The 115343-nt window shown below is 48.2% G+C and carries 113 protein-coding genes and 1 pseudogene (1 of these 114 running past the window's edge); 26 read left to right on the top strand and 88 right to left on the bottom strand.

Translation table 11 applies throughout. The features are described from left to right. Nucleotides 1–126: 126 nt before the first annotated feature. The 9 genes from AB432_RS23840 to AB432_RS23880 form a co-directional block, all read right to left on the bottom strand. The gene (locus tag AB432_RS23840) at nt 127–408 is read right to left on the bottom strand and encodes a DUF2325 domain-containing protein (RefSeq protein ID WP_048034395.1); all 282 of its coding nucleotides are present in this window, start codon (nt 406–408) and stop codon (nt 127–129) included. A gap of 36 nt (nt 409–444) precedes the next feature. Beyond that, nucleotides 445–639, bottom strand: coding sequence for a YezD family protein (locus AB432_RS23845; RefSeq protein WP_048034396.1), 195 nt, complete (start codon nt 637–639; stop codon nt 445–447). Between the two features lie 336 nt (nt 640–975). Further along, on the bottom strand, nt 976–1941 hold the full coding sequence (locus AB432_RS23850; RefSeq protein WP_327375931.1) for an ABC transporter ATP-binding protein: 966 nt from the start codon (nt 1939–1941) through the stop codon (nt 976–978). After that, nucleotides 1931–2917 (bottom strand): ABC transporter ATP-binding protein, encoded by a 987-nt coding sequence (locus AB432_RS23855; protein ID WP_048034398.1) that lies wholly within the window; start codon nt 2915–2917, stop codon nt 1931–1933. The genes AB432_RS23850 and AB432_RS23855 overlap by 11 nt, the downstream gene beginning before the upstream one ends. Nucleotides 2918–3227: 310 nt before the next feature. Next, on the bottom strand, nt 3228–4154 hold the full coding sequence (gene opp4C / locus AB432_RS23860; RefSeq protein ID WP_048034399.1) for an oligopeptide ABC transporter permease: 927 nt from the start codon (nt 4152–4154) through the stop codon (nt 3228–3230). Between the two features lie 11 nt (nt 4155–4165). Continuing rightward, nucleotides 4166–5122, bottom strand: a complete 957-nt coding sequence (locus tag AB432_RS23865; protein WP_048034400.1) for an ABC transporter permease — start codon at nt 5120–5122, stop codon at nt 4166–4168. An 87-nt stretch (nt 5123–5209) separates the two neighbouring features. Further along, nucleotides 5210–6958 carry an ABC transporter substrate-binding protein gene (locus AB432_RS23870; protein ID WP_048034401.1) on the bottom strand — a complete coding sequence of 583 codons (1749 nt, stop codon included), beginning with the start codon at nt 6956–6958 and terminating at the stop codon, nt 5210–5212. Nucleotides 6959–7123: 165 nt separating this feature from the next. Next, entirely contained in the window at nt 7124–8068 is a 945-nt protein-coding gene (locus AB432_RS23875; protein WP_048034402.1) for a phosphotransferase family protein, read from the bottom strand. Continuing rightward, nucleotides 8061–8738: a TetR/AcrR family transcriptional regulator gene (locus tag AB432_RS23880; protein WP_048034403.1), complete on the bottom strand. Its 678-nt coding sequence runs from the start codon at nt 8736–8738 to the stop codon at nt 8061–8063. The genes AB432_RS23875 and AB432_RS23880 overlap by 8 nt, the downstream gene beginning before the upstream one ends. Nucleotides 8739–8855: 117 nt before the next feature. Here AB432_RS23880 and AB432_RS23885 point away from each other — a divergent pair, with 117 nt between their 5' ends. Continuing rightward, on the top strand, nt 8856–9227 hold the full coding sequence (locus AB432_RS23885) for a hypothetical protein (protein WP_048034404.1): 372 nt from the start codon (nt 8856–8858) through the stop codon (nt 9225–9227). A gap of 346 nt (nt 9228–9573) precedes the next feature. Here the strand turns inward: AB432_RS23885 and AB432_RS23890 are convergent, their stop codons facing one another. From AB432_RS23890 to AB432_RS23900, 3 genes are all read right to left on the bottom strand, one after another. Then, nucleotides 9574–9741, bottom strand: a complete 168-nt coding sequence (locus tag AB432_RS23890) for a hypothetical protein (protein ID WP_201265901.1) — start codon at nt 9739–9741, stop codon at nt 9574–9576. Beyond that, nucleotides 9738–10124: a VOC family protein gene (locus AB432_RS23895; protein WP_039961596.1), complete on the bottom strand. Its 387-nt coding sequence runs from the start codon at nt 10122–10124 to the stop codon at nt 9738–9740. The genes AB432_RS23890 and AB432_RS23895 overlap by 4 nt, the downstream gene beginning before the upstream one ends. Nucleotides 10125–10185: 61 nt before the next feature. Beyond that, the gene (locus tag AB432_RS23900; protein ID WP_048034405.1) at nt 10186–11568 is read right to left on the bottom strand and encodes an aminotransferase-like domain-containing protein; all 1383 of its coding nucleotides are present in this window, start codon (nt 11566–11568) and stop codon (nt 10186–10188) included. A gap of 122 nt (nt 11569–11690) precedes the next feature. Here AB432_RS23900 and AB432_RS23905 point away from each other — a divergent pair, with 122 nt between their 5' ends. Next, complete coding sequence (locus AB432_RS23905) at nt 11691–12107, top strand: GNAT family N-acetyltransferase (protein WP_048034406.1); 417 nt, start codon at nt 11691–11693, stop codon at nt 12105–12107. Here the strand turns inward: AB432_RS23905 and AB432_RS23910 are convergent. Continuing rightward, nucleotides 12094–13158, bottom strand: coding sequence for a CapA family protein (locus AB432_RS23910; protein ID WP_048035944.1), 1065 nt, complete (start codon nt 13156–13158; stop codon nt 12094–12096). The genes AB432_RS23905 and AB432_RS23910 overlap by 14 nt on opposite strands. Nucleotides 13159–13415: 257 nt before the next feature. On the opposite strand from AB432_RS23910, the gene AB432_RS23915 reads away from it, so the two are divergent. Next, a complete protein-coding gene (locus tag AB432_RS23915) occupies nt 13416–15992 on the top strand; it encodes a winged helix-turn-helix domain-containing protein (RefSeq protein WP_235617540.1) in 2577 nt (858 codons plus the stop codon). Here AB432_RS23915 and AB432_RS23920 read toward each other — a convergent pair. From AB432_RS23920 to AB432_RS23935, 4 genes are all read right to left on the bottom strand, one after another. Then, nucleotides 15989–16855, bottom strand: coding sequence for an SDR family oxidoreductase (locus AB432_RS23920; RefSeq protein ID WP_048034408.1), 867 nt, complete (start codon nt 16853–16855; stop codon nt 15989–15991). The two genes, AB432_RS23915 and AB432_RS23920, sit on opposite strands and share 4 nt — an antisense overlap. Before the next feature lie 23 nt (nt 16856–16878). Further along, nucleotides 16879–17349 (bottom strand): hypothetical protein, encoded by a 471-nt coding sequence (locus tag AB432_RS23925; RefSeq protein ID WP_048034409.1) that lies wholly within the window; start codon nt 17347–17349, stop codon nt 16879–16881. A gap of 95 nt (nt 17350–17444) precedes the next feature. After that, nucleotides 17445–17975, bottom strand: a complete 531-nt coding sequence (locus AB432_RS23930; protein ID WP_048034410.1) for a MarR family winged helix-turn-helix transcriptional regulator — start codon at nt 17973–17975, stop codon at nt 17445–17447. Nucleotides 17976–18020: 45 nt separating this feature from the next. Next, a complete protein-coding gene (locus AB432_RS23935) occupies nt 18021–18791 on the bottom strand; it encodes a 3-hydroxyacyl-CoA dehydrogenase (protein WP_048034411.1) in 771 nt (256 codons plus the stop codon). On the opposite strand from AB432_RS23935, the gene AB432_RS23940 reads away from it, so the two are divergent. Together AB432_RS23940 and AB432_RS23945 are read left to right on the top strand one after the other, a co-directional pair. Beyond that, nucleotides 18766–19302: a hypothetical protein gene (locus tag AB432_RS23940; RefSeq protein WP_162630264.1), complete on the top strand. Its 537-nt coding sequence runs from the start codon at nt 18766–18768 to the stop codon at nt 19300–19302. The genes AB432_RS23935 and AB432_RS23940 overlap by 26 nt on opposite strands. A 63-nt stretch (nt 19303–19365) precedes the next feature. Continuing rightward, the gene (locus AB432_RS23945) at nt 19366–19839 is read left to right on the top strand and encodes a GNAT family N-acetyltransferase (protein ID WP_048034413.1); all 474 of its coding nucleotides are present in this window, start codon (nt 19366–19368) and stop codon (nt 19837–19839) included. 57 nt (nt 19840–19896) lie between these two features. On the opposite strand, the gene AB432_RS23950 is transcribed toward AB432_RS23945, so the two are convergent. The 12 genes and pseudogenes from AB432_RS23950 to adhP form a co-directional block, all read right to left on the bottom strand. Then, nucleotides 19897–20919: a tripartite tricarboxylate transporter substrate binding protein gene (locus tag AB432_RS23950; protein ID WP_048034414.1), complete on the bottom strand. Its 1023-nt coding sequence runs from the start codon at nt 20917–20919 to the stop codon at nt 19897–19899. After that, nucleotides 20909–22435, bottom strand: coding sequence for a tripartite tricarboxylate transporter permease (locus AB432_RS23955; protein ID WP_082195989.1), 1527 nt, complete (start codon nt 22433–22435; stop codon nt 20909–20911). The genes AB432_RS23950 and AB432_RS23955 overlap by 11 nt, the downstream gene beginning before the upstream one ends. 18 nt (nt 22436–22453) lie before the next feature. Beyond that, entirely contained in the window at nt 22454–22927 is a 474-nt protein-coding gene (locus tag AB432_RS23960; protein WP_048034415.1) for a tripartite tricarboxylate transporter TctB family protein, read from the bottom strand. Between the two features lie 117 nt (nt 22928–23044). After that, complete coding sequence (locus AB432_RS23965; RefSeq protein ID WP_048034416.1) at nt 23045–23368, bottom strand: HD domain-containing protein; 324 nt, start codon at nt 23366–23368, stop codon at nt 23045–23047. A 135-nt stretch (nt 23369–23503) separates the two neighbouring features. Further along, nucleotides 23504–23626: a hypothetical protein gene (locus tag AB432_RS31370; RefSeq protein WP_016742160.1), complete on the bottom strand. Its 123-nt coding sequence runs from the start codon at nt 23624–23626 to the stop codon at nt 23504–23506. Nucleotides 23627–23629: 3 nt separating this feature from the next. After that, a complete protein-coding gene (locus tag AB432_RS23970) occupies nt 23630–24913 on the bottom strand; it encodes a helix-turn-helix domain-containing protein (protein WP_048034417.1) in 1284 nt (427 codons plus the stop codon). Nucleotides 24914–25461: 548 nt separating this feature from the next. Continuing rightward, nucleotides 25462–25845, bottom strand: a complete 384-nt coding sequence (locus AB432_RS23975; protein WP_048034418.1) for a hypothetical protein — start codon at nt 25843–25845, stop codon at nt 25462–25464. A 15-nt stretch (nt 25846–25860) separates the two neighbouring features. After that, nucleotides 25861–26241: pseudogene (locus tag AB432_RS31555) on the bottom strand (EndoU domain-containing protein); the annotation flags it as partial. 24 nt (nt 26242–26265) lie between these two features. Next, on the bottom strand, nt 26266–31389 hold the full coding sequence (locus AB432_RS23985; RefSeq protein ID WP_053079624.1) for a polymorphic toxin-type HINT domain-containing protein: 5124 nt from the start codon (nt 31387–31389) through the stop codon (nt 26266–26268). A 197-nt stretch (nt 31390–31586) separates the two neighbouring features. Beyond that, nucleotides 31587–32093, bottom strand: coding sequence for a hypothetical protein (locus AB432_RS23990; RefSeq protein WP_048034419.1), 507 nt, complete (start codon nt 32091–32093; stop codon nt 31587–31589). 13 nt (nt 32094–32106) lie between these two features. Then, nucleotides 32107–32514 (bottom strand): hypothetical protein, encoded by a 408-nt coding sequence (locus tag AB432_RS23995; protein ID WP_048034420.1) that lies wholly within the window; start codon nt 32512–32514, stop codon nt 32107–32109. A 282-nt stretch (nt 32515–32796) separates the two neighbouring features. Next, nucleotides 32797–33810: an alcohol dehydrogenase AdhP gene (gene adhP / locus AB432_RS24000; protein ID WP_048034421.1), complete on the bottom strand. Its 1014-nt coding sequence runs from the start codon at nt 33808–33810 to the stop codon at nt 32797–32799. A gap of 260 nt (nt 33811–34070) precedes the next feature. On the opposite strand from adhP, the gene AB432_RS24005 reads away from it, so the two are divergent. Genes AB432_RS24005 through AB432_RS24025 form a run of 5 tightly spaced genes read left to right on the top strand, consistent with a single transcriptional unit; the run spans nt 34071 to nt 39806 of the window. Continuing rightward, nucleotides 34071–35219: an iron-containing alcohol dehydrogenase gene (locus AB432_RS24005; protein WP_048034422.1), complete on the top strand. Its 1149-nt coding sequence runs from the start codon at nt 34071–34073 to the stop codon at nt 35217–35219. A gap of 10 nt (nt 35220–35229) precedes the next feature. After that, complete coding sequence (locus AB432_RS24010) at nt 35230–36543, top strand: sensor histidine kinase (protein ID WP_048034423.1); 1314 nt, start codon at nt 35230–35232, stop codon at nt 36541–36543. After that, on the top strand, nt 36512–37948 hold the full coding sequence (locus tag AB432_RS24015; protein WP_048034424.1) for a sigma-54-dependent transcriptional regulator: 1437 nt from the start codon (nt 36512–36514) through the stop codon (nt 37946–37948). Before AB432_RS24010 ends, AB432_RS24015 begins: the two co-directional genes overlap by 32 nt. Nucleotides 37949–37983: 35 nt before the next feature. After that, complete coding sequence (locus AB432_RS24020; RefSeq protein WP_048034425.1) at nt 37984–39219, top strand: benzoate/H(+) symporter BenE family transporter; 1236 nt, start codon at nt 37984–37986, stop codon at nt 39217–39219. 26 nt (nt 39220–39245) lie between these two features. Then, nucleotides 39246–39806, top strand: coding sequence for a hypothetical protein (locus AB432_RS24025; RefSeq protein ID WP_048034426.1), 561 nt, complete (start codon nt 39246–39248; stop codon nt 39804–39806). 51 nt (nt 39807–39857) lie between these two features. Here the strand turns inward: AB432_RS24025 and AB432_RS24030 are convergent, their stop codons facing one another. Then, nucleotides 39858–40733 (bottom strand): SDR family oxidoreductase, encoded by an 876-nt coding sequence (locus AB432_RS24030; RefSeq protein WP_048034427.1) that lies wholly within the window; start codon nt 40731–40733, stop codon nt 39858–39860. A 119-nt stretch (nt 40734–40852) separates the two neighbouring features. Between AB432_RS24030 and AB432_RS24035 the strand changes: the two genes are divergently transcribed. Continuing rightward, nucleotides 40853–41809 carry a helix-turn-helix transcriptional regulator gene (locus AB432_RS24035; protein WP_048034428.1) on the top strand — a complete coding sequence of 319 codons (957 nt, stop codon included), beginning with the start codon at nt 40853–40855 and terminating at the stop codon, nt 41807–41809. Here the strand turns inward: AB432_RS24035 and AB432_RS24040 are convergent. From AB432_RS24040 to AB432_RS24050, 3 genes are all read right to left on the bottom strand, one after another. Next, complete coding sequence (locus tag AB432_RS24040; RefSeq protein ID WP_048034429.1) at nt 41778–42971, bottom strand: MFS transporter; 1194 nt, start codon at nt 42969–42971, stop codon at nt 41778–41780. The genes AB432_RS24035 and AB432_RS24040 overlap by 32 nt on opposite strands. Before the next feature lie 206 nt (nt 42972–43177). After that, the gene (locus tag AB432_RS24045; RefSeq protein WP_048034430.1) at nt 43178–43957 is read right to left on the bottom strand and encodes a helix-turn-helix domain-containing protein; all 780 of its coding nucleotides are present in this window, start codon (nt 43955–43957) and stop codon (nt 43178–43180) included. Between the two features lie 106 nt (nt 43958–44063). Next, the gene (locus AB432_RS24050; protein ID WP_048034431.1) at nt 44064–44924 is read right to left on the bottom strand and encodes a LysR family transcriptional regulator; all 861 of its coding nucleotides are present in this window, start codon (nt 44922–44924) and stop codon (nt 44064–44066) included. 137 nt (nt 44925–45061) lie between these two features. Here AB432_RS24050 and AB432_RS24055 point away from each other — a divergent pair, with 137 nt between their 5' ends. After that, nucleotides 45062–46033, top strand: coding sequence for a DMT family transporter (locus AB432_RS24055; RefSeq protein WP_048034432.1), 972 nt, complete (start codon nt 45062–45064; stop codon nt 46031–46033). A gap of 95 nt (nt 46034–46128) precedes the next feature. On the opposite strand, the gene AB432_RS24060 is transcribed toward AB432_RS24055, so the two are convergent. The 3 genes from AB432_RS24060 to AB432_RS24070 all read right to left on the bottom strand — a co-directional run bounded on the left by AB432_RS24060 (nt 46129) and on the right by AB432_RS24070 (nt 50817). Continuing rightward, complete coding sequence (locus AB432_RS24060) at nt 46129–47019, bottom strand: GNAT family N-acetyltransferase (protein ID WP_048034433.1); 891 nt, start codon at nt 47017–47019, stop codon at nt 46129–46131. A gap of 32 nt (nt 47020–47051) precedes the next feature. Continuing rightward, nucleotides 47052–49718, bottom strand: coding sequence for a toxin Cry1Ac domain D-VI-related protein (locus tag AB432_RS24065; protein ID WP_048034434.1), 2667 nt, complete (start codon nt 49716–49718; stop codon nt 47052–47054). A gap of 109 nt (nt 49719–49827) precedes the next feature. Next, the gene (locus tag AB432_RS24070; protein ID WP_048034435.1) at nt 49828–50817 is read right to left on the bottom strand and encodes a lipoate--protein ligase; all 990 of its coding nucleotides are present in this window, start codon (nt 50815–50817) and stop codon (nt 49828–49830) included. Nucleotides 50818–51055: 238 nt separating this feature from the next. Here AB432_RS24070 and AB432_RS24075 point away from each other — a divergent pair, with 238 nt between their 5' ends. Further along, nucleotides 51056–52813 (top strand): methyl-accepting chemotaxis protein, encoded by a 1758-nt coding sequence (locus AB432_RS24075; RefSeq protein ID WP_048034436.1) that lies wholly within the window; start codon nt 51056–51058, stop codon nt 52811–52813. Nucleotides 52814–52902: 89 nt separating this feature from the next. On the opposite strand, the gene AB432_RS24080 is transcribed toward AB432_RS24075, so the two are convergent. Both AB432_RS24080 and AB432_RS24085 read right to left on the bottom strand, forming a co-directional pair. After that, nucleotides 52903–54666 (bottom strand): sensor histidine kinase, encoded by a 1764-nt coding sequence (locus AB432_RS24080; protein WP_048034437.1) that lies wholly within the window; start codon nt 54664–54666, stop codon nt 52903–52905. Next, entirely contained in the window at nt 54656–55381 is a 726-nt protein-coding gene (locus AB432_RS24085; protein WP_048034438.1) for a response regulator transcription factor, read from the bottom strand. Before AB432_RS24085 ends, AB432_RS24080 begins: the two co-directional genes overlap by 11 nt. Before the next feature lie 199 nt (nt 55382–55580). On the opposite strand from AB432_RS24085, the gene AB432_RS24090 reads away from it, so the two are divergent. Next, a complete protein-coding gene (locus AB432_RS24090) occupies nt 55581–56570 on the top strand; it encodes a M23 family metallopeptidase (RefSeq protein WP_048034439.1) in 990 nt (329 codons plus the stop codon). 227 nt (nt 56571–56797) lie between these two features. Further along, nucleotides 56798–57505 (top strand): ArsR/SmtB family transcription factor, encoded by a 708-nt coding sequence (locus tag AB432_RS24095; RefSeq protein ID WP_048034440.1) that lies wholly within the window; start codon nt 56798–56800, stop codon nt 57503–57505. On the opposite strand, the gene AB432_RS24100 is transcribed toward AB432_RS24095, so the two are convergent. The 10 genes from AB432_RS24100 to AB432_RS24145 form a co-directional block, all read right to left on the bottom strand. Continuing rightward, nucleotides 57506–58393: a DMT family transporter gene (locus AB432_RS24100; RefSeq protein WP_048034441.1), complete on the bottom strand. Its 888-nt coding sequence runs from the start codon at nt 58391–58393 to the stop codon at nt 57506–57508. Between the two features lie 95 nt (nt 58394–58488). Continuing rightward, entirely contained in the window at nt 58489–59646 is a 1158-nt protein-coding gene (locus tag AB432_RS24105) for a GNAT family N-acetyltransferase (protein ID WP_048034442.1), read from the bottom strand. After that, nucleotides 59627–60961 (bottom strand): F390 synthetase-related protein, encoded by a 1335-nt coding sequence (locus AB432_RS24110; RefSeq protein WP_048034443.1) that lies wholly within the window; start codon nt 60959–60961, stop codon nt 59627–59629. Before AB432_RS24110 ends, AB432_RS24105 begins: the two co-directional genes overlap by 20 nt. Beyond that, nucleotides 60949–61803: an MBL fold metallo-hydrolase gene (locus AB432_RS24115; protein WP_235617541.1), complete on the bottom strand. Its 855-nt coding sequence runs from the start codon at nt 61801–61803 to the stop codon at nt 60949–60951. Before AB432_RS24115 ends, AB432_RS24110 begins: the two co-directional genes overlap by 13 nt. Continuing rightward, the gene (locus AB432_RS24120) at nt 61790–62791 is read right to left on the bottom strand and encodes an NAD-dependent epimerase/dehydratase family protein (protein ID WP_048034445.1); all 1002 of its coding nucleotides are present in this window, start codon (nt 62789–62791) and stop codon (nt 61790–61792) included. Before AB432_RS24120 ends, AB432_RS24115 begins: the two co-directional genes overlap by 14 nt. A gap of 15 nt (nt 62792–62806) precedes the next feature. Beyond that, nucleotides 62807–63982, bottom strand: coding sequence for an ATP-grasp domain-containing protein (locus AB432_RS24125; protein WP_048034446.1), 1176 nt, complete (start codon nt 63980–63982; stop codon nt 62807–62809). Beyond that, the gene (locus tag AB432_RS24130; RefSeq protein WP_048034447.1) at nt 63972–64967 is read right to left on the bottom strand and encodes a beta-ketoacyl-ACP synthase III; all 996 of its coding nucleotides are present in this window, start codon (nt 64965–64967) and stop codon (nt 63972–63974) included. The genes AB432_RS24125 and AB432_RS24130 overlap by 11 nt, the downstream gene beginning before the upstream one ends. A 174-nt stretch (nt 64968–65141) precedes the next feature. Further along, complete coding sequence (locus AB432_RS24135; RefSeq protein ID WP_048034448.1) at nt 65142–65837, bottom strand: response regulator transcription factor; 696 nt, start codon at nt 65835–65837, stop codon at nt 65142–65144. Then, complete coding sequence (locus AB432_RS24140) at nt 65834–67291, bottom strand: sensor histidine kinase (protein WP_048034449.1); 1458 nt, start codon at nt 67289–67291, stop codon at nt 65834–65836. The genes AB432_RS24135 and AB432_RS24140 overlap by 4 nt, the downstream gene beginning before the upstream one ends. A 27-nt stretch (nt 67292–67318) precedes the next feature. Beyond that, nucleotides 67319–68224 (bottom strand): hypothetical protein, encoded by a 906-nt coding sequence (locus tag AB432_RS24145; protein ID WP_048034450.1) that lies wholly within the window; start codon nt 68222–68224, stop codon nt 67319–67321. A 174-nt stretch (nt 68225–68398) separates the two neighbouring features. Between AB432_RS24145 and AB432_RS24150 the strand changes: the two genes are divergently transcribed. Continuing rightward, the gene (locus AB432_RS24150; protein WP_048034451.1) at nt 68399–69277 is read left to right on the top strand and encodes a proline iminopeptidase-family hydrolase; all 879 of its coding nucleotides are present in this window, start codon (nt 68399–68401) and stop codon (nt 69275–69277) included. Between the two features lie 84 nt (nt 69278–69361). On the opposite strand, the gene AB432_RS24155 is transcribed toward AB432_RS24150, so the two are convergent. The 10 genes from AB432_RS24155 to AB432_RS24200 all read right to left on the bottom strand — a co-directional run bounded on the left by AB432_RS24155 (nt 69362) and on the right by AB432_RS24200 (nt 79853). After that, nucleotides 69362–69658, bottom strand: a complete 297-nt coding sequence (locus AB432_RS24155; protein WP_048034452.1) for a hypothetical protein — start codon at nt 69656–69658, stop codon at nt 69362–69364. 99 nt (nt 69659–69757) lie between these two features. Then, on the bottom strand, nt 69758–70744 hold the full coding sequence (locus tag AB432_RS24160; RefSeq protein ID WP_048034453.1) for a FecCD family ABC transporter permease: 987 nt from the start codon (nt 70742–70744) through the stop codon (nt 69758–69760). Further along, nucleotides 70741–71730 carry a FecCD family ABC transporter permease gene (locus tag AB432_RS24165; RefSeq protein WP_048034454.1) on the bottom strand — a complete coding sequence of 330 codons (990 nt, stop codon included), beginning with the start codon at nt 71728–71730 and terminating at the stop codon, nt 70741–70743. Before AB432_RS24165 ends, AB432_RS24160 begins: the two co-directional genes overlap by 4 nt. Nucleotides 71731–71801: 71 nt before the next feature. After that, nucleotides 71802–72779, bottom strand: coding sequence for an ABC transporter substrate-binding protein (locus tag AB432_RS24170; RefSeq protein ID WP_048034455.1), 978 nt, complete (start codon nt 72777–72779; stop codon nt 71802–71804). A gap of 109 nt (nt 72780–72888) precedes the next feature. Next, the gene (locus AB432_RS24175; RefSeq protein WP_048034456.1) at nt 72889–73740 is read right to left on the bottom strand and encodes an AraC family transcriptional regulator; all 852 of its coding nucleotides are present in this window, start codon (nt 73738–73740) and stop codon (nt 72889–72891) included. A gap of 140 nt (nt 73741–73880) precedes the next feature. Next, entirely contained in the window at nt 73881–75890 is a 2010-nt protein-coding gene (locus AB432_RS24180) for a peptidoglycan D,D-transpeptidase FtsI family protein (RefSeq protein ID WP_048034457.1), read from the bottom strand. Nucleotides 75891–75901: 11 nt separating this feature from the next. After that, entirely contained in the window at nt 75902–77953 is a 2052-nt protein-coding gene (locus AB432_RS24185) for a penicillin-binding transpeptidase domain-containing protein (RefSeq protein WP_048034458.1), read from the bottom strand. A gap of 169 nt (nt 77954–78122) precedes the next feature. After that, complete coding sequence (locus tag AB432_RS24190; RefSeq protein WP_048034459.1) at nt 78123–78815, bottom strand: FHA domain-containing protein; 693 nt, start codon at nt 78813–78815, stop codon at nt 78123–78125. Nucleotides 78816–79012: 197 nt separating this feature from the next. Continuing rightward, nucleotides 79013–79342, bottom strand: a complete 330-nt coding sequence (locus tag AB432_RS24195; RefSeq protein ID WP_048034460.1) for a cupin domain-containing protein — start codon at nt 79340–79342, stop codon at nt 79013–79015. 235 nt (nt 79343–79577) lie between these two features. Then, nucleotides 79578–79853 carry a DUF2277 domain-containing protein gene (locus AB432_RS24200; protein WP_048034461.1) on the bottom strand — a complete coding sequence of 92 codons (276 nt, stop codon included), beginning with the start codon at nt 79851–79853 and terminating at the stop codon, nt 79578–79580. Nucleotides 79854–80054: 201 nt separating this feature from the next. Here AB432_RS24200 and AB432_RS24205 point away from each other — a divergent pair, with 201 nt between their 5' ends. Next, nucleotides 80055–80507, top strand: a complete 453-nt coding sequence (locus AB432_RS24205) for a VOC family protein (RefSeq protein WP_015892926.1) — start codon at nt 80055–80057, stop codon at nt 80505–80507. A gap of 146 nt (nt 80508–80653) precedes the next feature. Then, complete coding sequence (locus tag AB432_RS24210) at nt 80654–81130, top strand: hypothetical protein (protein ID WP_048034462.1); 477 nt, start codon at nt 80654–80656, stop codon at nt 81128–81130. Between the two features lie 141 nt (nt 81131–81271). On the opposite strand, the gene AB432_RS24215 is transcribed toward AB432_RS24210, so the two are convergent. The 4 genes from AB432_RS24215 to AB432_RS24230 form a co-directional block, all read right to left on the bottom strand. Continuing rightward, entirely contained in the window at nt 81272–82204 is a 933-nt protein-coding gene (locus AB432_RS24215) for an aldo/keto reductase (RefSeq protein WP_048034463.1), read from the bottom strand. A 187-nt stretch (nt 82205–82391) separates the two neighbouring features. Further along, a complete protein-coding gene (locus AB432_RS24220) occupies nt 82392–83168 on the bottom strand; it encodes a GNAT family N-acetyltransferase (protein WP_048034464.1) in 777 nt (258 codons plus the stop codon). A 29-nt stretch (nt 83169–83197) separates the two neighbouring features. Beyond that, nucleotides 83198–84091 carry an AEC family transporter gene (locus AB432_RS24225; protein WP_048034465.1) on the bottom strand — a complete coding sequence of 298 codons (894 nt, stop codon included), beginning with the start codon at nt 84089–84091 and terminating at the stop codon, nt 83198–83200. Nucleotides 84092–84103: 12 nt separating this feature from the next. Beyond that, the gene (locus AB432_RS24230; protein ID WP_048034466.1) at nt 84104–85069 is read right to left on the bottom strand and encodes a PfkB family carbohydrate kinase; all 966 of its coding nucleotides are present in this window, start codon (nt 85067–85069) and stop codon (nt 84104–84106) included. Between the two features lie 124 nt (nt 85070–85193). Here AB432_RS24230 and AB432_RS24235 point away from each other — a divergent pair, with 124 nt between their 5' ends. Further along, on the top strand, nt 85194–85526 hold the full coding sequence (locus AB432_RS24235; protein ID WP_048034467.1) for a hypothetical protein: 333 nt from the start codon (nt 85194–85196) through the stop codon (nt 85524–85526). Nucleotides 85527–85577: 51 nt separating this feature from the next. Here the strand turns inward: AB432_RS24235 and AB432_RS24240 are convergent, their stop codons facing one another. The 4 genes from AB432_RS24240 to AB432_RS24255 form a co-directional block, all read right to left on the bottom strand. After that, nucleotides 85578–86561 (bottom strand): glutaminase, encoded by a 984-nt coding sequence (locus AB432_RS24240; protein ID WP_419178489.1) that lies wholly within the window; start codon nt 86559–86561, stop codon nt 85578–85580. A 19-nt stretch (nt 86562–86580) separates the two neighbouring features. After that, nucleotides 86581–88002, bottom strand: coding sequence for a M20 family metallopeptidase (locus tag AB432_RS24245; RefSeq protein ID WP_048034469.1), 1422 nt, complete (start codon nt 88000–88002; stop codon nt 86581–86583). Nucleotides 88003–88027: 25 nt separating this feature from the next. After that, nucleotides 88028–89257: an MFS transporter gene (locus tag AB432_RS24250; protein WP_048034470.1), complete on the bottom strand. Its 1230-nt coding sequence runs from the start codon at nt 89255–89257 to the stop codon at nt 88028–88030. Between the two features lie 236 nt (nt 89258–89493). Next, the gene (locus AB432_RS24255) at nt 89494–90792 is read right to left on the bottom strand and encodes a hypothetical protein (RefSeq protein WP_048034471.1); all 1299 of its coding nucleotides are present in this window, start codon (nt 90790–90792) and stop codon (nt 89494–89496) included. 159 nt (nt 90793–90951) lie between these two features. Here AB432_RS24255 and AB432_RS24260 point away from each other — a divergent pair, with 159 nt between their 5' ends. After that, complete coding sequence (locus AB432_RS24260; RefSeq protein WP_048034472.1) at nt 90952–91476, top strand: DinB family protein; 525 nt, start codon at nt 90952–90954, stop codon at nt 91474–91476. A 62-nt stretch (nt 91477–91538) separates the two neighbouring features. On the opposite strand, the gene AB432_RS24265 is transcribed toward AB432_RS24260, so the two are convergent. Next, nucleotides 91539–92537, bottom strand: coding sequence for a D-cysteate sulfo-lyase (locus tag AB432_RS24265; protein ID WP_048034473.1), 999 nt, complete (start codon nt 92535–92537; stop codon nt 91539–91541). 157 nt (nt 92538–92694) lie between these two features. On the opposite strand from AB432_RS24265, the gene AB432_RS24270 reads away from it, so the two are divergent. Both AB432_RS24270 and AB432_RS24275 read left to right on the top strand, forming a co-directional pair. Then, nucleotides 92695–92889 (top strand): YgaP family membrane protein, encoded by a 195-nt coding sequence (locus tag AB432_RS24270; protein WP_048034474.1) that lies wholly within the window; start codon nt 92695–92697, stop codon nt 92887–92889. Between the two features lie 174 nt (nt 92890–93063). Then, nucleotides 93064–93732, top strand: a complete 669-nt coding sequence (locus tag AB432_RS24275; RefSeq protein WP_048034475.1) for a hypothetical protein — start codon at nt 93064–93066, stop codon at nt 93730–93732. 109 nt (nt 93733–93841) lie between these two features. Here the strand turns inward: AB432_RS24275 and AB432_RS24280 are convergent, their stop codons facing one another. After that, nucleotides 93842–94546 carry a Crp/Fnr family transcriptional regulator gene (locus AB432_RS24280; RefSeq protein WP_082195991.1) on the bottom strand — a complete coding sequence of 235 codons (705 nt, stop codon included), beginning with the start codon at nt 94544–94546 and terminating at the stop codon, nt 93842–93844. A 109-nt stretch (nt 94547–94655) separates the two neighbouring features. Here AB432_RS24280 and AB432_RS24285 point away from each other — a divergent pair, with 109 nt between their 5' ends. Next, entirely contained in the window at nt 94656–94997 is a 342-nt protein-coding gene (locus AB432_RS24285) for a DoxX family protein (RefSeq protein WP_048034476.1), read from the top strand. On the opposite strand, the gene AB432_RS24290 is transcribed toward AB432_RS24285, so the two are convergent. The 9 genes from AB432_RS24290 to AB432_RS24330 all read right to left on the bottom strand — a co-directional run bounded on the left by AB432_RS24290 (nt 94994) and on the right by AB432_RS24330 (nt 104622). Beyond that, on the bottom strand, nt 94994–95611 hold the full coding sequence (locus tag AB432_RS24290) for a DUF3267 domain-containing protein (protein WP_048034477.1): 618 nt from the start codon (nt 95609–95611) through the stop codon (nt 94994–94996). The two genes, AB432_RS24285 and AB432_RS24290, sit on opposite strands and share 4 nt — an antisense overlap. A 122-nt stretch (nt 95612–95733) precedes the next feature. After that, nucleotides 95734–96669 (bottom strand): cation diffusion facilitator family transporter, encoded by a 936-nt coding sequence (locus AB432_RS24295; protein ID WP_048034478.1) that lies wholly within the window; start codon nt 96667–96669, stop codon nt 95734–95736. Nucleotides 96670–96843: 174 nt separating this feature from the next. Then, nucleotides 96844–97758 carry an N-acetylmuramic acid 6-phosphate etherase gene (gene murQ, locus AB432_RS24300; RefSeq protein ID WP_048034479.1) on the bottom strand — a complete coding sequence of 305 codons (915 nt, stop codon included), beginning with the start codon at nt 97756–97758 and terminating at the stop codon, nt 96844–96846. A gap of 38 nt (nt 97759–97796) precedes the next feature. Next, the gene (locus AB432_RS24305; RefSeq protein WP_048034480.1) at nt 97797–99410 is read right to left on the bottom strand and encodes a glycoside hydrolase family 3 protein; all 1614 of its coding nucleotides are present in this window, start codon (nt 99408–99410) and stop codon (nt 97797–97799) included. Between the two features lie 30 nt (nt 99411–99440). Beyond that, nucleotides 99441–100403 (bottom strand): GNAT family N-acetyltransferase, encoded by a 963-nt coding sequence (locus AB432_RS24310; RefSeq protein ID WP_048034481.1) that lies wholly within the window; start codon nt 100401–100403, stop codon nt 99441–99443. A 23-nt stretch (nt 100404–100426) separates the two neighbouring features. Then, nucleotides 100427–101254: a carbohydrate ABC transporter permease gene (locus AB432_RS24315; protein ID WP_048034482.1), complete on the bottom strand. Its 828-nt coding sequence runs from the start codon at nt 101252–101254 to the stop codon at nt 100427–100429. 17 nt (nt 101255–101271) lie between these two features. Continuing rightward, nucleotides 101272–102219 (bottom strand): carbohydrate ABC transporter permease, encoded by a 948-nt coding sequence (locus AB432_RS24320; protein WP_048034483.1) that lies wholly within the window; start codon nt 102217–102219, stop codon nt 101272–101274. Nucleotides 102220–102248: 29 nt separating this feature from the next. Beyond that, entirely contained in the window at nt 102249–103580 is a 1332-nt protein-coding gene (locus AB432_RS24325) for an ABC transporter substrate-binding protein (protein WP_048034484.1), read from the bottom strand. A gap of 172 nt (nt 103581–103752) precedes the next feature. After that, nucleotides 103753–104622 (bottom strand): MurR/RpiR family transcriptional regulator, encoded by an 870-nt coding sequence (locus AB432_RS24330; RefSeq protein WP_235617542.1) that lies wholly within the window; start codon nt 104620–104622, stop codon nt 103753–103755. Between the two features lie 250 nt (nt 104623–104872). Here AB432_RS24330 and AB432_RS24335 point away from each other — a divergent pair, with 250 nt between their 5' ends. Together AB432_RS24335 and AB432_RS24340 are read left to right on the top strand one after the other, a co-directional pair. Next, nucleotides 104873–105505, top strand: coding sequence for a hypothetical protein (locus tag AB432_RS24335; protein WP_048034485.1), 633 nt, complete (start codon nt 104873–104875; stop codon nt 105503–105505). Nucleotides 105506–105657: 152 nt separating this feature from the next. Beyond that, on the top strand, nt 105658–106257 hold the full coding sequence (locus tag AB432_RS24340; protein ID WP_048034486.1) for an undecaprenyl-diphosphatase: 600 nt from the start codon (nt 105658–105660) through the stop codon (nt 106255–106257). A gap of 7 nt (nt 106258–106264) precedes the next feature. On the opposite strand, the gene AB432_RS24345 is transcribed toward AB432_RS24340, so the two are convergent. The 10 genes from AB432_RS24345 to AB432_RS24390 all read right to left on the bottom strand — a co-directional run bounded on the left by AB432_RS24345 (nt 106265) and on the right by AB432_RS24390 (nt 113610). Further along, nucleotides 106265–107164 (bottom strand): SDR family oxidoreductase, encoded by a 900-nt coding sequence (locus AB432_RS24345; RefSeq protein ID WP_048034487.1) that lies wholly within the window; start codon nt 107162–107164, stop codon nt 106265–106267. Nucleotides 107165–107316: 152 nt separating this feature from the next. Further along, nucleotides 107317–107712: a DUF4183 domain-containing protein gene (locus AB432_RS31375; RefSeq protein WP_327378089.1), complete on the bottom strand. Its 396-nt coding sequence runs from the start codon at nt 107710–107712 to the stop codon at nt 107317–107319. A 32-nt stretch (nt 107713–107744) separates the two neighbouring features. Beyond that, nucleotides 107745–108029 (bottom strand): DUF4183 domain-containing protein, encoded by a 285-nt coding sequence (locus AB432_RS24355; protein ID WP_048034488.1) that lies wholly within the window; start codon nt 108027–108029, stop codon nt 107745–107747. A gap of 164 nt (nt 108030–108193) precedes the next feature. Beyond that, nucleotides 108194–108706, bottom strand: coding sequence for a hemerythrin domain-containing protein (locus AB432_RS24360; protein ID WP_235617544.1), 513 nt, complete (start codon nt 108704–108706; stop codon nt 108194–108196). Nucleotides 108707–108763: 57 nt separating this feature from the next. Continuing rightward, nucleotides 108764–109081: a hypothetical protein gene (locus tag AB432_RS24365; RefSeq protein WP_048034490.1), complete on the bottom strand. Its 318-nt coding sequence runs from the start codon at nt 109079–109081 to the stop codon at nt 108764–108766. Nucleotides 109082–109109: 28 nt separating this feature from the next. Beyond that, a complete protein-coding gene (locus AB432_RS24370; protein WP_048034491.1) occupies nt 109110–109313 on the bottom strand; it encodes a hypothetical protein in 204 nt (67 codons plus the stop codon). Further along, nucleotides 109297–109830 (bottom strand): Rieske (2Fe-2S) protein, encoded by a 534-nt coding sequence (locus AB432_RS24375; protein WP_048034492.1) that lies wholly within the window; start codon nt 109828–109830, stop codon nt 109297–109299. Before AB432_RS24375 ends, AB432_RS24370 begins: the two co-directional genes overlap by 17 nt. Nucleotides 109831–109846: 16 nt before the next feature. Then, the gene (locus tag AB432_RS24380) at nt 109847–110416 is read right to left on the bottom strand and encodes a 4Fe-4S dicluster domain-containing protein (protein ID WP_048034493.1); all 570 of its coding nucleotides are present in this window, start codon (nt 110414–110416) and stop codon (nt 109847–109849) included. Further along, nucleotides 110409–112583, bottom strand: a complete 2175-nt coding sequence (locus tag AB432_RS24385) for a molybdopterin oxidoreductase family protein (RefSeq protein WP_048034494.1) — start codon at nt 112581–112583, stop codon at nt 110409–110411. Before AB432_RS24385 ends, AB432_RS24380 begins: the two co-directional genes overlap by 8 nt. Continuing rightward, nucleotides 112570–113610, bottom strand: a complete 1041-nt coding sequence (locus AB432_RS24390) for a hypothetical protein (protein ID WP_048034495.1) — start codon at nt 113608–113610, stop codon at nt 112570–112572. Before AB432_RS24390 ends, AB432_RS24385 begins: the two co-directional genes overlap by 14 nt. 187 nt (nt 113611–113797) lie before the next feature. Between AB432_RS24390 and AB432_RS24395 the strand changes: the two genes are divergently transcribed. Continuing rightward, entirely contained in the window at nt 113798–114505 is a 708-nt protein-coding gene (locus AB432_RS24395; protein WP_048034496.1) for a Crp/Fnr family transcriptional regulator, read from the top strand. Nucleotides 114506–114588: 83 nt separating this feature from the next. Here AB432_RS24395 and AB432_RS24400 read toward each other — a convergent pair whose 3' ends face one another. Then, nucleotides 114589–115343: the 3' portion of a nitrate/nitrite transporter gene (locus tag AB432_RS24400; RefSeq protein ID WP_048034497.1), read on the bottom strand. The gene runs 745 nt beyond the window's last position; the window shows 755 of its 1500 coding nt (coding positions 746–1500); its start codon lies off the right edge, out of view; the stop codon is at nt 114589–114591.

Here is a 115343-nt window from a genome sequence, read left to right on the forward strand (position 1 = left end):
ATTCCCTGCTGAATACTTTTATCCGAGTCGGTCCAACAAGTTTCTACCAGTAGTCTCTGTCACGCAAAAAAGAAGTATTCATCCTTGAATACTTCTATTCATTCGCGCATATGGGGGCAGTCCTCTCTAGCTTATCGCTGGTTCGTACATGGCTACGGCATCACATGACCGTCGGCAAAAAACGATCGGGACGTGCTTTTGCTTCGCCAGCTTCTTTATATTTTTACTCAAGCTGTGACTCACAAAGTTAATAAAGACAAGAACAAGCTCCGTATCAGAAGGAATCGTCGCCTTCACATCGGATTTTTTGCGACCTGATACGTGATAGACATTCTCGAATCCTTTGTTCTGCAACAAGCTCTCGATTTCTGCTACCCGATCTCCTCCTACCACAAGAACGCCTGCCATAGTCCTTCCTCCTCTCTTTTTTCCACGCCTTTTCTTCTATTTTCCGGTGCGCACTTGCGAAATCTTTGCCTCAGGCTTTTCCGCCGGGATTCTGTATTTTTCCGTTCGCTCAATTTGAACGACCTGTGAATCGTGAACCACAATATGTATGGAGCCGTATTCCAGACCATCCAGTGCGCGCGCGATTTTCTCTAATAAGAAATCGTCTAGGCGAATCTCATTTTTTGCCATGGGAAGCACCCTCCTATTTCGTCAAAATCAATATATATTATTCCTACCTTTTTACTTTGTTTTGTGATCTGATAATACCTCTTGATCCCCATAACCGTCAATGTCAAACAGTTTGGGCAGCAAGAGGCTCTTCTCACCTCATTTTCCTTCGATTGACGGAAAGCTCCCTGCGCAACTAGACAGCTTTGGTTGTCTTTGTCCTCGCGGGAGCTTTCGGTCGACCGATCAGCTAATTATTTAAAAACCGATGCGCTTACTATGATATGAAAATATTACCATATGCTTCTGCTATCGGTCAATGCCCCGTGCCGTTCTTCGTTCCCCCATTGATTCCGTTTACACCAAGTGACAGGCGACAAATCTGTCGGCGCTGACCTCGCGAAAAGCAGGCACTTCCTGTCGGCAAACGTCTTTCACATACGGGCAGCGCGTGTGGAATTTGCACCCTGCCGGAGGATTTGCCGGACTTGGCATGTCTCCTTGCAGGACGATGCGTTCGCGCTTTTTCTTCGGGATCGGAAGCGGCACAGAGGAGAGCAATGCTTTGGTGTACGGGTGGAGCGGCTCCAAAAACAATTCATCCCGAGGTGCCAGCTCGAGCAATGACCCCAAATACATGACGCCGATCCTCGAGCACAGATGCTCGACGACGCTCAAATCATGCGAAATAAATAAGTACGTCAGCTTCTTTTGCTCCTGAAGATCTGCAAACAAATTGATGATTTGGGCTTGGATCGACACATCCAGAGCAGATACTGGCTCATCCGCGACGATAAAATCAGGGTTCAACATAATGGCCCGTGCGATACCGATCCGTTGGCGCTGACCTCCCGAGAACTCATGCGGATACCGATCGACATGATACGGCGCCAACCCGCATAAAGCCATGACCTCTAAAACTCTTTCTCTGACCTCTGCTTGTGGGAGCAACCCGTGATCAAGCAGCGCTTCCCCCAGTGCCTCACCGATTCGGACCCGTGGATTCAGCGAGCTGTACGGGTCTTGAAAAATATATTGCATCCGCGGGCGCAAAGCTCGAAGCTCTTGACGATTCAAGGCGTGCACATCGATACCCTGGAAACGGACTTCTCCCTCTGTCTTTTCCAAAAGGCGCAGAATGGTGCGACCTGTCGTGCTTTTCCCGCTGCCGGACTCGCCGACCAGCCCGAACGTCTCCCCTTTTTGGATGGAAAAGCTGACGTCATCCACCGCTTTTACATGGCCGATCGTCCTGCCTAAAAGCCCCCCGGTAATCGGGTAATATTTTTTCAATCGGCGCACTTCCAGCAAATTATTGTCCACGGGCGATCTCCTCCTCATACAGCCAGCACGCGACCTTTCTGCCGTCTCCCCCATCGCGCAAAGGTGGCTGCTTCACCCGGCAAATGTCCAAGCACTGATCACAGCGGTCAAGAAAATAGCAGGATTCGCCGAGTGTCGTCGGATTCGGTACTTGACCAGGGATGGAATACAGCTTGGCTCTGCGTTGGTTCAACACAGGCTTGGAGCGAAGCAAGCCTTGTGTGTACGGGTGCTTCGGCTCCTCGAACAGCTCGACGACAGGAGACACCTCTACCACTTTTCCTGCGTACATCACGACGACATGATCGGCCATTTCTGCAACGACACCCAGATCATGTGTGATAAAAAGAATCGCAGTTTGGGCTTCCTCCTTGATTTTGCGCAGCAGATCGAGAATTTGCGCCTGAATGGTCACATCCAAAGCTGTCGTCGGCTCATCAGCGATCAGCAGGCGGGGATTGCAGGATATTGCGATGGCAATCATAATGCGTTGCAGCATGCCTCCACTCAATTCATGAGGGTACGATTTGGCGATTTCTTTTGCCCGCGGGATTCCGACTAGCTCGATCAGCTCAACAGCTCGCGCTTGGGCTGCTTTTTTGCTTATGCCCTGGTGCTCCATGATCGGCTCCATGATCTGCTCACCGATGGTCAATACAGGATTGAGTGACGACATCGGCTCCTGAAAAATCATTGCCAGCTCATTGCCGCGGAGCTTGCGCATTTCTTCTTTGCTGACTTTTCGCAGATCACGGCCTGCAAACCATATCTCACCCGAAACGATACTGCCTATCGCCTCTGGGATTAATCCCATCAATGACATGGCTGCCGCGCTTTTGCCGCAGCCTGACTCGCCTACGATGCATACGGTCTCTCCTTCATAGACGCGCAAATCGAGGGCATCGACTGCTTTGACCACGCCTTGTTCGGACTTGAAGTAGGTACTTACATTTTTGATGTCGACTAGAGCATTCATGCTTGGCTCACCTGCCTTTTCTTGTATTTGAAGGAGCTGTAGTGGAGAGGGAGAAGAGATTTCCAGTCTACGCTTCGGCCTACGCCCCGCAAGGGGGATTCACTGTCCGTTTCGAAAAAATGGCGGGAGCGCTTCAAACGTTGAAGTTTCGGGGAAGTAGTCCATAAGTGAAGCTGAAATTCCCCGCCATTTTTTTCGAAGCTAGGGCGGGCTCCAGAGGCGCTTGGACTGGAAATCCCTTCTCCCTTCGCTGCTTCAGTATTCTCTTGAAAGTAAGTTCATGAAGGTAAAAGCAATTCAAAACACCCCTTCAACGCTTCTGCTTCGGGTCCAAAGCATCCCGCAGTCCATCTCCCAACAAATTAATCGAAATCACGGTAGCAAAAATAGCAATCCCAGGAGGAACCCACAGCCACGGTCTTTTCTGAAAATCGATCAACGTGTTGGCTGCATCCATCATGTTGCCCCACGTCGGTGTTGGCGGGACGACTCCGAGGCCGAAGTACGATAAGACGGATTCACTTAGAATCGCACCACCGACGTTCAAGGTGGCAACGACTATCAAGAGCGGTGTCAGATTGGGCAGTAAATGGAAGAATAGCTTGCGTCTGTCGCGCAGACCGAGTACTTCTGCTGCTTGCATGAATTCACTTTCACGAAGGGTGAGCATCTGGCTGCGGACCATTCGCGCCAAGCCGGGCCAGCCGATCAGACTCAGCATGACCATGACGATGTAAATGCGGTAGTCGGTCGGGATTTTCCACTCGGAGAGGACTGCGCCCATAATAAACAAGAGCGGCAGACCAGGAATGGTCATGAGCACATCTGCTACGCGCATGATCACTTGATCGACCCACCCGCGGTAAAAGCCAGCCAGTGCACCGAGAAGGGCACCAATAGATACAGAGAGCACCATAGAGGCGATGCCGACTGTCAATGAGATTCGGCCCGCTTGCATCAACCGCGTCAAAATGTCTCTGCCCAAGCTGTCCGTCCCGAGCCAATGGGAGAAGCTTGGCGGCTTGTTGATCATGGCCGTATTAATCTTGCCGGATGCGTACGGAGAAAAAAACGGACCGATGAAACATACCACTGCCATGACGAGTAAAAACACAAGTCCAACCATGGCCAGACGTTTCTTTTTCAGTCGCAAAAACGCCTCGTGCCACAAGGAAGAACGCAACGCTACCTGCTCCGGTCTCGTCACCTCCGCTACTTCCCTTACCGTTGATGCCATCGTTTTCCCTCCTATTTCAACCGAACCCGCGGGTCAGCCACTCTGTACAGCAAATCAGCAGATAAGTTTCCGATGACGGTGAGAATCGCCAGGAACATCGTAAAACCCATCAAGAGCGGGTAGTCCCGTACAGAAAACGCCTGCATGTACAACTGCCCGACACCGGGCCAGTTAAAGATTTTTTCCGTGATGATCGCCCCACCGAACAATGCCGGCAGTTCAAAGCCTAGTAGTGTAATGGCGGGCAGGAGTGCGTTACGCAGCGCGTGCTTGTGCAGGACGACTTTTTCCTTCAGTCCTTTTGCCCGGGCCGTGCGCACGAAGTCTTGTTGAATGACCTCCAGCATGTTCGTGCGGAAATAGCGAGTCAGTGTCCCCACACTCAGCAAAGTCAGCACTGTCACAGGCAAAAACATGTGCTGAACCACGTCCCACGCATAGGCGAGCCCTGTTTCCTTGCTTCCGATCGTCATCATGCCCCCTGCGGGAAACAGCTTGGCATCAACGGCAAACAACTTGATAAACAGTAGTCCAACGAAAAAGACAGGCAGCGACATCGCAGCAAAAACACCGATCGTCACAAGCGCATCGAACCAGGAATGTTGCCTTGCAGCAGACAGAACTCCGATTGAGATCGCGATCAGCCACGTAAAAAAGGTGGAGGTAATCGCCAGCAAAAACGAATTCCAGATGTAATCGTTCAATAGAGACATCACCGGCTGTTGGTATTGCAGGGAATAACCAAAATCGCCTTGGAGGGCGTTTTTCATCCAGATAAAATACCGTTCGACGACAGGCTTATCCAGCCCGTACATCGCTTTTAGCTCCAGCTTTCGTTCGGCTGTCAGCTTGGGACTCGTATCGACGAAATCACCGGGCGTTAGGGCATACAGGAAAAAAATCAAAATGGATGCGCCGAAGAGCGTCAACGCCATGTAAAATATCCTTTTTAGGAAGTAGGACGTCATCGTTGGCCTCCTTTCATGCTTGGGGAAAAAAAGAAAGCCCAGCCCCAGGGCCGGGCACAACATTCGTGAGTCAGTTACTCAAACTCGTTACTCGATTTTGATGCCAGGCAGGCTGGTCGAAATGCCCGTGAACGGATTCGGCTCCAAGCCCTTGATCTTGCCGTTGTGCGCAGACAAAATTTTGCGGTAGCCGAGGAAGATGTACGGTGGGTCATCGCTCAGCTCTTTGTACAGGTCTTTGTAGATCGCTTTGCGCTTCTCGATGTCCAGTGTAGATAGACCTGCTTCCAGCAATTCGTCTACTTTGGCATTGGAGTAGCCATTCGTTCCGGTAAATCCGCTCTTGCCCTTTTTCGTCGAGAAGGCGTCTACACCGTCATCTGGATCGATCAGCATCGTGGTCGAGAACGAAGCGAGGTCATGATCGCCTTTTTCCGTCCGTGCCAAAACGGCGTTGTAGTCCATCATTTCTGCTTCAAACTGGATGCCCAGCTCTTTGTAGTTTTCTTTGGCAATCGGGATCAGAACCTCTCCCAGTTTTCCTTTTGTCGTGTAGTAATGCACGATCAGCTTCTGTCCGTCTTTTTCACGGATGCCGTCCGCGCCCGGCTTCCAGCCCGCTTCATCCAGGAGCTGCTTCGCCTTTTCCGGATTGTAGGCGTACGGATTGACATCCTCCGTATAGGCCCACGAAACGGGACTGATCGGTACATTGGCGACTTGCGCGTATCCTTGGTAGGTCAAGTCCAGAATCTTTTGGCGATCCAGTCCGTAGATGAAGGCTTGGCGGACGCGCTTGTCTTTGAAAAATGGCTTGGAATGATTGAACTTGATGTACGAATAGGCACTGGATGTGTACAGATTGATATTGACATATCCCAGCTCTTGCAACTGCTCAATGTTATCCGAGTTGACGGTAAAGGAGTTGTAATCCATTTCCCCTGTCTGGATAAACTGCAATGCGTCGCCCTCTGTCGTCTTGTAAATAAAGTGCTCGACTTGCGGCTTGCCCGCGTAATAGTGCTCGTTTGCGAGATAGCGGACTTCTTGACCAGGAATGTACGCCTCGAATTTGTAAGGTCCAGCTCCCAGAGGCTTGCCGTGCAAGGTGCGGAGATACTCCAGATTGCCTGGTTTGTACTCCTTGCCGTAGTATGCTTTGGAGAGTACCTGCCCGCCTAACAGGACAAGAGATTTGGCGTTCACTTTCTCCGTCGTGATCTGGATTGTCTGTGGATCAATCACCTTGATTCCTTCGATCGTGTTCGCTTTGCCTTCCTTGTATTCACGACCACCTTTGATACTTGCTACAAAAATGTCCGTCTCGCCATCGTACGTTTTGTCGTGCAGAATCGTCAGTGTAAAGGCTACATCCTCTGCCGTCAGCGGTGACCCATCACTGAATTTCAGATTCGGTCTCAGGTGGAACGTATACGTGAGCTGGTCAGGAGATACGTCCCATTTTGCTGCGAGCTTGGGTACTGGCTTCCCTGTCGCATCGACATCCACCAGTGATTCGAAGATCGCGGAGGAGACGTTGCCATCATAGCCGTTGTGGTAAAAAAACGGGTTAAACACGCCGCCTGGCTCCGTCAGCCCCGCAATGAATGTATCGGTCCTTTTGGCGGCTGCTTCCGGCAGCTTGGATAAATCCGTAGCCAAATTGATGCCGTCCTTTATGTCTTGCACCTTGCTGACAGCAGGTGCTGATGTTTCGTTCGACGGAGTCGCCGTTTGTGTCGAGGTAGCCGGCGCACTGCCTTCGGAGCTGCACCCTGTGACCAGTAGCGTCCCTAGCAGCAAAGTTGAAATGATTTGCGAAAGCCTTTTTTTCATGGTGATCCTCCTTCATATCCACTCACTCAGTGAAACCAGCTCCTCCGGTGGTCCGGTCGGATCAAAAGATAATAACTTACAATCCTTACCTGTTTACTATGAATTAGATTATAGGTATCTATACCGAATCGGTCAACAGTTTTTTCCAAACAAAAAAAGCCCCGATTATTCGAGGCTTTCATAAGTGGCATGTCTTTTATACGGGATGCCTAGTTTTTCACATGCCTGCATCACGAATAGAGAATGTCGCTCACGCATGGTTTCCTCTACCCTTTTTTCCAATCCCCAATCAGATAGGCTCGAAGCTGGTCGTAGTGCCGCACACAAATCCCAGTACGGAAGCTGGGTATAATCGAGTGTCTTGCTGGCAGATTGATAGTGAAGGGTAAAAACATGCATGGCCTCCACTCCAAATGCCCACAAAATCTCCAGTCTGGCATTGCCGAGATCAGATAAGGGGTCGCCGATGGCAGCGTCCTCCCAATCGATGACAGCAACCAGTTTTTCTTCCTTCCACATCGTATTTCCCGGCCAGAAATCACCATGCAAAAGGGATACTGCATTCGCTTGGGGCAGCGGCCAAACGGACTCCAGCACTTCACGAATGAATCCCTCATCCAATGATTTGTCCAGGATCGCAGGTCTTTTGTGGAGCTTTTCCGTTATCGCTTCTTCTTGTTTCGGCAAATAAGTTTGCGCCAGCCCAGAAGCGTCTACCGAATGGATGCGAGTCAGCACCGTAGCTACTTGCTGTAAAAAGCTGGACAAGTCGGCTGGAGCAGTGACTGTCCGTCCTTCTATGAATTCGATGACAAGGCACGGCGTGGGAAACAGATCGCTGGATGCTTCGAGATGATAGGGCGTTGGAGTAGGCAAGCCAGCGGACTTCAGTATTTGCAAAAGTTTGAATTCATCCGATGCGATCTGCGGATTTCGCTTGAGGTCAGCCTGACCGTGCTCGCGGACGACTACTTTTTTCTTCATGCCTTCAAGGGTCTCCATTTCTAGTGCGGTGACCTGTGCAGAAATCCCGCCTTTTAGCTCCCATGCACGAAGGAGCTTGGCTGACGGGTTTATGTTTTGTACCAGGCGCGTCCATTTCTCATCCATTATTTTTTCCCCTTTGTGCTCCACTGTCTGAGTGTTTGTACAGCCCTACCTTCATCATGTCCATGTACGATTCTAATTCCGCAAAAAAGGATTGGACATGTGCAAAGCCCTTATCGTTGGCGTCGTAGTTTTCGCGGACGTACTTTTGCGTCAATGCCTCTACAGCCGACAGCAAAAAATGCAGCGCCTTCTGTGGATCGAACTGCGCTTTGATCAATGACGTATCGACTTGATCCAGAAATAAGGGAAGATATCGCGCATTGAACTGTGCCTCTCTGTCTTCGATCTCAGCCCGACATTCCTCGGGATAATCGAAAAAGGTCGCAACTGCCATTTGATAAATAGCCGGTTCCTCGGCAAAAAGGGCCATTTTTGCTTGATGGACATGGAGAAATCGTGCAAAAAAATCTTGCGGCGCCGTTTCCATTCGCGCCTGTATACAAGCAAAAAAACGTTCGATACAAGCATCCACAATCGCGAGAAACAGTCCCTTTTTATTCCCGAAAAAGTGGAACAGCATCCCCTTTGATACGCCTGCGTTCTGGACGATTTGATTGGTGGAGCCTCGTTCGTAGCCTTTCCCGGAAAATTCAACAAGGGCCGCATCCAACAGCTTTCGCTTGTTCGGCTCCAGCGTTTCGTCTTGCCAGATTCCTTTTATGTCCGTCACCTTCTATCCGTTCTTCTTTTTCCTATCATAATGCATATTGACCAGGTGGTCAAAGCGGAGTTATACTTTCCTCGAAGACTTCATCAGCCCTATTCCACTACAAGGAAGTGATGCTTGATGGCAAGGACATTACCCGTATTCGCCCGTATCATCCTTGGATTGATTTTGCTTGGAGCAGGTGTGAATGGTTACATTGTCTTGTTTGGATTCGAGCCTATCTTTCCAACCAGTCCTGCTGCCATGGAGCTTTTGAAAGGGTATTTGCTGGTTCTGGTCAAAACCGTCGAAATCATCTGTGGATTGCTGTTCCTGACCAACCGCTTCGTCCCACTGGCTCTAACCGCCACCGCTCCGCTTGCTGTCAACATCTTGACGTTCCACCTGTTTGTCGATCCCGACATGCTTGCTATAGGACTGATTGTCGCGGTTTTGGAAGTGTATTTACTGTGGAGCTATCGTCGTAGTTTTCGTCAGTTGATGACGATGTAAAAAAAGATATATTCCATCAGTTGTGGTCGGGAGAAGCCCTGCCACATGTTTTCCAGTCGCCTATATCCTCTCTTCGTTCGGGCGGTCTCCTTCCAAACATGTGACAGGACTTTCGAACAGTTGTGGATTCCTTCGTGTACTTAAAACGTTTTGCAAGTTAACGCAGGGAAAGCTTCTGAAAGACTAATTCATTTGGCCCAAAACACCTTAGAACCACATTCAAATTAATGAACAGCTACGTTGGAAGAAGCGAATTTCCAGTCCAAGCGCCTCTGGAGCCCGCCCTAGCGTAGGAAAAAATGGCGGGGAATTTCAGCTTCACTTATGAATGACCTTCTCGAAACTTCTACGTTTGAAGCGCTCCCGCCATTTTTTCCGCAGCGGACAGTGCTACCCCTTGCAGGGCGTAGGCCGAAGCGTAGACTGGAAATTCGCTTCTTCCCCCACTACAGCAACGATAAAAAGGCAAAAAGTTAGCCGGTACCAAGAGGTGTACCGGCTTTTCAACTATCATCTTTTCGGCAAATTAATCTGCCACGATAATCCGTAACGATCTTGAACCCATCCGAACTTTTCACTGAACGGATATTGTCCAAGCGGCATGAGTACTTGTCCATCCGAGGAAAGCTGTCCAAAAACCCGGTCGACCTCTTCCTCTGTATCGCAGTCCACAAACAACGAAATCGCCGGAGTAAAGGCATGATAGTCACCGTTTGTATTGTCGATACACATGAAGGTCTGGTCTTTTAATGTAAAGGTAGCGTGCAGGACTTGTCCATTCTCGTGATGCATGACCTGCTTGATTTCTGAGCGATCAAAAATAGAAGTGTAAAACTTCATCGCTTCTTCCGCTTGTCCGTGGAACATGAAAAACGTAGTGATAGCTTGCACTGACAATCACTCCTTTTCGTGATGATATACGTCTCCATTCTGCCCATTCCTCAAATATGCATAACCACTAGATCCAATCAATGATCCGCCACTGCCCCTCTTTTCTTTGCTTCTGCAAAAGTCCAGTAGCCGTCTCTGCTAACAGGGCGATCCCTCTCTCTATCTTATCAGCATCTGTTTGGATAATACTAATCCGCAACCCGTTTTCACGCGGGAAGGTAGGTAAATAGCTCTGGTTCGTAGACATAAGCCGCACGTTTTGCTGGTGTAGCGCGGCGATGATATCATGGGCGTCCAACTCATCGGGAAGCAGCACTCTCGAAAAAATCCCGCCTGTTCCGATTTGCGCGTGAAGCTGTGGTGGAAGATAACGCCGACAGCACTCGGCCAGCGTCTCCATGCGCAAGCGATAACGTTCCCGCACGAGGGCAGCATGATGGTCGTACATCCCGCAATTCAAATAGAGCTCCAAAGCCGCCTGAGACAAGACAGCCGTACTGGAATCGCACGATGCTTTAAATAACCGGAACGTTTCCATCACGGAAGGGGGCAGGACGACTGTCGCCAATCGAAGTCCGGGCAGCATGATCTTAGAAAAGCTTTTGACGTACAGGACTCGACCTGATTGATCGTAGCTGTAGATCGGGTCTGCCTTCAGACTCGTTTCCATGTCCGCCAGAAAGTCATCCTCGACGATGTATACATCGTAGCGCTGAGCCAGCTTGGCGATTTGTTTCTTTTGCTCCGTTGTATAGCTTGTCCCCAACGGATTGTGAAACCGGGGAACCGTGTAGAAAAACTTGATTTGGTTGTTGCGGAAATGCCGCTCCAGCTCATCCATATCGATGCCTGCCGCAGTCCGCTGGATGCCCAGAACGGTAACTCCCAACAGCTCGAGTGAACGCAGCATGCCGTGAAAGGTGGGCTGCTCGACCAGTACTACACTCTTTCCATTTGGAAACGGCATGGAGGCGAGCAGATGCAGCGCTTGCTGAGCTCCCGAAACGACGCAAATTTGCGAAGGGGATGCAAACACTTGTGATTGGGCGAGATGGCTCTCCAATGCCCGGCGCAAGGAGAAAAAGCCCTGGGGATCCGAATAGGAGAACAACTGGTCCTCATACAATTCAATCGCGCGGTTTAGACAATGCTGGAAATCTTTGAATGGCATGACTTCTGAGTCGGGGCTGGCTGCGGTAAAATCGATTCGCTCCTCTGGAAAACTCGCACTTTGAAGAGGGCGAAGGACCGCGTAATAACCGCTTTTGGGTATGGAATAAATCAAGTGCTCCTTCTCCAGCTCTTGATACGCCCGTATCGCGGTATTCAAACTGCACGACCAGCGCTCGGATGCGTTACGAATCGACGGCAGCTTCTCCCCTGGCTTGATTGTATGGTTGTGAAGCTGTTCTTTGATGCTGTCTTTCACCACTTCGTATTTATTCTTCATCCCGTTCACTCCCCCGTCATCTGTGTGGGTACAGATTCACTTTTCTCTCCTTTATGCGCCCTAGTCCCTTGAGTATAGTGAATCGTAAGCAATGGAGTAAATACAAATACGGAGGGATACAGATGGAAGCAAGACACGCGACACTGCCTTACAAAATCAGTGATGAGAAAGCATTACTCGATATCGAGCGCATCAGCAATTGGCTGTCGACAACGTACTGGGCGTCTGAACGCTCCAAGGAAATGATCATCAAAAGTATCGAAAATTCACTCTGCTTCGGCTTGTATAGTGAGGATGGACAGGTTGGGTTCGTCCGGGTCGTGAGTGATTACGCGACAATTTCCTGGGTGTGTGATGTCTTCGTCGATCCGGGGCATCGAGGCAAGGGATTGAGCAAATCGCTCATGGAAGTGATGGTGGAGCATCCAGACATCCGTCATACGAGCATGATACTCGGTACTCGGGATGCTCACGGCTTATACGAACAGTATGGTTTCACACGAAGAGAAATGATGCGGCGACTCGTTATTGAGGCTTAGACTCGCTTACGTCCCCTTTTTCGGATATGCTCGCTCCATAGGAAATGCGGTTGAGCTTTTCGAAGATCCTCTTTTTGTTTTTCTCGTCCATCGGAGCAGGCTGACCGTTCGTGAGCTTCACCGGGATCACACGGCTCTTGCTCCCGTCTTTTGTAAACGTCAGGTGGACCATCATGGCTTCGCGACCTTTGGGATTGCGCGAGGTAGTAAACACAAAATTCCCTACGCTGTAGTAGATCGGCGCCTTTTTATAAAACTCGACACCCATGATCGAATGGCTGTGCGACCCGACAATGGCATCCACCCCGCTGTCGATCAGCTTTTTCGCCATCTCACGCGCATATTCTTCTGGGTAGTCCTTATATTCCAAATTCCAGTGCATGACTGCAATCGTAATGTCTGACTCCGCCACTGCCTTTTTTACATAGGACAGCATCGGCTCATAAGAGTAGGCATGGGCTAGACCTGGCTTATTTTTTCGTGCATACCAACGCTCATTCGGAAGGACACGGCTGATCCCGATGACTGCCACGCGTTTCCCCTTGATCGTTTGGATGTAGGGTGCGAATGCTTCTCCTTCGTTTTTCCCCGCCCCCACGTAACCAATTTTCGCCTTTTTCAGGTGCTCCATCGTGTCATAGAGCGCGTCCATCCCGTAATCCAGCGAATGATTATTCGCCAGGTTGACCACGTCAAAGCCCGCATTCACGAGCCCCTGCAACGTCTCTGGCTTCGCACGATAGGTATATGCCTTTTTCTCCGGACGTCCCCGCGTACTGACTGGTGTCTCCAGATTACCAATCGTCAAATCTGCCTGCTTGAGAAAATCTGCTGTTTTTTGAAACGGATAATCTACGCCGTACCGCCCGATCTGATTCCCGACGCTCTTATCCAAAATCATATCCCCGACAAACGCTACCTGGATGGAATCCTGTTCCTGCACCTCCCCTTCGCTGCTCGCCTGGACGGCGACAGATTCCGTTCCCATCGCAACACAGAGCATCGCAGCAGCCACCACAATTACAGCGTGCTTCCATCGTTCAATCTTCATACCGCTATCGCCCATCCCTCTTTTTTGCTTTCATTCTAGAAGGCGTGGGATGTGAAGCCTGTTGAAGCATGTCTGGCTTCCATGGAAATTTCTCGCCGAAAAGTGACGGGCATGCAAAAGATGGCGGTTTAGGGCCTGCTTCTTGGGACAAATGATTCTTTCTTTTTTCAAATGTCGATTCTTGCAAGATAACTAGTATAATGGACACATAAGATTCTAATACATAGGACGGTACAAACATGCTCCATTATTCCATTATGCTGAAAACCAAAACAGCAATGCCCGCCGTTCGGTCGAATAGCGTTCATAGGAGCCGACTGCTGCAAAAAATGGACGCTGGCCTGCAATGTCGACTGACGACGTTATACGCCCCAGCAGGGTATGGAAAAACGACCTTGCTCAGTCAATGGGCTCATCAGTACGGCGGTACCACCGTATGGCTCTCACTCGATGAGATGGATAATGACCTGATTCGCTTTTGGAGATACATCGTATTTACGCTGTCTGAATCTGACTTCACAGAACTCTCCGAACGAATGGAACCAGCCATGAAGGCAACCAGTCATACCTCGATCTTTACCTTCATCGATTCCCTGCTCAATGAACTCGCTTCTACGACGCAGCCCCTTGCTATCATTCTCGATGACTACCACGTGATCTCGGATGAGACGATTCACAACAGTCTCGCTTATTTTCTGGAATATGTTCCGAGTCACGTCCATCTGTACATCGCCAGTCGCAACACGTTACCTTTTTCTACAGTCAAATGGAACGTACGTCATGAAGTATGTCATATTGAGTCGGGACAATTTCTTTTCAGTCATCAAGAGACGGACAGCTTTTACCGGCAGGTTCACGATTTACCTCTGACCCAAATGCAAATCGAGCAACTGGTGAAAAGTACAGAGGGATGGATCGCCGGCTTGCAGCTCGCTGCCATTTCACTCGTGAATATGGAGGACTACGATCAATTTTTTGCTGGATTTACTGGCTCTCATCGCAATATTTCGGAGTATTTGTTTCATGAAGTGATCATGCGACTTCCGGAAGAAGAGCGCAGCTTCTTGCTCAAAACCTCTGTGCTGGCGAGAATGGACGCTCACGTGTGCCACGCTCTGACCAGCCTGCCCCAGTGCCAACAAATGCTGACCCGCTTGCACCGCCAAAACATTTTCTTAATCCCACTGGATGATTACGGGACGTGGTATCGGTACCATCATTTGTTTGCCGATTTTTTGCGCAGTCAACTGGAGCAGACAGCTCCCGGAGAAGCACGTGAGCTGCACCGGCTAGCCAGTGAGAGCTATGCGGAACGCGGATTGATGGACGAAGCGATCGATCATGCGATTGCCGCTGCCGATTACCCGTTGGCTGTAAGATTACTGGAGCAACATACTCAGGTGCTGCTCCAACGCGGCGAGTTTTCCAGCTTTCTCAGAACGCTGGACAGCATCCCTGATCACGCGAACTATTTTTCACCACTTTTTCGCCTGATTTATACGTTCCTCTTGATTACGTGCGTTCAAATAGATAGGGCGGAGGTGGCCCTCACTGAATTGGAGCAAAATATTCCGTTCATAGAAGACCCCACAGAGCATCGGCAGTTTTTGAGCGGTCTGTTTTTTGTCCGAGCGAATTTGGTGTTCGCCACGATGGATTTTGATCGCTGGATCGCCAGTTCATCACAGCTTAGCGGAGGGTTGCCTGAGAGTCCGTTGTTTTACCATTTTAATTACAACACGACAGAACCATTTATTCGGCGTACGAGATTCGGGTTAAAAGGCATACTTTCCGAGCAGACAGAGGTTGTAGGCAATCAGTTCTCTGCCATACTCGAAGCAAATGGCTGGAAGGATTCCTTGATCAACATGTACGTCGTTCAGGCATTAGCGGAGGGTTTCTATGAGGAAAACAGACTGGAAGAAAGCCTTGATTATCTACAGCGCGTTCGTTTTGTTGCCCTGCACAAGCAAATACCTGGCCTCCTCGTCCCCTATGTACTGACATCCGCCAAACTCAAGCTGGTAGAGGGGAATTTTGTCGCGGCCCGCAAAATCGTTTCAGAGACAGTAGAAATGCTCGCGAGCTGGGGTGCTTCTTATTGGTTCAGCCCATTACAAGCATTTCTCGCACACATCGCGATCCAGGAAGGGGACATCGCTTTAGCGAAAACGGAGTTGTCCAAGCTTCCCCCTTCCATATTGAATCAGCCTAGCATTCAGAGAGAATTAGAGGTTTTGACCTATGTCCGGTTGCTGCTCGCCCAGCAGCAGGAACCGGAAGCCTTGCGAATTTTAACGATCCTAAAGCCATCCAGTATTCGCGAGGAGCTATTGATCAGTCAGGTAGAAATCGCCATTCTGCAAGCGCTCGCCCACCAGCAGTGCGGTAACAAAAAGGAAGCGCTGGCTTTCCTCCACGAAGCACTCTTGATTGGCGGAAACAACTGCTACGTCCGTAGCTTTCTGGACGAAGGTACGGCGATGTCTCACCTCTTGCACGATTACCAGCTACGCTTGAAAAAACGATCCCAACCACCTGGTCCGTCCGTCTCGACTGCGTATGTCAATCAACTGCTATCCCTTTTCCCTAAGAAAATGGAGAAAAGAAAAGCTCCCTTGATCGAACCGCTAACCGGAAAAGAAATGATCATCCTTTCCATGCTGGCCCAAGGAGCATCCAACAAGATGATTGCCGATGAGCTAGGAAATACGCTCGGGACGGTCAAGGTGTACCTACATCGGATATATGGCAAGCTCGGTGTCACCAATCGCACACAAGCCCTTCTGAAAGCGCAAGAAATTTCGCTGCTAGAAAATAACGCTGTTGATTAACGGAACTTTTCAATATGTTCATGCAGAAAAGCGTCCAGCTTGCGAGGTACTCTGCCGAGGACACGCCATACGTCATCTGTCGGCTTTTCCGGGATCGCTACTGACATAGCTTGAATTTCAACGACGTGACTGGCGAGCCACTCCGGCATGTTTCCGTACTCCATCAGATCTCGGCGGAGTACTTCACTATCCTTGTTGATGTACGTGATTGGGCGGTCGAGCAGTTGGGACAGCTTGCTTGCAATTTGCGGATAACTAATGACCTCAGAACCAGTCAGTGTGTATACACGGCCTGCCTTTTCGGGATGGGTCAAAACCTTTGCGGCAACATCGGCGATATCCCGGCAATCGATAAAGTTGCAGGCTGTTTCGCCCAGCGTGCCGAAGAAAACATGTTGCGACTGGATCGTCGGTGCGAAGCGGAGCAGATTTTGCATAAAGGCGTACGGTCGCAGTACGGTACTTTTCATACCCGATTCTGATAAAGCGCTCTCGATTTCCTGGTGCCATCCCGCTACCGCGACTGGCGCCTTTTCATTGTAGGCTGGACTGGAGATTTTCACGATGTGTTGGATTCCAGTCTTAGCTGCAATGTGGATCATCGATGTTTCCAGCTCGACCTGATTGGGACTGTTTGAAAGGGAAAGGAAAAGCTGATTCGCACCTGCAAACGCCCGACGCAACGATTCAGGGTCAGCAGCTTCCACTGCTGCAACTTCCACCGTAGATGGGGCCCGCTCTCCCATTAGCATCTGAAGCTTCTCCGGCGTTCTGCTCAATGCCCGGGTTGGGACACCAAGCTCTATCAAGCGGTTCAAAAGTGCACTCCCTATGGTTCCTGTTGCCCCCATGACTACGATCATTTTCTATCTCCTCCATAACCCATTCATTTTTTGATGGCACTACGCCACCGCCATGTGATTAACGTACTGGCGATTATCGCTGACAGCGGAAAGTCGATCCAGACACGACTTAGCCAAGCCACCGATTCACCGGGAGCAAAGACGATGAGTAACTCCGTTGTTAGCCAAGCTGCCAATAGACCAATCACTGCCATGGTCATCCCCATAACCGTTACCAACGCCATATGAGGTGTGCAGATGACCCAGCGTTTATGTATACCGTGACTCTGTAACCATCGCCCAAGGAGTACGGCAATCAATGCGGATGTTCCGCCAATCGTGGTCAATGCCCCGATTTGCAGCCCTTTGTCAGCGGTAATCCATCCTCCTATGCTCGCCATGATCGCAGGAGACAAATAAGCCATGATTACTTCTCGCCATAAAACAAACGATTTTCGCTCGGAACGTACCCTCTTGATCGGGTAAACCCCTCCCGAATTTGCAGGGTCATGCATGGTTTTCACCTCCTTTCCTTTTTTTAAAAAATAATTAGGAACCTAACTATATAAGGATGAAAATGGGCTAGCTGTCTAGCCCACATTACTGCCTACTATTCATCTGTCAGTGCCGATATGCCTTGTGTCACTCGTCCCAGCAGGTCGAGAAACACACTCCGCTCCTCTTTATTGAGCAATCCGACCATCGCTTCCAATCTCGCAAAGTGCTCAGGCGCCAATTCACGCAGCTTGCTTGCCCCGAGCTCCGTTAAAATGACCGATTTTTGCCTGCCATCTTTTGTACTCGCTCGTCGGGAAACAAGGCCATCGCGCTCCAGGATGTCGATCAGACCAGTAACAGTAGCACGTGTTACCCCCAGATGCTCTGCCAATTGTGATGGTAGTACTTCCCCGCCGTTATCTTCAAGGTCTGCCAATAGCCGATATCGTCCCGTTGATAAGCCGAATCTGGCGAAATGTATTTCGGCCGCATGCCCAAGCTTGGCTCCTGCCTCCATCAGCCTGGCGGCGACGAGTACGGCTTGCGCATCAACATCGAGTCCATACCGATCAATCTGGCGCTGCGATTGAACAAGCGATGGGATCGCGTCTTCTTGTTTTCTTCCGTTTGAGTGGTTTGTCATGGGTATAGTATGGCACCTAACTACTTTCCTGTCAACACGTCTTTTCTATTTCGGTGCCATCCTGATTGCCCCATCCAGCCGGATCGTTTCTCCATTCAACATCGGATTGGTGATGATGCTGTTCACGAGCAACGCGTATTCTTGCGGATTACCCATGCGAGGAGGAAAAGGAACAGTCGCTCCCAACGCAGCTTTTTCAGAGCGCGGGAGCTGATCGAACATCGGCGTGTCAAATAGCCCTGGAGCAATCGCCATCACGCGTATGCCATAAGAAGCCAGGTCTCTTGCTAGTGGCAGGGTCATGCTTACGATTCCTCCTTTGGAGGCGCTGTAGGCAACCTGCCCCACCTGCCCTTCAAAAGCCGCCACCGATGCGGTATTGATGATGACACCCCGCTCCCCCTGTTGGTTCGGCTCGTTTCCTGCCATTTGCTCCACCGCCAACCGAATGACATTAAAAGTACCGATCAAATTGACTGAAATGACTTTGCTGAAGGATTCCAGTGGATGTGGACCGCTTCGAGACAGCGTTTTTTGAGCCAAACCGATCTCCGCACAGTTGACCACGGCGTGAATCGTACCAAATGTGCCAGCAGCCTGATCGATTGCCTCCCGCACACTCACCTCACTCATGACATCCGTATGCACGAACAAAGCATTTTCGCGCCCCAGCTCATTCGCCAGCGCTTGCCCCTTCTCTACCGTCAAATCAAGAATGGCTACTCTTCCCCCGTGTTGAACTACATTCCTCACAGCGGCTTCTCCCAAACCGGAAGCACCACCCGTTACAATGGCAACCACTTCCCGCATATCCAAGCCATTCTCTCCCTTCCTCTACAATTACATCCGCATTCAGAAAAAAGCTTTGCAAGTTGGATACCAACCGAGTCCCACCTTGTTGCACGCGGTTTTTACAAGTGACAAGCAGTCTCGACCTTCTCAAAACCAGACAGATATGAGACATCTGTGTCCGGGCAAAGGACAGTTGTGCTTATTCATCTCCAACATTTTAGGGCTTGCTATTCTCAATCCGGAGTATCTTGATTTTTGGACGGTCGAGGGATTCCTGCGCAATCTTGCTGTACAACGGCTTTCACCCGCTATGTCCATAGATGTTCTTTTTCCTTCTCAGCTTGTGGCTGGTTCGACTCAACCTGCTCGATCGAGCTGTACGCAAAAAAATGTTGGGCTCGGCTTCCTCGCTTTGATTGGCAGTCGAAAATCAATCGCTCGTTTGGAGACGTTGGTTCGAGAGGGGACCGTTGGAAAGCATAATGAGAAAAATAAGTGGGTAACCATTCTGTGGGTTCATCCGTCTGCTATATAGGAGAATTTTGCTAATCATTCATACACCAATTTCGAAGTAGTCAGACGAACTGGAGATGATCTCATGAGTCCTATGGTTTTTTTCAAGAAGGCTGTCCCCGCGAACGCGGAGCAACTCACCCAAATTGCCACCCGCTGCTTCGCAGAAGACGTCCAAAAGTACGGAGAGGGCCCTGCCGGACATGACCAGCCTGACCAGCATATTTTGTTCATGCAAAAGGCCCATTACTATACGATCTTGCTGGATGACCAGATCGTTGGCGGTTTTTGCCTCCTTCCCGTCGATCATGAGCATTTGGAGCTGGGGATCATCTATGTCGATCCTGATAAGCAAAACTTGCGTATCGGAAGCCAAACCATGCAGTTCATGGAGGCTGCGTATCCACACATCAAAAAGTGGACGCTCGATACCGGCTATGAAGCCGTACGCAACCAGCACTTTTATGAGAAATGCGGTTACAAAAAAGTCGGCGAGACTGAACCGAACGCAGTGAATGGTTTTTATAAATTCAGGTACGAAAAGCGGATACCTAAATAGATAGATGGAAAAGGGAGAACAGCTATGAAGCCATTCTCCTTTTTTCTTTCGTCGCCCTTATTTTCGAATGCCCTTCTTGGTCGCCAATTCCAAGTAGTACGTCGTTTCCGCCTGCGTTTCCTTCGTAAATGCTTCACTGGCCGCATATGCCGGCTCCACCTGGATTTCACTCAGCTTTTGCAAAAAGGCTGGGTCCTTTTCCATCTTGGCAATCGCTTCTTCCCATTTGCGAATAACCGACTCTGGCGTTCCTTTGGCAAAAGATACTCCCGTCCACCAGAAAACCGACAAGCCTTGTATCCCTTGCTCCCCCGCAGTCGGAACGTCAGGCAGGAACAGGCTTCTCGTGTTACCGGATACAGCGAGGATTTTGACCTTGCCCGCTTGCAGCATCGGCATGATCTCCCCCACTGTATGCACCGCCAAAATGGCGTGACCTCCAGCGACTTTCGGGACGGAGTCGGAAGCTCCTTTTGTCACAATCATTCTCGTCTTGGCGAAGTCAGCTCCAATCGCATCCAGCCACTCTGCTACCCCAAAAGCGGAAAAGCCCGCTGGCCCGACAGAAGTCCATGTTAACTGCTCCGGATTCGCGCGCACCCACGCGGAAAATTCAGCGAAATCTTTCCAAGGCGCATCAGCTTTAACTGCAAAAGCAAGCGTGCCTTTGCCAATCCTGGCCGTATAGACTTGATCCTCGTTCGTAATCGGCGGTGTTTTCATCCCAGCAGCGAGCATCGTCGTATTGGATACATTGACAGCAAGCGCTGTGTAACCATCGTTTTTGGCTTGCTTTAAAGCATACTCCGCTCCTACTGCCCCACCACCTCCCGCCTTGTTGACGACGACGATCGGCTGCCCCCATTCCTTGCTCAAATAATCAGCTGCCGCTCTGGCCACGAGGTCGACCCCACCCCCGGCCGAATACGGTACGATATACTCCACCTGCTTCGATGGGTAGGCCGACTCGGCTGTACCTTGATTTCCACATGCGCTAACGGCTGCCGCCAAAAGCAACGACATGATGACAGCCAGCCATTGTTTATATCCTTTCAATGACTCTACCTCCCTACGCGACATCTACTCCCCGGTCTCGCTCTTCTTTCAACCGTTGCTGTGTTCGGCGGTTCAACATCATCGAGATCATCAAGAGTGCTCCTGCTGCCAGCAAGATGGTCAACGATAAAGGTCGAAACAAAACAATGCTGAGATCCCCCGAGCCCATCGCCATCGTTTGAATGAAGGATTCTTCCAGAAGAGGTCCCAAAATGAAGCACAAAACCAGCGGAACAACTGGCCATTTATATTTGGAAAAGACATACCCAAGTCCGCCAAAAAGAAAGGCCACCCACACATCAAACATACTGTTCCGCACACTGTATGCCCCAATCGTGCAGAACATCAGGATGATCGGAGCCATGATGCCATATGGTACCCTTGTCAATTTGACCCACACCCAGACCATCGGGAGGTTCAGTACGAGAAGCATCGCATTCCCCACGAACATCGAGGCGATGACCGTCCAGACAAAGCCTGCATTTTGTTCAAACAAAACAGGACCAGGCGTCAATCCGTAGATCATCAAGCCTGCCAACAAAATCGCCAGTGGCGGTGAGGAGGGAATCCCGAGCGAAAACAGCGGGATGAAGCCAGCGCTGCTCGTCGCATTATTCGCTGCTTCTGGTGCCGCTACCCCTTCGATTGTTCCCTGACCGAACTTCTCGGGATGCTTCGATAGCTTTTTCTCCATATCGTAGGCCAAAAACGACGTGATCGCAGCCGAACAGCCCGGCAGCAATCCAAGAAAGAAGCCGACAATCCCGCCTCTCAGCATAGGCCCGGCACTTACTCTCAAGTCTTCCTTTTTCGGGTAGACACTGCCTGGCTTGCCAATCAGGGTAGCTGTGCGTTTTTCATCAATCCCTTTGAGGACTTCCGTAATTGCAAACAACCCGATGATGATACTAATCATGTCAAAACCGCCGACCAATGCGGGGACGCCGTAATCAAAGCGCGGCATGCCAGAGGATGGTCCCAGCCCAACTAAAGCGAGCGTATAGCCGAATGCTCCCATCAAAAACGATTTGACCAATGATCCTCCTGATAGACTGACCATTAGCGTGAGAGCCAGAATCATCAGCGCAAAATATTCAGGTGGTCCGAATTTTAACGCTTGATCTGCCAAAATGGGAGCAAAAAAGACGAGTCCGATTACCCCGAGTACCCCTGCACCAAACGAAGCCAGTGCGGATATCCCCAATGCCGGCCCACCTCTCCCTTTTTTCGCGAGCGGATAGCCATCCAGACACGTGGGGACTGATGATAGCTCCCCCGGGATATTGAGCAAAATCGCTGTCGTCGAGCCACCATACATGGCACCGTAATAAATACCTGCCAGCATGATCATGCCTTGTGTCGGCTCCAGTACGGCTGTCACCGGAAGCAGAATCGCGATAGCAGAAGTGGGACCGAGACCGGGCAATACACCTACAAAGGTGCCAATAAGAGCGCCGAGTGCTGCCATGAGCAAATGCTCCGGCGTGAGGGCTGAAGCAAAACCAGCCAGTAACAGTTGGAACGTCTCGATGATCAGCACCTCCTTATCATGCTTGCTCTAAAACAAATCTCCTCCAGGCAATGTGATATGCAGCGAGTATATGAATACCACATACAGCCCCCCAGTCAAAAGGACGGAGTACACGATGGACGTTCGCCACCGGTAGCTGCCGATCAGTATAAAAAATGCAAACGAGACAAAGAGCGTAGCCATTGTGTAACCGATCGATCCAAGCAGCCAGACATACAGCAACAGGAATAAAAAGCAAAGCAGCAGGCGCAGCCTTTTTCCAGGAAGAAGCGGTTCGGGATTGGGCGAAGAGGCTTCCTCGGTCTCACGGAATGATTGGATGAGCAGCACACCTCCGAGCAAGAAAAACAATAAGCCAAGAATCGCAGGCAGCGTGTGATCTCCTACGTACAGCGACGTCGAAAATGCCTCCAGACGATAGGCCTCGAACGATATGAAGACTCCAAGGATCATACTGAAAAGGGCACCAATAAAATCTGGCTGATTATCCGGGCGTCTCATGTGTATCACCTCAGCAAAAAAGCTACCAACAGCCTATGGCTCATGCGCCCATTGTGTGCGAAAGCAGAAAAAAACTACCATAGCCAGTCCGGACGGGACCTAGCATACGGTAGTTAGCTAGATTTCGATTTCGATTTGGTCGATCAGACGAATAATGGCATGGGCAACCTTCGCTTCATACGTCTCATTGCTTTCGAACTCGCTCCAAAGCTCTTTGATATCGTCGGTTGAAACATCGTCTATTCGCAGCCCGTGAAAGGAGGAGCCTTCCTGCTGCGGGGTCGTTTCTCGTTTTGCAGACACGGAGGCGACATCGTGGATCATCAGCATTTTCAAAAGCTTCTCCATATTGGCCTGATTGCGGATCAAATGCGGCTCCATCCGCTTAACCACCATCCATAATTTTTGCGAATTGACCATCGTCGTCGTCACCATCTGCATCCGCTACCTCCACACCAATTATAACTATATATAACTAGTTATAATTAATTATAACTAAATACTCAAGTGAAAAAGTTGTCTTACGTATAACAAATGCCCTCCAATTGGAGGGCATTAATCGTATTGTTCAGATGATTACCAAGGCTCTGGCCAGCCATATTGTATAATCAGATTGGATTGCTTGGCTGGTTGTTCTACTAAAACTGGCATTGTAATGAAGGCGGTTAACATACACAAAGACAATATCCATTTCTTCATGACCTATACCTCCTGTTTGGATCTATGATTACTTCCATTATACACGTTTACCAATTTATGGAGTATATCAAAAGGAAGATTTTTTTTCTTTGACACATAGAATTCAAAAAGAACGCTAAGACTCTTATCTGCCTGTTTTATCTCATTGATTGCACGATAGTAATTCACGCTCTCCACAAGACTCTCGATTCCTAAGTCTGCTTCGTTTTTTTGAATGTAAAAGGTGCCCTTCGTCCGGAAATACAGTCCCATTTGATTGTATTGATTCGGAGTAGTTAAATTCTTTGGCAAGATCGATGCTTCTGCTAAAAATAGTTCACGAATTTTCTTTTCTTCTCCTACCTGAATATAAATCTCCAGCAAATCATTCGCGATCACAATCTTGTCATCTTGTGCTTGTTGCGCAAGACATTCTTGTAATACCGGAATGGCCTTATCAAATTTCCCTGTCTTTCCGTATAACTTCCCCCGAATATGTCTGGCATGTTTATGTACTTCGGGGTAATCGAACATTTCGTATCTCTCCAGATAAAAATGTCCCAATGTGTAGTCTTCCAGCTCAAAATAGGAAATGATAATCGCAAGGATCGCTGCTGCTTTTTGCTCACTCTGACTATGGTCGATTTCAAGACCTTGTTTACACAGATGGATACAATCTGAATAGAATCCAAGACGCAAGGCATGGAAGGAAAATTTATAGTAGGTCAAAATTCGCTCATTGATATGCAGATAGGACGTGTAGTGTAATAGCTCCTTACCCTCTACATAGGTTTGATCTAATTGGCTAAGATTTTCACGTCGAATCATATATCGTTGGAAAAGCGACCTTGCCAGATACAGAGGAATTCCATGCTCACGTGAGTAGTCACAGATCACGTCATAGAGAGCCAAGCGCAGTTCTTCATTCCCTTCCGTTCCTGCAGTCTGATACAAATAGTCTAAAGAAAGAAATGTATTGCTTTTGGGACAATTTAGCAATTGCAAAGCTACTTTGTTGGTAAGAACCACATTTTTCTCTTGCATCACAGCCTCTAATAGAGACCGAAGTGTCGCTTCGCGCTTCATTTTATCTAAATAAGGTACGATCGCTGTATAAAGTGGAATATCCAGTACTTTTGCCAGTTTCATTACATGCTGCATATTTGGTAAAGTAAAGGCATCGGATTCTAGCTTACTAATTGTTCCAGAAGCTACACCTGTTCTTTCTGATAACTCAGTCAGTGTTAAGTTTGCTCTATTTCGATATACTCGTAATATACCCCCAAAGGTTTTTCCCTCTGAAATCACAGCAAATACACCCTCCTGATGATTCCTTTTTATGGATATGATAGCACAATAAACCACGGATGATATAATCGATTTGAATCATTTTTAAATAGATTACACTTTTTTACTAGAGTGGGGAAGAGATGGAAAACAAACTCTTTAGAGTGGGCAATACTATTAGTAGGAATCCATAAGGCAATTATCACTTATTTATTTCCAATTGAGTGGAGAAGATTTAAACCATAAAGTGATCTGGAAAGTTTCCATAGCCTCACCAAAATCGAGTGGATAAAGCTTTTATGCAAGCCGAGCAATTGGTTTATTGAATGTGACTTAAGGTTGTGCTATCGAGTTGATCATGTCAAACATAATTTTGATAAGAATAACTTGATATGAAACTACACTCATCAATAATTTACTGTCATAACACCCAGTATTGGTATGGGTATAGATCAACAGCAATCATATTATGCGTACATGAAGGTATTTACGAAAAAGCCGCTTAACTAAACAAGCGGCTTTTTGTGGCTATCTACTTCTGTCTTCTTTAATACTATCCGTTCTTTCAATCATTTCGTAGAATCACGTTGTTGTTGTCGATGCTCACTTAGAGCATCCATCCAAATCGTAACTAGCTCTGCAAAATATCTTGTTTCAATGATTGACTCCAAGTCCTCGCCAGTGTCTATACCCGCTTCTAATTCTTCCTCAACGTATGAGTTATAAATTCGAGTATAATCCCTCCGTATTTCGGAACTGTATAAATTTCCAGTACCATCTGATACTTCCTCTTCACCTGATACCACTCTTTGTATCCGATCTAAAATTAAGTTTTTCGAGAGTTCCGACCGAACCTCGACTTCTAAAAATTCTTCTACAATCGATAAATGTTCTGGTAAGCAAATTCGTAGTTTATCTGCCTTATCATCGAAAACAATTTCGTAAGGTATCATAGGGTTCCTCCTAGATTATGGTTCATAAATTGGGTAAGCTGTAGTAATCCTTCCATCCTTGTCTAGCCACATTTCAATTTTAATGCCAGAGGAATGCCTACCTTCCCATTTGCGTATAAATTCCGTTCCACTAGGCTTTATGGAGGGGATTGCGTCAACATACACTTCATAAATGGCCGTCATTACATCATCAGCAGACCAATGTTTTGGAAAGAAGGACGATGTTTGCTCTTTCCTGACATAAGATGTGCCATTAAAAATATCTACTACTCCATCGTATACACCGTGTGAATCAGGATTTGTTTGGCTTCCGACAATTCGATTAGTTCTCGAACTCGGCTCATGATGCCAACCTACAGCTTTTCCTTTTTCGTTAATTTCTCCTTCAAGGATATGTCTTCTAGCATTTGGGGCAAAGTTTTACTTTTCAATATCATCCCATTCGCAATTACCGATATTATGAACCCATATTCCTAAGTCAGTCACAAAGTACGTGTTGAAATCCTCAACTGTAAAATTGTATACCTTGACTTTTTCATCATGTTTGACTACATTGATTTTTTCTATTTTTAAGGTATTCCCGTTACTTTGTTTTAACAGATCACCAACCTGTAGATCTACAGCAAGAACCCATTGTCTTCCTTCGACCCAGAACGGATGATTAGCGGTTGTTTCAATGATCTGGTTTCCAACACTCAATTCGTAGATGTATTCTTTTTTGTTTCGATGTAGATGTGTAACTTTCTTGTAAGCAATCTCACCTGTCTTCTCATCTTTTGAAAGAACTTTATCTCCGACCACAATGTCTTCAATATTCTTTTCTCCGTCTTCCATTAATACCTTTGTTCCTGCTGTAAAGCAATTGCATTCGAATAGTTCATCTATAGTCTTAGCTGCTTTTTTGACTAGCTTTCCGCCAATCTTTGTTAAACGGAACGCTGGAACGAGTGCGGCACCGGTTTCATATATGACAATATCTCCAGAAAATAGGAACTGGGCATAGAGTCCGTACTTATCTTTTCCGGTTGCTCTTCCGCTGTTAATGTAATGAACTAACTGGTTCGTTAATTCCCCTTGCTCTTTAAGTATCTCTCCTCCTCCAACGTTAACATTGAGTGAAACGTGCGTACTTCTGTTGAGAACTGCTTCAAAGGCAATTACAGACATCAAGAATTCTTCATCATACCTACCCGTAATAGGACCATCGTAGAACATCATAGCCTTTAATTTCTCTTGCGATTTACGGATGGTTTCACTAGATATGCTGCTATTGTAGTTAGAGATTAGGTACTGGACATCATATTCTTCAGTTGGGATTGTATTTACTACACTAATCGGTAAAGTAATTGGATACTTTGGTGCATCAGAAGCCACGATCTTGATAAAGTATACGTCGGTTGGAGCCCATTGGCCGGGGTTCACTTTTGTATAGCGGCCATTCCAAGTAAATGTTTGATACGTAGCCTCTAGGTTAGTTCTAGTCTCCTCATATACGACTGTATTCTGCCTTAGAACTTGAATTTTGACACTTTGATGGGGATTAGAAAATCTCCATTGCACTGTTAACGATTTTTCAAAGCCTGGCGTGGTATCCAGGGCGAAATTACTGGAAATTCGTTTTGGATCATGAAAGCCTGCCTGATAACTGCCACCTATCTCCGGCGATAATGTGGATATATCCGATCTAGTAAGTATTTTTTGGTCTTTATTCCAAACAACTTTTGCATAGTAGGTTCCAGATGTCTCAGTCACAAATAACGTATTTTGCTCATCCGCATGGAATGTTTGGAGCATATTACCGTGGGAGTCTTCCAATATTAACATGTTATTTGTGACATAAAGGTTCATGTAAGCCATTTCTTTTGCTGTGAGAACGAAGTAATCAACGTCATAACGGGATGATAATCGATCCGTGTATATTTCATTCCAGTTAGCTGGAATGGCTCCTTCTCTTGTGCTATCAGCATCCACAGCTTCAACCGTAATGCGCGTATTCAAGCTGTCATTATGAGAGCTTAGTTTCAAATAGTAACTAGTGCCTGCGCTCACATTATATTCGAGCTTTGAGAAGAGATCTCCATATGGACCATCCGGAACGTTATCGTTCTCTGCCAATAATGTTGTAAATGAATCATCAGAATATAATTGAAGGTACGTATCGTTTTCGGGTCCTTCATTCTTATATGGACTGGTAAAAAATCGATAGTTCCCAGAAGCTAAAGGAGTAAATTTGTAGTACAAACTCTTACCAGAGTTGGCTGTTACATCAATAGACTCATTTTCTTTCAAGATTTCAATATTTACAGGGTCTGGATTAGGAGATGGCGATGTTGAGGGGGGCTGCCATGGTTCTACCCCTTCTATATTGATCGTAACCACATCACCAGGATCTTTATACTGATCGGTTATCCGAATAAAATATATCCCCGAGCTCAAGGGAGTATAAGTAAGAGTATCGGCCGAAGAAGATACAATTTTCGAACCATTTGGATCATCATAAAGTGTTAGTGATCCTGTCCAACTGAGTCCTTTTTGCACTATTTTAATAGTTTGATTTGCTTGTGCCTTTACAATGTACCAAATGTCTTTAGATGAGCCAAAACTATCTGTCTGAGGGCCTGGTAATGATACTGGTATGGATACGAGCCATTCATACTTATTTTCTCCACCACTTCCTCCAGTTAGCATCTTGATATAATACGTTCCGCTTGTCTCGATTCTTATATCCATACGTGAAGTAGTATCGGATAGGATTTCTTTCTTTGCACTATCGTACAAGACCCAGCCTTTAATCTGAGAGGAACCTGTCCCCCAAAGATGATAATTGAATCCTGCTTTTAATTCCGTCCGAAAGAAGATGCTATCATTACTCGGAGTGGAAAAAGTAGCAGTCGTTCCTTTTGCCCACTCCAAAGAAACTGAATGCGCTTGGTTAAGATCAGATCCATCACCAGCTGTGATAGAAAATGTCTTTCCGCTACTCCCCGAAATTACTATAAAATAGGTACTCGTTTCCGTAGGGATAAAAGTAAGAGTGTCTGCAGAAACCGTTTTTATAGCAGGTTTGTTCGGATCATCGTATAAGTACTTACCAGTACCAAAACCACTCAAGCCTGGCGTATAAACTCTTAAGGTATGATTCGCTTTTGCTTTCACTTGATACCATATTTTCTTTTCAGGCCCAATCGTATAGCTTTGAGGTGTAGATACGGAAAGTGGGATAGATTTAAGAATATAGTATTGGTGCTCCCCAGCATTCTCGCCGGTTAACAATTTAATGTAGTATGTTCCACTTGTATCAACCTTGATATCAGCACGTGCAGTAGTACCAGTTAAAATCTCTCGTTGTTTGCTATCGTACAAGACCCAGCCTTTAGCTGACAGGTCTCCCCAAATGTGATAGTTAAATCCCTCTGTCAACTCCGCAGTAAAGTATATACTGTCGTTTCCAGGACCCGAGATTTTCCCTATATTCTTCTTGTCGTCTTTATCAAAAACGATTGCATATGCTTGCTCAAAGCTAGATCCGTCACCAGCAGAGATCGTAATTTTTTGTCCACTGTTGCCCTTTATTTTAATATAGTAAGTACCGCTGGTTTTGGGTGTATATGTTAAGATATTCTTTGTTGTGTAAGCTAATGATGATTGAGTTGGATCACTGTAAATGTCTTTAGAAGTCCCACTCCCCTGAAGATCTGGTGTAAATACGCTAAGCGTATGACCCTCTTGTAACGTTATAGAATACCAGTTATAGCCTGAAGCTCCGATCGTGTCTTCGACAGGACCAGGTGTTCTTAATGGTTTGATCTCCTCAGGAAGAACGGAATTCCATGCATTCTTTTGTGAGGTAATTTCTATCTCATTCGAGAGAAGCATTTCACCGTTTTCAGTCATACCAGTTACTACATAGTATCTAGATTCATCAACATTTTGAGCAGAGGCATGATCTACATAGGAGGTTTGCACTAGTTTTGAAATTATCTCTTCATAACTTTTGGAATTGCTACTGCGCATTTTTACGCTATAACTCGTAATTTTATCTTCCGTATTCCAACGAAGAACATTCCCATTCATTGTTGGAGTTACATCAAGATGAATACGTTCTTGAAGATCTGCTACATCAATTTCAATATCTACCATCTTATCTTCATAATAAGCACTAATTAGTGTTGTACCTACAGCATGTGCTGTTATCTTGCCCTGACTAACACTAATAATCGTTTCATCTTTTACCTTCCACAGAGCTTCGTTTGTAACGTCTTTCATTGTGCCATCTGGATTTTGAAGCTCAACGGTTACTTGTTTTTCACCACCTACATGTAAAGCTACTTTATGAAGAGAAGGAATTAATGTAGGTTCATCCTGATGTATCTGTACAGTAGTTACATTTGATAAAGTTTGTGATCCATCAGTGCCAAGCCCAATAATTCTATACTCATGAGTGGCTCCCTTTTGTAATGAGGTATCCTTATAATTTGTTGCCCACAATTCATCCGTTATTTGTTCGAAGTCTTCATTACCAACTCGACGTTGTACAATATACTTTGAGTTTTCTGACCATTCACTCCAAGTCAATTGGATTTCTTCGTCTTCTTGTTGCGCACTAAGGTGAATAGATTCATCGGTACCAACAGATACTTCCAGTGGGATTTCTTTTTGATTGTAAAATCCGATGATCCTCGTTTTCCCTGCATTCATTGCTTCTATCTTTTCGTTGGTTATCGAAACTATACTCTCATCTTCGACTTTCCATTTTATCTTGGTGCTTACATCTCTAGTCGTACCATCTGTAAACTTCGCAATGATTTCTATTGATTTGGATTCACCGATTTGAAGGTCAAGGCTAGTAGAATCAGTTTCTAATGTAAAGTCATTCTGTCTTTTTTTTATTTTGATTTTTACTGGCTTTGAAACAACGGTATCTCCATTAGATAAGTGTGCTTCAACCCAATAGTAATAGGTTGTACCAGGTTTAACTGTATCATCAGAAAAAGTGTTCTTCTTCAGATCAGCCGCAAGAACTTCGTATTTTCTCTTATTTTCTCCTCGCTTCACTGTATAACTAGCAGCATCCATATCTCCCCAACTTAAAATGGCGATTCCTTCATTTTCACTTGCCTTAATCTCTAGATTCTCCGGGTTAGGTGATACTTGAACTGGAATTTTTAATTCTTGTTCTCCATACTGAACAGTTACCAAAGTTGAACCAATAGCTGTTGCTGAAAACTGTCCGTCTTTAATCGATACAATGCCTTTCTTTTCTGGGGTCCAAGAGACCTCTTGAGTTACATCGCTACTGTTGCTATAAGAGTCACTGAAGATACGAACGTTTCTCGATTCCCCGACTCGTAATTCCACTTTTTCATGAGATGCGAATAATGATTTTACTTTTTGATCAACCTTCTTTTCTTCAGAACTTGGGAGATTCACCTCTTGTAAACTAGACGCAGACACTCTTTGCACCGCATTTGGAAGATAGCTTGTTGGGACTGAAACTGTTAATAATAGAACGAAAGCTAAAAATAATCTTAGGTACTTCTTCAAAAAAACGCCTCCATTATCCCTGTTTTTTACATAACGCATAAATTCTAGATTATATATCCATGTTTTTACATAGGTCTTTTTTCTGGTTTTTTACAAATTATTGCAGGATACTAAGAAAAAATGAAAGGCTATCCCTTGGCCATAATTAGCCTTATGAGATAGCCGTACTACGTTGCTTCACTTCACTTATTCATTTATTATTTTGCTTCTTTAGTGATTACCCATTGTTGGCTATCCTCGTCTAATTCAAACTCAGCAAGGATAAGATCCCCATTCCCTTCTTCTTGTAAGTAAGCCATTTTTCCAAAAGTAAGGTCCTCATTGACTAACAAGACAGGTATAGTATCTCCTTCCTGTATAATCGGATCTAAGATCTGCTCTTGAACATCTATAAATGAAGTAGACACTTCTCTAGAGTATTTCTCTTTTAATTGCTCTTCTATTAAGTTGCTATGTAAATACGAAACATAGATCCACTCTTTGCCCTCGTCATCCACTACGGTATCAAGAGCAGAAAAACTAGAAGTATCGTTCTTCATGAATGAAGAATTAGCAGATCGTATTCCCAGTTTATCTAAAGTTTCACTCTGATATTTTTGTGAGGAATCTGTTAATTGAGGAATTCCTTTATCCGCCAATACATTAGGACCAATCATAACTAAAAAAACAAGTCCAATGCACAAAGGTATCATTTTCTTCATCATTTAATTTTCCCTCCTATTTCTTCTTTTTCCAACTAGCTGCACTAGTCTCAGATAAGTAAGAGCCATCAAGAGTATAAACTTTGTGAACCGTTTTTACTTCTGCTTCCGTTGTACCCGGTCTAGTATAGTATGATGTCTTAGTCCAAGCGTCTCTACCAGTGTCACTTTCCGTTTCAGATGTGATATAAGTCCCATTTTTATAAAACTTAGAGGAAGTCGTTACTTTTCTTAAATCTGGACCAGTACCTTTCGTGTAACCACTAAGAAAAACATTCCCAGGATCTGCTTTTGAGTCAACAGCATACGAATAAAAGTCTTCAAAGTCCCAAACATAATCCGGTCTAGCGAGAATAGTGCCTCCACCAACAACTAGTCCGAGGATAGTTGTTATAGAAAAAACAACTCTGCTCATCTTACTCAAATTACATCAACCTCCAAATATTGTAAAAATATAATTTCACAATATTTCCCATTTGTCAATTTTTATCAAAAAGGGTCTTAGTTTTATCAAATTTTGAACATCAGTGTGGGAATAGCACATAGTAGTCACCTATATTGGGTCGGTGGATGAATAATGGATTGGCTACTTCCCCATCAGGTGAAAACCACTACCAAGCCACTTCCATTCATACAAATAAAAAGCTGTCGCCCAGCCCATGCTTACGAAAAGCATAGCCCGACAACAGCTTCACCTATCCTTCCATTACTCCATCGTCAAAACAACCCGCCCATTGATTTGTCCTTTTTCCAAACGCTCCAACACTTCGTTGATCTGATCCAGCGGCTGCGTCTCGATGATCGCGCGAACCTTGCCACGTGCTGCAAAATCAAGTGCTTCTTGCATATCCTTGCGCGTCCCCACGATGGAGCCTTTCACCGTCACGCCATTCAGCACCGTGTCAAAAATCGGGATCGGCAGCTCTGCATTTGGCAATCCAACAACGACAAGAGAACCACCGCGTCGAACGGATTTATAGGCTTGTTCAAACGCCTTCTTGGTGACTGCCACGCTGATCGCCCCGTGGACACCGCCCACCTGCTCCTGAATGGCTTGTACCGGATCAACCTCGCTGCCGTTTACTGTCACATCTGCCCCCAGTTCTTTTGCCAAATCCAGCTTTTCCTTGTGAATATCGACCGCTACGACGTTGTACCCCATCGCCTTGGCATATTGGAGAGCCACATGTCCCAAGCCGCCGATGCCGTAGATCGCTACCCATTCACCCGGCTTCACGTTTGCTACCTTCAATGCTTTATACGTGGTTACCCCTGCGCACAGAATCGGCGCTGCTTCCACATCGCCCAGCTCATCAGGAATACGTGCCACGTAAGCAGCAGGTGCTACGCAATATTCCGCATAGGCGCCGTCAGCCGAATAGCCCCCATTTAACTGCTGCATGCACAGTGTCTCCCACCCAGTCAGGCAGTAGTCGCATTCGCCGCAAGCGGAGAAGAGCCACGGAATTCCTACCCGATCACCCACTTTCAGCGAGGTAACGCCTTCCCCCAGCTTTTCGACAACACCTACGCCCTCATGCCCAGGAATCAAAGGCAGCTTTGGCTTCACAGGCCAATCCCCATGTGCCGCATGCAGGTCCGTATGGCAGACACCGCACGTCTTGATTTTTACCAGAACCTCACCGTGTCCGACATGTGGAATCGCGACTTCCTTTACTTCCAGCTTTTGATGGAACTCGTTGACTACTGCTGCTTTCATCTTGACCTTCCTCCTCTTTTTACCCCTTCAGGCATGTGCGCAAAGGGCAGGTGTTCTTCCCGCCTTCTACTAATTGCAAGCAGTATGCCAACATGAAAGCGCTTAAAAATCCAATCATCTGACCGCTTCCTTTCTTCGCAGCAGCCGATATGGCGGCACATGAGCCGAAAAAACGGCCCACTTGCCAACCTTTTGGCCGAAAAAGGGTATTCATCCTTGCCTGCGGTATTACTACGTAGTAGAAAAAGGGGGGCGAACGCATGCAAATATCCAAGTTCATGACACCGGAAATTATTTTCGGGAACCAGTCTCTCGGACAGGTAGGGGAAAGCTTGCGCCGATTGGGAGCTTCTCGCGTCTTTCTTGTCAGTGATCCAGGGGTGGCAAACGCAGGCTGGATCGAGCGGATCATCTCTTACTTGCAGCAGCAAAAACTCGATTACCATTTATGGACCAACGTGACAGCCAATCCGAAAGATTACGAGATTCATGCCGGGATTGCTGAATATCGCGCCAAGGAATGCAATGCCATTCTCGGTGTAGGTGGAGGCAGTGCCATCGATGCAGCCAAGGCAATCGCGCTGTTGGCTACCAACGAGGGCAGCATCGTCCAATACGAAGGCGTCGACAATATCCAACATCCCCTTCCTCCCATGGTGATGGTACCGACGACAGCCGGATCCGGTTCGGAGGTTTCGCAATTTTCCATCATTGTAGACAGTGCACGCAAGGTGAAGATGGCGATCATCTCCAAGTCGCTCATACCCGATATCGCCATCATCGATCCGCAAACCTTGATGACCAAGGACAAGCTGCTCACTGCCAATACAGGCATAGATGTGTTGACACATGCCATTGAATCGTATATTTCGCTCGCCGCAACACCGCTTACCGAGGTGCATTCGCTGCAAGCCATGCGTCTCATCGCCAAGCATTTGCGCCCCTCTGTCGCCAGTCAATACAATACCGAGGCCAAGCAAGCGATGGCCATGGCGAGTCTTCAAGCCGGGATCGCTTTTTCCAACGCCATACTCGGTGCTGTGCATGCCATGTCCCATCAGCTCGGGGGTTTCCTCGACGCTCCGCATGGCGAGGTGAATGCCATTCTGCTCCCCCACGTACTCGAGTACAACTACATCGCGGCACCGGAAAAATACAGGCAAATCGCAGAATGTCTCGGTGAAAACACGGCGGGCTTGAGCACACATGCCGCCTCTCGTCTCACACTCAAAGCAGTCAAGGAGCTGGTAAGCGATCTCGAGGTGCCCCAATCGTTGTCGGCCATCGGGCTGCATCCAGAGCAAATCGACCTGCTCAGTTCTCTCGCCGTACTGGACGTGTGCATGACGACCAATCCCCGCGACATGACCGTCCACGATGTCGCGACGTTGTTTCGCCAAGCCTTGTAGGAGGTTCGCCATGCATACCAAACAAGAAATTTTGGAAAAATTGACCGGGATTCAATCCTCGCGAAAAAGCTATTACAGTGAGCTCGTCTATCTAATCGAGGAGATGAAAAAGAAAAACAAGCAGCTCGCCGTCATAAACCAGCTCACACAAATCCAAATCAACGCCACCTGGCAACAAACCACCAGTTATATCGCTGCACAGCTCTCGCAAATTCTTGTGTTCGAGCATTTTGCCTTGACTATCGTGAAGGGAGGCATGCTCTCCTCCTATCTTGCCAAGTGGACTGACGGAGATTGGCAGTGCCATACGCTGACACAGACCGTTTCTGTGGAAGCCCCTGTGCTCACCGGGCAGGTGCATCTTACCCTTGCCGAAGTGCTGCCTGAGCATCACGCCACCTCTGTTCCGTTGCGCAGTCAGTTGAATCAGAGCTTTGGTTTTTTGACGCTCTTACGCCAAACAAAGCAGCTAGCAGATCGGGACGAAGCCGAATTGATCCAGCTCGTCGCCAGCCATGTCGGCGTCGTCGTAGAAAACAGCCTGCTTTTTCAAGACGTGAATGAAAAGATCAAAATCGAAGCCCAACTGATTCAATCCGCAAAAATGGCGGCGATTGGCGAGATGGCTGCCGGCATTGCCCATGAGCTGAACAGTCCGCTCACGGCCATCCTCGGAAACTCTCAATTGCTCATGCGCGAGATGACAGATGCCCCAGAGGCTCCCTTGATGAAAGACATCTATCAATGCGGGGTGCGCTGCAAAAAGATCATTCAAAACCTGCTCACCTTCTCGCGGCAGGAAGAATACTTGTTTTCCACCACCTCTATTGACGAGGTCGTAGAGGACGTACTGGGGCTGATTGGCTACCAGCTATCTGTTTCCGGCTTGACCATAACCCGGGAAATGTCCGAGCCTCCTCTGCTGTTTCATGGAAGTCGTCATCAGATCGAGCAAATTGTGATCAATCTCCTGTTAAATGCACGAGACGCTGTGGCAGGCGGGGAATCACCACTCATTGTCATCCGTTCCTTCCTCGTACAAGAGGAGAATAGCTCTTACGTGGGCTTATCCGTCTACGATAACGGCACAGGCATTTGTGAAGAACAGCTTTCGCAAATTTTTCAGCCCTTCTTCTCGACGAAGGAACGGACAAAAGGGACAGGTCTCGGGCTTTCCGTCAGTCTTGGAATTGCAGAAGCGCACGGCGGGAAGCTGTATGCCGAAAGCGTGGAGGGAGAGTACAGCAAGTTTACGATGCTTTTGCCACTGTTAGCTGACGAGGAGGACAACGATGGAGAAAAAACGGATTTTGATCGTGGATGATGAAACAGAAGTGACTACCTTTTTCACCTATTTCCTCAAGAAAAAAGACTGCGATATCGTCGTCGCCAATTCTGGCAAGGATGTGGAACGGCTGCTTCACTCGGATTCTGCCGGCTTTCACGCTGCACTTGTGGACCTGAAGCTGCCAGATGCCGACGGATTGACGCTGCTCAAACAGATCAAGGCAGTATTTCCCGCCTGCGAAGTCTTGATCATGACAGGCTACAGTACGATTAAATCGGCTGTGACAGCAATGCAATGGGGCGCGCGCGATTACTTGGAGAAGCCGTTCGACGATCTGGACAGTCTGGAGCAAGTCATCGACGCAGTGCTCTCTTCTTCCAGCAAACAAAGCGATCACCTATCCCAAGAAGCCGCCCAATATGGTATCGTGTATTCATCTGACAGTCCGATGGCCAATGTATGCGCAATTGCCAAAAAATTAGCAAAAAAGGCGATCCATGTGCTTATTGAAGGCGAAACAGGTACTGGCAAGGAGCTGATGGCCCGTTTTCTCCACGGAGCGAGCAATCGCGCCCAGCAGCCTTTTGTTGCTTTTAACTGCGGGGCGGTGCCGGAATCCTTGCTGGAAAGTGAGCTATTCGGCTATGAAAAGGGTGCTTTTACCGGAGCGCTCAAATCTCGCAAAGGCTTGTTCGAGCTGGCACATAACGGAACGCTGTTTCTTGACGAGATCGGGGAGGCTCCCCCTTCCATTCAAGTGAAGCTCTTGCGTACGTTAGAGACGGGAGAGTTCATGCGGGTCGGTGGCGAACAGATCGGTCAGAGCAATATTCGCTTTATTTCTGCCACCAACCGCGATCTGGAGCATGAAGTCGGGATGAATCGTTTCCGCAGTGACCTGTTGTATCGTCTGGAGGGGATCAAGCTGTCGATTCCTCCTCTTCGCGAACGGATTTCGGATATCCCCACAATCGCGCACTACTACCTGCAAAAGCGCAGTGGAGAGCCATGCGAAATCGATCAGGATGCCATCGAGCTTTTGCAGCGCTATGATTGGCCGGGCAACGTCCGCCAACTGATCAACGTACTGAATCAAACCATCGCGTTGCACGAATGCGAACGACTGCGTGCCGAGCATTTGCCAGCGAATTTGCGAAGCCGCACAGTACAGGTGCATCCATCCACTGCCCCCAAACGAATAGAACAAGTCATCGATCACGAATGCGAGCGCTTTGTCGATACGATCAGCCGCCTTGTCACCTCTGTAGACGGGATCGACTTCGATTATTTGATCAAGCGGGTTAAACAGCTCGAAGGCGAGATCGGGCGAACGATTATCGAAAAGGGCTTGACCGAAACGAATGGAAACAGGCAGCTTTTAAGCAAAAAATTAAACATCACCAAACGGACGATTCGTTACATTTTGAACGAAAAAGCATAACGTCTGCATTGGCGCATCTAGGAGGCATTCACGTCGTGGTTCCCGAAAAACCTTTCTCGACCTTGAAAAAAATCCCTGCTGACTTCTCTCTATCTGCCGTTATTGTTGGACTCATCGCCACGATGGTCTCCTATGCAGGACCATTGCTGATCGTCTTTCAAGCTGCCAAAGGTGCCGGACTCAGCGATGCAGTCCTCGCCTCTTGGATTTGGGCCATCTCGATTGGGAGCGGCTTGACGTGCATTGTGCTCAGCATCTGGTTTCGCACCCCGATCATCACGGCTTGGTCGACGCCGGGGGCAGTTCTGTTAGTCACCAGCTTGACAGTATACTCCTTCCCCGACGCGATTGGCGCGTATATTTTTTCAGCCGTGGTCATTACGCTCGTCGGTGTTTCCGGTTTGTTTTCCGTCTTGATGAAATACGTCCCGCAGTCGATTACGACCGCCATGCTCGCGGGGATTCTCCTGTCTTTTGGCGTAGAAGTCTTTGTCTCCATGCAGCACCTGCCCGCCTTGGCTCTGCCGATGATCTTTTGCTATCTGTTCGCCAAACGCTGGTCACCACGGTATGCTGTCGTGCTTACGCTTTTGGTCGGCTTGGTTGTCGCCTTTCTTTTGGGACGTTTGCAAATGGACAATGTCCAGATGTCCCTCGTCCAGCCCGTCTTTACGATGCCGACGTTCTCTCTCGATACGATCATCGGCCTGGGGATTCCATTGTGCATCGTCGCGCTTGCCTCTCAGAACGCCCCAGGAATTAGCGTCTTAAAAGCAGACGGGTACGATACACCTGCTGGACCACTCGTTACGACTACTGGCATCGCGTCGCTTTTGCTCGCTCCTTTTGGTTCACCAGGCATCAATCTCGCGGCAATTACGGCGGCGATTTGCACGGGAAAAGAAGCTCATCCGGATCATACCAAGCGCTACATTGCCGGAATTGCCTGCGGGGGCTTTTACTTACTCTTCGGGATGTTTGGCGCTACGATGGCTTCGGTGTTCGCTGCTTTGCCCAAAGAGTTGATCGCCGTCATTGCGGGCTTGGCTCTGTTTGCCTCGCTCAGTTCCAGCCTCGCACAGGCGATGAGCGAAGCGAAGGAACGCGAATGCGCCTTGGTTACGTTTCTCGTGACGATTTCCGGCATCTCCATTGGCGGAATCGGTGCTGCTTTCTGGGGCTTGATTGCGGGGGTAGTCACCCATCTGATTTTGAATGGCAATGTGAAAAGCTGGTTTGTGAAAAAGAAGAATACGCAGCCGTTGGCATAGCTGCCTGAACATGAGGAGAGAGTCCCGTGAAAAAATGGTTTGGTGTCATCACTCTTTCAGCTTTCCTTTTAATGGCCGGCTCTGCTTGCACGACGAAGGAATCCACACACTCCTCAAGTGGTTTTGCGCTATCGAAAACTTTTTCATCCACAGAAGAAATCACCCAAGACGCCATGGTTATTTTGAAAGGCACCGTTCCCAAAGTATACAAAGAAGAAAAAACCGAATTTCTCGTACTCTACGTGTATGAAGTAGCCGTCGACAACGTGTATCAAAACCTCACCGAGCACCCGATTGAGGCGGGGGATACAATCAAGCTGTATCGCATCGTAGGTTTTCAACCTGCTAAAGATAAAGAGATCGCTCCGATTACGGATCATAAGCAGACTGAAATTCCAGAAGGTGAGTATCTTCTGTTTCTCAACGGAGGTTATGTTGAAGAGGCTGGTCAAGTGAGATGGTTTCCAAACACTCCTAATCAGTTATTTAAAGCGACCGGTGGGGACAGCGGCACAGAGTATAAGAACGTGTTTGTGTCAGACGAGATTCCCTCTATTACGGAAGAGGATGTACTGGATGCAATCTAAGAAACGGCTCCTCGAATGAATCTGAGGAGCCGTTTTGTCTGTTCCCTGAAACTAGCGGTAAAACCCTTGTTCCTCGGCGTAATGTCCCCAATGCGGGCGACTGCCGTCTCGATCCGTAAAAGGATACTCGTCCGACAAGCCCCATGTACTGACCGTTTTCCCTGTTTTTTCTGCGACAGCCGGGTCCGAAGCCAGCGCAACCACTGCCCGACCGATGTACGTAGGTGTTTCCGACATAATGAAGTGCTTATCTTGCTTCACTGCCTCTCTCCACGTCTCTTCTGTCACGCCAAAAAGATCGAGCATCGTTTCAGAGCGCAGGAAGCCCGGTGTTAAAGCCAACGCGGTAACCCCATGTGAGCGCAGGTCCTCTGCCATCGACGCAGCGAGATGAATCGTCGAGATTTTTGCCAAGCTGTAGTACAGATTGCCGCGGTACCGATAGTCGATTCCGTCTGTAATCTCGATGATCAGCCCTTTTTTCTGCGCCACCATGAGTGGAACCGCATAGTGACTGGTGATCATATGCGTCCGAATGGCTCGCTCTTGCATCAAAAGGCCGTCTGCCAATGGCTGCTCCCAGAACGGCGTCCCCCAGTGAGTCAACGGATCTCCGCCCCAGATGTCATTGACCAAAAGATCGAGCTGTCCATTTTGCTCCGCTTTTACTCGCTCAAAGAACGCTTTAACCTCTTCTTCCTGCGTATGATCGACTCGCACAGCGATACCGATTCCGCCGCTTGCCGTCACGAGCTCTGCTGTCTCTTCAATCGTCTCCTGTCGCGCCATATCAGAGTGCTGACCACGCACCGTACGTCCCGTCACATATACCGTCGCCCCTGCTTCTCCCAGACTGACGGCAATCCCCCGTCCTGCTCCTCTTGTGCCGCCTGCTACCACCGCTACTTTGCCTTGTAATGGTTTCATTTGTAATGCCTCCTTCTCGATTCATGCATCAAGAATAACGAAGTAAATATGACAACCGCTGTCATATTCGTTACGATACAATCAAAGTAATGTTGTATTTACTTCTAGGAGGGCTTTTTATGCGGGCAGATCGACTTCTTACGATCTTATTGCTCTTGCAAAACCACGGTCGCATGACTTCCAAGCAATTAGCAGAAAGGCTGGAGGTATCAGAGCGAACCGTTCATCGTGATATGGAAGCCTTGAGTGCGTCAGGCGTTCCCGTCTATGCCCTGCGCGGTGCAGATGGGGGCTGGGCTTTGGCAGAAGGGTATCGCAGTAATTTGACTGGAATGAAAATAGATGAGCTGCAATCACTGCTCGTAGCGTCCCCTGCTGCCTTGTTGAATGATCTCGGACTGCATGAAAACTATGAAGCTGCTTTTCTCAAGCTGCTGTCCGCGCTGCCAAAAACCGTTCAGCAGGACGCCATCCACGTACGCCAGCTCCTTCATATCGATGGGGCTGGCTGGCATGAATCTACGGAGACGTTTCCGTTCTTGTCTACAGTTCAAGATGCCGTATGGCTTTCCCGCAAGCTGTTCATTCGTTACATGCGCGAGGATGTGCCCGTAGAGCGCATTGTCTGCCCGCTCGGACTCGTCGCCAAGCGCAGCATCTGGTATTTGGTCGCGCAAGTGGACGAGGACATGCGGACGTACCGGATTTCACGACTGTTGGATGCACGGCTGTTAGATGATGGCTTCCTCCGTCCAAGTGATTTCGACCTCGCTTCCTATTGGGAACAATCCACCTTGGACTTCAAGTCCAGTCTCCCGCGATATCCTGCGCGGTTGCTCGTCAAAAAAGAGACTCTGCCTGCTGTAAAACAGGAGCGTTATATAAAAATAGCTTCCACCCAAGCCGCAACAGACGACTGGATGGAAGCAGAGGTTGAATTTCATACACTTGCGTCAGCATGCTCGCTAGTGCTCAGCTTTGGCCCGCACATTCAAGTGTTGGAGCCGCAAGAGCTGAAACGTGAGGTCGCAGAGCAAGCTCGGGCTATACTTCGCCTGTACGAGGTCCAGAATTAGCAAGCACCTTCGTTTCTCGTCCGCACATGAGCAGGACAATTGCTCCCACGATCAGCACTGCGGTAAATACACTAAAAATGAACGTGTAGCTGTAATGATGCGACGAGTAGTAACCGACGAGATACGGCGCGATAATACTGCCGATTCTTCCGACACCAGATGCCATACCAGAACCGGTAGCGCGCAGTGGTGTCGGATAATTTTCCGGCGTGTACGCGTACAAAGCACCCCAGGCCCCCAGATTGAAGAAGGACAAGAAGGCTCCCGTCACCAACAGCTCCACAGTGCCACTGCTTTGTCCAAAAGCGAAAGCCATCACGCCAGTCATGAACAAGAAGGTCGCCAGTGTCCCTTTCCGTCCCCATTTTTCCACGAGATAGGCTGCCGCGAAATAGCCTGGCAGTTGGGCCAACGTCATGATCAGTACGTACTGGAAGCTTTTGATCATCGTAAAGCCTTTATCGACCAAAACAGATGGCATCCATAAAAACATGCCGTAGTACGAGAACGCAATTGCAAACCAGACGACCCACAGCGTAACCGTCTCTTTGCGATGAGACGTCAACAGCTTTCCAACTGGAATCTTCTCAGCCCGCTTTTGAAACTGCGGAGATTCAGGAATGCTCCTCCGAGCAAACCAGGCATACACGACGGGCAACGCCCCGATCATGACAGCCACGCGCCAGCCGTAGTCCGGAATGATGAAATACGCTATGACGGCTGCCGCGATCCAACCGACCGCCCAAAAGCTCTCCAACAGCACAACCGTACTTCCTCGCTTCTCCGGTGGCGCAAACTCATTTACCAGCGTCGAGGCTACCGGCAGCTCTGCACCCAAGCCGAGTCCCATCAGGAAGCGGAACAGCAGCATGCTCGCAAAACCAGTTGCGAAAGCGCTCGCAAAGCTCGCCAAGCCAAACAAGACCAAGGTCAGCAAAAACACTGGCTTGCGGCCAATTCGGTCAGCCAAATAGCCACCTGCAATCGCCCCAATTGCCATGCCGACGAGATTGCCCGTCCCGAGCAACCCGGCCTCTTCCCCTGTCAAACCCCATTCCTGTCGTAATGCCACCATAATAAAAGATAAAAGTGCAACATCCATAGCATCGAACATCCAGCCAAAACCGGCTGCCCAAAAAACTTTTTTGTAAGGCTTTGACATTCTCGTTCCCTGCTTTCCTTTCTTTTGCGCATGATATTCGCGCCTAGTTATCATTTCGCTTTTTCACCCAATATCCTGCTCGCGGAAAAAAGTTCGACTATTGTGATAGTAGTCTTTCCCAAGAAGTTCCATTCTAACCAGTCCATGGCGAAAAGGCAGTCCGCTGATTCGTAGAACTGCCATTTTGAAACAAAGGATGATTGATCTTATTGAGGAAGCCGCTGAATGAATCTGTTCATGAGCAAAGAAAGAGAAATCAAGATGGGAGGGTCGTCCGGATGTGGCACATGAAGAGTAACTTGCTGATGAGGGACGATCGCAGTTGATGTGACAATGATTGGTTTCTTGGAACGTGTGCGCAATGTCTCGTACGGCAAGAGAAAATCCATCGCCTGCATACCCCAGGCAACAGACGTCGCCATCAAGTAATACGTGCCCGGTTTGACATTGGTAAAACAAAAATTGCCTAGCGAGGGCAGCAATGTTCCGTATAAAGGAAGACCTTCTGGAATCGGCTTGGCAAACAATCCAATCAAAATGACGCCTTGAAATGGCTCTGTGGACTCGATTGTTCCTGCAATGGTCATCGGCCGCTCCGGGGACGGATGTAACCGACTCCACTCTGTCAACTGCTGCAAGGAACGGAGACGGTCTTCCGCTAGCTGGGCCGTTTCTCGAAATTCGCTAGGCGATACCCCTACACGCTCCGTAAAACGGGTAGAGAACGTGCCCAGGCTCTGCTGGCCAATTTCCAGACCAATGTCGCGAACACTCATGTTCGTGCGCAGCAGTAAATCCTTTGCCCGTTGGAGTCGCATGGTCGATACGTAATAAAGAGGCGGGAGACCGATTCTTTCCTTAAAAATCCGCGCAAAATGATACTGGCTATACGCAACATGATTCGCCAACCGGGAAAGTGGCAAAGGCTCGTCTAAATGCCGATGTATATAAGCGATCACTTCGTCAATTTCGGTATACCTGTCCATCAATCGAGCTGCCCCTCCCTCTTCTTCACAACCAAATACAGAACGTTTGTTCTAAAATAAAATTTACCATATTTTTCTGAACGATGGAAGGAGTAATTGGCAACACTTACGCTTTCGTTTTTTGCAAACGGATTTCATTCAGAAACGCTTGCATCGTGTTCGTTACAAATGAATCTTTTCTGCGAATAAAAACGGTTGTCACCTCATGATAAGGCTCCGGGATGCGATGTATATGAACCGTTCCGCTCTCGACCAAGTGATGTACTGCCGACTTCGGCAAAATGGTAATGCCGATCCCCGCTGCTACGCCCCCGATAATGGTCTCAAACGTTCCGAATTCCATCACTTTTTTCGGAATCAAGCCCTCTACCTTCATCCAGGTCTCTAACCGTTCTCGATATCCGCAGCCCTTTTTGTAGAGCAAAAGAGCTTTCCCTGTGATATCACTGGCAGTGAAGGAACTGTTTTTCGTTACTAACACCAGTTCCTCTTGAAACACTTGCTCCTGCTCGATCAAAGGATGGTTGATCGGTCCACTCACGAACGCTCCATCCAGCGCGAGATCCAATACTTTTTGCAGCAAATTCTCTGTCACACCTGCCTTGAGAGAGATATCCACATGCGGATACTGGCTGCAATACGAGGATAGCAACCTCGGAAGGGCATTGATCGTCTCGACCATCCCAACCTCCAGCACCCCGGACGGCTCGGAAGCCCGATGAAAGTACTTTTGCATTTCCTCGAATTTGTTGATGATCTCTCGCGAATATTCGAGCAGGCGCTTCCCTTCTGTATTTAAGGTCATGCCTCGCTTGTTGCGATAAAACAAAGGTGTTCCCAGCTCTTTTTCCAGCAGCTTGATCCGTGCCGTCACATTCGACTGAACGTAGCTCAGCTCGGCTGCGGTCTTGCTCACACTGCCCAATGTGGCGACCATCTGGAATATTTTCAAATCATTGATCTCCACGTTTCTCTCCCTCTTTTCATCTATCACTGAAAATGATACATAAAGTTATTATCAATCATTATACTAACATATTTCCATCCAGTATGATGTGGTAAGTCAACTTTGTCAGCTTCAGATTGAAAGGGAGAAATCGCATAATGAACAAGCAACTACTTTTGGGGTCTATTTTCTGCATGGTGGCCAGTATGTCATGGGGGGCGATGTTTCCAGTTGCGCACATCGCGCTGCAAGAGATCGATCCATTTTACTTCTCATTTCTTCGCTATTTTTTCGTAACCATTATTTTGTGCGGTTTGCTCTGGGCAAAAGAAGGCTTATCTGCTTTTCGTTTTGAAGGGCGCGGGAAGTCTCTGCTGTTTTTTGGAACAATGGCGTTTACCGTCTACAATATGGGAGTATTTCTCGGGCAGGATTTGATGGGAGAGCCAGGCACGATTGCAGCTTCCATTATGGAAGTGCTCATGCCGATGATCTCGATTGTAATTTTGTCCATTACCACTAGAAAGCTGCCGCCGTACTATACGTTGGCGACGATTTTGGTAGCTTTGGTCGGAGCTGTCCTTGTTATTACCAATGGCAATCTTACCTTCTTTACTACAGCAAGTGAGCATTTGATTCCGTTGTTCTTTATTTTCATCGGTGTCGTGGGTTGGGTTGTCTACTCGATCGGCGGCGGGCGTTTTCACACGTGGTCTATACTTCGCTACTCCACGTTGACGTGTCTCTTGGGAACAGGCGTGAATTTCGTCTTTGTCACGACTTCCTCACTCTTTCAATGGCTTCCGGTTCCTACTGTCGAGACTGTGATGTCCATCAAGTACGAAATGGCCTTCATGGTTCTTTTACCCGGCTTTGTAGCTCTTCTGAGCTGGAATGCAGGCATCAAGCTGCTCACTCCGCTCAACGGCATTTTGTTTATCAACCTGGTTCCGATCACGACCTTTGCCATGATGGCGTTTCAAGGTTATGAGATCAGCCGTTACGAATTGTGCGGCACCTTGCTCGTGATCCTTGCCCTGATCGGGAACAACCACTTCCAAAGAAAGCAACTACAATACCGTTCCGTCACAAAGCAACAACCGAGCGGAAGAAAAGTCCCGTCCATGTAGTCTAAAAAAAGAAGGATAGAAATTCAGGAAGCCCTGAATCTCTATCCTTTTTTCTATCATGGTCGCCGCTACCCTTGCGTGACAAGCATACATTTTTAACAGAAGTGATCCGAATATTGTCCAACTAGTACCTTCGTCGTTTCAATCCAGAGCTTCCGATGCAAAATCGTCGGACCCAATCTTCTTTCCATAAACCGCAACATTGGCTCGTTGTCATGCTCGACAAAGCACATACCAAAGGGAAACGCTGGTTGGGCATGCGCAATGGTTTTCATCAACAGCGTAATTCCTCTTGCCTGCTTCTGATACTTTTCCTGGACAAACATCGTTTTGTACAAAAGCAGATTACCGGCCATTCGCTGTACGATCACCCAGCCAATGACTTTCCCCTGATAGCGCAAGCCTGTACTGTAATCGGGATCGAATTTTCCTTCTTCAAAAAACGGAGACAACAGTGACGTGTACCATTGCCCTTCTCCCTGTTCAATGTCCAGTCGCTCTGCTGGTGTCAGGTCTTTCCATGGAAAGAGGGTAAAACCTTCGGGGAGCGCCAGCCTCTCCACCCACTGACATTCCCCCAACCGCATCGTGCCCAGTGTGTACATATAGGTTTTTACCTTTGGCAACTGCCAGCCTTCCCTGATCGCAATTTTGGAGAGCCATGAAAAATCTTGTGCTTTGATGAAGCCAGCGAACTGCCCATCGCTGATGCCTTGCTCTCTCATTTTTTGCTCAGCGTACCACAGCAGCTTCATGCCCATTCCCCGCCGTTGATGCCCCTCTGCTACCACAAGCTCGATGATCTTGGCCTGTCCTTCGTTTACAGCGGATCGCCCCAACACGATGCCCGCAGGCTGATTATTGTTAGAAGCCCCGAATCCCCAAACAGATGAGCTGTTGATCTGATCTAGCAACTCCAGGTGTTTGGGATGCACCAACGATTTATACGCCCGTGCAGTGCTGGCAGTCAGTTCCTCTAGTTGCAATGTTCGTACCTCCTCGATGGACTTTGGCTTACTCATTGCTTGGGCTTTACAGGTGCTGTTGCTGTCCCTTGTATCAGATTCCCGGCCTTATCCCTCATGAAGCCTGGTTCAAAGGAAACCTTGCTCTGTTCCGTGATGAGAGACCCGAACGTGTTGTAGAACGTATCCTGGAACGTTACGCGAATGGTGTTTCCTGACACCTGGAATTTGGCATACGCCGTTACCTCTCTCTTGTCGTCAAATTTCCCGGAAGGTGAGAATAACAACCGTAAATTGGGATTTGGGTCATTACGAAGTGGTTCTGACGCCGACAATGTATAGGATGTTCCCTCTTCGGTGACATCTGGAGACAATTGTGGGTAGGTAGCGTCAAAGCCGACACCAATCTCCTCTGTATCCAGCAAATCTGCACCCCGATACAGCTTGAACACTGCATAAGAGTTGTCATCTTCTGTTACCGTTGGTTTAGCCTTGATCGTCACTCCATAATCTCCATGGGTCATTTCCAGCAAAGACTCGTCGACCTCGACCGTGACGTACTCCTTTTCATTGAGTACAAAACGATCCAACTGGTTGTCGTATTTGTACGAGAGAGGCTGGTTTTTTACAGATACCTCAAGATATTCGCTCAATACCCTTTTGTCCATTGCTGGCTCCCATTTGTCGGCAATCGTAACTTGACGGGAATGGGTCGGAGCAATCGGCAGCTCGATCTCGGCATCAGGCAAACGATCTATGCGTGGGTTGTTGAACAATATTTGAGCTTTTGCTACATAGGACATCCAGTGTGTTTTTTCTGGACTTTCACTTAGAAGCTCGACCTTGGAATAAGCCGCATTGATCATTTCCAAAGTGACCTTGGGCCTCAGTTCGATCATGTCATTCGTTGTATAAAGCCCCTCGACCGCTTGTTGAGCTTCATTCAGCAGATTTTTTCCGTTATCCAATAGCTCCTGTGCCTTTTGGATGTCTGCTAGCAGCAATACCTTTGTCTCCGAGCCATCTTTTAGTTTCTCCACTTTCGCCTTCGCTGCATCGATAGTGCTCTGTGTCACTTCCGATTTTAGCGCTGTCTGGTTTTCATCAGCGAACAGGTCACGAACGGCTCTTTTTGCTCCGACTAGGAGCATGTCGTCATACTGCTCCTGTGCCTTACCAATAAGAGCAAGCAGACCTGGCTTTTCCGACACGCGATCGTCCAGCTTCTCCACCAGCGTTTTGGCAGCATCAATGGTTTCTTGGGTAACATCAGGCTTCAAATCAGTCATATCCGGGTTCGTAAAAAGTCCCTCGACAGCCTGTTTCGCTTCCTCCAGCAGATTTTTTCCGTTATCCAAGAGTGTTTGAGCTTTCCCGATATCGGCAAGCAGACCTGGCTTTTCCGAGACACGATTGTCCAGACCCTCGACCAGCTTCTTCGCATCATCAATCTGTTTCTGGGTCGTTCCTGCCCGCAGTTCTTCTTTCTTCCCATCCGTAAACAGCTCTTCGACTGCTCTCTTCGCTTTTAACAGAGCCGGGATCGGCGGGGGATCGATTGGGGACGGAATCACAATGACAGGGTCTTTGAAACGGATGGAAAAACTGTCACTCGTGACATCTTTCTGTGCGCGCTTGATGTTTCGCTTGTCGATCGTGAAGCTGACCTCTTTTACAGTGTCTGCGACTGAATGCTTTCTGGCCTGTCCTGTAAACAAAATAGTGAGCTCGTCATCACTCTCTTGGTTGACCTCAATATCAAGCCCATCAGGCAGATGATGTACCTCGATATCATCGGCAGACAGTTCGCCAAGGAACTTGCCGTTAGACAGCTTAAGCGTTTGTTTTGCCGTGATGCTGCCATCATTTGCTCCTGCCTCTTCTATCACCGCCTCACTGACAGAAAGCGCGGGCAAATCAGGCAGCTCGGCTCCATCTATGGCTATCTCAAAGACGGCTTCCGCATCGTCCATTTTTGCCGTAATTTCTACTAAACCTTCTTTCTTGGCTGTTACCTTGCCCTCAAAGTTGACGAAGGCAATTCGTCTATTGCTAGAGCTCCAGATCAACTCCCGTCCTGTGACGATGCGGTCATGCTCATCCCAAGCAACCGCGACCAGTGTCATTGTCTTGTCCGTTTTATCTTCCGTTGATAACTCTGCATCTTTTGCCATCGCTACCAGCTCGATTCGCTCTGCTTTTGTCCCTTTCTCAGCGATCACGAATGGCTCAAATTCCTCTTCCTCACCGTCATACTGCAAGCGCAGGGAAACCGTCTGTTCTTTTTTGGCTGCACGAAACGGTGAAAAACTGAGCAAAACAAGCTGCTCTTCCTCTAGCCAGACAAAGCTTTTGATTTTAATCCTTGTGGGCTTTTGATCATCTATAGCGGCCGTCAAACGGAAATCCTTTACAGCAGGTGTCTTGTCTGGAGCAGTCTCCAGTCGATAAGCAATAAAACCGTTAGTCGCTGTATGCCCCTCTGACTCTAGCAAGGACTCCCATGACTGGTTCTCTTCCTCTACGACTTCCTCTGATGCCTCTCGTACTTCCTCGTCTGTTTGGTCTTCAGCTACTGACGTACTGGCTGTCCCGATTGTCTGGATTTCTTTAATCGGATAGGACACGGCTGCATAGGCATTGCCGACAAAAGAAAGCAAAAAACCAGTGGAAACAACGGCAGTTAAGATTGTTTTGGCTTTCGGCTGCTGTTTACCCATATGTAAATACCCCCTCTTTTTCTTCTGTATGACAAAACAATGCAAACTAATGCTATCAGAGGAGGAAATGAAAAAAACCTAACAAAAGTTAGGTTTTTGACGTACTTTTTTAAACGAGTAGCAGATCGACAAAAGAAGCTTGATCCAGCTTTCCGAAAAACTCCTGAAGATTGATATCAGCCAGTCGCTCACTAATAGAGGAGCGATCGTACGGCGTATCTCGCAGCACTGCTTCCAACTCTGCTACATCGCGTACACCGAAGAAATCCCCGTATATTTTCGCTTCTTTAATCTTGCCTTTTTCAATATCAAGCTGAATCTCCACGGTACCGATATCGAAACGTTTGGATTGACGGTAATTGCTTTTCGGTGATTTGCCGTAGTTCCACTCCCAAGTCTGATAACGGGAACGGGAAAGCTCGTGGATTTTCTCCCAATCCTCGTCAGTCAGCTTGTATTCTTCGATCTCTCCTTCTCCAAAAATTGAATGGAGAACCGTCAGACGGAACTCTTCTATGGTCATCTTATCCACCAAAAACTCCGAAATGTTGGCGACGCGGCTGCGAATGGATTTGATCCCCTTGGACTGGATCTTCTCTGCGTTTACCTTCAGCGCAGACACGACGTTTTCCATCTCCGAATCAAAAAGCAGCGTGCCGTGGCTGAACATACGTCCTTTGGTCGAATACTGCGCATTGCCAGAAATTTTCCGTTCCCCGACCTGTATGTCATTTCGTCCAGTCAGCTCTGCTTCTACCCCTAATGTTTTCAAGGCTTGTACAACGGGAGCCGTGAATTTGCGGAAATTGTGGAAGGACTCGCCGTCATCATTCGTAATAAAGCTGAAGTTGAGATTGCCCAGATCGTGATAAACCGCACCGCCGCCAGACAGTCTGCGAACGACGTGAATGTTATTTTCCTCTACATAGGTCGCATTGATCTCTTCAATTGTGTTTTGGTTTTTCCCGATAATAATAGAAGGTTCATTGATATAAAACAGCAAGTAGTCGTCACTGTTGGGCAAATGCTTTAGAGCATACTCCTCAATCGCCAAATTGATGCGCGGATCTGTAATCCCTTGATTATCGATGAATTTCATTAGATAGCCTCCATCTGTAAGCGTTCTATCTTTCTATCATACCATTTCCTGCTGGTTGTATTGCTTTCGAATCAGCTATGCAGGAAGCCTTTTTTCCTTTTCTAATTTTTTTGTAGATTTTTTGAAAATCCTCTATAAAAACGTTTTCATATTGTCGATAATTGACGTAAGTCTAGGGGCAATCATCTTGGTGTTTTCTTTTCTAGATGAAATACTATGGATCAACGAGGTGTTCTTTATGAAAACAGCCAAGTTCTCCCGTTCAAGATCTCTACGTACGAAGCTCGTCCTGTTATGTCTCCTGCTATTGGCGCTTCCATGCCTTAACATCGGAATTCAGGGCTATTATTCTGCGAGCTACAGCTTGGACGACCTGGGCAGCCGCATCTTAAAAAACAACGTGAACTTGACGATTGAAATGATTGATGTTCTCCAGAAACAGGTCGAAGCTGGGAAAATCAGCAAAGAAGATGCGCAAGAGCAAGTAAAAATTCACATCCTCGGGCCTAAGCAATCAGATGGAACCCGCTCGATTAACAAAAATGTCGATTCCGGTGCTAGTGGATACATGTTCGTTCTGGATGAGAAAGGTGTCATGCTCGCCTCTCCTTCTATTGAGGGAAAGAATCAATGGGATGCAAAAGATCCTGATGGTATCTTTTTTACCCAAGAAATGATTAAGCGTGGTCAGGAAGGTGGCGGCTTTACATACTATCAGTGGTCGAAGCCAACGGAGCCAGATGTTCTCTATCCGAAAATCGCCTACTCCAAGCTAGACCCTCACTGGGGATGGATCGTAAGCGCAAGCAGCTACATGGAAGACTTCAATGCCGCTGCTGAAAGTGTACTGTCTGATTTGCTGATCGTGCTGGGAATCTCCTTGATCGTCGGATTCGTCGTCTCGTGGTATGCCTCCGGGTTCATTTCCAAGCCGATTGCCCTGGTTGCCGAGCGCGTGAAAGAAATTGCCGGTGGTGATCTGTCCGGGAAAGACATCGTCGTAAAAAACCGTGATGAAATCGGACAATTGGTACATGACGTGACCCATATGACAGAGAATCTGCGCCAGCTCATCTCTCGTGTCCGCATCAGCTCTCTGCACGTCGCTTCTACCTCTGAGGAGCTGACGGCGAGTGCAGAACAGACGAGCAAGGCAACCGAGCAAATTGCCGTCACGATGCAAGAGATCGCCATCGGAGCAGAAGATCAGTCCAAAACGATCGATGGAACGGTCAAGACGATCAACGACATGTCCTCGCGTCTGCAACAAATTGCATCCAGTTCCGAACAAGTCTCTCTGACAGTCGATACAGCGAACATGCTGGTCTCAAGCGGCAATGAAGCGATTGGCGGTGCCATCGCTCAAATGAATTCCATCAACACTACTGTTCTCGAGTTGGCAGAATCAATCAAAATGCTTGGTCACCGCTCTTCAGAAATCAGCAACATTGTTGAGGTCATCACATCCATTGCCGAACAAACGAACCTGTTGGCGCTAAACGCTGCGATCGAAGCTGCCCGTGCTGGAGAGCATGGACGTGGATTTGCTGTTGTCGCCAATGAAGTACGTATCTTGGCCGAGCAATCAGCAAAATCTACTCAACAGATTAAAGACCTCATTAGCGCGATTCAGGTCGATACGAACAAAGCCGTATACGTGATGGAGACGACGACATCTGAGGTTTCGGCTGGAATCGAAGTCGTACATGAAGCTAGCAAGGCCTTCCAGGAAATTTTGTCTGGAACGACAGAAGTAGCACGTCAGATTCAGCAAGTTACCACTGCTACTCATCATATGACAAGCGGAGCAGAGCAAGCTGTCCATTCCATTGAAGCGATTGCCACCACTGCGGAGACAACGGCTTTCGGAACACAAAACATTTCGGCTGCCGCTGAACAACAATTAGCCTCTATGGAGGAAATTTCGTCCTCTGCTGCTTCCCTGTCAAAAATGGCGGATGAGCTGCATGAATCGATTCAGCAATTTAAGGTGTAACGACGATCATCTCTCAAATGAAAAAGGCTGCCTTTGCTGGTCATCCCTGACATTGCAAACGCAGTCTTTTCCTTTCCATATCAGCCCATTTAAGCCCGAGGCGGTTGCTCCGCTTCCCACGCAATCGCAATCGTCGTCCCCTGCCCGATAGCTGTTTTCACTTCGATTGAACCACCAAACGCTTCCACTAATGCTTTTGTAATGACCATCCCAAGGCCAGAGCCCTCCGTGCGGGACTCGGTGTCTGTGCCACGATAATACCTCTCGAAAAGTCGTTCCGCTGTTTCTTCATCCATCCCGCTTCCATTGTCGCTAAAAATGAGCACAACTGAAGATGGCTCGACTGCCTGTACACTGATGGACACAATCGTACCGCTCTCGTTGTGAATCAAGGCATTGGCAACCAGATTATCCACGATTCGCTGAAACCATGGCTTGTAGACGAGCATGTAAACAGGTTCGGCAGAGGGGATAAACCGGATGCAGCCTTCCGGGTACAAGGGATGTTTTGCTGCTTCCGTGATGGCTTCCGCTGTGCAACCATTCAGGTCAACGAGTTCGACTGTAGGAGCACCTTGTCCGTTCCTCAATCGATATGTCAGCGCCAAATCGTTGATCAAGTCTTCCATATATGCTGACTTGTCCAAAATAATCTTGGCGAAAGTATGTACCTCTTCTGTCGTCCACGTATACTCAGCATTTCCTAACAGATGCGCGTAGCCTTTGACAGAGGACAGCGGCGTTTTTAGATCATGGGAAACACCGGCGATCCACTCATTTCTCAATTGCTCTGTTTCTTGACGCAGCTTTTCGTTGCGGGAAAGCGTTTGCGACAAGGAATCCATCGAGTCAATCACATCTTGGTAGATACGGTATTTACGCTTTCTCTTCCCTCGGTTGTCTTGGCTGAGCGGAACACCATCCGCATTGGCAGGCTCCTCGTACTTTCCTCCACGCAGAAAGGTCAGCCATCGTAAAACATGAACAATCGGTGCGCCAAATCGCTGTCCGAACAAGTAGGACACAATCCCGAAGACGAACATCGCTGACAAGAGTAACACGCCCATCCCGATGAAAAGGGCCTTACTTTCCGGTGTCAAAAGCGGTTCTTCCCCGGGAGTCGTTCCTGGCAACGGAAAACTGAGCACCCAGGTTTGTCCGCTGTTTTGATCATAATGCGATACGATTGTTGCTCCGTAGCGATCCGGGTATATCGAGCGCAGCGCCAGTTCTTCCACCGAGAAATCCTTGATCGCTTTTGCAGGCTTATTGAAGGAAGCCAGCTCCTCTCCCTTCGGGTCCAGGAGCTGCACCCACCCCGATCTACTCTTCAATTGATTTTGGATGCTTGGAGGAAGCACGATCTCGTTATTTTTAAAATCAGCCTCCTTCATCGCCTGCTGCAAAAAGTCGTCATCGCGGTTCGTCATCCCATACAGCAAGGTGTGTACCACGCCGTCTTTTTCCTGTATCCATAGCGATAGCTGATACGGAAACGGGCTTTTTCGGAGCCAAAAAGCCGTTAATTGACCAGGACCATAGTAGCTGGGTACGTCAGGCGGGGTAAAGAAAGAGTCGGTGACATAACCCTTTTCATCAATCCGCTGAAGCCACCCTCCGCTATCCCGCACCTTCTCCAGCAGCGTCGGGTCAAAACGGACATCCTCTCCCTCTACTTCAATGGTCTGGATCAGCCTCTGCAAGCCGACACTCTCAAATTGACGGGAGGACTGTACTTTTGACATTTCTTCCAGTGTCCAATATAACGTAAACCCGGCTAGCACAAAGAGAATGAGGCCAACCAGCACCAGCCACATGATGAGATGGAGCGCGATTCTACTCTTAATATTCATTAGGAAGGCCCTTTTTCACCATTTTGTACCCGAGTCCCCTGACGTTCACCAAAAACTCCGGCTGCGCTGGATCGGGCTCGATGCGCTCCCGAATCCGGTGGATATGTACCATGATGGTGTTGTCGTCACGTAAGCTATTCACGCCCCATACTCGTTCGTACAGCTCGCTTTTCGAAAATATCCGATTCGGATTTTTGCACAAAAATAGCAACAGTTGGAAAACAAGGGATGGACAAGGAATGACTTTCCCCTCCACACAGAGCTCCCCTGCTGCTTCATAGACTTGAAAACGACCAAAATCATAGACACCTTGAACGGGTGCTGTCGGTACGACCGGGTTCGGTTTGCGCGTACGGCGAAGCAATGCCTTGATGCGTGCGACAATTTCCATCGGATTAAACGGCTTCGTCACGTAATCATCTCCGCCAACGGCAAATCCGGTCAGCTTGTCAAAATCGGTATCTCTTGCACTCAAGAACAAAATCGGCGCATCCGTCAGACGGCGGATGAATGGGCAAGCCTCTATGCCGCTCATGTTCGGAAGCGTTACGTCCAGGACGATCAGGTCATAGCTTTTTCGCTCGCAAGCACAAAGCGCCTCCTCGGACGTTTTCACCTTGTCGATCGAGTGGAATCCTTCTTTGTGCAGTACGGTCTCAAGCAATTGGAGGATGGCTTGCTCATCGTCCACGAGAAGGATAGCTGCATCTTTCACGATCACTTCGCTCCTTTTGCGCTTTTGCGTTATCCTCCATTTTATCATGCGTAGTGCCAGCGCGCGTCCGTAACAACCTTAACGGAATCATAATTTTGCGTATGTTCGAATTAAGCATCCTGTAAGCCAGCGTTTCGCGTCCGATAAGAGTCGCTTTCTATAATAGAGCTAGCGCTTAGAACAAGATAGGAGTGGCGACATGAAAAAAGTTTGGATTTCACTCGGCGTAGGAGCAATTCTTTTGACAGGATGTGCTGCGCAATCAGAAGCAACCGCAATCCCCTCTACTACTGAATCCCCCACGATGAAAGGTGAAGGTGCAAAGACGATGACGGTTAAAGCGGAATCTTTTGTGCAAGCGCTCCTTAACGGAAAAATAGAGGATGTATATGAGCAAACAAGCTCGTCATTCAAACAGCAGGTTTCAAAAGCACAGTTTGTAGAAGGGTATACTGCTTTTAGCTCGGGGTTGAAGTCGTGGAATCACTATTCCCGCACGTCCGTAAATGGCAGCGATTATGACACCTGGGTGGATCAGGACGCCAAACGGGGCCTCGTCCTTACGACGGATGAAAAAGGCAGCATTACGGGCGTTTTATTAAAGCCGCTGCAAAGCTACCCTGACACCGACAATGCTTTGACAAAGCTGGCGTACAGCGCACCGTTTACAGGTGAGTGGTATGTGTTCTGGGGAGGTCAGAATGTCCTTTCGAACTATCATTACGAGGTAGAGAGCCAACGCTATGCATACGATCTGATTCAGGTTAAAGACGGATTATCCTACAAGGGGGACCCTGCGAAAAACGAGAGCTACTTCGCATTCGGGCAAGAAATACTCGCACCACAGGCAGGAACCGTCGTACATGTCGTCAATGATCTCAAGGATAATGTCCCTGTCGGAGCGATGAACGCACAGCAACCCGCTGGCAACGTCGTCATCCTCGATCATGGCCATGGAGAATTCAGCTACTTCGCCCATCTGAAGGAAGGCTCCGCCAAGGTAAAGGTTGGCGATCGTGTGAAGAAAGGGGATTTGCTTGGGCTATGCGGCAACTCTGGCAATTCCAGCGAGCCTCATCTGCATTATCAGGTCTCTGACGGCAAAGATTTGTTCAATAGCAAATCCATTCGTGTGCAGTGGGAGAACGGATTGAATCCGCGTCAGGGTGACAGCATTCCTGCACAATAAATCGTATAGCTGTTAAACAGCGGCAGTACATCCTTTTGTCTTGTATCCAAAGAGATGGACTGCTGCATTTGCTCACGAATCCATTGGATCACCTGCTCATTATGTACTAGTTCATGTTTGGATACATTTTACAACAGGTGTTTGCGAACATCTCTAGTTTTTTTAGCTGTAAGATTCTGCTAGAGTCATTAATAGAAGAAAAAATAATGGAGGAGGTCCGCTGTCTGATGAGTACCAGCCCGAATATTATAGAGGTCGCGTCCCTCATAGGAGAACCATCCCGCGTCTCCATCCTGGTCAGCCTGATGAACGGCAAGGCACTCCCCGCCAGTGAACTCGCACGAACCGCAAAAGTCACCCCCCAAACGGCAAGCACGCATTTGGCAAAGCTGGTGGAAGGCGGCCTCTTGGTCAGCGAGTCACACGGTCGACACCGCTACTATCGACTAGCCAGCCCTGATGTCGCCCATGCCCTGGAATCGTTAATGACGATCGCTGCACCTAAGCCTGTTCGTTCCTTGCGCGAGTCCGACCAATTGCGAGCCATCCGCTATGCTCGCACCTGCTACGACCATCTCGCAGGCGAATTGGGGGTTGCCCTGACGCAGAAAATGCTGGAACTACAGTTGATTGAAGCCACCGAACAAGACTACGTGCTCAGCGAAGCGGGAAAAGCCAAGCTGCAATCACTCGGCGTAGACCTTGTGGCCAAGCCGAAGAGCAGACGTCGCTTTGCCCGTCCGTGTTTGGATTGGAGCGAGCGTCGCCACCACTTGGCAGGCAGCCTCGGGGCCTCACTCACCAACCGATTTTTTGAGCTTGGCTGGATCGAGCGAGTGCCAGGAGGGAGAGCAGTCCGTGTCACGCCGTTAGGCATCTCTGGATTTATGACCGAGTTCGGACTGCATGTAGATGAATGCAAAAAGCACAGCTAGCTACTCAGCCAGCCGTGCTTTTTCACTTACTTGCCTTCGCGGAACAAACGTCCAATTCACCAGGAAAATCCCTGCGAAAATCAACAATCCTCCCACATACACCTGCCAGTGCACTACCTCACCCAGCAACATCCAACCTGACAAAACACCGAAGAACGGAGCGAGGAACAAAAAAGCACTCGTCCTGCCCGGATCTCCGTGATTCAGCAAGTAAAACCACGTCGCAAACTGCACAATGGAAGCCATGATCGCGAGCCAGAGGACGACGAACACAGCGGCCGGTGTCACAATCAGCTTCGGCGTTTCCAGCGTGAACCCCATCACGAGAAGAAGAACTCCTCCGAACAGCATCTGATAGGCTGTCATCACCCACACATTGAAGCGGACTCCCCACTTTTTCACGAGAATCGTGGCCATTGACCACGCAAGGGCGGACCCGATACCAAACAGCGTCCCCGTCTCCCATTGCAAATGGAAGCCAAGCGTGATGAACACCCCAACCAGTCCAATCAGAACTCCCATCCATTGCGTCAGCCGATAGGATATTCCTAGAAACAACGTTCCCCATATGACCACGAGCAGTGGATTCATAAATGTCAGGATCGAGGATTCACCCGCTGTGATCGTACGCAGACTCAAAAAGATACATCCCATGACGGCAGCCGTCTGCAAAAATCCGATCAAACACAGCTTCCCCCAGTCACCCGCCGACTTCGGGAGCGGCTTTTTCCATACCCACGCGCCCATGATCAGTCCTGCCAACGTAAAGCGCAGCCCTACCAGCAGCAATGGTGAAAAATAGGCCAATCCAATCTTTCCTACCGCAAAAGACGAGCCCATCAATGATGTTGTCACGACGACAAGTATCCCGAACAAAATTTTATTCATGGCGTTGTTCCCCCGTTTCAGGCAAGCTACTTGTTTCTTCTTACATGTAGTGTACCTGACGGTTAGTTCGATGAGGGTCGAAGTGTGCAAATGGTTTACAGTCGGTACTTCTCTACCATCTTGATCCCGATTTGATTCAGCAAGACAGCGAGCACCTTCCAGACAGCTTGACGATAAAACGGCAAATGCTTGACATACACCGCTGTATATTCCGGTTCCCCCTCGGCTCCCCTGTCCGCTTTGAATGCGCCCACGCCAGCACTTTGATGGAGCAGGATGCCTTTGCTCTGTGCTTCTTGTACCAAGAGGCACGACAACATCCGATACAGCCCGGTTTCTTTGGGGAGCGTCGTATCATAGCCGAATAGCGGTGTCGTCATCACACCCTTTCGCTCAAAATAGCCAAGAATGCCGTCCAGTCGTCCGTCTTTTTCCAAGGCGATGAGGGTCAATGTCCTCTTTTGTATCGCCAGTCGGACAAAGTCCACCGAAAACTGTGGATTATGCTGAGAGTATTTATCCAGATACAGCGCGTTGTATAAAGCAACGATACGCTCGACATGCTGTTCTTCCAACTCCTCATGACGCAGAATGCGATAGCCGGATTTGGCAAGCATTTTTCGATCGCGGTTGAGCGTATTGCGGACCCGCCACTTGCCCTGCGCTGGCCAATCGGGGTGAAACAGGTAGACGTAGCGACTGGGAACCATGAGATAGCCCTTCTCTACGAGCCCCGTGTAAAAATCCGGATACAGCCTGCGACAAACAGATCGAAACGCGATGATATGGCCGGGGAACTTTTGGATGCCGTTTTCCGTGATGTCCTTCACTTCATCTGCACTCACATCAGGATACAGATTCGTTGATAACAGCCAATTGTTGACGATGACCATTTTGTTGCATTGGCTTTTTTTCATCCAGTGTCCAAGCCCTGTGAGTACAGTCGACAACACCCGCCTCAACACCGCTGAATCGAGCATGCCTAGCTCTTCCTTCGCGTACGTCACGTAATGGGTAAACGCCGAACTGACATACGAATTGTCGTACTCGGTATCGTTCACCGTTACGGGCATGATCCGATCGCCTACACGGAGTGCATGCATCCGCGTCTGTACATTTTGCACATAGCGGGATGGTTGTTCCGTCATCATGGGCAGCAAATAGCTTTTGACATAGTCGGCATCCTGCGCCTGTTCCCAAGGGATTTGCTCCGCCGAGGTCCCTTCATACCATTCAATCCATTGCCTGCTCACCTTGAACAAACATCCTCTCTACCCGCCGCAATTTTTTCGTACCGAGATTCAACTCATACGGTGCAAACACAATCGCAGGCAATTGCCCTTGCTGATCGGCAATGACTCGCTCCAGGCTTTGGCGTACTCGCTCCTGCTCTTGCGTGGACGGTCCTTCCCCACCCTTCATGAGCAGTGCTACCTCGACTTGCTCGTAGCTTTGCTGTCGTACTGTATACTCTTCTATCGCATCAGACGAGGTAATGACAGCCCGACGGATGAAATCAGGAAAGACCGATATCCATCGCGCTTCGTTTTCATGGCGAAAAACAAATAGATCATCCGCCCTGCCCTCAATCGATTCCAGCGCCATAAACACCGAGCCGCACGGACATGACGTACGCTTTTCCGTCAATATGTCGTTCAAACGATAACGGATAATCGGCTGTGTCGTCCGAGAAAAATCTGTGATGATCGGAAAGAATCGCTCCTTTTGCTCATCGAGATACTCCTTTTCCACCACTACGAGGTCTTCATTGACATGCAACGTCCCGTGTGAACAGCTCACCGCAAGCAGCCCTTCTGTGCATTGATAAATTTGATGCACAATCTGCCCGAACACTTCTGCGATGTACGTTTGATCCAACGGGTCCAGCACTTCTGCCACCGAGATCACCTTGATCGGAGATATCCGCAATTTCCCCTGACGCTGGGCAGTCGCGAGCATTCTCAACATCGAGGCTGGCGCAACCAGCACGGTCGGCTGATACTGATTCAGGTGATCAAGATGCTGATCGAGCGGTATTTGCAGATCGAAGAACGAGAATTGAATGCGGCGCCTGTTGACCGCCGTATACAGGTTGCTATTCGCTCGCAAGAAAAAAGCAATCCGATGTGTCGACCATAGCTGACCAGGCAGTGCTTTCGCCAAAATCACCCCTGCCCATTTCGCCTGCTCCTGCGGCCCTACAAGGAAAAGCCCGCGATTACCAGATGTCCCAGAAGATAAGCCAACGGTCACCCCATTTAATTGGGGAGTGAAATCGCGTGTCGTTTCTGCTTTCAGTGCAATCGCAAACGCTTCTTCCTTCTTGATCCCGCACGTATTCAGCTCGTCAAAATGGTCCATCATGCGCTGTTTATCAATCGGCTCGATTTGTCTCCATTGTTCTGGCGTTCCCACTCTCTTTCGGTAAAAAGGAGAAGCTGGCAAAATGCGAGACAACATCGCTCCGACCTGCGCTTCTTGCCATTTTACTAGCTGCTCACGCGAGGAAAACCGACGGGCATGCCACTTCGTTTTTACATACTGCTTCAAGAGTGTCATGATCTCCATGTGAACGCTCCTCTGCTGGCCTGCCAGACTTCCCCGCAGTGTGTCGGCATGATTTTCATGTCGGGACGTTGGCGGAATAGCACATGCAACTTGTGCAAATGCTCGCGATACGCCTGTCGATCCGCCATGATCAACCTAGCCAGTGGATGAGGCAACAAGTTGCCACGAAAGGCTTCACTCGACCAAGCGGCATCCGCGCACAAAAATACATCCCCATGATCTCGATCGCGCAGGAACACACCAAACTGCCCGATTGCATGTCCGTTCAGATCAACGATGTACAGACTCTGATCCGCAAACAAATCGTAGCCTACGGTATATGGCGCGTAAGCTTCAGGCAATGCCACCAGCCCTGCTCGATCAATGAAAGTCACCCGCTCTTCGAAATCGTCAGGCATTAAATCAGGCAAGTACGCCTCCCGTAGCGCCGCCCACCCCGTCTTTCCCTTGACGTGGTTGTAGGCACTCTCGAAGCAGTACAGTCGGGCATGCGGAAAATCGCGCAAACCGCCGATATGATCCGCATGGAAATGAGAAATGAGAATACCTGCTATGTCTGTCGTTTTGATTCCGCGTGCTGCGAGCTGTTCAGAAATACTCTCGTGTGCCTCCGAGAATACAGGCGTTATTTTGCCGTACAACGAATAAGGAAGCTTACTCGTGGCTTCAAAAAAGCGTTGCGAATAACCGGTATCAAAGAGCAGCAAGCCGTGGACGGGGTGCTCAATAAGCCCTGCGATGGCGTGAAACGGAATGTTTTTCATCCGGCCGCCTTTTCGTGAAAACATCTCGAGCTGCTGGCAGTAGCCCGTATCCATCAGCGTCAGTTTAACGTCCATCATGCGTCCTCCACCAATCTGTAAACGTCTCGATGCCCTGGGCAATGCTCACCCGCGGTTCATAGCCCAGATCGCGCTTCGCCTTTGAGATGTCCAAGGTTTGTGATTTGGCGAGCACGCCTACCGAGTAACGCGTCAAAACTGGCTCGCGATAGCCCAAAACGGTCTTGGAGAGTGTCTCCAGTACCCAAGCTGCCGCATACGCCTTCCAATATGGCAGCTCGCGCGTTTTCAGCGGAACCCCCAAGCGACGAAACACATCTGACAACACCTCGATCATCGTCACTGGCTCGCCATTTGTAATGTTGTAAGCCTGGCCTAATGTGTGCGCTGGAGAATCCATGCACAAGATCAGCGCGTCCACGACATTTTCCACATAGGTCAAATCAATGATCGCCTTGCCTCCGTCGATCAGCGGAACGAATTTCTTTTCATTGGCGCGGATCAATCTGGGAAGAATTGCATTGTCCCCAGGGCCAAACAAGGCCCGCGGACGAATCGTTATCGTCGGAAGCCCTGCAAGAAACGCCTTGTCGACTTCCAGCTCCGCCTGGTATTTGGTCTGTGCGTATGTATTGGCAAACCGTACGGGCATCGGCTCATCTTCGGGGATTCCCAGCTTGTCGTCAAAATTAAAATAAATACTTGGCGTCGATACATGGACCAGACGCCGGATACCGTGTTGCTTGCAGCCCTCGATCACATGAATGGTTCCTGTCACATTCGTCTCGTACATGTCACGGTACGTGCCCCACGGGGAGGAAAAAGCAGCCGTATGATGCACGATGTCCTGATCACGGCAAGCGTTCAACATAGCTTCTCTGTCTCTTAGGTCTGCCCGAAGGAATCGAATGCCTCGATCCTGCAATTGTCGGCCGATTCGCTCGTCGCGTCCTTGTGCTGTCACCTCATAGCCCATTTCATGCAGTCGTGTAGCCAGCTTCTGTCCGAGAAACCCCGTCGCCCCTGTTACTAGAACTCGCTTGTTCATTTCTTCCTCACGTCCTTACGCCTCTTCTCCGTTCCATTCGATATCGCTCGTACTGCAAGCGATCATGCTTTTTTTCGTTCGAAAGCTCTGCCAAGCCAAATCTGCCAGCATGGAGAACTGATCAAAAAAAGGACGCGGATCATCCCGCCTAAACAGTACATCTCTCGCTGAAAGCAGGTCGCTCACCCAACGCTTTGCCTTCTGGCCATTCGTCATGCCAGCAAGGCCGTATGTCAGCATCGCCATCCCTAGCATGCAAGCTTGCTTTCCAGCAGGAACAACAGTTTTTCCCTGATCAGAAAAATAAGCAGTAGCAGCCTCTTGCTGTCCCGCAAACAAATGCACACCGCTTGTCAGTCGCGGATTGCACTCGATTACGTATAGCTCTCCCTGCTCATTCTCCATGAAATCAAATGCGATTTGTCCGCTAAACGTATGTCGTTGCACGAAGCGACTAACAAATTCTCTTACCTGTGGGTGGGCTGAATAGGCGAAGTGAATCGAGGCCCCCTGTCCTGCCGTATGTGTTGTTTCATAATCGGCGTACAAGGTGAGCTGTCCATCCTGAGCAACAGCGTAGCTGCACACCTGTTTTCCTTTTATAAACTGTTGGACTAGCCATGGTTGCCTAACTGTCGGCTCAGGTAGCTTGGACTGCCCTGCCGCAGAGGACGGGTCTGCTACGATTCGTACATGAGCTGCGAAGCGAGAATAGACAGGCTTGAGCACAACAGGCCCCCTTGCTTGCAGCATAGCCTCCCGCAAGTGAGCAGGAGATTGTACCCGCACCGTCTGTGGAACCAGTGCTCCCACCTCGCGCGCCATTTCGGCAAAAAGCCATTTGTCGTGCAACGAACGCAGCACCTTTATTCCTTCTACAAGCACTTCACCGAAATCAAGCAAGCGATCACGCCCGCGCGATACGTAGAATATCTCCTCGCAAGTCGGGATCAAAAGATCGATACGCTCACGCTGCATGATTTCGCACAGCTTTTCGATATAAGCATCGGGCTGTTGACGGGGAGGAGGCACTTGGTAGGAGCGCTCTACATAACGAGAGTGCTGGCATAAATGTCGCCGCGCACTCTCCGCTACAATGACCCGATGTCCCGCAGAACCCAGCAAGCGGGCCAGCTCCAACGTAGCTGGAGCTCGTCCTCCTGTCAGCAAGACTGATTGTTTAGTATTCAAGCACAATTCCTCCGAGAGACAAGCCGGCAGATGTGCCCAGAAGCATCAGGAGATCGCCTCGCTGTACCCGATTCTGCCCAATCGCTTCATGCAGCGCCATCGGAATCGAAGCTGCGATGACATTGCCATGCTCTGCCAGAATGTTCACCATTTGCTGGTCGCGAAACCCAAGCTTGCCTGCCATGATCCGCATCGCCATCCCACTGGCCTGATGAGGAATAACTGTACGAATTTGCTCCTTGGTTACGGAGGCTGAAGACAACAAGCGATCCACAAAGCCGGTAATCAACTGCGAGGTCAGTCGAAAAATTTTCCGTCCGTCCATATCAAATGCAAAGTCTGCTTCTCTTCCTTGCGCAAATTGGCTCGGGTGGATCAGCGTACCGCCCCCCCTTATTTCGGAATAGTGCGCTCCTTCACTGTATGTTTTCATACTTGAACCCAAGATGCGGGAGCTTTCTGTTTCTGGCGTCCTGCCAATGACAACAGCCGCAGCTCCATCTCCGAACAGCACACAGCTCTCTTTTTGCTCCCAATTCAAACCTGCGGAGGATATCTCCGAGGAAATGATCAAGACTCGCTCGTAAATACCGACTGCCATTTGGCACGACATCACATCCAACGCAGTGACAAAACTTAGACATGTCGCATTTATATCAAAGCAAGGAATACCTGATTTACTTAGTTGAAGCTCTTCTTGAATCAAGGCAGCCGTGCAAGGGATTTCCTGCTGTGCCGTCCCGCTTGCACATACGATACAATCGATATCGTGAAGGGAGAGGCCCGCCGCTTCCAAAGCACGCCTAGCAGCGATGGCTCCCATCTGTGCAGCCGTTTCGTTCGTCACAAAATGCCTGACGCTTACCCCGGACTTTTTCTCTACCCATCCAGCCGCAAGTCCCAACTTTTCTTCCAGTTCTGCCGCTGTCACACGCCGAGTAGGCAAGTATTTCCCTGTTCCGAGGATTTTGATTTTTCTCTCCATGATCTGTGTCTCCCTTAGCTCGCATTACTCACACACGATTCGACATCTGCCCTATATTTTACATAAGTTTGTCGATTTATGGGAAACAGAATAAACACTTGGTACAAATTACCCAAGTGTTTACGTATGCCGCTTTTCTTTCGTTAGGCAAGCTTTACCACTCATTTCCACCTACTACAGTAAAAAGCGATAACCGACACCCCACACCGTCTCAATGTACTGCGGCTTAGCCGGATCGCTTTCTATTTTTTCCCGCAGCTTGCTGATATGCACCGTCACCGTCGCGATATCCCCGTACGAATCGAGACCCCAAATCTTTTCAAACAGCTCTGTTTTGCTAAATACCCAGTTGGGGTGGGCTACCAAAAAGAGCAGGAGGTCATATTCCTTGGAAGTGAAAGCCACTTCGCTTCCGTTGATGTAAACTCTCCTCGCCAGCTTGTCGATGCGAATCCCCCGAAGCCTGATCTCCTCTTTTGCCGTATGCGGTTTGGCATCGGAGACGAGGCGGTCGTAACGCGCCAGATGGGCTTTGACCCTCGCTACCAGTTCGCCCAAGCTAAAAGGCTTGCTAATATGATCATCGGCACCCAGACCCAGTCCACGGATCTTGTCGATGTCTTCCTTTTTCGCGGAGACGAGTAGGATCGGAATATTTTTGGCTTTGCGGACTTGCTTGCAGATTTCGAAGCCATCCACGATCGGGAGCATCAGGTCTAGTATCAGGAGGTCATACTCCTCTTGCAGTGCCTTTTGCAACCCTGTATCGCCGGAAGTCGCGACATCGACCGAGTAGCCGTTTGCCTCCAAGTAATCCTTTTGCACCTCTGCGATCACCATGTCATCTTCAATGATTAAAATATGTTTCAATCCGTGTCACCCCCGACTCTCTTGAGATCTGGCAAGGTAAAACAAATGCGGGTACCGCGTCCGCTCTCACTCTCCGCCCATACACGACCACCGTGCCCCTCCACAATTTGTTTGACGATGGCGAGTCCAAGACCACTGCCTCCCATGGCCGAATTACGCGAAGGGTCCGCCCGATAAAAACGGTCAAAAATATGAGGTATGGCTTCTTTTTCAATCCCTGTCCCATTGTCGGAGATCGACACGATCACTTCACCGTCGGCTTTCTCCACCTTCAATCGGAGTAGCTTCTCGTCCTTGTTCAAATACTTCAGGCTATTGTCCACGATATTCATGAGCACACGATGGAGTTTTTCCTGATCAGCCATGACTGGAATCGGACTTTCATTTTCCTCGTCATAGCGAATAGATACACCGTGCATCCGCGGGTCTAGCCGCAGCTCCTCGGCAAACTGAGCCAAATATGCTCGCATATCAACTTCTTCAAAGTGAAAGGGAAGCTTGTTCAAATCCAGTCTCGAGAATAAAAACAGCTCATCAATCAGGCGGTCCATCTGCTCTGATTTGATGGCAATCATCTTCATATATTTTTCCCGCTTCGCTTCCGTATCCGCAATCCCTTCCTGAACCGCTTCTACACAGGCTTTGATTCCTGTTATGGGTGTTTTTAGATCGTGCGAAATACTGGAAATCAGTTGTTTACGATTTTCCTCATACTGTAGCTGCAAATGGATAGAATCATACAATCTGCCACGCATCTCTTCAAATGCTTCTCCCAGCTCTCCCAGCTCATCCTTGCGATGGAGTTGAACAGAGCGCTCCAGATTGCCTTCTTTGATTTCGTATGCTGCCTGCTTTAAGGCGTACAAAGGTCGAATGATACTGCGTGAAACTAGAAATGTTAGTACACCGTTCGTCAGCGCCACAATCGTTAGAAGACTAAGAATCAATGTGATAAAAAAATAAATGCCTGTCTGCATAAATGGAAAAGAATTCGCAAGGAAGTAGAGCTTCCCTTTACTTTGATCAGCAAAAGGAAACTCGTACGTATCAAACGTGTAGCCGTCCTGATTAAATTGCTTCCAGTTATGCATGCGCCCCTGATCCGGTTGATCCTGCAAATAGTCAGGCACGTCAGCGCTATCAATCGACGGGGAGAGGAATAGCACTTTTTCGTCCTTTGTCAGTATCAATGCACCACCAACTGCTTGTAGCTGCTCATCCGTCTCTGTCAGCATGTTCTCGTTCGTCAATTGATCGGGAGCGTATTTGGCCATGAATGTGACACCAGCAAACAACTCGTCTCGTTTATTGAGCGTATCACGAAGGAGCGGTTTGCCTTCCTCCCGTTCTCCCCAAAAGTAATTCGCCAATCCCGATGCCACCAATCCAAACAAAACAAGGGGGATAATAATCATGGCAATATAGGAGAGCAAAAGTCTTGTTTTGATCGACATGGTTCATCACCCCCTTGCAGTCATGGTTTACTCGGAATCGGAATGCTTCGTCCAGCCTTTTCTCCATTTGTTCTTCATGTCCTCACGGGAAACCTTCTCAACTTGCTTGCCAGTAAGATCAATGCGATCAGGTGTGGTCGTGCCCAGATCGGTCAAGCGGATATCCAAAGAAAGCTGGAGATTGTGCTCTTTCCCAGACGCGTCCGTTCCCGAGAGGTTCACCACAGCAGATTGCTGTTCGATTTGATTTTTCTCGTCGATCTTGGCGTTCAGCAATACTTGGTCCACTTGAAAATCCTCTTGCAAGCGAGGAAGCTTCACAGATAGATGGTTCTCGGAGGAAGACGCTTCTTCACTATGTTCGGCGAGCTTATCGTAGAGAATAGGTCCGGCTGCCTGGATAAATGCCGGAATTTGCTCTTCGGAGAGCTGAAGCGACGTACGCTTGCCTCCATCCGGTAGGTTCTCAACGGTCACATTTTTCCCGAGATCGCCGAATACCGAAGCAAACAGCTTATGCATCATGGCCCCGCGTTTGTTATCGGCGTCATTTTCTGGTTGGTGTCTTCTATCCATTTTTTCCATGACCCGATAAACGTTACTATCCCCTTTTTTAACCACAACTTGATCCTTTTCCAGAAAGGCTTGCATGCTTTTCTCGCCCAGCGTGTCTGTAAAAGTCGCCTCTACATTTCCGATGTGCTGGTTATGATCGATCTTTGCGACTCCCTCCAGTGTGAGCAGCTTCGCTCCGTTGTCTGTGAGCGATAGCTGCGCGTGGGCCGTCATGTTCTTCGCTTCCTTCGTTTGATGCAGGGCTGATTCATATACGCCCATCGTCGTGCTATCCGCACTCGCTGATGCCCCGTATCCCCAAATCAATGCTCCTGTGATTCCAACCGACAAGCCGATACCCAACCATTTTTTTCGCATGATGGTCCCTCCTATTTTCATCGAAAGCAACTGTCATCGCTCTCTATACCAGTCATGATAAATAGAGGGTCTAAACACGCTCTAAATCAATTCTAAAAAAAGTGTAAAAACAATTCCATATGCTATATTGAAAGAAGAAGTGATCAGCATGAACCTGAAGTGGAGGCATTATCGATGAGTATGCAAGAAGGCTATATTGACGTTCCTGGCGGAAGAGTATGGTACAGTCGTGTCGGCGAAGGGGAGAAAACGCCTCTGATCGTCCTTCACGGAGGACCTGGCAATACGCATGATCCGCTCAAATCAACGCTTCATGTCTTAGGCAACGACAGACCCGTCATTTTCTACGATCAACTCGGGTCAGGAAATTCCGATCGCCCGACCGATCTGACTCTTTGGAAAACCGAGCGCTTTGTGGAAGAGCTGGCTTGCATCAGACAAGCCCTTGGCTTAAAAGAGGTTCACATTCTGGGGCACTCGTGGGGCACAATGCTGGCAGCAGCTTATTTGGTGGATGCCAAGCCGGAAGGGGTACAGAGCATCATCTTCTCCAGCCCATGCCTGAGCGCTGAGCGTTGGAAACAGGACGCAGATCGTTTAATCGAGCAATTGCCAGAGGATGTGCAACAAACCATTGCCACACACGAGGAGCAGGGCACAACGGATTCACAAGAATACCAGGATGCCATGAAGGAATACTACAAGCGCCATGTGTGCCGCCTTGATCCAATGCCAACAGTCATGACAGAAAGCCGTCCAAAAGCGAACAAAGAAGTGTACATGACGATGTGGGGACCGTCTGAGTTTTGCCCGACAGGGAATCTGAAAACATTCGACTACACACCCAAGCTGCATCAAATCAACATTCCTTCCCTGTTCGTTTGTGGCCGATATGATGAAGCGACGCCTGAATCGACAAGTTACTATCAGTCTCTGGTGCCAAACGCCGAGCTCCATGTCTTTGAAAACAGCTCGCATGTCGGCTATCTGGAAGAGACAGACGAATACGTGCAGGTTATCCGCAGCTTTTTGCAAAAAGCAGATACGAAATAAAACCGCCGCGGCCTCACTGGCTTAGCGTGACATGAAAAAACGGAAAAACTTCGTATCATCGACGATGCGAGTTTTTCCGAATCCTCATGCTTTTTTTAAGTAAATAAGGAAATTAAGTATGTTCAATCCTAAAATGATGAAAAACATATAGGTGGACATAGCATCTCCACTTAGGTTAAATTCATCAGCTATGTAACCCATAACCATAAGATTCGTTCCGGAAACGATTACTGAAATTGCTGAAATCATACTAAGTGTGAATCCATTGACAAGATTACCTCGTTTCTTTTGAAGCAATAAAGCAACGGAAATAACTAGTAAACTGATGATAAAAGTAATCAAAACGAATCTTAATAATTCGTTTATCTCCATCCCTGCCATAGTCATCCTCCTAACAATCTTATACCTGCTATATTTTACCACACAATTAAAAGACCGAACCTCGCAAGCAAGTCCTTTTGCAAGATTCGATCCCTTCTTTTATACCCCTCTTCTTTTCTCTCGTCCGATCAAATACAAGAAATACGGCGCCCCAATGACAGCTGTCACGATTCCCACGGGAACCTCCATCGGGGGCAAAAGCCATCTGCCTAGCCCATCAGCGGCGACCATGAGCGTAGCACCGAGCAGAGCGGCGACCGGGAGAAGAAGTGCATGCTTCCCACCTACCAAACGACGAGCGATGTGCGGTGAGAGCAGACCGACGAATCCGATGGAACCGACAACCGCCACACATGCTCCTGCAAGTGCGACAGAGGTTACCAAAAGGACAACGCGCAGTCTCGTCACATCCTCGCCCAAGCCTTCTGCTACATCATCTCCGAGAGACAATACGTCGAGCCGGTACGCCAATAAATAAGCAATCGGTAAAAAGACGAGTATCCACGGAAGCACCGCCCATACGTGCTCCCATCCCCGCCCCCACAAGCTACCCGCCATCCAAAGCAGTGCCGCATTGACATCACCCGGATTTTTGACCATCAGGTATTGGATGCCCGCCTGACAAATGACCCCGATGGCGATCCCCACCAGCGCTAGAGTAGCGGACTGGACGCGTTTTCGCGCTGTATATACATACAGGATAGCAGCGACAACGGCCGCACCCCCAAATGCCGCCAACGGCAGCAAATAAGCCGGAGATTTGGGAAAAAGAAAAATGACGATGGAAGATGCGAGCCCCGCCCCTTTGGTGATGCCGATTACGTCAGGAGAGGCCAACGGATTGCGAATCATTCCTTGTAAAATAACCCCGGATACCGCCAAGCCCGCTCCAGCCAACATGCCGAGGACAACACGCGGCAAACGATACTCTCCAATTATAAAGTGATGATTTTTCGGCCCCGTCCCAAAAAGTGACTCTACTACCTCACGCGGCGATATGGACACCGCCCCAGTTCCGATACTGATAATAACGGTGACGATGAGCAACAGAAGCAATACAGGGGCAATACTTTGTCTGCGTGTCATGAGGCTCTCCTCTCCTTACCCACTAAATAGAGGAAAAAGGGAGCGCCCAAGAAAGCGGTCACGATGCCCACTGGCGACTCATACGGATACGCAATGAACCTGGCAAGAACGTCGGCATAGACCAGCAGCAATGCGCCGAGCAACGCTGTAATCGGGAGGTATAGCTGACTCTCTCTTCCTAGCAAAAGTCGGGTCAAATGTGGCACCATCAATCCGATAAAGCCGATCGGGCCAGCAACGGCAACAGCCGAGCCTGCAAGTACGATGACAATGATTCCACAGATCATTCGCACCCGAACTACATGTTGTCCAAGATTTTTGGCTACATCCTCACCCATACGCATAATCCCGATGGACCGAGCCATAAAAAAGGCAACCACCAGCCCCGCGATTGACCAAGGCAGCACACGGTTCACATCCGTCCAATCCGCTCCATCCAATGACCCTGCAAGCCAAAACAGGACTTGATCGGTCGAATGCTGATGAAACAAAATGAATGCCTCTGTAATGGAAGCGAGAAACAGATGGACGGCTGTGCCAGCCAAAGCCAGCTTAACAGGAGTCATCCCCCCAGCCGCACCGAGATAGTACACCACAAAGCCACCTATGACAGCCCCGCCAAAAGCGAGTGGCGCTAATAATGGCACCGGGAGATTAGGCAAGAGTACCAAGGCAGCTACGACAGCCATCGATGCACCTGCGTTAACCCCAAACGTCTGTGGCGAAGCAAGCGGATTGCCTGTCATTGCTTGCATAATCGCACCAGCCACACCGAGACAGGCCCCAATGATTACCGCCAATAGCGCTCTGGGAAGCCTGAGCGTCGTCACAATCAAATGCTCCTGCGATGTAGAGGGGGCAAAAAGGGATTTTACGCCACTCACCAACCCCATGTCTGTCCAACCAACCGAGATACTGACGACTAAACCAAAAACGAGCAGGAGCATTCCTGCCGCAAAAACGATGCCCGCCTTTGCTCCCTCCATAGGTACAACCTCCTCCCGCAAAAACGACGGGATCGATGTCAGCTACGACACCCATCCCGAAAAATCCCCTCTTATTTTCCAGAAAGAAGCGTTACTGCTTCCTCCGCACTCAACTCTGATCCGATCAAGCCTCGCGAAAGTGCCCATTTATTGCGGGCTACTTCATACACCTTGCCATTTTTTACGGCGTTGATGTTTTGCCAAAGTGGGTTCGTCTTCCATTCATCCACAATCGTCTTATCACCTGTTTTCATCAAAAACAGTACGTCTGGATTGAGGGCAACCAGCTGTTCCAGATTGGTTTTTGGATACGCCTCTTCACTCTTTGCCGCATCCTCTAACCCGAGGTATTCCAGCAGTGAGCCAGCATAGGAAGAATTAGAGTGAGCGAAGAATCCGGTCGGGTTCACTACTGCTGGCAGAACCTTCAGCTTGGCATCGGTTTTTGGCAGCTTCGCTTTGATGGCATCCATTTTCGCTTGATGCTCGTCCAGGCGTTTTTTGCCTTCTTCTTTCATGCCTACTGCATCAGCGATTACGGCGTAATTAGCTAGCATATGCTCATAGTTCGCCTGGTGGTCATTCAGTACAATCGTCGGTGCGATTTGCTTCAATTTGTCGTAAACAGCCTTGTGCTTGTTCAAATCTGCAATGATGAGATCAGGAGCAAGGGAACTGATCAGCTCCATGTTTGGTTCGTAACGAGAACCGAGCGATGTATAAGTTCCTACTTTTTCTTTCACCTCAGGAATGATCAGATTCGCATCATTATCATCAGAGATTCCTACAGGGGCAACACCCAATGTCGCCAAAGCATCTGCAAAGGAAAAGTCCATCACGACAATACGCGCAGGCTTGCCAACGATTTCCGTTTCCCCCAGCTCATGCTTGATCACTCGTTTTTCACTTGAAGCAGCTGGTGTAGATTCTGTATTGGTCGCAGCTGGAGCTGTTCCCTGTGCATTTTGTGTCGCTGTACCGCAACCACTTAAAAAGACAGATACCATAAAAATAAGAAGAAAGCCGGGTAACAACAGTCTTGCTCTCATGATGGGAAAACCTCCTACCAAAATAAAACTCCATCGAAATTGAAAATCATTTTCAATAGAGATTATATCGATAGCCACTATACCATACCATGAAGAATCTTGCTCGATTTCATGAATTATCTTGTCTCATATGCGACTTGACGTATTCCGATGGTGATTGGCCAACGACTTTTTTAAACATCTTGCTGAAGTAAAACTCATCGTTATAGCCTACGCTTTGTGCCACCTCACGCAAACGGCTCCCCGACAATCGGAGCAGCACCTTTGCCCGATTGATTCGAAGGTTTGTCATGTAATCGGAAAAGCTCACACCCTTTAACGTTTTGAACATGCGTGAATAATAGCTGGGACTGACATTCGCCTTTCCTGCCAACATTTCCAGCGTGAGGTTGAGCATATAGTGCTGATCGACATACAGAATCGTTTCCTCGATGCTAGCCATTGTATTTTCGTTGCTCTCAATCGAAGAAAAATCTTTTACCAGGATGTACAGAATACGCTCGAATAACAACCTCTGCCGAAATTGCTCTCTCTCCTCATTTGACGCATAGCTTTTATGTAGCTCCTCCATTAAATGCAAGACCTGCGAATGGCTTCGTACACGGAAAGTCCCTTCCAGAGGAAAATTATCTCCTCCCGGAACAAATACTCTCTCTTTCCCTGTTTCGTTTTGTTCGATCCAATAGGAGAACGCAATGAAAAAGACCTCCAGCTCTTTATCTTGTTCCGTCCGTAACGAAACGCTCGTCTTCGGCTTGATAAGAAACACATCTCCTGCCTCAACTAACTGTCTCTTCCCGTTCTCTTCCATTGTTCCTTTTATATTTTTGACAAACCCGATTCGATGAGAAGGAGCAGGTGAGAGGATCAGTGGTTCCTTGTAACGGCAAATCTCAAGACTGACCGTGTCGAGGGAGTAGATCATCTGTTTTAGCTGTCGATAGGCTTCATTTGCAAACAACGGGTGCTTCCCCCTCTCATATTCCTTCTATTATAGCTTGTATACGCTATCTAACGCATTATTTGAGGGGATTTGAGGGTCATGGTAAATGAAAGAAGCTGCCCGAAGTAGATCCTCGACAGACCACTTCGAACAGCTCGCTATTTCAATCCGATATGCTTGTCATACACATCGTATACAGAACGTGAAATGATCGCAGCCGACCTTCCCCCATAACCGCCCTCAGGAACGATTACGGCTACTGCCAGAACAGGATCGTCGACTGGGGCATACGAAATGCTGACACCATTCGTTATGCGACCGTGCATTTTCCACCTTGTCTTTTTCTGCCCTGTTTTCTCATCTGTCTCTGTCACCGGTACATAAATATCTTGCTCCGATGTCCCTGTCTTTGCAGCTACCTGAAACGCCATTCCCTCATACGCGCGGACTGCTGTTCCCCCTGGTTTCGTCACCATCACCATGCCTTGCTCCAGAATGTCCCAGTATTTTTCAGGGTGAGGGAAGGTGCTCATGGTTTTCGGCGTGTACGTTTTCACCAGTTTTCCTTCTGCGTCTGTGATCTTATCTACCATCTGCGGCTGCAAACGTACACCTTTATTCGCAAGCGTGGCCGCATATTGTGCCAATTGCATCGTCGTTGCCCGGACTTGCTGCCCAAAGGAAGCCTGCACCATCGCTGCTAATGGTCCGTAGTTTTCATCCATTACCAAATAGTCTTCTTTGCCTTTGTTTTCATTCGGCAAATCCACGCCAGTCTGAACCCCTAACCCGAATGCGTGATAGTACGATTGCAGCACGGACGCTGACTCTTTTCCTTTTCGGCGGGACAGCTCCTCCCCGATTCTCGCCATGTACGTATTCGATGATTTTTGCAGGGAAATCGCAGGGCTAATCATGCCATGTGCTTTGGAGTTGTCGTTCTTAATCCGGTCTGTTCCACGTCCATAGTGATACACCCCTCCGTCATTCCAACGATCTGAGGGAGAGATGATGCCTTCCTGCAAACCAAGCAATACCGTAATCGGCTTAAGGACAGACCCTGATGGGACAATTGAGCCCGGATGTTTGTAGCCCTCCTGGATAGCCGCTTCGCCCGTTAATGGCCTCGTATCGTATGGCGCTTCCCGAATCGTCCCATTCGTCACCGCCAGCTTGATCTCGTCATACGTTTTTTGATCGGGCCCCTCAATCCACACGTTTGGATCGTATTCCGGATAACTGACCATCGCGACAACCTTGCCTGTCTTGACCTCGACTGCCACGACGTACGCTCCCTTTGCGGCCCTCGCCTCAGGGATGGTTGCACGCATCTTCGGAAGAAACGCTCGGATCGAATCCCGGATATCCAGTTGTACCCGCTGATCAATGGTGAGATACACATGATTGCCTGGGACGGATGGAACTTCCTCCACTTGCTTCACAACCGTCTGATCGGCTGCGACCTCATACATCCGGTAACCGTTGCCCCCGCGAAGCTCTTTTTCGTAAGATAGCTCAATCCCATCGAGCCCGACTAACTGGTTCGGCAAATACCGCGTACTCTCATCCTTGTAAGAGGCGAGCTTCACATTTTCAGCAATATGAAAGGGCCGAACATACCCGACCGCCTGTACGGCGATTTGCTTGGGATCGTATTTCCTGATCGGTTTTGTCACCACTTCAATCCCCGGCAAATCGCCGCGATGCTCACCCAGCACCGCGATTTCTTTCTCCGTCAAATCAACCTTCAGCTCTTTTTCCAAATAGCGCGGCAATTGTCGCGCCGCTTCCACATACTTGCCTTTCTCGTAGGCATAGCCGACATCCATCTTTTTTAGCAGCGTGGCCTTGTCGAGGCTCAATATTTTCTCCAGCTTTTCCACCAGTTCAAAGTACGCTTTCTTCTCCATGATCTCTTGTTCACGGAAGACAGCGAGATGGGAAGGCCGACTTTCGGCAATAACATACCCGTTGCGGTCATAAATGTTTCCTCGCATAGCGGGAATGTAATCTTTTTTATAGGATCTGTCTGCCAGCTCATTTGCATAATCGCTCCCTTGCTGGATTTGGATTTGCGCCAATCTCAAAATAATTACCACAAACATCAGAAATACGACGATATAGACGATTTGCAGTCGTTTCAAACGATCATTTTTTTCTTCCTTCATCCTTGCTCTCCCTACTCTTTCAGTACCTTCGTGAAAATCCGTTTAATTCGTGCATCGAGCACATGACTGCCACCCCGGCCACGGACATCTTCGATCATCATGGTAACCAGCAAACGCGGATCATCTACATTAAAAACGGCATACCATCCGTTTTCTAATCCGAGCTCGCCCTTTTTTTGTTTCAGCTCCGCTGTTCCAGTCTTGCCCGCCATGCGAATACCAGGCACGCGTGCTCCTCGTCCGGTGCCGCGCGGGTCTTCCATGACCTGTATCAAATACTGCTTCACCGTGCTCGCCACATCAGCAGGTATGACATTCGCCTTCCAATACCCTGCTTTTTTGTCATCCTGCAACAGTGATGGATGAACGATATTCCCGTCATTTGCAAAAGCGCTGTACACCAACGCGAGATGAAGCGGCGTCATCGTTACCTCGCCCTGACCGTAACCAGAGTCTGCCAATTGAATCTCGTTTTTGAAACCGTCGTTATACAGCTTCGATTTGTCCAGTGAATATGGAATCGGGAGAGCTTCATGGAATCCAAACAACTCGCTCTTTTTCACGAATTGCTCCTCCCCCATGGAGAGTGCCGCTTTCGCAAAATAAATATTGTCGGAGTACACCAATGCTTTTTCCAAATTGACAGGTCCTCCGTAATCGCTGACCCGCGTTACCTCGTATCCACCCCATGACGCATCCTTTTGCCAATGCAGTCCGCGGACATGAATACTATCCGCAGGGGTAATGGCGCCTGACTCAAGTCCAATCGCTGCCGTAATCGGCTTGAAGGTAGAGCCCGGCGCAAACCCGCGCGCGAATCGATTGAGAAGCGGCTTTTGCGGATTTTCATTCATTTGCTTCCACTCTGTAGCCGACATCCCAAGCACAAACGCGTTCGGGTCAAAGGACGGAGAATTGACGAGAGCCAGTATTTCCCCGGTCTTTGGTGAGATCGCCGCAGCCGTGCCTGCTTCGTTTTTCAGCTCCTGGTAAATCGTCTGCTGTACTTTTGCATCGATGGTTAATGCCAGTGGCTGTCCATGCTTGGCGAAGCGTTCCGCCACGGTCTTCTTTTCCGTTCCATCTGCATCCGTAATGACGATACGCCCACCTGCACTCCCTCTTAGCTGTTCCTCAAAAATCTGTTCCAGTCCTGATTTGCCAATCACATCAGACGTTTTATAGCCCTGCTTCTTTCGCTTCTCGTACTCTTCCTGATTAATCGCTCCTACATAGCCAACCAGATGGGCTGTCGCGTCCTGATAGGGATAGTAACGGACTTTCTTTTTATGCAATTTGAGCCCTTCTGTTTTTTCTAATTGTTTGATGCGTGCATCGTCCTGCGGCAGCGTGGCGATCCGGATAAACTTGGTCGACTGGCTTGTCGTAGCTTGGGCCTTCGAGGTGAGGTCATCCAATGGAATTTGCAAAAGCTTGCTGACCTCCATTTTCCCGACCTGCGAAGCCTGGCTCCACTCTGCCGGATTTATCCCGATATCTACCACGATACGCTCTGTTGCCAATGGACGCCCTGCCCGATCCGTGATCTCACCTCGTCTGGGATACACCGTATTGGCTCTTACTTTGTCCCCTTCTTTCATTTCCGGAAAAATAAAAGAAGGATTCCAATGAATGTACCAGTCCTCCAAGTCATTCTGCGTTTCTTTAACAAGCGTCGCTTTCCCCGTAAAGGAAATCGGTTCAATGAAAGTTTCCATCGTCAGCCGGTAATGAAAGTTGATCTGCCCATTCTCACCTGGCATGACGTCGCCATTGTACATCGGCTCGACCGCAATCGCATTGGCCTCGATTCCGCCGTAAATGTTTTGGTAACGCGAAACGAATTCTTCTTTGCTGATGGTCTTTTTTGTATGTAAAGAAAGCTGCTCGTACATGTCAGAGAATTTCTGTTCTCCCCACTTTGTCGTATACGCGGTGAATGCTGCCTTTGCCCTCTCGCCGTCCGACTGCGTGTTGTCCTTCCAAAAGTCCCAGAAAAGATAGAAAAAACCTGAAAGAACAACGAAAAAAACCGTCCAAAATACTATCCATGTCTTTTTCACTAGTCATTCACCTTCCCTACCACACGATATTACAGTCGGATACCATAATATATGGAAAAAAGATGATGACTAGATGAGACTATTCTCATAGGACGATGATAAGTGTCAGATAGTTACATCAAATGCAAAAAAACACAGGAAATTCATCCTGTGTCTGCCATACTGTCTACTATTCTTCCCACATGTAACCGAAGCGCGGGATCGTGGTGACGTTCTCGCCATATCTGCCCAGCCGCTTTCGCAAGCGATAAACGAGAGCGTTGATCTCGGCTCGTCCAACATCCGGGACGCTGCTCTCCGCATTCAGCAACCGTTCCGGCCAGACGAGTACCATGATTTCCTCATAGCTGACCGCCTGATTCGAACGTTGGTACAGAAGCATGAGCAAGTCCATATCTTTTCCGGTCAAATGGATTCTCGCGCCATCGAGACGAATTTCTCTGCGTTCCAGATTGATGACCAATCCAGATGTGGAGGTAGTTTCTTTTGGAATCGTCAAAGGGAATGAGAACTCCCGCGTCACATCCATCTCGCTACCCTCTGCGAAAAATATCATCTCTACGACGCCTTTGGCCAGCGTAATATGATCACCGTGATAAAGAAAATGCGGCGCTTGCTGTATCGACATTCCGTTCACTTCTGTCCCATGCTTGCTTTGCAAATCAGAAATCGTATATTGGTTATTGATTTTCCGTATCACGGCATGCCTTCTGGAAATATACGGACTGGAAAAAGCAATGTCAGGTTGTAATTGATTGCCCCGTCTCCCAATCGTACACTCTTCCTTATGTAGAAACTGACGCTTCTGAAGCTGCTCGGGGTCTCCTTTTTTAATCAATACATATATGCCGTCGTCCAACATTCATCACCTCGAAAAGAGTTGGAGCTATCAGTATTTATTACATAATAAATTACGTATAAGTCAACACTTTTTTTGAACATATATTAATAGCAAAAAAGCCGCCAATTGTCCAGACAACGAAAGTGACCGGTCGATTGACAGCTCTATATCATCGCTATTCGCGAACGAATAGCGCTCGATTTTCTATGTTGATCGTCTTAGGAGCAGCGCTTGAGAGCAGCGAATTTTTTCGGTTCAATCGCCAGTAGATGACAATCGCCATTCGGGATAAACAGCTTGTAGGAAACTCCCTTTGGCACAACGATAAACTCTCCGGCTTCCACCCATATATTACGCTCGTGGTACATCAGCAGCAGTCTGCCTTTGACGACAAACAGCAATTCATCTTTCTGGTCATTTTGTTGCCAAGGATACTCACCTTGCAGCTTCTCTAGCTTAATAGACGTATCATTCATCTCTCCGACAATCAGAGAGCCCCAGGAATCTTGCAAGCGTGATAGATGTTGTGCGACGTTCACTTTCTCCATGATGATCCTCTCCCCTTTGCCTTCTACGATAATATAATTCGCAGGAGAGAGACATAGTAGCGAAATGATAAATCATCTCATAAAAAGATGATAAGATGCTGAAATTTCTGATTAAGAATGGGAGGACACAAAATCTCGATCTCCCATCTTTGACCACCACGTTCTCGCAAATTAAAAATGGGCAGTCACCCTAACAGACTGCCCCTAAAAAAGACTGTATGTCTTTCTCATCTCACTACTCTGTCGTGCCAAACCGTTTGGCGTTTCTCGCGCGAGCACGCTCGATTTCAACTTCTCGATTGCGTGGCTCTGCATTCGTCACCAGCGAATCCAAGAGATTTTTCGCAACAACGGAGACTTCTTGGACCGCGCGGTGAAAAGCCTCTTCATTGGCCTTCGAAGGCGTGTTGAAGCCCGAGAGCTTTCGCACGAATTGCAGGGCTGCTGCTTGAATCTCATCTTCTGTCGCGGGTGGATCGAAGTTGAACAAGGTTTTGATGTTTCGGCACATCGCTTACACCTTCTGTTCCCTTTTTTGTATCATTCTACTATACGTAAGCACTGAATCCTAGGTTGGGCTGATTGTGCTTCAAAAATCTCACTGACGAGGCGTCGTAATGTCAATCGTTTGGGGGGGGAATTGGTAATCCTTGATAGAATAAATATGAAGATGATCAGGTAATAAATTTGTACACAAAAGGAGATAAAACTAATGGCAAATAACAAATTACTAAGAATGGACAATGTTGGTATCGTTGTAGAATCCCTTGATGACGCCATCTCTTTCTTCGAGGAGATTGGCTTGAAGCTCGAAGGGCGCGCTACTGTCGAAGGTGAATGGGCTGGTCGCGTAACTGGGCTGGGTTCACAATGTGTAGAGATTGCTATGATGGTTACCCCAGATGGCCACAGCCGACTTGAACTTTCGCGATTTCTCACCCCACCTACTATATCGGATCACCGAACCGCTCCTGTAAATGCCCTCGGTTATCTGCGGGTCATGTTCACCGTTGCAGACATTGACGAAATGGTATCCAGGCTCACTAAGCATGGCGCTCAGCTCGTCGGAGAAGTGGTTCAGTACCAGGACTCGTATCGGCTCTGCTACATTCGTGGAATTGAAGGACTTCTAATCGGTTTGGCGGAACAGCTCGGTAATAAATAAGTGCCGTTTAAAAGAAGACTTAACTGAAATATACATTACTAAATACCGCGTTCACGCTCCGGGTCTGGGCGACCCTCGGTCCCGGAAACAAGGAATGTGGAAGTAATTGCACTATTGTCATTGGAAAACAGGTGGTGTGAACGAAGGTGGCAGACAACAAAAGAACCATCGTAATTTGCAAGGATGTGGGTCTTTATTTTGACGCTCTGACACGTGGTAAGCATTACGAAGTTTTAGCTGAGGACGAAGTAAAAGAACAGATAAGGGTTGTTGGTGACAATAACCGAGCAAGATGGTTTAGAAAGTATTATTTCGTACCTGACGGGAGTAGCGTACCAGTATTAGTTAACTGGGCATTTGACGATACGATTCAAGATTCAAGTGAAGAATCTTTAGAACATATTGAGGTCACAGTCACCTTTAGTGAAGGTGAAAAGAGATGGTGTTCCCTTTACACTAAGGCTGGATTGTTGGATTACATTGAGCGGTGCATGGGCGATAATGTTTTCTTAATAGAGAATCAGGTAATTGTGAAAAACTTTTCAAAAGAAGTAGTCAATGACGCATTAAAGCGATTAGACCAACAAAATCTACTAATTAGTTCAACTAAACCGTTCAACTAACGGGGTCGATCGTTCAAGATCATGTACGGTGAACCGTATCACAAGTAACGGTAAAGTTGTGTAACTAAGGAGGTCAACCAGTAACAACTGACTAACCTCCTAATACGAAAGGGCAGTAGTACGAAGATTCGCCACAGAGACCTATTTAAAAATACGATCAATTTCGTTGATTTCTTCTTCTGTCAGGTGGACGTCTACTGTTTTTAAATTATCCAGCATTTGCTCTGCTCTTTGCGCTCCGGGAATGACAACCTCAATTGAATCATGTGTGAAATACCAAGCAAGGACTATATGGGCAACTTCGGCATTCTTTTTATTTGCAATTTTCCGGAGCTGCTCTACCTTTTCTAGATTTTTTTTGAATTTGTCGCCCTGGAAGTGCGGCATATCTTTGCGTAGATCATTGAATGTCATATCCTTCTTGTATTTACCGGCAAGCAAGCCTGATGCTAGTGGAAAGTATGGAATAAACGAGATATTATTCTCTGTCGTATATGGAAAGAATTCTTGTTCCGCTTCACGCTGCAGCAAATTGTAGTTTCCCTGTAATACATCGACATACCCATCCTTATTTGCTTCTTTCAATTGTTCCAGTGAGAAGTTAGAAACGCCAATTCCTCTGATTTTACCTTCGTCCTCAAGCCGTTTTAAGACTCCAACCGCCTCATCTTTTGGTGTATCCTGATCTGGAGCATGAATATAAAATAAATCTATGTAATCTGTTTGTAGCCTTTTCAAACTATCTTCAACGGCTTGTTTTAAATAAGCAGGTGAATTATCCATGGTAACATCATTGCCGACAAGTGTAAGGCCACCTTTTGTTGCAAGGATGAGTTCATGTCGCTTTCCTGCTTCTTTTATCACTTCACCTATTAGCTCCTCTGAACGTCCTGTTCCATAAAAAAACGCTGTATCTAAAAAGTTCACTCCATGGTTGATCGCAGCCCGCACCAAATCTTTCCCTACTTCTTCATTTAAATTCGGATAAATATTGTGGCCACCTACAGCGCTTGTTCCTAGTCCGATTGGATTGACAACTAAATCTGTTTTACCAATTCGTGTTTGTTTCATCATTCTCTTCAACTCCCTCTCATTTTTAAGCTTAGCGTACGTTTTCGCGCGAGGTTTTTACCGGTATTTACAGCATAATTCATTACGTTACGTAAGCTTCAAGTGCAAAATGGTTTTTTTGCATATACGTATCTCTGCAACTACAAAAGCTGCCCCTCACAACAACGGGCAGCTTCCTTTACCGCGGATACTATTTATACTCATAAAAACAAGGATAAGAATAGGCGAGAAATTCAAAGCCTTTTTTCTCCAAAATCGGTCGACTCATCGGACTCGCATCCACCATCAACAGCGGATACCCGCGTTCCTGTGCTGCTTGTACCCGCACTGCCACGAGAGCTGTATAATAGCCTTTATTTCGGAAGTCAGGCAAAGTAGAGCCTCCCCACAGACTGCCAAAGGACGTATCCTCATGCAAGTACATCCAAGCTGCACTCACTGCCTGATCACCACTGTATGCAGCGTACACGAGCAGGTGCTCAGGATCTTCCGCCAAATCCCGTTTTAATCTCGCAGCAAGCTCCGCATTCGCACTGCCCCATAGCTGCTCCTTCAACTGCATGATATCATCAATGCCCGCCGAGTCTGTGATTTGCCGTATCTCTGTCGGAATGACAAGGCTTCGCAACTCCTCTGCCTGCGCCACCTCCAACACAAGCAGCGCCTCCTCCTCATCAACTGTAAAACCATGGCCTTTCAGCCTCTCAAGCAAATTAGCCGGTTGGTCATAATCAAACAGCTTCCACTCAAAGGACTGCTGAAGACTTGAGAAATATTCAAGTTCCTGCTTGATAACTTCCTCTGCATTTTCTTCAGACAGCCTGGAAAACAAAACTACCCCTGAATCATCCGAGGTAGGTGAGACGTGGCGAACGAGGTGTTCTGTCTCCTCCCGCCGGAGTGGCGGATAGGTGATTTCCACCCTCATCTCCTTGTCAAAAAGCCGTAATACCTCTGCCTTGTTCATGTTTTCTTCCTCCCTTGTCTACGTCAGGACTAGTGCAAAATGTTCAGCAAAAACGTTAATGTGCCTATACTGATAACCGTCGTAACCAGCACGCTGCTGGAGACGAATTGTGGTCGCATGTTGAATTGGATCGCATAGATCGCAGTAGTTGCGGCAGAAGGCATGGCGGCCAGAACGACCAACACCTTTTGCAGAAGCGGGTCAATCGGAAATAACAGACAGATGAGGTACGCCAAAAGTGGTGACGCCACCAGCCGAATGACACTCGCAGCACTGAGTCCCTGCCACTCTAGCGCTTTGGTAGATACATTGGCGAGCTGCATGCCCAGGATGAGCATCACAACTGGAATCGCCGCCTGTGCGACGAGATCAATCGCCTGATAGTAGCTTTGCGGAATGACGACTTGAAGCTGTTGCAGCAAAATCGCGAGAACCACAGCGTAATTGGACGGCTGCTTGAAGATCGCCCTGATGGCCGTCCCCATCCCATTCCCGCCCCGGGAGGCAAAATACACGCCGAATACGCCCATCATGATCGAGTGGAAAACCATGATTTGCACCGCATACGTAAAGCCAGCCTCTCCGAAGGCGAACAAAATAATCGGCGTCCCGTAGTTGCCACTGTTCATGAAGGCGGTCGCGAGCATCAGTGCACTTTCCTGTTGCTTGTCGTATTTGAACAATCGTGCCGTCAACTGCGTAATCACAACGAGAGCAGCCAGCAAAAGCAGCGAAATCACGACGATATAAAATAATTGCAAGTCGAGCTGTGTTTTGTAAAAGGTTCGAAAGACGAGCGCCGTCGACAAGATGTAAATCGCCAGGGAAGAGATCGGCTTCAAATCCATTTTGAAAATGCGCTGCAAAATATAGCCGCTAAAAAAAATGAGCAGGACAGGCAGGATGACTTCCACAAATATCATAATTCTTCCCTCCTACCGTGCTGCTTCCATGAAGCTTTTGACCTCAGACAGCGTAGGCAAGGCGGGAATAGCACCTGATCTCGTTGTCGTGAGTGCACCTGCGGCATTAGCAAAGCGAACCATGTCCTCTAACGCGGCTTGTGGGATATCCAGCATACTTTTCCCCACCTCAAGAAGCTGATAGAGCAGCGCTCCCACAAACGCGTCTCCCGCTCCAGTCGTATCGATCGCGGTTACTGGAAAGCCACCGACTGTACCAAAACGATTTCGTGTGCGGTAAAAGCACCCCTTTTCCCCCAACGTAACAAAAACGGCTTGCAGATCATATTGCGCAAGCATCCACGCTGTCGCTTCCACGACATCCTCGCTCCCCATGAGAAATGCCAGCTCTTCCTCGGACAGCTTGACGATATCAGCCTGCGCCATTCCTTTGAGAGCCATCCCCTTCGCTTCCTCCAGATCCTCCCATAAGGACGCTCGAATATTCGGATCAAATGAAAGGAGCCGCTGATGCTTTTTCGCGTACTCGACGGCTTTCCAGGTTGCTGATCTGGCTGGCTCATGGGTCAAGGACAACGTACCGAAATGAAAAATCGCTGCCTGTGCAATCAGCGCCTCGTTCACGTCTTGCTCCCGCAGCATCATGTCTGCACCCGGATTGCGGTAAAAGTGAAAAGAACGATCGCCTGTCTCATCAAGAAGGACAAAAGCCAATGTCGTAGGCGCTTCCTCCGTGAGCACGAGCCCTTCTGTGCCAATATTCTGTCTGATCAAGGTCTGTTGCAAAAAACGTCCAAACACATCTTTTCCCACCGCACCGATAAAGGAAGTCCGTTTCCCAAAGCGCGACAGAGCGGCAAGTACATTGGCAGGCGCTCCTCCAGGGTTTTGTTCAAATGCAGCGCTGTCCGGCTTTTCCTTCTGCTGTAACGGTGTAAAATCAATCAATAACTCGCCACATGCAACCACATCTACCATGTTGATTTCCTCCGATGACCGTGATAGCTCCAGTATGTCACAGGTTCTTTTTTTTGCCAATGAAAGCCAGCAACTGTATGTTGCTGTTTCTATTTGGTAAAATCAAGAAGCGAGGTGATCCACCATGAAAAGTTTTGGGTTTACCATTTTTGAACCAGTTGGAATCAGAACTGATTATCCTTTGGTTGATTTGGAGAAAAAACAGGTGACAGCAAGAATCTTCTATAAAGATAAACTTCTGATGACAGTGCTCGTTGATTTACGATTAGATCAGATTCAAAAGGAAGGAAATCTATCAGAAGTTGCTCACCTCACTACTCCAGATGGAATGAAAGTGGTAGAGGAAGAGAGAGAAATTAGCATCATAAAGAGCCAGGCTGAATTTTTTATTGAAAACAGCATTTCGAATCCTGAAGAATACGAAGAGCAACTTATCAAAGATCAATTACACAAGTAAAAGAAATGGCTAAAGATCCAGACATGCTCTGTGATCTCTAGCCATTTCTTTTTAATAGATCGTCAAATCCCACGCACTTGCCATATGCTTGAGCAGTGCTACCCCTGCTACGCTGTTTCCATACGGGTCAATAGCAGGGCCATACACACCGATTCCGCAGCCGCCGGCAAAAGGCAGTTCCCCAGAACGCCCACGCGGAGGGACGGCAGCCATAATGCCTCCTGACACACCGCTTTTCGCTGGCACACCTACAAAAGCGGCAAAATTGCCAGAAGCGTTGTACATGCCGCATGTGACCATCAATGCTTTGGTCACGCGAGCCAGCTCTTTGCCGAAAAGCTGTTCCTTGCGTATCGGATCATAGCCATCTTGCGCCAGGATCAAGCCGATTTTCGCAATGTCCTCTGCTGTTACCTCCAGTGAGCATTGCCGGATGTACACGTCCAAAGCATCCTCTACCGGACAAGCCAAAAAACCAGTAGCTGCGAGATAGTAGGCGAGGGAACGATTGCGGTTGGCCGTTTGCCACTCGGAGCGATACACTTCCTCGTTGATCTGATGCTTGCGACCTGTCATGCGCTCGACCATGTCTTGAAAGGAGCGAAACTTTTCCTGGACTCCGTTCCCCTGCAACAAGGAAGAAACCGTAATCGCTCCTGCATTGATCATGGGATTAAAAGGCCTTCCCGGCTTGTGCATTTCCAGCCGCACCATGGAATCAAATGCGTCTCCCGTAGGCTCTACATCCACCTGCTCCAATACATTCGCAATCCCGTGGTGCGTACATGCTGCGAGAAAGCTGATGACTTTGGAAATGCTTTGCAGGGTAAAAGGAGCATCATAGTTGCCAGCCCTGCTGATTTGTCCATCTGGCCCCATCACACAAATCCCTAGCTGTGTTGGGTCAGCCTCTTTCAAAGCAGGGATATAAGCAGCGCATTTGCCTTTGCTGGACTCCCCGCGATATTGCTCGATCCATTGTTCCAAGCAGTCTGTTTCGATCGTTCTTGTTTGCTGCGCCACTTGACTAACCAACTTCCTTTTCACCATCGATTTACACTTTCTGAGGTGGTTGAACATCGTCAGGAATGAGCGAGAAATATTCTTCTCCTTCCAAACGTTCCTGCAATTCGGCTTTTGCCTGTTGGATCAACGCAGGGTTTTCCATCGCCTCGATCGCTGTAGCAGCCATGACTTTACCTGCTTGCAGCATCCCCTTGTGTGCGATAGGCATGGCCCCTTGCGAGACGACCTGCCACGTATGGAAAGGTGTACCCAGTGCCCAGCATGTCGTCATGCATTGCATCGTTGGAACTTGCCAGCTCACATCTCCCACATCCGTAGACCCAGCAAGCGTAAACTCGTGCGTTGAAAGTGGCCCGATCACATCCGCAATCGCTTTGTCCTTCAGTTGCTTCGCTGTTTCACGATCCAACCCGAACAACGAGGCTCTCATATCCTCTGCTGTTAACGTTGCCTGAATTTGTTTGGCATATTGCTGGTCTGCTTCATCGTACGTAGGCACGCCGACTTCAACCAGATTTTTGTGCATGAGCTTCGCTAATACCGTATTCGGCACCAGATCAGAAGCTGTCCCCTCAAACACCGCTTCCATGGTGGTTCCCGTCATCAAAGCGGCTCCCCGTGCGATGTCGTAGACTCTTTCATACAGTTCCTTCACTTGCTGCTTTTTCGGAGCGCGAATCAAGTACACGACCTCCGCAAACGGCTGGACGACGTTTGGCGAAATACCGCCTGTATTCGTAATCGCGTAGTGAACCCGTGCTTCCGGAATCATATGCTCTCTCATGTAGTTCACGCCTACGTTCATCAGTTCTACGGCATCCAGGGCACTGCGTCCCAAATGCGGAGCGGCGGCTGCATGCGCGCTTTTTCCGTGAAATTGAAAACGAACAGAGTAATTCGCGAGCGAGCTGATGTTCATGATGCTTGGCGCTGTCGCAGGGTGCCAGGAGAGTGCAAAATCTACGTCAGCAAATACGCCGGCTCTTGCCAAATACGCTTTTCCAGAGCCTGCTTCTTCTGCTGGGCACCCATAGTAACGAACAGTACCTTGTAAACCGGTTTGCTCCATGTAATCCTTGATGCCAACCGCTGCTGCCAATGCTCCGGCACCTAAGAGATTATGTCCACATCCATGGCCATGTCCGTCAGTCACAATCGGATCATGGTTGATCGCGCCTTTTTTCTGGCTTAAACCTGCCAGCGCATCATACTCGCCCAGGATGGCTACGACAGGCTTGCCGCTTCCAAAGCTGGCAACAAAACCAGTACCCAGTCCAGCGATTCCTTTCTCCACTTCAAAGCCCTCTGCTGCCAAAGCTTGATACAAATACTCGGCAGAACGATGCTCCTCGAAGTAAATTTCTGGTGTTTCCCAAATTTTATCGCTAACGCGAATAAACGCGTCTCTTTTTTGTTCAATTAACGCAGAAATGATTTCGATTCTGTTCATTTCATACGCTCCTTTCTCTCGATGTTCAGGCGGATGCACTGTCGGCGTTTTGCTTCAACAGCTCGCCTTTTTCATAGTTCAACGATAATAGTGCGCCGATGCAGATAACCGCGAAGCCGATCAGCATCCAGAACGCTGCATCAAATGAGCCGTTAAACGCTTCAACGATAAAACCAATCGCCATTGGCGTGATAAAGCCAGCTAGCTGTCCACCTGTATTCACGATGCCCATCCCTGTTCCCGCTACGGCAGCCGGAAGATTTTTCAGGACAACAGACGGCAACAGAATGATCACAAAGGAAAGGAACAGCGACACAATGGCTTGATACGTAATAAACATCGTCACGCTCGATGCGGTAAACATGAAGTACAAGAGGACCGCGACTACCACACAGGAGAAACTACCAATGATTTTTTCGCGACCTTTAGGCAGCTTGTCCAGTACATAGCCACTCACATAGATACCAACCAACGTAGCAAAGCCAGGAATCGTTTGTAGCCAGCCAAGTGAAATCATATCCAGTCCGCGTACCTTGCTCAAGTAGGTTGGCATCCAGGTTACGAGGCCCCAGTTTACTGCATAAATGCTAAAGTAAGCGATTAACAGACTCCAAAGCAGCGGTGTTTTAAACAGCATAGCCACTGAGCTTTTTGGTTGATCGGAGCCAGTTGTATTCATTGCAGTTTCTGTTTGTGGAAGTTTAATATAGCGCCAGAACAGGAAAGCAATGATGGCGCCAATCGCTCCAATGGCGACGAACATGGTTCGCCAGCCCATGGTTTGAATCATCCAAACGGATAAAATCGGAGAGAAAAGTCCAACAATGGCACTAGAGGAGAGCATCACGGACATAGCTCGCGAGCGTTCCTTAACTGGAAAGATGGTAGCGATAATCTTCGAGCTGGCTGGTTGGAAACCACCTTCACCGATCCCGAACAGAAAACGGATGAGAATCATGGAAGCCATCGACCAAGCGGCTCCGGTCAGCCCCGTAAAAATGGACCACATGACAACAGAAGCGATGAGTACTTTTCTGGCACCAAATCGGTCTGCCAGCCAGCCTCCAGGCATTTGCATGAGTGCATAACCAGCAAAAAAACTACTGAGCAATAATCCCGTGGATGAAGCACTAAGCTGCAAGTCTTCTGTGATCGATAAAATGGCATAGTTCATGACGTATCGATCCAGGTTCCCTAATGCCCAGCCCAAAAACAGAAGCGCTAAAATCCAGTTTCTCGTGCGTGCTGATACCATATGTGTGGATACCTCCTTCTAGATGCATGACTAAGCTAGTCTTTCATTTTGGCGAAAGCGCATTCATCTCGTTCGATGACTGACGATCCGCGCAAATATGGTCCAGCTTTCTTATTTATCGCATATATTACGACATGTCGTTATATATACATTACGAAATGTTGAGACTATTGGCAACGGTTTTTTTTAACATTTCGATTTCTCTGCAATGAAAAAAGCACCCGTAAACAGGGTGCTTACAAAAGTCGGTATCGCTTGATGGGTCTTCCTCGCGTTGATTGCGATTCCTCCCCTGAGCTTTCCGCCAGCTCAACAGCGCACAAATCCGCGACGATTCGCTGTGCATTTCGCTCGCTCATTTGCAAATATTTGGCCAGATCCTTTGTCGTGAAATCGGTCCAACCCATTTTTTGCAGCAAGGCATCGAGCTTTTTATAGCTTTTGACGCTGATGTTTCCCTTTTTCAGCTTTTCCAAAACCTCATCATCGTCGGCACGATACGAGTAGATGAGCTCTTCTTCCTGACCGACCCACTCCACGATCGTTCCGTCATCCTGGATCATCACGATATCTCGTGAAGCTTTTTCCTTTGATTGACGCAAGGCTCGGTGTGCATTCATCTCTGCTGCAAAAACCGTCTCTCCAAAACCGATTCCGACAGCGACCGGCGTATCTGCTTCTTTTGCCAAAAACTCCACTGTGTTTTGCAAGGTAGGAATCTCCCTGTGAATCGTCCCGCGCGTGCTGAAGATGACATATCGGCCATTCCCCTGCTCCAGAAGTGATCCGTCTACTTGCTCACACAGCTTGATCAAGGCTTGCTTTATACGTAGCTCCAAATATTGCAAATGATACGGGGTCTTTGCGCCCTCCTTGATTCTGTCAAATTGCTCGACCTCAATCATCTCGATTCCGATCTGTGTATCCTTGAAATACGACGTCCGCACTTTCTCGACAAACACGCGTACCGTTTGCTGGATCTCCATATGGCTTGGCGAGATCCAATAGGCTGGGATACCTGCCTCTACTAGCGCTTGATAAACGGTCGGATAGCAGGTCATGGCAGCGTCTGTCTTTTTCTCCTTCCATAGCGCAAGATGAAAATCCAGCAGCTCCTGCGGATCGATCGTAGCTTCGAACGTCTTCATATACATATCGCTAACAGAGATGTTGATGCTGTGCAGGGAATCTTCCATGAATTTGGTGGATAAAAGCATATCGATGCTGACGCGATCGATTAATTTCCGATGGGTGTAGACCATTTCCAAAAAGCCTTTATAGATGCTGGACTCCGTCGGGTAAATATGCTCCATCCGCTTGTCATCATCCAATGCTTGCCTGGCAATCAAGTACGGAATCGGTCCGGAAAAAAGCCAATGATCCACGTACTGGTCATTTTCCAAGACGATTTTTTCTGTCTCTTTTGTCTCTGTATACGGATACGGAACAAAATTCATTCCTTCCTCGAATTCCTTTGCAACCGCAAGAATCCTTTCTACCGATTGCTTGGGACCCACCACGCCGATTTTAAACATCCATCTATCAACCTCTGCGTTTCTATTTAGACGAGCCTTACTTACGACCATTCTATACGTATTCACGCAAACAAATCCACCCTTCTCCAAACAAATAGGAAGGGATGACGTTGGTGAAAGACGAATAACTCCGGATTCCATACCGAAAGGAGTCGTACCATGAATTTTAATCTGGAAGAAGCGATTGAGGTTCTAGAACGTACGCCACAAGCATTGGAATCCCTGTTAACGGGCTTATCAGATGGGTGGTTGCTGCACAATGAAGGCGACGGCACCTGGCATGCTACTGAGGTGATTGAACACCTGATCGAGGCGGAGAAAACAAACTGGCTCCCGCGTCTGGAGATCATTCTTCAAGAGGGCGAGAGTAAACCGTTTCCTCCCTTTGATCGCTTCGCTCACTTACAGGAGACGTCAGAAAGATCGTTCGAGCAAAAGCTGCTGGCATTCAAAACACTTCGTGCCCAAAACATAGCCAAGCTGCGAACGCTCGTGGAACCGGAAAAGCATCTGGAATTAACCGGACTCCATCCCGCTTTTGGGGTCGTGAAGGTACGGGAACTGCTCTCTACGTGGGTCGTCCATGATTTAACGCATACGGCGCAAATTGTACGGGTCATGGCCAAAAGGTACACAGTTGATGTAGGGCCATGGAGTGAATATTTAGGTATCCTGAACAAATAACCGAACAGGCAGTGGCAGCTCTGAACGCAGATGTACGTCATCGCTGCCACTGCCTGTCTTTTTTACGGTAAAAACAACTGTGGAACCGTATACAGCGCAGGGGAGCCACCCGTATGCAGGAATAATACGTGATCACTCGTGTTAAAATGCCCTTCGCGAATTAAGCCGATCAACCCTGCCATCGCCTTTCCGGTATAGACAGGATCTAGCAAAATCCCTTCTGTCCGAGCAAGGAGCTGAACGGCTTCGATCATACCCTCCGTCGGAATCGCATAGCCTGGCCCGACAAATCTGTCGTCGCAAAGCACAGCTTCTGCTCGTATGTCCCCTTGCAAACCGATCAGTGCAGCCGTACTGTGCAGCAACCCCATCACCTTTGCTTCTTGTACTGCCCGATCGCGGCTGACATTGATCCCGATTACTTTTGTGTTAGACTGACGCGCCATAAAACCAGCAAGCAGACCGGCTTGCGTACCGCCACTTCCCGTTGCCGTCACGACATAATCATACGGAGTCGTCGTTTCCCAAGCCTGCTGCTCGATTTCTTCCGCACACGCCATGTATCCCAAAGACCCGACTTCGTTGGAGCCTCCGACAGGGATCAGATATGGTTTTCTCCCTTGTTTTCTCAGACTTTCAGCCAGCTCTTCCATAGCTACTAGCAAATCTGCCTCTGCGGGAATGACCTCCATTTTTTCTGCCCCCAGCAGATGGAACAACAGATGATTGCCGCTCGCTTGCGATTGGTACTCGCCCGTCTCAGGCGCGGACAGCACGAGCTGGCAGTGCAGCCCTTCGCGAACTGCCGCCGCCAGAGTCAACCGGCAGTGATTGGATTGGACAGCTCCACATGTAATCAACGTGTCTGCCCCTTGCTCGATTGCCTCCGCCACCAAATACTCCAGCTTTCGCGTCTTGTTTCCCCCTGCTGTCAAGCCAAGCAAGTCGTCTCGCTTGATAGAAATGCTCGGTCCTCCCAACTCCTTGGACAGTCGCTCCAGCCTTTCGATTGGTGTATGTCCGTGTGTATAAATTTTACGCTGGTAACGGATATAGTTCATGCCCTTCGTTCCCTTCGATTTGAGGTTTGAAGTGTATCTGGTATTCATACGCTTTGCGGTGTACGAATTCCTTCGCATTATGTGACTTTGTTACAGGCAAATATAAGATTGCCCGATACAATGGGTCTCATAAACCACAGTAATCAGGAGGCTGATCATGAAAAACGTAGGTACATTTGATCAAATTTTTCGTGGCGTTGCTGGGCTAGCGTTTCTCTCCTTGTTCTTTATTCTAGAAGGGGGTTTGCAGTACCTCTCATTCATTGGCGTTCCCTTACTCTATACTGCGCTGACTCAACAATGCTTTCTTTACCGCCTTTTCGGAATGAATTCCTGCAAGGTTAAGTCGTAATTCAAATGTCACGAAAGTTGAATAGCTTGAGCTCAGAGCGCCTCTTTGTTGGGGCGTTCTTTTTTTAGAAATTTTTGTCGAAAATTTAAATATTTCCCAATTGTAAATATCAGGAATAATAGGGATAATATAATCGGCAGACTGTAAACCAATTTCAATCGTGGAGGGAAATCTATGAAAACACTCCTGCGAATTGCCATCGCTTTAGCCATGGTGTTAACCATGTCAAGCGGTGCTTTTGCTGCTCCAAATCCTGCCGCTTACGAGGCGAAGTTTGTAGGATTAAAGGAAACTTACAATGCTGGTGAATCGATTAAGCTATCTGTAGAAACAAAAACAGCCGGGCAGATTACCGATGCCAAGTTTTTGCTGAAAACAATTGGTGGCAATGATAAGGATAAGATCACCAGTGTCCGAACTACCCATAGCAAAACCAAAGCTACCTATACAACCACAGGTTACCTGAAGCCTACCTCTCAAGGTATCTACTTGCTCGCTTACCAAGCCACTCACAAGAGCCTTGAAGGAGAAAAGAAAATAGAACTCATTGCAACTCTTTCGATCAAGGACCCAAATAAAATCACCTTGAATGTCACACCGAACACCATCCATGTCAAAAAAGGCAAAGAAGTGCCTATTCTCATCACATACAGTTCAAAATCCACTCCTCAATTCACTTACAGTACACAGGTTACTGAGCTTTACACGAAGCGGGTCGGCAATGAAAACAAGAAAGTTGTCCTCTTCAAAGCTGAAAAAGCCGGAAAATTTACAATCAATGTCACTGCCAAGAACAAATACGATGAAGTGTCCGAAGCAGTTGAGATCGTTGTTTCGGATTAAAAGATAATATCGAGCACGATCATTTCTGGCCATACCAAAAATCCCGTCCCCTTTTGATAGGGCAACGGGATTTTTAACTGGTTGGCTCTATTTCCATCCACGATAACAACTACACTCTCTCCAATGCTTCTCTCAAACGTTCCTGATGCAGCCATAACGGCTTACGCAGACCAGTCTTCTTCACAACACCTTCCGCTGTTAGCTCGTGAAGCGTCTCCGTCACCGTTTCACGAATACATCCCATCATGCTAGCCAGCTCCTGATGCGTCAGGTTCACTGCCAGCTCGATCCATTCTGGTGCATCATCCTGAGGTTCTCCCCCATATTTCTCGCACAGCTTGCCCAGCAAATACAGAAGACGCTGACGCACACTACCATACGCCATGAGCTCCATCATTTCTTCTACCTCTTGCAAACGATTCGAGACAATCTCGATAAAATGCAAGGCAAGCCTCGGCTTCTCTAGCATCAGCTCTTCAAATTGTCCTTTATCAATCGAACAAATCACCGAATCTTCCCACGCTTCGGCGTACATATTGGTTGAACTAATCGTAAACGAGCCGATCTCGCCAAACACATGGCCCGTGCCGAGCAAATCAATCGTTAGCTCTTTGCCGTCAGCCGAAAGCTTGTATAAACGAACCTTCCCGGCCTTGATCAAAAACAGCCTTTTCTGCTCCAGGTGAGGGGTGGAAATCATCGTTCCTTTTTTGACCACTTCCATAGGAGTCGCTGGTTCCAATTGGGCTAGCTCCACTTCACTTAACGACTGAAACAAATTGATGCGGGATAAAAACTTCTCCTTTTCGATCACGGTTCACTTCCTCCTGCTCACTGTAGGCTGGACTACATATTGTATGGATCACTCCCATTATACTCCTCGTTAAGGAATGGATTTCGAATGAACAAAGGAGTGTAAACCGTTGAACACATTCATCATGATTCTTTCACTGATTTTGGCCTTGATGTTTTCCATCTCTGTGTTAATGAAGTTTTCACGCGCAACATCTATGCTCCAGCACTGGAAGGAATATGGGTACCCACTTTGGTTCATGGACATGATTGCCTCACTTGAGCTGGTCGGAGTTATCGGCGTGATTAGCTCCTTTTGGATTCCTGGAGTATTAACACTCGCTTGCATCCTGTTCGCCATCCTCATGCTTGGAGCTATCCATGCCCATCTTTTTCGGGCAAAGCATAAGCCCGTCATGGCGATAAATGCGGTATTTATGCTTATTTGCTCGTTGCTTCTCCTTTGGCTTTAATCGTTTTCGGGCGCTTTCCAATACGTCTTTTGTCCGTTACTGATCAAGATTGCCTGTTTCGGAACTTGCTTCATTACCAGGAAAAGATTCAGCATATCGACTGATGAAGCGATTGCGTTTATCAAAACCAAAAATTTTAATACGGTAGTGAACAGCCCCAAAAAACCTAGAAGAAATGGCAGCAAAACCGAAAGGATAATGAATGGGGCGATGGTAATCAGTATATATCGTGATTTTGGAATCTTTTCTTCCGTTGCGACAAACCCTCCAAACAAGGTAAGCCCCATCCATGTCTTTTCTGATCTCATGAAATTGGGGATAAAAATCAAATGCAAGCATTCATGAAAAATAACCAAGGCAAGTAAGAACAAAATCACACTGAAGTCAATGGATATGGATAGAGAGCCGGATGTCAGTCCAAATTCCTGAAGGGATATTGGCGAAAAAATATGGATGATCCCAAAGGCAATGAGTGCATTGATCAGCATGAAAGGAATCGATAAAAGAGTGGCCTTGCCCAAACTCTGTGGTTCTTTCAGTGGAACCCATTCCTTTTTCATCAACTCGAGATGTACATGTTCATGGTACTGGGGCAGTTTGGTTGTGATTCTCATAAAAAACCTCCTTCCTTTCTAGTAAGACGTTCATTCTATGTGTTCAGTTTCTTCGAGGGAGAGTAAATAAAAAAGGCTATCTCCTGAGCTTCCTTGGAGACTAGCCTTTTTCTCATGCTCAATTATGCTTGCTTAAGCAAAAATTGCTTGCCATATTCCCCGTGATCCAGAATCGTCGGGTGCTCGATCTGAATCGTCGAATGGTCAATTCCGTACTTCGTTTGCAAAATGTGATTAATCGCCAGAATGACACAATACGGTTGGATTCCTTCACGAACAAACACATGTGCTGTCAGGGAGTAATGTTCCGTGGATACCGCCCACAGGTGCAGCTCATGAACATCCTCCACGCCCTCTACTTCACTGAGGTCCTGACGGATTTGATCGAGATCAAACTGCTCTGGAACAGATTCCATCAACACGAGCAGCGATTCACGAATAATTTTGGCACCACCTGTAAAAATAATTCCCCCAATCACCAAGCTGATCAACGGGTCGAACAGGTAGTAGCCGGTCATGTAAATGAGAATTGCCGACGTAATCACACCAACGGAGCTGAGCAAATCTCCAATAAAGTGCCATAACGCGCTTTTTACATTGAGGTTGTCTTCTTCCTTCATACTGCGGGAAAGTACGATGGTCAGCACGATGTTTACAACCAAACCGATGGATGCAATGGTCAGCATCAACTGCAAATCAACGTCTTGCGGATTAATCATCCGTTTGATCCCTTCAATGACAATCCCGATCGAAATCACGGCAAGAGCCAAGCCATTCAAGAACGAAGCAATAATTTCAAAACGGAGAAATCCGAACGTGTACTTCTTCGTCGGCTTACGTGTCGCCATATAAATAGCGGTCATACTCAACCCTAAAGCAAAGACGTCAGAAATCATATGGGCGGAGTCGGACAGGAGCGCGAGTGAATTGGACATCAAGCCTCCCACAACCTCCACGATCGTAAAAAACAACGTCAATAGGAGCGTAATCCACAATGTTTTCTTCGATGTTTGCTGTTCTTTCACATGATCAAGATGGTGAAAATCACCCTTTTTCATACGTATCACCTCTGTCCATTTAAATTATAAAAATTATAATGTAAGAATTAATGTAATCATATCCTCTTTTACGACAATATTCAAATGAACATTTTATGGATCATACAAGTGATTTTCATTACCAGTCATCTCGTACCAAGACAAAAAAAGCCTCATCCAAAAGGATTAGGCTGATCATTCCTGATTGTGATTCCCTTCCAAAATCCGTCGAATATTCCCCTTGTACTGGGTGAGCAACTGCCTTGCCTCTTCTGCTGGCAACCCCGTCTTTTGCATCACGATCGCCAGTTTTGCGTCACCGTCTGCCTTGTGCAACAGTTTATCTGCCTCATCGGTAGAGACATGGGTCGCTTCTGCCACGATTTGTTTTGCCCGTTCCTTCAGTTTCTCATTGGTTACTTGCACATTGACCATCAAATTTTTGTACACTTTCCCCAACCGTACCATACATCCGGTCGTAATCATATTGAGAACCATCTTCTGCGCCGTCGCTGCTTTTAAGCGTGTCGATCCGGTCACCACCTCTGGCCCTACTACCACATTAATCGCTACATCCACACCTTGACTGATCTGCGCTACCTGGTTGCAGGACAACGAAATGACTTTTGCCTGCTGCCTTCTTGCTTCCGCCAATGCTCCGATGACATAAGGTGTCCGACCACTCGCCGCAATTCCTACCACGGCATCCCCTGCCTTTACGCCGTAGGCAATCACATCTTCTCTGCCGTTCTGCTCCACGTCTTCGGCTCCCTCGACTGCCTTGACGATCGCTTTTTCCCCGCCTGCTATGATTCCCTGCACCAATGAGGGGTCCGTCCCAAAGGTTGGGGGGCATTCAGCAGCATCGAGCAAGCCCAATCTCCCACTCGTGCCCGCTCCAAAGTAAAAGAGCCTTCCGCCGTTTTCCAGACATTCTGCGACCAAATCAACGGCCGCTGCAATCGAAGCCAGCTCCTTTTCAACGGCAAACGCAACTGTTTTATCCTCTTCATTCATAATCTGGACAATTTCTATCGTAGAGAATTTATCCAGCTCTTCTGTTTTCCGATTTCTAGTTTCAGTCGTTAAATCACGCAGGTGAAACTTCATCCAGTTACCTCCCACCCATCTACTCTCATCTTCTCTTTCTACCCCACACCATGCTGCTTTTTCTCCGATGGAAACAGGCTGACCGGAAGATGTCCAGCGGCCTTTCGTTCCCCGAACAAAATGTCTGCCACAAGCTCGATGGCATGGTACGTATGGTCGTAAACGGCGAGAAACGCATCGACCTCTGGCATTACCAAGAGATCATACGGATTTCGCAAGGCGACAGCCACGACCTTTTTCCCCTGTTGAACGAGCCGATTCACCAGCACCGATTGGCCTTTAAAGATATGGGCATTGTACGTAAAAACGACGATTTGCTCCAAAGATGCCATCTCATTCTCCACAAGATCCACTTCATCCTCTGTCGGGTTGAGTGTCGACATCATATGGTATTCAACTTCTCGATATTTTCTCAATGGTGCGACCAAATCCCCAGAAGCTGCTTGCCCATCCTCTGCCAAAGTAAGGTTGGAAATCCCCGGAAAAATCACCCCGAGCGGTTGCGTGCTTCTCTGTAAAGGAAGCAACTGATGCTCATTTTTCACCAAGGTTATGGCTTGGGCGAGGGCATCTTTCGCCATGTCTGCATGTTGAACACAGTCAAAGGAAGGGCCATTTTCTCGCAAGCAATGCTCCCAGGAAAGAAATCGTATCTTTAATTGAAGCACGCGATTTACCGCTTCGTTGACCCGCTCATCTGACAGCTCCCCCGAATGAATGGCCGCAACGAGGCGTTCATACGTTTTTTGCTGAACTTCATGCGTGTGGGAAACCAGAACCAGATCGATCCCAGCCTGCACACAACGCACCGCCGCTTCCGGAACCCCGATGGTACCCGCAATGGCTGCCATCTCCATACAATCCGTTATGGCGACCCCATCAAAGCCGAGCGACTCACGCAAAATTCCCGTCACGATCTCCTTGGAATACGTAGCAGGAGAACCCGACGCATCCATACTCGGCAAACTGATATGTCCAACCATCACCATGGGGACTCCTGCCGCGATACTGCGCTGGAATGGAACCAACTCGACCTGATCCAGTCGCGTCCGATCATGCCCAAGCACAGGAACGGCTTCATGAGAATCAGTGCTCGTATCACCATGACCGGGGAAGTGCTTGATAGAGGGAATGACACCGCTCGCGAGCAAGCCTTGAATAGCGGCCTCACCAAACCGCGCCACCTGCTCTGCCGCTTCTCCAAAAGACCGCACCCCAATGACCGGATTGTCCGCATTATTGTTCACATCGACTGTCGGGGCAAAATTGACTGAAATCCCTGCTGCACGCAGCTCCTCACCTGTTGCCTGGTAGATGCGCTTGGCTTGATCGAGATTGCCTGTCGCACCCAAAGCCATCGCGCCTGGAAAGCGCGTCGCCCCTTTTTGCAGACGGGAAACCACGCCATTTTCCTGGTCGGTCCCGATCAACAACGGATAGGGATGCCAAGACTCATACGCCCAGCTCTGGAGCTTCTGTACGCGCTGATAGGTCTCCTCCGGTGTCCCGATATTGCGGCTAAAAAGAATCACATTGCCAATCTGTTTTTGCTTGATCCACGCTTCCATTTCTTCGGGAATATCCAGCGTAGGGTAACCGATCATCAGCAGTTGCCCGACCTTCTGTTCCACTGTCATATGTTCGGCTTGCATGGAATCCACCTCCCTACCGACTTGCTCTTGTTATGAGAATGCTTTGCCGTACTTCGCATACTGCTTCCAACTGCGATAACCGAGCCTCGCATAGAAGTCGACCAGCGTCGTCCAATCGATCACAATGTTTGGAATACCGCGATTCCGCAAAGCCACAATGCCCGCCTCCACAATCGCTAGTCCCAAACCTCGACCTCTATACTCCGCATCCACGCCCAGTGGACCGATGCCGCCCAGCCCATCTGCAAACAATGGTGCCCAGTATACGTTTTGGGCAATAAACGGAGAATGAGTATCATTGATTCGGCAAAAACCGACGATCTCACCGTGCAGCTCCACCACGACGAATTCGCGTCCAGTTCCTCCCCGCTGAAAATAGTGAATGGCTTCATACTCCCAGCGCCCGGGAAAGCATCGATGCAGGAAGGCCAAGAAGGCATCTTGGTCCGCCCTCGTCAACAGTCGAAAGCGGCCATCTGGTACCTCTGGCAATTCTAGCTCCGCTGGTTCGAGATACTGGCCTAACAGATCGTTCTCCAGCCGCTCCTCCGAGTGATACCCTTGTCTCTCAAACCACGCTTTTACGTCCGCAGATTCATCGGGTATGCCCGGGAAATAATGATACGGATCGCGTCCCAGCAAGACCTTTTCTACCCCTTGCTCTCGCAACGCATTTTCTGCCCTTGCCAGCAATTCACGTCCGACCCCTTGCCCGCGATGAGAGGTAGAAACGAGTAAGACCTGTATCCAGCCAATGCCTTTCCCCAACTGAATGTCGAGCTTTTCCTGCCAGCATTTGGCCACGACAAAACCGACAGGACGCTGCGTCACAGCATCTACCGCAATCCACGACCCGGCTTTGACTACATTCTGATCCTCGAAGCTGTTTTGCCGCATGAGCCCAGGCCGCATGGGAAAGCGCTCACCCAACTCCTGATTCCACAGCTCACACAGAGCGTCCGCATATTGATCGTCCCAAGGTACGTATTGCATCGGATGCTAGCCTCCTTAACGCCCTATTTCAATCCAGAAGTTTTGGAGCCTTCCACAAAATATTTCTCCGCAAACAAAAACACGATCAAAATCGGGATCAAGCTGATCAATGCCCCCGCTACCAGCAGTTGGTCCTCTGTCTTGTACTGACCGCTCAAAGACAAAATCCCGATCGGCAGCGTAAAGTTCTCGTCCGAAATGAGATAAATGACCGGCGCCAAAATCTCATTCCACTTCCCCATAAACGTAAAGACTGCCAGTGTTGCCAAGGAAGGCTTGCACATCGGCAAAAACACTCGCCAGTAAATCTGGAACGGATTGCAGCCATCCAGCTTTGCCGCTTCCTCGTAATCCTTCGGGATGTTCAAAAATGCTTGCCTCATTAAAAAAATGGCAAACGGCTGTCCGAGCCACTCCAAAATCCAAAGCGGAGCCAACGTGTCGAGCAGTCCCAAATTTTTAAAGATAATAAACTGTGGGACGATCGTGACGATCCCCGGGATCATCATCGTTCCCAGCACAATCATGAACAGCGTGTCGCGAAAAGGAAAACGCAGCCTTGCAAAGGCAAAGGCAATCATCGAGCTGGACAATAGGGCCCCGATAACCGAGAGAATCGCGACAATCAGACTGTTGATCGTATAGCTGCTAAAATTCGCCTGTTCCCACACGGTTGTATAGTTGCTCCACTGTGCTGGATTGGGCAGCCATTCTGGCGGAAATTGCATGTACTGCTTGTAAGTTTTCAGCGAGTTAAACACGGTCGTTAAAAACGGAACCAGCATAATCAAGGCACTGGCTATGACAAACAGGTATCCAACGATTTTATTGAGAGGAAAACGCTTTTGCATGGCTACCTCCTTGCCTCTTAATCATAATGAACCCATTTCTTTTGGAGCTTGAATTGGATGAGCGTAATGGCAAGCAGGATGAGGAACAACACCCACGCGATGGCAGAGGCATAGCCCATTTTGAAAAAGCTGAATGCTTGGCGGAACATGAACAGCATCAGGACGAGGCTAGCGTTATTCGCACCACCTGTCGAGCCTGCCTCTGTAGAGCCCCCGGTCATGACAAAAATCTGCTCGAAGTTTTGGAAGGAGTAAATCGTATTCAAAATGACGACCAGAAACGTCGTGCCGGAAATCATCGGGACTGTCACCCGCCAAAACTTTTGCCAAGCGTTGGCTCCATCAATCGAGGCTGCCTCGTACATGTCAGAAGAAATTCCTTGCAGCCCAGCGAGAAAAATAATCATCATGTAGCCGACTGATTTCCAGATGGCGATGAGAACCAAGACCGGGATGACCCAGAATTCATCAATCAGCCAGTTTTGCGGGGCTAGCCCAAGCTTAGACAGAAAAGCATTGGCAAAACCGATCCGCTGGTTAAATACCGCATCCGCTACATACGCGATCACCGTCCATGAGGAGATAACCGGCAAAAAGTGAACCATCCTGAAAAATTTCAAGCCCTTCAACTTTTGATTCAGGGCCACTGCTAACAGCAACGCCAAAAACGTTTTGGCCGGAACGTACAGGATCGTAAAATAGACCGTATTCCATAACGCGCGATAAAACAGCGGGTCTTCAAACAGCTTTGCATAGTTGTCCAAGCCCGTCCATTTAGGCGGATTTAAAATATCGTAGTCTGAAAAGCTGAAGTACAATGAAGCGACCGATGTTCCCACGACGAACACGAGAAAGTGGATAAGATAAGGGGAGACCAGGAGCAGTCCCCATCTCCCCTCGCTATCCAACCCTTTTCTCTTTTTCACAGCAGACTTCGCCTGTTGCTTGGTTTGCAGCTCTAGCATGGTTGTCACACATCCTCACTGATAGATGACTACTGCTTCTTGAAGAAGTCATCCAGAACTTTTTGAATCCCTTGGTCTGTTTTCGTAATGAATTCATCCGTTCCGTATTTATCCATAAACAGCTCCGCCAGATTATCCGTGAACACCTTCACCCACTCGGTAAAGACAGCGTTGGTATCAATCGTGCCTGCGAACTCCAAGGTATCGAGGAACACTTTTTTGTTTTCCGGCTTCGTGGCTGGGTTTAGGAACATTTCGGAATTCGCCACTGATTTTTTCACTGGAATGGCTTCCCCTACTTCTGTCCACTCTTTTTGTGCTTCATCTGATGTCGTCCAGTAGGTGATCCATTCTTTAGCGGCCTTGACCTTCTCTTCCTCTGCTTTTTTATTGATGACCCATGAGTTGGCGATTACGGGTGCGAAGCGTTTGCCGTCCGGTCCTTTTGGCATAGGAGCGACATCGTAATTCAACCCTGCACCATTCATCGAGGTTGTTGCTGCGTAAATATCGATTTGCATCGCCACAGCCCCGCTCAAAAACGCTTTGAAGTTGCTTTGGAACGCCTTCAAATCAGCAGGATTCGGGAATAGCTTGCGCTGCATGCCGTCTACCATCCACTCGACCGCTTTTTTGTTCTCCGGGCTGTTGATAATCGATTTTGTCAACGTCGGGTCCAGTACCCCGCCCCCATACGCTTTCAAGATGTTAAACGCACCGCGTGAGCTACCGAAAAACGCGAAGCCGTACTGCTTCACTGATTTTTTATCAAAAGCAGGATCGTCTGCATTTTTCCCGTTGGCATCGAGGGTCAGCTTGACAGAAGCCGCCTTCAAATCATCCCAGGTCCAGTCAGCCGTAGGATATGGCACGCCCGCTTTGTCGAACAAATCCTTGTTGTAGAAAAGGGCTCCGACCTGGATGCCCTGCGGCACACCCCAATACTTCCCCTCGGAGTCTTTGTTGAACTCCAGACCGTTGAGCTCATCTTTGCTAATTTCTTTCGTGACGTAGTCGGTGATGTCGAGAATCGCGCCACGTTGGGCGTAACCAAATACTTTTGTCCCGTCGCTCTGCCAAAGATCAGGCGCATTCCCGGCCGCGATCTGAGTCGTCAGCTTTTGATAGAAGTCATCATAAGGAGCGGTCATCGTTTTAATTTTGATGTGCGGATGTGATTGTTCGAATTTTGCAATAATTTCTTCCATCTTTTTCTTCGTGGGCGGATCAGAGCTGTAGCCCATATACAATTCGACTTTGTCCCCCTGCTGTGTGGAGGACTGGCTACTACATCCGGAAATAAGCAATGCCGCGGCTAAGCCAATCAAACCGAGTACTGAGAGAAACCTTTTCTTTTTCATGGAAAACCTCCCCAATTGCATGAAGTAAAAAAACTTGCATAGCTAATGATATTTCTAAACGCCTAACATACTACTAGGCACATGTGGATACGGTGAAGGTAAGGGACTCTTTATTGACTGGTAAGGATAAAAGGATAAAGGCAGAAGTTTGTGTATTCTCAGGAGGATTTGCTTATTTGTATTGCTCCCGAACAGCTTTACGCGTCTGGCGCAAGTACGCAGCAGAGACGTCGTAATTTTTGGCAGCAACACCTCTAAACAAGATGTCGATCACATTGAGTTGTGCGATTCGTGAGGAAGTGGCGGCACTGCGTTCATCCGCTTCTGTTGAAAACGTGGTTAAGTGAAGATCCACGCATTCCGCCAAGGAGTTCGTGCCGTATTTGGTAATGCCGATGGTCACAGCACCCGATTTGCGGGCTTGTTTCATCGTGGTTATGATCTGCGAGGTTTCCCCCGAATTTGAGATGCCAACTGCCACATCACCAGCCGTCAAGGTGACTGCCGAAGTAAGCTGCAAGTGGGAATCCGAATGGGCGGTGCACATTTTATTGATGCGTAAAAATTTATGTTGGGCATCCTGGGCAACCAATTGCGAAGCACCCACTCCGTAAAAATCAATCCGAGTGGCTCGGAACAGCTCTCCAATCGCCTTCTCCACTGCTTCTGTATCCAAAATTTTGATCGTTTCCCGCAAGGAGAGGATGTTGTTGAGCGAAACCGATTCAATCAAGGTGTACATATCAGCATCGGGAAGAATCTCTTTGTATTCATCCTGAGCGGTAGACGATTGCAGATCACCCGCTATTCTGATTTTCAACTCCTGAAAACCATCTACACCGATACTTTTGCACATGCGTATGATGGCAGCTTGGCTGGATTCGCTTCTTTCCGCGAGCTCCTTGATGGAAAGACGAATCACCTCATCCGGATTGGCTAAGATGTAATGCGCAGCGTTTTGTTCAGAACGCTTGATATTGTGCAACGATTCGCGGATGCGCAGCAACCCGCCATTCAACACGAAACCACCCCTTTTGCCCATGAATTTGTTAAGCGCTTACAAACGAGTGTGACTTTGGTAAATGATTACATATTTTGTATTATAGACACTTGAAATAAAATATCAATATGAATTGTCAGATTTGAAATAAAATTTCAAAACTATTTTTCGACACTTTCTCCCTTTGTTCGTCCTGTAATAAATTTTTCACAATTTATACCGTTACTTTTACGAATCTCTTTCCGTATTAATCCATGTACACCCAATTGACAATTAATGGGGATGATCAAAAATGACCAAGCGTAAGGCACTAGCATTCACCCTGATAGCGACACTCCTTTTGCCAAACACACCTGTTCTGTCAAACGAAGCCGCAGCAGCCTCTTCCCACAAAGCGAAAGCAACTGTAACTGCGAGCAAGATAGAAGAGCTTTCCATAAAAGATCTGAATCAAAAAGCAAAAGCGACTCTGAATCACATCAAAGAAGTCATCCCTGACCTGAAGAACTATCACATCACCTCCCTCTTAAAAGAGAACGTCGTCACCACCTCGGGTCCTATCGAACGTCTCGAAGTAATCTTGTCGAGCACACCGGAGGGTACTGCCCCAGACTTCGGAGTTGTCCATGTAAACGCAAGTACAGGAGAGCTGATCGGTGTCGCCATCCAAAACGGACTTCCCTCTTCGAAAGAAGTTTTAGGTGATGAGAAAGCGATCAAAAAAGGCAAGGAACATCTCAAACTTTTGTTTGGAAAACAGGCAGAAAAATACAAGTTCTCACAGATCCAGACCTCTACTGTCCAGGATAACAAGACACAGATTCTTGTCATTTACACTTCCCCGGATCATTACATCAACGTAACCATGGATCGTGCCGGAAAATTAAAGGCTATCCAAAAAGACATCTATCCCAAAACAGAATGAGTCCAATTAAAAAGAGACGGTTCAGCCGTCTCTTTCTTGATGCTACGAAACCAACCTTACAACCCTGTAATATTTCGTAAGGTAAATCAATTTCCCATTTTTCTCTTATCGATTACGATTCTCCTGTTACATGTAAAGGAGGATCACCAAAAATGAATGGCATGGAAATCAACATTCACTACTTTCGCTTGATTAATGACTTGGGGAAAGAGTATCCGGCTCTGAATCCCGTGGCTTTTTACGTAGCGGAATATACGGTGTTTATTCTGACGTTGAGTGCTTTGGTGTACTGGTTTACGAGAAAACATGAGAATCGCATCATGGTCCTTTGTGCGACGTTTACGTTTGTCATCGCTGAGCTATTCGGGAAAGTAGCCGGCAGCTTACATGCGAATAATCAGCCATTTGCAGAGCTTGCGAACGTCAATCAATTGGTTCAAAAAGCAGTCGACAATTCGTTTCCCAGCGACCATACGATCCTGTTTTTTTCCTTTTGCATGACCTACTGGCTTTTTAGAAAGACGACGGGGCCACTCTGGATGCTACTTGCTGCTTGTGTCGGTCTTTCTCGCATTTTGGTAGGTGTTCATTATCCGGCAGATGTCATCGTGGGTGCCCTGATCAGCATTGGGTCTGCCTTGGCCGTCTATATGATCGTGCCAAGATTGAGTTTTGTCCATACTTTACTTGCTTTCTATGAAAAAGGAGAGCAAGCGATCTTGCCTGCCAAATCGAAGACGAGAGACTTTTGATTCATTGCTACGTTTCTGTTATCGTTCCACCATTGACATGCAATACCTGGCCCGTGACATATCCCGAATCATCCGAGGCCAGGTAGACATAGGTCGGAGCCAGCTCAAACGGCTGCCCTGCGCGACGCATCGGTGTGTCGACACCCAAGGTCGTGATGTACTCTGCGGAATAGCTGGATACTTGCAACGGCGTCCAGATTGGACCGGGAGCAACTGCATTCACCCTGATGCCTTGCTTGACCAATTGAAGGGACAAGGAGCGGGTAAAGGAGACGATGGCCCCTTTGGTTGCTGAATAATCAACCAATTGCGGATGACCAGCATAAGCAGTAACCGATGCCGTACTAATGATGGAACTGCCTGGCTGCAAATGCGGCAATGCCTCTTGGGTGATGTAAAAAAGGGGGAAAAGGTTGGTGCGAAACGTGTCTTCCAGTTGCTCGCGGCTTATATGGAGGATGCTTTCTTGTGGAAACTGTACGCCTTGATTCAATACAAGCACATCCAATTTGCCAAAACAGCCAACCGTTTGGCGTACCACCTCCCGACACCAAGCCTCGTCGCGCAAGTCTCCCGGCAGCAGCAAACATTGCCCTCCGTAATACTCAACGACTTGCTTGGTCTCCTCGGCGTCGATGTGCTCATCCAAATAAGGAATCGCTACAACTGCCCCCTCCTTCGCAAACGCAACGGCTACAGCACGGCCAATCCCGCTATCTCCACCCGTTATAATCGCTACCTTTCCCCGAAGCTTTCCGCTTCCGATATAGTGAGGATTATCGAAAATCGGCCGCGGGACCATCAAGTATTCCATCCCCGGTTGTCGATCCTGATGCTGCGGCGGAAACGTGAGGGGAGTCTCTTCGCAAGTAGTCTTGTAACTGTAATATGGGTATCTCGGATACATGGAAAATACCTCCTGTTACGAATTCAGTCGATATCGCCATGATATTCGCCTACCCTTCTTGGTGTGCGTTGTGTACGCCATCAAGGGCACAACATGGAAGGAAAATATCATGTATGTATGACATGACCTTTTCCCAAGGTGGAAGCTACCATTTATGAGGTAATCATCTTGATGAACTGAAGAATAAGTGGAACTCCTTGTACAGGAATGTCACTCAGAATCAAAACTCCCGGCTGGACAGTGTATACATTGGGAGGTTGTAGCATTCCATTGATGAAAAGATTCACAATAGAAACTTCATTCGGGTCCAGTATCCCGGAAGTACTGAATAAGATGACAGCATCACTGTTGGTATACATGTTTTTGACTCCATCTGAAATTGCTGTATACTGATAGGTTTCTGTTCGTATTAAACCAGGCGTACATGGGCATGGGGGGCAGGGCGGCACGATTTGCAGACTCTGTCTCCTCACTGTGTATGACTGTGTGACATAGTGCCTCATGAAATCACTCGTCCTTTCTCGAAATGCTTCGAACCCCAGGCACATTCTATCCACCTGGGGCCACCATCCTATTCACCTTAGTTAACGACAAACTCTACAACTACGGGTGTACCATCATTTTCGGCATCTCCATCTGGAATCGTAATCGCTGTCGTTGTCATTGTGGAAGTATTACCTGCCTGGATTACCCCGTTAATGTAGAGATTGTAAAAAGCATACGTACCAGGAAATGCAGTCGCAGCAGCGCCCGCATCATTGGTAAAGGCTGTTGCCGCAATGGCAAACGTAGCACCAGTACCAGTTCCAGCACCCATGGTAGACGTAAATCTCAATGAGGTTAAATACGGTTTCACAATCGGCACTTAGAACACCTCCTCCTCTATTTAATCCCTACTAGTAAATGATTGGTTTCATAAGATTGAAACCGACAAATGACTGCAGAAACCTGCACATTTTTCCTCAAAAGAATATAATTGGAAAATAAAATCACCCTCCCACTTTTACCAGTAGAAGGGCGACATGATTTCTAATCCTGAAACAGTACTCGCAACTGCTCTTTCTCTGCGTCACTCAATACGTATTCTGCCATCGGAAACAGCACACTCTCTTCTTTAAAAAAATGTTCCATGAGTATTTCTATTGACTTCAGCAAATGAATGTGGACAGCTTCTACTTCAACAGGCTCAGACTTTTCCATTTCAACGATTCGCATGAATGACATCAGGCTTTCATGAATGAGATCATGCTCTTCCTCCATGACAGCAATCGGTCCCATCTCCCGTTCGATATAGTTAGCCATCAGAGGATACAGGTCTTCTTCCTCGCGTCTGGAGTGTTTCTCCAGTTCTGCCCGAAACAAGGACGCCAGCTCATGAAGCTCTGTTAAGCCTTTCTTTCTTTTCGTAGGTTCGGCAGTAGATTTCAGGCTATTTGCTAGATGTACGAGATCGTTCATCTGCTCAGCTAATGATTGGTGCTCGTCTTTCAATTTTTCCAGAGCTGGACACAGCTTCCTTCGCCCCTCAAACTCCTGCATCATCCCCATACATCCTATAGGCGGTGGTCCCATTACAATCCCTCCATCTACGAGTGGAAGTTAGTTACCAAAAGAAATATGGTACGCTAGCTGTCCCCGATCGTCCCTAGCAACCATTCGAATACAATCATCCTCTTGCGAAAAAACAACAGGTCCATTCTGGATGGGAATCGCAACAAACTGGCAAGGATTAAAATAGAGTCGCAGATGCTCCTCATCCTCCGTGATCTCCCATTTTGCCAGTTGCCTTTCCAAGAGAGCCGGACTGTGTGGTTCGGCATCATCCGCTACATCTTGAATGAGTATCCCCATTTTTTTATCCACCAAGGAAGGCAGCTCCTGGTGAAGCTCGGCAATCGTTCTCTTACTAGGATTCATGGCAACTGATCACTCTTCCTTCCCCGGATTATTTCCCTTGTTCTCTTCGATCTCGCTGGTCTTTTCTCAATACCATCCATGCCAGTGGGAACAACACTACCGTTGCACCGCTGAGCAATAGCACCTCCATATACCGCTGTGCAAAATACATATTGACTGTGTACTGGGTGCACACAATGCTGGCGAACAAGATCAGTGCTAATAGGATGACACCTCTATAGCTGCTCTTCATATCTCTTCACCCCTACAGCGTATACGGCTCCATCTTTCTCTTGAAGCACAATTTCCGGAAGTGGTCTTCTTGGAGGACCAGCGAGCGGCTTACCTGTGGCGATATCAAATTTCCCATGATGGCAAGGACATAGCAGCTCTTTCTCATCTCGGTCCCAAAATACCGGACAACGCAGGTGGGTACATGCATTTTGATACGCCTTATATTCCTTTTCCTTCACATATACGAACAACGCGCTGTCATGCTCTCCTGGATAGTTAAACTCAATCGCATCTCCGGGTTTTATATCGCTGAGATTCGCGATTTTTTGTGTGGGATACGACTTGCTGGATGAACTCATCAGCTCCTTGGCAGCTAATGCCCCCCATGGCAGAGTAGATGCCGCGAAAAGACCGGCTGCTCCTACCATTGTTTTCATAAAGCTCCGTCGATCCAGACTACGCTCATTGGAACGATTGATGTTATGTGTATAATTGTCATCCTTCAACGGAATTGGGCGGTTTTTCTCGTTCTCCATAAGGTATTTCTCCCCTCTAGAATAGCTTCTGTTTGCCCTGCAGAATGCCAGGCAGGCTAATTTTCACATTGGTTTCGCCTTCGAGCACATCCGGGTCGTGGCTGGCAGTCCATTTGCCATTGGCCAAAGGAATCTGTGCCCGCTTTTCTTCCAGCTCTGCTTCCTCCATCCACTGCAAGGTGTTTGTCGGGCAAACCGAAGCGCACATCGGCGGGATTCCCTCTTTCGTACGGTCGTAGCATAGATCACACTTGTACATGAGATTCTGTTCTTCATCAAATTTGGGAATCCCATAGGGGCAGGCAATCGTACAATTTTGACAACCGATGCATTTCTCTACCAAAGCTGACAATACGGCCCCATTATCTGCGATTTGAATCGCCTGAGCAGGACAGCTACGGGCACAAGCAGGATTGACACAATGGAAGCACATGAGAGGAATCGTTTGTCTGTTGATAAACGGGTCCACATCCAGTACGTAGTTTCGGTTTCGGTTGTCGTGACCTCCACACTGTGTACACGCCGCCAAGCAGCTTCGACACCCGATGCAATTATCCATTTCGATGTATAAGACTTGTTTACCCATGGCGAACTCCTCCATGTTTGTGCTTGATAATTTTCGCGGCGCACGCTTTAAACTCAGGCATTTTGCTGTAAGGGTCCAATGCCGGGTTGGTCAGCAGATTGATAGACTGTGCTTTTCCCCAGTGGTACGGGATAAACACCGTATCCTCTCGAATGGCCTCGATAACTTTCACGCGATACTGCGCCTCGCCTCTTCTCGTTTTCAGAGTGACCAGCTCATCGTGTTCAATGCCATAACGTGTCGCTGTTTTTGGGTGAACCTCTAGCAAAGGATCAGGATACATGTCCTTCAAAAACGGGATTCGTCTTGTCTGGTTCCCGGACAAATAGTGGAACACAACTCGTCCCGTAGTTAACCGCAAAGGATATTCTTCATCCGGCTCCTCCGCTGGCGGGCGGTAAGGCAACGCACATATTTTGGCTTTGCCATCCGGGTGATAAAATTTTTTATCAAGAAATAAATGGGGCTGCCCCTCGTCATCCTCTTCACGGCACGGCCAGAAAACACCATTGTTTTGATCAATTTTCTCGTAGGTGACCCCGTAATAATCAGCTATTCCGCCTTTGGAGACCTGACGTATTTCATGAAAAATATCCTGAGGAGACTTCAAGTGAGTAAAGAATTGTCCGCGCCCCATTCTTTTGGCGATTTCTATCTGAATCCACCAGTCAGGCTTGGATTCGGCAAACCATTCCTGTGCCTGACGGTGACGAATGATGCGTCCTTCTAGATTGGTAGTCGTTCCATCGTCCTCTGCCCAAGTCGTAACGGGAAGAACGACATCGGCGTATTCAGCCGACTCGGACAAGTAAAAGTCGCAGCAAACCATAAAATCCAGACTTTTCAGGGACTCCCGAACATGGTTTAGATTTGGCGCACTTACAACCGGATTGGAGCAGAGTAAGTATAAGCTGCGAATCGTTTTATCCTTCATCAACTGGAACATCTCATAGGCAGAGACACCTTTCTGCGGCATCTCTTCCGGGGAAATGCCCCAGGCACATGCTATTTCACGCACATGTTCAGGATTGTCGAGCTTGCGGTAGCCAGGCAATTGGTCGGCTTTTTGCCCGTGTTCCCGCCCACCTTGACCGTTTCCTTGACCAGTAAGGGTTGCCACACCCGATTTTGGACGGCCAATCTTTCCTGTGACGAGCGACATGTTGGTATAGGCCGATACGTTGTCTGTCCCTTTCGACTGCTGTTCCACACCACGGCAAAACATCACAATCGCCTCGGGTGCTCTCCCGAAAATGTCGGCAGCCCGCACAATCTTCTCCACCGAAACCCCTGTTATTTCGCTGACATAATCTGGTGTGAAGGTAGCAACCAGTTCTTTTGTTTCTTCAAAACCATTCGTATGATTTCGAATAAAGTCTTCATCAATATGCCCATTCTTGATCAGGAGATGAACGATTCCGTTTGCCAGCGCCAAATCTGTACCGGGTCGCAGATCCAGGTGGATATCAGCTCGACGTGCCAAAGGCGTTTCCCTTGGATCAGCTACGATCAGATAGCCGCCCCGATTTTGCACTTCCCAAATACGGAACATGCTGGTTGGATGACACTCAGCCGCGTTTGAACCGGCCAAAAACAAGCAGTCTGTTTGGTGAATGTCCGTCCACGGAACAGTAGAACCGCGGTCAATCCCCAAGCTTCGATTCAATCCGGCCGCAGCGGAGGACATGCAGAAGCGTCCGTTGTAGTCGATATAGCGGGTTTGCAGGGCGACCCGTGCAAACTTACCCGTGAGGTAGCATTTTTCGTTCGTCATGGAAACGCCAGAGTAAACAGACAAGGTATCTTTGCCATAGTTGTGCTGTAACTCCTTGAACCTGGAAACGATCAAGTCAAGTGCTTCTTCCCATGACGCTTCCCGAAAACCTTCTGCCGTGCCTTTTAATGATGCATCTGTTCGAATCAACGGCCGCTGTATTCGATCCGGATGGTTCACCTGCTGATAGGCCGTCACCCCTTTTGGGCACATCTTACCCAGATTGACAGGGAAATCGTACCGTGGCTCCACTCCGATAATCTTGTTCGTCGTTGTATCTACACGCAGGTTCATCCCGCATTGCATACCGCAGTAGCAGCAGTGCGTGCTGACCAATTTCTCGTTCGGATGTATCTTGTTTTCCATTACTTTAAAAAATTTATCCTTTGGCATGTTGATTTGCCTCCCTGGCATTGATCTCGTGCGTAGGAACTCCTGTGAAGCGGAACATCCGGTATTTTCTGCGGCACGGCAAGCAAAGTTCAGCCAAGTGGAATCCTTCTTCCATTTGAAAAGCCATTTCGTTTTTACCCAGCACGTTGATTACATCTGCCGATTGTTCCGCAGAAACAAACTCATTGCTGCACACTTTGCACTTTTTCATTTCCTGTTCCCCATAGTGCTCGCGATAATTGCGTGCAAACACACTCATGGGACGGAACGGTATGTGAGCCAGTTTTCCGAATGGCAGATAAATCAACGTCACAATCACGGCAAATTGATGCGTGACTGAAATGACCGGGTGCCCAAAGCCGCCTAAGAACATGTTGCTTGCGGTTAACATCAAGCCTGTCACGCTGATAAACAGTAGCAGGTATAAAGGCAAAAAGTCGTAGACAAAGGATTGTTCAGCCCGTGCCTGCATGTTCTTGTGTCTGCGATACAAAGCCATGACTGCTCCGCCGATGACCATAAAAGCAGTAATGTTCAACGCGTTGTAAAAGAGAAAAGCAACCCAGCCATCCGCTTGTACGGTCAGAACATCCACACCCATGAACACGACCTGATAGTAGCCATTGTCCGTCATCGTGAAATACATCCAGCCAAACACTAACGGAAAGGTGACAAACGCGGCCAAGATGCATCCCCATCCCAGCAAAATATGCTGTGTCCAGCGGTACCATCCCCGATTCCAAATAAAGCGATAGATGGCCAGATGATCCACCGTTGTATTTGCCGTGTTTTTACGAAAGAGAAGGCGTAGCCCCTTTTTCAAAATGACATTCGTTGGCGGGCGATCTGCCCAAGCAGAAAATCGATAAAGGAAACCTCCGATAAAGACAAGCGTCCCCACCATATAGCCGTAAAGCGCCAAATCAATATGCGTGAAAAAACGTGTTCCCACGTAACTTAAGACGAACAAGCAAGCAATGATGATAAAAGCACGCTTCGCCACTTTGGAAGCAAATAGATAGTTCATACAACACCCTCCCTGCTGCTGCTCATTTTTTCCTTTCGCTCGAGACCATTGTAGCAACGGCTCGTAACCCAGGTTGTGATTTACCTCACACCACTGCCACAATCAGGACGATTTACCTACCCCCAACCATCGATTTCGGATGATATAATGAGTTACCTTTGTATCCTTGTTGTAGGGGGGACCCCACATGACCGGAAATGGCACAACGTTTGTGGAGCAGATTTCTTCCGATTTTGTGAATAGCCTTGAAACGTTTTCTGTTCGGAAAAATTTCGTTCCCGGAGCCGTTCTGTTTTTGGATGGTGAAAGAGCCGATCAGCTATTCTTAATTTCGTCGGGCCAAATCAAGCTCACAAAGAACACAAATGATGGAAAAGAACTAACACTGCAAGTGTTTGGTGCTGGAGAGCTAGTCGGCGTCTCCGGGCTCTTCGAACAGGAATTAACGTACACCTCTACAGGCACCATGCTGATGGAGGGTGAGATATGGATCATCCCTCAACAAGGGTTGGAAAAAATGCTCATCAAAAACGGTCAATTTTGCGTAGACTTCCTGCGTTGGATGGGATTGATGAACAGGCGGATGCAGTCCAAATTTCGTGATTTGCTACTCAATGGCAAAATCGGCGCCTTGTATTCAACGCTCATCCGCATGAGTAACACGTACGGCAAGCCACACCCCGACGGAATCCTCATCGACCTTTCCCTTACCAATCGTGATTTGGCGCAATTCATTGGTCTGACCAGAGAAAGTGTCAACCGGATGCTTTCCGATCTGAAAAAACAGGATTCTATCGATCTGCTTCCCCACGGGCATATCTTGATTAAGGACCTTGCCTATTTAAAAGAAGCGATTTATTGTGATGACTGCCCTCCTGATATTTGCCAAATGTGAGCAAACTCTACATATTTTCGTGCACAAAAAAAGTCCTGGACTTGTCCGTCCAAGACTTTTTTTCATGAGTGATTCAAGCTTCTTTATCCATGTCTTTGCTCCGCGAGCTCACTGAACATGCCAGCATAATACTCGACGTCTCCTGCATCGTCTTTAATCGCGCTGATCGTTAACCATTGGAGATACTGATCTCCATTTTTCCGGCGATTCCAGATCTCTCCTTGCCAATAGCCATTCTTCTTGATCGAGTCCCACATCTTCTGATAGAAGTCCGCACCCTGTCTGCCTGATTTTAAAATATTGGGGGACTTGCCAATCACCTCATTCATCTCATAACCGGTCACTTTCGTAAAAGCGTGGTTCGCACTTTTAATAACTCCTCGTGTATCGGTAATCAGTATCGCCTCTCCCGTCTTTTCCATGATGGTTGCGGCGAGCTGCAGCTTCTCTTGATAAAACATCCACATCACCAAAACCAAACTTACCAGTGCAAACTGAGATAACGCCATGAAACCAATCGCGTAATGCCCGGTCAAATTAAACAACATCGTCAAGATCAACGGCGGGAAAAAGCCTCCTAATCCCCCCATCGCAGATACGATCCCATTTACAATCCCTGCTTGCCGCGAGAAATACATCGGCACTAATTTGAACACGGCTCCGTTACCGATTCCAGCACATGTCGCCACCATCAAGCACCCTACCGTATACATCAAAATCGATGGCGAAAACGATAAGACAATACCAGACAGTGCGAGCCCGGCAAACACAATTATCAATGCCTTGAAGGGGTTCCACTTATCACCTAGCCAGCCTCCCAAAGGTCTTGCAAGTGTCG

Origin of the sequence: Brevibacillus brevis, assembly GCF_001039275.2 — a bacterium.
Lineage (GTDB): Bacteria > Bacillota > Bacilli > Brevibacillales > Brevibacillaceae > Brevibacillus > Brevibacillus brevis_C.

Excerpts from the sequence above, each read along its gene's own strand:
- AB432_RS23840 (WP_048034395.1), bottom strand. The coding sequence starts at position 408 with ATGGCAGGCGTTCTTGTGGTAGGAGGAGATCGGGTAGCAGAAATCGAG.
- AB432_RS23845 (WP_048034396.1), bottom strand. The coding sequence starts at position 639 with ATGGCAAAAAATGAGATTCGCCTAGACGATTTCTTATTAGAGAAAATC.
- AB432_RS23855 (WP_048034398.1), bottom strand. The coding sequence starts at position 2,917 with ATGAATGCTCTAGTCGACATCAAAAATGTAAGTACCTACTTCAAGTCC.
- opp4C (WP_048034399.1), bottom strand. The coding sequence starts at position 4,154 with ATGGCATCAACGGTAAGGGAAGTAGCGGAGGTGACGAGACCGGAGCAG.
- AB432_RS23865 (WP_048034400.1), bottom strand. The coding sequence starts at position 5,122 with ATGACGTCCTACTTCCTAAAAAGGATATTTTACATGGCGTTGACGCTC.
- AB432_RS23870 (WP_048034401.1), bottom strand. The coding sequence starts at position 6,958 with ATGAAAAAAAGGCTTTCGCAAATCATTTCAACTTTGCTGCTAGGGACG.
- AB432_RS23875 (WP_048034402.1), bottom strand. The coding sequence starts at position 8,068 with ATGGATGAGAAATGGACGCGCCTGGTACAAAACATAAACCCGTCAGCC.
- AB432_RS23885 (WP_048034404.1), top strand. The coding sequence starts at position 8,856 with ATGGCAAGGACATTACCCGTATTCGCCCGTATCATCCTTGGATTGATT.
- AB432_RS23890 (WP_201265901.1), bottom strand. The coding sequence starts at position 9,741 with ATGATAGTTGAAAAGCCGGTACACCTCTTGGTACCGGCTAACTTTTTG.
- AB432_RS23900 (WP_048034405.1), bottom strand. The coding sequence starts at position 11,568 with ATGAAGAATAAATACGAAGTGGTGAAAGACAGCATCAAAGAACAGCTT.
- AB432_RS23905 (WP_048034406.1), top strand. The coding sequence starts at position 11,691 with ATGGAAGCAAGACACGCGACACTGCCTTACAAAATCAGTGATGAGAAA.
- AB432_RS23910 (WP_048035944.1), bottom strand. The coding sequence starts at position 13,158 with ATGAAGATTGAACGATGGAAGCACGCTGTAATTGTGGTGGCTGCTGCG.
- AB432_RS23915 (WP_235617540.1), top strand. The coding sequence starts at position 13,416 with ATGCTGAAAACCAAAACAGCAATGCCCGCCGTTCGGTCGAATAGCGTT.
- AB432_RS23920 (WP_048034408.1), bottom strand. The coding sequence starts at position 16,855 with ATGATCGTAGTCATGGGGGCAACAGGAACCATAGGGAGTGCACTTTTG.
- AB432_RS23925 (WP_048034409.1), bottom strand. The coding sequence starts at position 17,349 with ATGCATGACCCTGCAAATTCGGGAGGGGTTTACCCGATCAAGAGGGTA.
- AB432_RS23930 (WP_048034410.1), bottom strand. The coding sequence starts at position 17,975 with ATGACAAACCACTCAAACGGAAGAAAACAAGAAGACGCGATCCCATCG.
- AB432_RS23940 (WP_162630264.1), top strand. The coding sequence starts at position 18,766 with ATGGCAACCACTTCCCGCATATCCAAGCCATTCTCTCCCTTCCTCTAC.
- AB432_RS23945 (WP_048034413.1), top strand. The coding sequence starts at position 19,366 with ATGAGTCCTATGGTTTTTTTCAAGAAGGCTGTCCCCGCGAACGCGGAG.
- AB432_RS23950 (WP_048034414.1), bottom strand. The coding sequence starts at position 20,919 with ATGTCGCGTAGGGAGGTAGAGTCATTGAAAGGATATAAACAATGGCTG.
- AB432_RS23960 (WP_048034415.1), bottom strand. The coding sequence starts at position 22,927 with ATGAGACGCCCGGATAATCAGCCAGATTTTATTGGTGCCCTTTTCAGT.
- AB432_RS23965 (WP_048034416.1), bottom strand. The coding sequence starts at position 23,368 with ATGCAGATGGTGACGACGACGATGGTCAATTCGCAAAAATTATGGATG.
- AB432_RS31370 (WP_016742160.1), bottom strand. The coding sequence starts at position 23,626 with ATGAAGAAATGGATATTGTCTTTGTGTATGTTAACCGCCTTCATTACA.
- AB432_RS23975 (WP_048034418.1), bottom strand. The coding sequence starts at position 25,845 with ATGATACCTTACGAAATTGTTTTCGATGATAAGGCAGATAAACTACGA.
- AB432_RS23990 (WP_048034419.1), bottom strand. The coding sequence starts at position 32,093 with ATGATGAAGAAAATGATACCTTTGTGCATTGGACTTGTTTTTTTAGTT.
- adhP (WP_048034421.1), bottom strand. The coding sequence starts at position 33,810 with ATGAAAGCAGCAGTAGTCAACGAGTTCCATCAAAAGCTGGAAGTAAAG.
- AB432_RS24005 (WP_048034422.1), top strand. The coding sequence starts at position 34,071 with ATGCAAATATCCAAGTTCATGACACCGGAAATTATTTTCGGGAACCAG.
- AB432_RS24010 (WP_048034423.1), top strand. The coding sequence starts at position 35,230 with ATGCATACCAAACAAGAAATTTTGGAAAAATTGACCGGGATTCAATCC.
- AB432_RS24015 (WP_048034424.1), top strand. The coding sequence starts at position 36,512 with ATGGAGAAAAAACGGATTTTGATCGTGGATGATGAAACAGAAGTGACT.
- AB432_RS24030 (WP_048034427.1), bottom strand. The coding sequence starts at position 40,733 with ATGAAACCATTACAAGGCAAAGTAGCGGTGGTAGCAGGCGGCACAAGA.
- AB432_RS24035 (WP_048034428.1), top strand. The coding sequence starts at position 40,853 with ATGCGGGCAGATCGACTTCTTACGATCTTATTGCTCTTGCAAAACCAC.
- AB432_RS24040 (WP_048034429.1), bottom strand. The coding sequence starts at position 42,971 with ATGTCAAAGCCTTACAAAAAAGTTTTTTGGGCAGCCGGTTTTGGCTGG.
- AB432_RS24045 (WP_048034430.1), bottom strand. The coding sequence starts at position 43,957 with ATGGACAGGTATACCGAAATTGACGAAGTGATCGCTTATATACATCGG.
- AB432_RS24055 (WP_048034432.1), top strand. The coding sequence starts at position 45,062 with ATGAACAAGCAACTACTTTTGGGGTCTATTTTCTGCATGGTGGCCAGT.
- AB432_RS24065 (WP_048034434.1), bottom strand. The coding sequence starts at position 49,718 with ATGGGTAAACAGCAGCCGAAAGCCAAAACAATCTTAACTGCCGTTGTT.
- AB432_RS24070 (WP_048034435.1), bottom strand. The coding sequence starts at position 50,817 with ATGAAATTCATCGATAATCAAGGGATTACAGATCCGCGCATCAATTTG.
- AB432_RS24075 (WP_048034436.1), top strand. The coding sequence starts at position 51,056 with ATGAAAACAGCCAAGTTCTCCCGTTCAAGATCTCTACGTACGAAGCTC.
- AB432_RS24080 (WP_048034437.1), bottom strand. The coding sequence starts at position 54,666 with ATGAATATTAAGAGTAGAATCGCGCTCCATCTCATCATGTGGCTGGTG.
- AB432_RS24090 (WP_048034439.1), top strand. The coding sequence starts at position 55,581 with ATGAAAAAAGTTTGGATTTCACTCGGCGTAGGAGCAATTCTTTTGACA.
- AB432_RS24095 (WP_048034440.1), top strand. The coding sequence starts at position 56,798 with ATGAGTACCAGCCCGAATATTATAGAGGTCGCGTCCCTCATAGGAGAA.
- AB432_RS24100 (WP_048034441.1), bottom strand. The coding sequence starts at position 58,393 with ATGAATAAAATTTTGTTCGGGATACTTGTCGTCGTGACAACATCATTG.
- AB432_RS24110 (WP_048034443.1), bottom strand. The coding sequence starts at position 60,961 with ATGGAGATCATGACACTCTTGAAGCAGTATGTAAAAACGAAGTGGCAT.
- AB432_RS24115 (WP_235617541.1), bottom strand. The coding sequence starts at position 61,803 with ATGATGGACGTTAAACTGACGCTGATGGATACGGGCTACTGCCAGCAG.
- AB432_RS24120 (WP_048034445.1), bottom strand. The coding sequence starts at position 62,791 with ATGAACAAGCGAGTTCTAGTAACAGGGGCGACGGGGTTTCTCGGACAG.
- AB432_RS24130 (WP_048034447.1), bottom strand. The coding sequence starts at position 64,967 with ATGGAGAGAAAAATCAAAATCCTCGGAACAGGGAAATACTTGCCTACT.
- AB432_RS24140 (WP_048034449.1), bottom strand. The coding sequence starts at position 67,291 with ATGTCGATCAAAACAAGACTTTTGCTCTCCTATATTGCCATGATTATT.
- AB432_RS24145 (WP_048034450.1), bottom strand. The coding sequence starts at position 68,224 with ATGCGAAAAAAATGGTTGGGTATCGGCTTGTCGGTTGGAATCACAGGA.
- AB432_RS24150 (WP_048034451.1), top strand. The coding sequence starts at position 68,399 with ATGAGTATGCAAGAAGGCTATATTGACGTTCCTGGCGGAAGAGTATGG.
- AB432_RS24155 (WP_048034452.1), bottom strand. The coding sequence starts at position 69,658 with ATGGCAGGGATGGAGATAAACGAATTATTAAGATTCGTTTTGATTACT.
- AB432_RS24160 (WP_048034453.1), bottom strand. The coding sequence starts at position 70,744 with ATGACACGCAGACAAAGTATTGCCCCTGTATTGCTTCTGTTGCTCATC.
- AB432_RS24165 (WP_048034454.1), bottom strand. The coding sequence starts at position 71,730 with ATGGAGGGAGCAAAGGCGGGCATCGTTTTTGCGGCAGGAATGCTCCTG.
- AB432_RS24170 (WP_048034455.1), bottom strand. The coding sequence starts at position 72,779 with ATGAGAGCAAGACTGTTGTTACCCGGCTTTCTTCTTATTTTTATGGTA.
- AB432_RS24180 (WP_048034457.1), bottom strand. The coding sequence starts at position 75,890 with ATGAAGGAAGAAAAAAATGATCGTTTGAAACGACTGCAAATCGTCTAT.
- AB432_RS24190 (WP_048034459.1), bottom strand. The coding sequence starts at position 78,815 with ATGTTGGACGACGGCATATATGTATTGATTAAAAAAGGAGACCCCGAG.
- AB432_RS24195 (WP_048034460.1), bottom strand. The coding sequence starts at position 79,342 with ATGGAGAAAGTGAACGTCGCACAACATCTATCACGCTTGCAAGATTCC.
- AB432_RS24200 (WP_048034461.1), bottom strand. The coding sequence starts at position 79,853 with ATGTGCCGAAACATCAAAACCTTGTTCAACTTCGATCCACCCGCGACA.
- AB432_RS24205 (WP_015892926.1), top strand. The coding sequence starts at position 80,055 with ATGGCAAATAACAAATTACTAAGAATGGACAATGTTGGTATCGTTGTA.
- AB432_RS24215 (WP_048034463.1), bottom strand. The coding sequence starts at position 82,204 with ATGATGAAACAAACACGAATTGGTAAAACAGATTTAGTTGTCAATCCA.
- AB432_RS24220 (WP_048034464.1), bottom strand. The coding sequence starts at position 83,168 with ATGAACAAGGCAGAGGTATTACGGCTTTTTGACAAGGAGATGAGGGTG.
- AB432_RS24225 (WP_048034465.1), bottom strand. The coding sequence starts at position 84,091 with ATGATATTTGTGGAAGTCATCCTGCCTGTCCTGCTCATTTTTTTTAGC.
- AB432_RS24230 (WP_048034466.1), bottom strand. The coding sequence starts at position 85,069 with ATGGTAGATGTGGTTGCATGTGGCGAGTTATTGATTGATTTTACACCG.
- AB432_RS24235 (WP_048034467.1), top strand. The coding sequence starts at position 85,194 with ATGAAAAGTTTTGGGTTTACCATTTTTGAACCAGTTGGAATCAGAACT.
- AB432_RS24245 (WP_048034469.1), bottom strand. The coding sequence starts at position 88,002 with ATGAACAGAATCGAAATCATTTCTGCGTTAATTGAACAAAAAAGAGAC.
- AB432_RS24250 (WP_048034470.1), bottom strand. The coding sequence starts at position 89,257 with ATGGTATCAGCACGCACGAGAAACTGGATTTTAGCGCTTCTGTTTTTG.
- AB432_RS24255 (WP_048034471.1), bottom strand. The coding sequence starts at position 90,792 with ATGTTTAAAATCGGCGTGGTGGGTCCCAAGCAATCGGTAGAAAGGATT.
- AB432_RS24260 (WP_048034472.1), top strand. The coding sequence starts at position 90,952 with ATGAATTTTAATCTGGAAGAAGCGATTGAGGTTCTAGAACGTACGCCA.
- AB432_RS24265 (WP_048034473.1), bottom strand. The coding sequence starts at position 92,537 with ATGAACTATATCCGTTACCAGCGTAAAATTTATACACACGGACATACA.
- AB432_RS24270 (WP_048034474.1), top strand. The coding sequence starts at position 92,695 with ATGAAAAACGTAGGTACATTTGATCAAATTTTTCGTGGCGTTGCTGGG.
- AB432_RS24275 (WP_048034475.1), top strand. The coding sequence starts at position 93,064 with ATGAAAACACTCCTGCGAATTGCCATCGCTTTAGCCATGGTGTTAACC.
- AB432_RS24290 (WP_048034477.1), bottom strand. The coding sequence starts at position 95,611 with ATGAGAATCACAACCAAACTGCCCCAGTACCATGAACATGTACATCTC.
- AB432_RS24295 (WP_048034478.1), bottom strand. The coding sequence starts at position 96,669 with ATGAAAAAGGGTGATTTTCACCATCTTGATCATGTGAAAGAACAGCAA.
- murQ (WP_048034479.1), bottom strand. The coding sequence starts at position 97,758 with ATGAAGTTTCACCTGCGTGATTTAACGACTGAAACTAGAAATCGGAAA.
- AB432_RS24305 (WP_048034480.1), bottom strand. The coding sequence starts at position 99,410 with ATGCAAGCCGAACATATGACAGTGGAACAGAAGGTCGGGCAACTGCTG.
- AB432_RS24310 (WP_048034481.1), bottom strand. The coding sequence starts at position 100,403 with ATGCAATACGTACCTTGGGACGATCAATATGCGGACGCTCTGTGTGAG.
- AB432_RS24315 (WP_048034482.1), bottom strand. The coding sequence starts at position 101,254 with ATGCAAAAGCGTTTTCCTCTCAATAAAATCGTTGGATACCTGTTTGTC.
- AB432_RS24320 (WP_048034483.1), bottom strand. The coding sequence starts at position 102,219 with ATGCTAGAGCTGCAAACCAAGCAACAGGCGAAGTCTGCTGTGAAAAAG.
- AB432_RS24325 (WP_048034484.1), bottom strand. The coding sequence starts at position 103,580 with ATGAAAAAGAAAAGGTTTCTCTCAGTACTCGGTTTGATTGGCTTAGCC.
- AB432_RS24330 (WP_235617542.1), bottom strand. The coding sequence starts at position 104,622 with ATGGGCAAAAGGGGTGGTTTCGTGTTGAATGGCGGGTTGCTGCGCATC.
- AB432_RS24335 (WP_048034485.1), top strand. The coding sequence starts at position 104,873 with ATGACCAAGCGTAAGGCACTAGCATTCACCCTGATAGCGACACTCCTT.
- AB432_RS24340 (WP_048034486.1), top strand. The coding sequence starts at position 105,658 with ATGAATGGCATGGAAATCAACATTCACTACTTTCGCTTGATTAATGAC.
- AB432_RS24345 (WP_048034487.1), bottom strand. The coding sequence starts at position 107,164 with ATGTATCCGAGATACCCATATTACAGTTACAAGACTACTTGCGAAGAG.
- AB432_RS31375 (WP_327378089.1), bottom strand. The coding sequence starts at position 107,712 with ATGTGCCTGGGGTTCGAAGCATTTCGAGAAAGGACGAGTGATTTCATG.
- AB432_RS24360 (WP_235617544.1), bottom strand. The coding sequence starts at position 108,706 with ATGATGCAGGAGTTTGAGGGGCGAAGGAAGCTGTGTCCAGCTCTGGAA.
- AB432_RS24365 (WP_048034490.1), bottom strand. The coding sequence starts at position 109,081 with ATGAATCCTAGTAAGAGAACGATTGCCGAGCTTCACCAGGAGCTGCCT.
- AB432_RS24370 (WP_048034491.1), bottom strand. The coding sequence starts at position 109,313 with ATGAAGAGCAGCTATAGAGGTGTCATCCTATTAGCACTGATCTTGTTC.
- AB432_RS24375 (WP_048034492.1), bottom strand. The coding sequence starts at position 109,830 with ATGGAGAACGAGAAAAACCGCCCAATTCCGTTGAAGGATGACAATTAT.
- AB432_RS24380 (WP_048034493.1), bottom strand. The coding sequence starts at position 110,416 with ATGGGTAAACAAGTCTTATACATCGAAATGGATAATTGCATCGGGTGT.
- AB432_RS24385 (WP_048034494.1), bottom strand. The coding sequence starts at position 112,583 with ATGCCAAAGGATAAATTTTTTAAAGTAATGGAAAACAAGATACATCCG.
- AB432_RS24390 (WP_048034495.1), bottom strand. The coding sequence starts at position 113,610 with ATGAACTATCTATTTGCTTCCAAAGTGGCGAAGCGTGCTTTTATCATC.
- AB432_RS24395 (WP_048034496.1), top strand. The coding sequence starts at position 113,798 with ATGACCGGAAATGGCACAACGTTTGTGGAGCAGATTTCTTCCGATTTT.